Origin of the sequence: Streptomyces sp. ST2-7A, from assembly GCF_021390475.1 — a bacterium.
Classification (GTDB): Bacteria; Actinomycetota; Actinomycetes; order Streptomycetales; family Streptomycetaceae; genus Streptomyces.
Genome location: NZ_JAJUWS010000004.1, coordinates 114,677 through 213,031, shown reverse-complemented (window position 1 = coordinate 213,031; position 98,355 = coordinate 114,677). Strand labels below are relative to the sequence as shown.

The window sequence follows — 98,355 nt, the reverse complement described above, 5'->3', positions numbered from 1 at the left end:
GTCTCCGACGAACACCCCCGGGCCCGGTGACACCACCCCCCGGGTCATGCCTTCGACAGGGGGACACAGTCATGCCGGGCCCGGAGGCCAGCGGTCCCGTTGCAGGACCGCGAAAAACATAACGGGGACCGTCAACGACAAGTCGACCACCCTTTCCGTCCACGAGCCCCAAATCCGCCGGCACCCGGTCATACCGGCTCGGCTCCAACCCAGCCCGGCCCCTGCCGGGCGCGCCACTTCAAGCACTCGGCCCGCCCTCGGATCCCGCTTGATCACCCGGCGCAACGTCGGCAGCGAGGGCACACGATCCGCACATGCAACCGCGACAGCGTCACCTCCCCATCCACGGCGAGAAGCCGCCGCACCGATCAAGGAACGCCAAGCACGTCCACGTCAGACGTCAAGCTCAGGTGCCGACGTGATGCGGGCCCTCGCCGACAGGACGGTGGAACATCACCCGAAAGAGGGGCGTCGACAGGCGGGGTACCGGCCCGCGGCCACGCGACCGACCCACACGGTCGCCGAACAACCGGCAGGACGAACTCACAAGACCCGGAGCGGAACATCCGCCGGCGTTCCCACAATCGGCACCCGCCGACCCCCTCTGCGGAAAACCCATCGGAATCCCGCGATCACGATCCGATTGGCATGATGCGGCACCAGGCCCCGGGCGGTGGTCACCACCCCGAGACCGTGCCCGTTTCCATTCCCGACGACAACGGCGCCAAACGGCAAGTCGGTGGCGGTCGGCAGCCGTTCGCTCACCGGGGCCCGGGAGTCCGTGGGCAACGGCGGAGGGCCGGTGTCGGCCGAACCGGCCGACACACGGAGCGCGGTTCCGAACCGCACCGCGGTGGACCGGGCGATCGGGGCGGGACGGGGCTCCGGCCCCATCCGCGGCTCCCGGCCGCCGCGCCCCGGACGGACCCCGGGGTGCGGACCCGGCAGGCGGTCGTCCTCGCCGGAACCGACCGTGTCGATCCGCCACCCGGCGGCCGCGACCCGGCCGCACACCGGGGACAACGTCCGCCGAGAACGCACATGAATCGCGGCCGTGTCGTCCGCGAGCAACACCATGCCGTGCACACCGGGCAACGGATAACCGGCGCGGGCGGGAACCACAGCCGCAACCACACCGCCGACGACAGCGGACATCGGCCGTCTCCCACAAGCGGGGCGGGACCGACGGGACCACCCGGCCGGAGTGGGTCGGCGCGGACGACCCCCCTCGTGATCATGATCGACTCAGACACCGGGCAACCCCGGAAACCGGCCTCGAACGACATCGGGGACGCCGATGGAGCCGGTACCGGAGAGCCGACCTCTTTCGGCGACACGTCACGCCCCATCCCGGCCGCCGGCGCGTCATCCGGTCCGACCACCGGATGCATGACTCCCGGAACGACACCGGGGTCACAGGGGTCACAGGGGTCCCCAACCGGAAGCACGTCCTGCCCCACCCAGACCAACACCGGCAGGATGATCAAGGCCAGAACCCCACTACTTCCCGTCCACCCGATCATCGAACCTCCCGACTCACACCCCCGACCACGACAAACACGCGGAGCGCACAGAAGATAACCGAAAGTTGCCATGGGTGCTGGTCCGGCGCGGGGTTCCCACCGACCGCGGAAGGGCGAATCACCGCCCCCGGCGGTCGACTGCGTTGTCTTCCCGCCACTCACCCGGGGCATCCGACAGGCCGCGGGGTGCCCCTCGGCGCAGAACGTCGGACCACGCGACGGAAAGCCCTCGGCGTCCCCGCCCCGGGGCCCCGGTACGGGTCAACGGGAATCGCAAAACGCTCATATCACCCCAGATGCGGCACCAGTCGCTTGGCTCCGACCGCCGTCCCCACGTTCTCCACCGATGGCCGACCCCAGCTCCTCCGCGGAATCGCCGACCTCGGCCGGGTACACGATGGGCATCGGATCCTCTGGGGGATCAAACCCGCGTCATGGGCCGTGAGCCGGCCACCGGTCCGGGAGGCCCGCCGCCTCCACAACCCACTCGTAATCAAGGGCGTATTGATGGTGACCGGGGCGCGATCTCCGGCGTGGCTCCGAGGGGCCGCGGCGATGGAGTCTCCGGATGGGTGTCCGACCGACCCCCGGTCATCCGCCCGTGATCCCACCACATACCGACGGTGGTCGAAACACACCGCGGGCATCGGGTTCCGGACACCGTGTCCGCCCCTCGGTCCACGACGACGGCCGGCGTCGGAGGGCGGTGAGGAGTCCGAATCAAGGCGAAGAATCCTCCCTGACGGGCGAATGGGGCGTGCGGTGAGGTGATGCGCTCGACGGGGTCGGCCTCCTGCCGTGAAAGGATGTGTTCGACTCCAGCGGTGTTCGCGCCGGAGCGCACCCCGGGTCGCGACGAGGACGGAACGAGAAGCATGGTCGGTGATGACGGCATCCGGATGGCGATCGAGCACCGGGAGGCGGGGGTCGCGGTGGTCGCCCTCGCCGGGGAGATCGACACCTGGAATCTCCCGACCCTGCGCGAGAGCCTGAACGCTCTTCCCGACGACGGCGTACGCCATCTGGTGCTGGACCTGTCCGGGGTGGAGTTCCTGGAATCCGGTGGCCTGAGTGTGATGATCGAGTTGTACAAGCGTCTACAAAGGGATGGTGGGTCGCTGACCCTCGCGGCAGTTCCGGGGTGGTTGCGGCAGGTTCTGGCCACCACCGGTCTGGAGCACATCCTTCCCGCTCATCTCGATGTCCCCACCGCTCTGGCGAAGGTGCTCCCGGGTCCGTCGTCCGACTGAGCCCCGAAGGTCCCGCCTTCCCGACGGATTCCGGGGCCACCGCGGTGGTGTTGCTTTCGATATGCCGGTCGCATCGCTTCGGGTGCGGGCCGTTCCGGTTGGCGCGGTGGCTTCCCCCGTCCCTCGGCTCCGGTGATCTTCTTCGACACCCCTCGGCGGAGGGGCGCCGGAGGACAGGGGCTCGCGACTCCCCGACCCTCTGGCGAAGCCGTCCTGTGTCGACCTCTCCGGTGCGCCGTCCGCCGCGATGGACGCCTCCTCGAGAGTGGGGACGAGAGGTTCATCTTCACCAAAGGGAGAGCTGCGGCTTCGCCGTCGTTCCCGAGCCCACCGATGAATCCCGATTGGTGCGGCCGGCCACCGGTCCCGGGGACCCGGGCTCCGCCCACGACACCGGATATCCGGGTGCCCCACCACCCGGCGGGCGCGGTCGGCGGGGAGGGGCGGTGGTCCACCGTCCGGTGCGGGGCCCTCGGGGCCCTCGGGGCACCGGGGCGAGGGTCTCACGGATGAGGTGGATCTCGTCACCGGTCTCCCCCTCTCCGACCACGCCTCGGCCGGAAGACGTGCTCCGGTACCCGTCGCCCACCGAAGTCGACGGGTACCGGGGAGCGACAGGTGTCCGGGGGATCAGGAGTGGGTGTCGGCGCACTCCGGATGACCCCAGGTTTTCCCGACCCGGGTGATGGTGTCCCCCTTGGCGTAGGGGCGGGAGCAGGGGCAGGTTCCGGGGAACCTGGCGGCCAGAGTGCGCGCGCCTCCCGGGGAGCTTCGGGTGGTGGAATCCGGGGTGCGGGTCCGGGGCGCCGCTGCGGTGGTGGGCACGGGGTCGGGCACGGGGAGGTCGGCCGCCGTTCCCCCGCCGGCCCGCTGGGTGCGGGCCGCGTCGCTCGCGGCTTTGTCCGCGATGGCGTTCAGCGGATCACCGTCCACTCGGTGCGCGGGGACGTGGACGAAGGTGATGTCACGTCCGTCGAGGAGTTCGTCGATGCGCTCGATGAGTTCCCGGTTCGCCACCGGTTTACCGGCCGCGGTCTTCCAGCCCCTGCGCTTCCACCCCGGCAGCCACTTCGTCACCGCGTCCCGGGTGTAGGTGCTGTCGAGACGGACCTCCAGGGGCGTTCCGGGGTCCGTGGCGGCCAGCAGTCGTTCCAGGGCGGTGAGTTCGCCGATGTTGTTGGTGCTGTGCCCGAGCGGGCCGGCCTGCCAGCGCCGCGGGGTACCGGAGGGGTCCGCGAGGACGAAGGCCCACCCCGCGGGCCCGGGGTTGCCCTTGGCCGCTCCGTCGCAGGCCCCGATGACTCGTTCAACCATGCCTTGATGATGTCAGGTCGAGGGGACGGTCCCCGCCGTGCCGGGGAGGCCGGGACGGTCGTCATCCCGGCGATGTCCCGGCGGAGCCACCCGGGGCCGGGAGGCAGCGCCGATTGTCCCGGCGGCGGGGCGGGGGGCGAAGTGGTTACTGCGTCCGGAGGAAGACCCGGGGCCGAAGTCGTGGCGGGAGGGTGTGCCCACCTCTCACGCGGGAAAGTCGAGGCAGCACCGGAACACCGAGGATTCGGAGATCACCCATGAGTGTGCGGGTCGCAGTGGTCTACTACAGCGCCACCGGGAACGTCTACCAGTTGGCCAAGGCGGTGGCCGAGGGGGCCGAGGGGCAGGGCGCGGAGGTGAGGCTGCGCCGGGCGCCCGAGCTCGCCCCGGACACCGCCGTCGACGCGAACCCCGCGTGGCGTGCCCACGTGGACGCGACGAAGGACGAGGTCACGGAGGCGACGCTGGACGACCTGGAATGGGCGACTGCGTACGCGTTCGGCAGCCCCACCCGGTTCGGAAACGTCACCGCCCAACTGAAGCAGTTCATCGACCAGACGGGCGGGCTGTGGCAGGCCGGGGCTTTCCACAACAAGCCGGTGACCAGCTTCACCTCCGCCCTGAACCGGCACGGTGGGCTGGAATCGACCATTCTGGCGATGAACAACGTGTTCTACCACTGGGGGTGCTTGATCGTCCCGCCCGGCTACACCGACCCGCTGCTGTTCGAGGCGGGTGGCAACCCCTACGGCACCAGTTGGCCCAGCGGGGGCGGCGAGACGCCGGACGCGGCGACGCTGGCGGCCGCCCGCTACCAGGGTCGGCATCTGGCCGATATCGCGACCCGGCTCCAGAGCTGAGGGGATGGTCCCGTCCTCCGGTGTTCCGGCGCGGGCTCCCCTCCGTTTCCCCCACGGGTGAGTCCTGCGCGGGGGATGCCGCGCGGGATGGTCCTCCGGGGCGCCGGGGCAGGGAGGCGGGGGAGGGATCCCCGCGCCGGGTGCGCCGGTGGGGCGTACCGTCGAGGACGGAAATCGGAGCACCGAGGAGTGGTGGACGATGAGCACAGCCGATACCGACGAACGCGTGAGCGTGCAGGTCACCGACTGCGGTCGGGAGACCGCCGACGCCGTCTTCCGTGTCCTGCGGGCGGCCTTCCCGGGAGCGACGGAAGAGGAGGATCACGAGGGAGGCTCCGCCGGGACGACGGGTGGGGACAGGATGGTGTGGTCGCTGGTGGTGGACGCCGGGAGCGGCGACCCGGCGGCGCCCCCCGTGGCGGGGGATCCGGTGGGGCTCGGCGAGTCGGTGGAGGCGGTGCTGTACGGCACCGTTCCGCCGGTGCGGCGGGTGCGGAAAGCGCTGGAGACGGCTTTCGCCGCGGAGGACCGTGGAACGGTACCGGGTGAGCACGAGGTGGAAGTGCGGTTGAGGCTCTCGGGACGCGACGGGACGAGCTGAGAACATCGCGCGGTCGCCGTCCCCGGGACTGTTCCGGGGACGGCGACCGCGCGGTGGCGGAGAGGGTTCGGGGTCAGCCGGGGAAGCGGCCGGAGGCGCGGAGAGCCCAGCGGCGTTCGGCGTAGGCGAGGTCGTCGCGCCACAGGCGGCCGGCGGCCGCGCGCACGAGGGGCCTCATCAGGGGGGCTGCGGCGCGGGCGGCGGCGAACCCGGGACGTTCGGAGGCGCAGACGACGGCTTCGACGACGGCGGTGCGCGGGCGACCACGGGGGTCGAGACCGACGGGAGTGGCATGGGTTTCGACGACGGAGCCCTCGCCCTCGCCCTCGGTGATGTGCATGGCGACGGTGCGGGGTTCGGGGGCGGTGAACACGGCCCGGACGGGGACGACGACGCGACCGGCGAGTTTGAAGGAGACGTCGACGACGAATCCCTCCTCGTCCTCCTCGTCCTCCTCGGGGGCGCGGTTGACCGTGAGGTCGACGAAGGAGTAGGGGTGGAACCAGGCGCCGTGCCAGGGGTCGAGTCGGTTGGCGATCACGTCCTGCGGTTCGCAGGTACCGAAGCCGGTGTAGACGGCGTCGAGGGCCGCGGCCGGGTCGGGGCGGGTGGGGACCACCGGGGCGTCGAGGGACTCCTCCCCGCCGACGGTGTCCAGCCGAACCCATACCAGGACGCCGTCGTCGTGGACGGGTACGGGTTCCCAGCCGGCGTGGGCCCCGCCGTCGAGGGCCAGGCCGTGCCAGTGGCAGATCAGGGTGCCGCAGCGCACCGGGCTGTCCTTCAGCGGCGCGCCGAGGTGGGGGCAGGCGCCGGGGCCCGCGACGATCCGGCCGTCGGCGGTGCGCCACAGGACCAGTTCGGTCCCGGAGACGGTGCGCCCCAGGGGGCGGTCGGCGGTGATGTCGCGGGAGGCTGCGACGACGAACCAGTTGCCGGAGGGGCGGGTCAGGGCCCGTTTGAGGGCGGCCTCGATGGTCGAGGGTTTGGCCTGCCGCCAGGTGGGTTTCTGGCGTTCCCAGGCCACGGGGTCGCGGCGCAGGCCGAGCGGGAGGCGACCGCGGGGGGCGGGGCCCGGGACGGACATGGGATCTCCTTTCCTCGCGTCGGGTTTCAGGCGCGTTGGCGGGGTGCGGGACGGCGGGTGCCGGTCGGGGGGTGGCCGGGGGCGGGCGGGTCGTTCGGTCGCCCCGCCCGGGGAGCCGTCAACCGGGCGGCGGTCAGTCGTACCAGGCCGTCGAGGGCCACGGCCGCGCGGCGGCGCCGGGGTACCACCGCGCGGCGGTGGACGGCGGCGTAACCGTCCTCCTCGACGGCGCGCAGGATGCCGCCGTAGAGGATGAGGGCGGTGCGGATGCAGGGACGGGCGACGGGGTCGAGCATGGGGATGCCGGGAACGGCGGTGCGGTAGACGGAGCGGGTGAGGTCGGTCGCGGATCTCAGGGCCGCGGTGATGCGGCGGTCCCGACGGCCGGTGGTCCGGCTCCACAGCAGCAGGGAGCGATCGGCGCCGTGGGCCGCGAGGAGGTCGGCGGGCAGGTAGACGCGGCCCCGGTCGAGATCCTCCCCCACGTCCCGGATGAAGTTGGTGAGTTGGAACGCCTCTCCGAGCGCGGCGGCGTGGGGGGCGGCTTCCCCGCGGGGTACGACGGTGCCGAGGATCGGGAGCATCTGCAGTCCGATGACGGCGGCGGAGCCGTGCATATAGGCGCGCAGATGTTCGTAGGTGGGGTAGTCGGTGACCTCCAGGTCGCTGGTCATGGAGGCCATGAAGTCGGTGAAGTGACGGTGGTCGATGTCGTGGACCGCGGCGGTGTGGGCCAGGGCACGGACGACGGGCTCGGGGCTCGTCCCGTTGCGCAGGCCCTCGGTCAGTCGGTGGTCGAGCTCGGCCAGCAGGGCGCGGCGGCGTTCCGGTGGGGCGTCGCTCCCGAGGTCGTCGACGATGTCGTCGGCCCAGCGGGCGAAGCCGTAGAGGGCGTGGACGGCGGGGCGGCGTTCGACGGGGAGGAGACGGGTGGCGAGGAAGTAGGTCTTGCCGTGGCGGGCGTTGAGTCGCCGGCAGTGGGTGTACGCCTCGCGCAGGGCGGGGTCGGTGATGCCCGCGGCGTCGAGTTCCCGGGTGGTCACGCGGTGGCCTCCGGGGTGGAGGTGTCGGTGGGGCGGGGTGCGCCGGTCGGGCGGGGTCGTCGGTGGTCGGATCCAATGATGCGGGCGGCGGCGAGCCTGCCGGAGATCAGGACGGTGGGGACGCCCACGCCCGGTGTGGTGCCGCAGCCCGCGAGGACGGCGTTGTCGATGCCGGAGACCAGGTTGCGGGGGCGGAAGGGCCCGGTCTGGGGGAAGGTGTGCGCGGCGGAGAAGGGGGTGCCGGCCGCGTGGCCCTCGGCGGTCCAGTCGGCGGGGGTGATCAGGGTTTCCTCCTCGATGGCGGAGGTGAGGCCGTCCAGGCCACGTTTCTCCAGCTCGTTCAGGAGGGTGTCGCGGTAACGGGGTCCCAGGTCGGCCCATCGGGCGGTGTCGGGGCCGATATCGGTGTTGGGGCAGGGCGCGAGGATGTAGTGCAGGTGGCGTCCGGCGGGTGCGAGGGAGGGGTCGGTGGAGGTGGGTCGGGTGATGAGCAGGGACGGGTCGCTCATCAACTCCCCGGTGCGGGTGAGTTCGTGAAAGGTGCGCTTCCAGGCGTGGCCGAAGGAGATGGTGTGGTGCGCCAGGTCGGGCCAGGTGCGGTCGGTGCCGGCGTGGAGGATGACCGCGGAGGGCGAGTGGCGCAGGCGCAGCGGTCGACGCGGGGTGCGTCCCAGGAGTCGGTAGGTCACCGGAAGGTCGGGGGTGAGGACCACGGCGTCGCAGGGGATGCGCCCGTGGTCGGTGATCACGGCGGTGACGCGGGAACCGGAGCGTTCGAGTGAGGTGACGGTGTGCCCGTAGCGCGGGTCGGCCCCGGCGTCGCCGGCGGCGTCGGCGAGGGCGCGGGGCAGGGCGTGCATGCCGCCGCGGGGGAAGTACACGCCGGCGATGGTGTCCATGTAGGCGATGACGGCGTAGGCGGCGAGCGCGCGCTGCGGGGGGACGCCGGCGTAGAGGGCCTGGAAGGAGAAGACGCGGCGCAGGCGCTCGTCGGTGATGTACCGACCGATGCGGGCGTCCATCCGGCCGAAGCCGCCCAGGGCGGCCAGGCGGGCGAGATCGGGGTGGAGGAGTTGCAGGGGGGAGTCGAAGTTGGCGTCGATGAAGCAGTTCATCTGGGTGGCGTAGAGCCTGCGCAACCAGACGCGGAGGTCGCGGTATCCGCGCACGGCGTCCGGGCCGGCGAAGCGTTCGATCTCGGCCTCCATGGCGGCGGCGTCGGTGTGGACGTCGAGGGAGGTGCCGTCGGCGAAGCGGGCCCGGTAGGCGGGGTGGAGCGGGATGAGGTCCAGGCGTTCGCGGACCGAGCTGCCGACGGCGGCGAGGGCCTCGTCGACGATGTCGGGCATGGTCAGGACGGTGGGGCCGGTGTCGACGCGGTAGCCGCGGTGCTCGTGGAGGCCGGCGCGGCCACCGGGGTGGAGGGCTCGTTCGACGAGGGTGACGCGGCGGCCGGCTCCCAGGAGGTGGAGTGTCGCGGCGAGGCCGGCGAGGCCCGCGCCGACCACGACCACGTGGTCGGTGGGCCCCTTGAGGGTTTTCATCGGGGGTGTCCTTCCAGGGCCGCGGTCGATGTGGCGGGAACGCCGTGGGAGTCGCGGTCGGGGTCGATCGGGCGGGGGGCGGGGTCGGGTGGGGTGGGGGTGTCGGTGTTCCCCGCGCCGGTGGTGGAGCGGAGTATGGCTTCCAGTCGGTGGCGGACGGCGGGGTCGAGGGGGATGTCGACCAGGTGACGGGCGCTGTCGGCGGCCAATCGCTCGATGGCGTTCTCGACGACGGCGCGGGCGCCGGTGGATTCCAGGGCGGCGCGGACGCGGTCCATGGCGGAGACGGAGAGGCCGGGGTCCCCGGGCGCGTCGCGGAGCAGGGCGGAGGCCGCCCGGTCCCCGGCCGCCTCGGCACGGAGGCGGGCGATGGCCAGCAGGTAGGTGAGCTTGCCCTCGCGGATGTCGTCGCCGGAGGGCTTGCCGGTGGTGGCGGGGTCGCCGAAGACGCCCAGCAGGTCGTCGCGCAGTTGGAAGGCCATGCCGGCGCAGCGGCCCGCGGAGCGGAGGGCGTCGGTGGTGGCGGGGTCGGTTCCGGCGAGGGCGGCGCCCAGCGCGAGGGGGCGCTCGACGGTGTAGAGGGCGCTCTTGAGGTGGGCGATGCGCAGGGCTCCGGAGGTGGAGCCGCCACCGGTGTGCTGGGCGTGGAGGTCGAGGTACTGTCCGGCGACCATCTCGGTGCGCATGGCCCGCCACAGTCGGCGGACGGTGTCGGTGACGGCCGGGGGGCAGGCGAGTTCGGCGACGAGGTCGTCGGCCCAGCTGAGGGCGAGGTTTCCGGCGAGTACGGCGGCGGAGGTCCCGAAGGGCGCGCCGCGGCCGCGGGCCCGGGTGTCCGGGTGGTGGGCGGCGAAGTCGGCGTGGACGGCCGGGCGGCCCCGGCGCAGCAGGGAGCCGTCCATGACGTCGTCGTGGATGAGGGCGCAGGACTGGATGAGTTCCAGGGCGGCGGCCAGTCGGAGCACGGTGTCGACCGTGACCCGGGGGGTGCCGATCGGCGGGGCGGGGTCGGTGGTGGGGGTCACCGGGGCGCCGGTGCCGGCTCTCCAACCCCACCACAGGAGCTGGGAGCGGATGCGCTTGCCGCCGTCGGTGGTGAAGGTCGTGACCCGGTCGGCCACGTCGCGGGCGAAGACCTCGTCGATACCGCGGGTCTCCTCGGCGCGTTCGCGCAGGATCGCTCCGAGAACGCGTCCGACGGCTCCGCGGACGTCGGCGTCCACCGCGGAGGTCTCGGGGGGTGGGGGTGTCGTGCGGAGGGCCGGGGGGTCGGGGTGGAGGTCCGCCTGCGTTCCGGTCGGGGGGCGGACCCGGGCCCTGGCAGAGCGCATCACGGTTCCTCTCTCGCGTCGGTGTGGCTCGGGCGCGTGGGTGTTGCCCGGGTGTCCCGGCATTCCGTTCGGCGGCGGTGTTCGGATGCAGGATCACGAGGGTTGTGTGCGGGGGGCTTTCGGCTCGGGGCCGGTCCGGGTTTTCGGGCTTCGAGTCCATCACGTATGGGGACGATTCGCGGGATACCGGCTGTTCGACGGCAGCGTGTCGCGTCCCGTCGGCCCCGGGTGGGGAGGCCGTGTACCGGGAGCCGTACGAGCGGGGTGTGCGAGGGGCGCCGGGTTCCGGGTCAGCCGACGGGGCCGGTGGGCATGATCTCCCGACAACGGGCCTGCAGGACCGGATCGCCGAGGAGCCCCGCCTGTTCGCAGAGAGCTGCCGGGGAGGCGGGGCCCGGCGCGGGAACGGGCACGGCGGGGGTGGTCCGCTCCCCCGCGGCGGGCGGTGGCGGGAGGCGGACGGGAGGGGGTCCGGGGGAGCGTTGCGTCGGGGTTCGCGGGGTGGGTCGCGTGGTTCCGGGCGGCGGGGCGGGAGCACCCGGGCCTCCGGCGGCGGGGAGCGCGGGGCCGGGACCGGGCTCCCGGTCCCCGGGCGCGGGTGGGGCATCGACGGTGCCCGGGGCGGGTCGGGAGGGGGCCGGGGAGGCGGCGGCTTCTCCTTGGCCGCCCTCGTCGTCGCCCTCCTCCCGATCCTTCCCCCGACCCGCCCCGGGTGTCGGTCCGGGGTCGGGTTCGCCGTGCGGGATCGGTGCCTGCGGGGAGGAGGCCGGGGCGGCGGGGCGGGCGGGGTCCACGGTGATGCAGCCGGGCAACAGGAGCAGGCAGGCGGCGGCCGCCGGGAGCTTGCGGATCACGTCCGGGACCAACGACGGCGTCGCCGTCGGGTGACGGGGCGCGCCACACGGGGGCCGGGGAACCACCCGGAAGGCCCCGGGTAGCATCGTCGACACCATGGAACGCATGTCTGTTGTCGAGAGCTATGTGGCCGTCGGGGATTCCTTCACCGAGGGCATGTCGGACGCGCTGCCGGGGGGCGGCTACCGGGGATGGGCCGATCTGCTGGCCGACCGGCTGGCCGCGGAGAGCACGGGATTCCGGTACGCCAATCTGGCCGTGCGCGGGAAGCTGATCGGTCAGATCGTGGACGAGCAGGTGGAGCGCGCGACGGCCATGCGTCCCGATCTCGTCTCGTTGGTGGGCGGGTTGAACGATGTGTTGCGGCCGCGCTGCGACCAGGCCCGGGTGCACGACCGTCTGGAGGAGGCCGTGGAGCGATTGGCCCCGGCCTGCGGGCGTTTGCTCCTGATGCGCAGCCCCGGTCGGCGCGGTCCGGTGATGGAGCGCTACCGGGGACGCATGGAGGCGTTGTTCGCGCACATCGAGGATCTCGCGGTGCGGCACGACGCGCTGGTGGTGGACCTGTACGGCGCGCCGGTGTTGGAGGACCCGCGGCTGTGGGCGGAGGATCGGCTGCACCTGACGGCGGAGGGACACCGTCGGGTGGCCGAGGCGGTGTGGCAGGCGTTGGGGCATCCGGCGCGGGAGGACTGGCACACGCCGCTGCCGGAGGCGGCGATCCCGGCGTGGGCGGCGCGTCGCCGGGCGGATCTGCGGTTCGCCCGGCAGCACCTGCTGCCGTGGATCGGCAGGCGCCTGAGCGGCCGCTCCTCGGGGGACGGGAGGCTGCCCAAGCGGCCGGAACTGTTGCCCGTGGACGTGGACCCGGGGCACATCGCGGACCGGCGGTGAGGCGCGGCGGGCGGGGATGTTCCGGGGCGGGAGACCTCGTAGAATCCGGGTGTGACACAGAAGCCGCAGATCCCCAACGTCCTGGCCGCCCGCTACGCCTCGCCGGAGATGGCCCGTGTGTGGTCCCCCGAGCACAAGATCGTCCTGGAGCGGCGCCTGTGGCTGGCCGTGCTCGGCGCCCAGCGGGATCTGGGGGTCGCGGTGCCCGAGGGCGTGGTCGAGGACTACGAGCGGGTGCTGGAGCGGGTGGACACGGACTCGATCGCCGAGCGGGAGCGGGTGACCCGACACGACGTGAAGGCGCGTATCGAGGAGTTCAACGCTCTGGCCGGGCACGAGCACGTGCACCGGGCGATGACCTCCCGGGACCTGACGGAGAACGTGGAACAGCTCCAGGTGCGCAGCGCGCTGGAGCTGGTGCGGGACCGCACCCTGGCGGTGTTGGCGCGCATGGCGAGGTTGGCGACCGAGCACGCCGAGCTGGTGGTGGTGGGACGTTCGCACAATGTGCCCGCCCAGGCGACCACGCTGGGCAAGCGGTTCGCGTCCGCGGCCGAGGAACTGCTGCTGGCGCACCGACGGGTGGAGGAGCTGCTGTCCCGCTACCCGTTGCGCGGCATCAAGGGGCCGGTGGGCACGGCCGGTGACATGCTCGATCTGTTGGACGGCGACACCGCCCGCCTGGAGGAGCTGGAGGGTCGGATCGCGGCCCACCTGGGCTTCGAGCGGGTGATGACGTCGGTGGGGCAGGTGTACCCGCGGTCGCTGGACTGGGAGGTGGTCACCGCCCTGGTGCAGTTGGCGGCGGCGCCCTCCTCGCTGGCGACGACGATCCGGCTGATGGCGGGTCAGGACCTGGTGACCGAGGGGTTCCGGCCCGGCCAGGTGGGGTCCTCCGCCATGCCGCACAAGATGAACACCCGTTCCTGCGAGCGGATCAACGCGCTGTCCGTGGTGCTGCGGGGCCACGCCGTGATGGTGGGCGAGTTGGCCGGTACCCAGTGGAACGAGGGTGACGTCTCCTGCTCGGTGGTGCGGCGGGTGGCGCTGCCCGACGCCTTCCTGGCACTGGACGGCTTGTTCGAGACGACCCTCACGGTGCTGGACGAGTTCGGGCCCCATCCGGCGGTGATCGAGCGGGAGCGGGAGCGCTACCTGCCCTTCCTGGCGACGACCGGCATCCTGACCGCCGCGACCCGGGCCGGGCTGGGCCGGGAGACCGCCCACGAATTGATCAAGGAGCACGCGGTGGCCACCGCCCTGGCGCTGCGCGAGGGGGCTCCGGAGAACGATCTGGTGGACCGCATCGCCGAGGACCCGCGGATCCCGTTGGACCGGGAGACGTTGGAGCCGTTGGTCCGCACCCCCCGGGTGGGCAACGCGGTGGCGCAGGTCGGGTCATTGAGCCGGGAGATCGGCAAGGAGGCCGGGGGTGAGGCCGGGCGGTACACGCCCGGCGGCATCATCTGAGTCGTGCCGGTCGTCGCCGGGACGTGGTTGCCCCGGCGGCCCGGCCACGACGTGACCGGGTGGGAACGGAGTGGGAGGGCCCGTGAGGGACGGCGGAGGGGCCCGGGTCGGCGACGACGCGGGACCCGGCGCGGGGGGCCGGGTCCCGGTGACGGTGGTCACCGGGGGCGGGCGTGGGATCGGGGCGGCCGTGGCCGTTCGGTTGGCGTCCGCGGGGCACGACGTGGTGATCGGCTGGGAACGGGACGGGGAGGCGGCCGAGGGGGTCGCGGAGCGGGTGCGGGCGCGGGGTCGGCGGGCCGCGACCGTTCGGGTGGACGTGGCTCTCGAGTCGGAGGTCGAGGCCCTCTTCGCCACGGCCGAGGAGGAGTTCGGCGCCGTCACGGGCCTGGTCAACAACGCCGGGATCACCGGGCCGTTGGGTCGGTTCACCGAGGCCCCGACGGAGACGGTGCGCCGGGTGGTGGAGGTCGACGTGCTGGGTGCCCTGTGGTGTGCGCGGCGGGCGGCGCGGGTGATGTCCCGGCGGTACGGCGGGGCGGGCGGCGCGATCGTGAACATCTCCTCGTGCGCGGCGACGCTGGGGGCACCGGGCGAGTACGTGCACTACGCGGCGGCGAAGGCGGCCGTGGACGCGATGACGGTGGGTCTGGCCAAGGAACTGGCGGCCGAGGGGGTGCGGGTCAACTCGGTGCAACCGGGAATGATCCTCACCGACATCCACGCCGCGATGGGGGATCCGCAGCGGCCGTGGCGGAATCGCGAGCGGGTGCCGATGGGGCGGCCCGGCGAGGTCGAGGAGGTGGCGGGGGCGGTGGCGTGGTTGCTGTCCTCGGATGCCTCCTACACGACGGGGGCGGTGTTGCGGGTCGCTGGGGGTCTGTGAGGTCGACGGACGTCGTTTCCGGGGGCGTGTCCGGGCCGGCCCGGTGTCGGGAGCATGTGCCACCGGCACGAATATCCTCGAGAAAAACGGGCATTTGTCCGACTACCTCCTTAACCTACCGGTCACAGGGCGTTCGTGATCACGCAACACCGGTCCACGAGAGTGATGCCATGGCTGACTCGTCGTTCCCCCGCCGCTTCGACGGCCCACCGCGCGGATGGCTCCGCGGTCGGCGCCCCGACCGCGGCCCGGCACAGGGGTGCCGTCCACGGCGGCTGCCCCCGTTCGGCGGGGGACGAGCCGGGGGCGGCCCCCGCCGCACCGGCGCGACGGAGGGGAACGACGCACGGCACCCCGGGGCGCCGCCCGGCGGGAGGGGGCCGACGCCGATGCCGGGAACGACGGGAGTCCGGAAGGACACGGGACACCGGACGGCGCCGCGCGATGCCCCGGAACCGGTGGACGCCCCCCCGATGTCCGCGGGCCCGCCCCCACGGATCGCCCCGCCGACGGGGGTGTCGATCGGTCCCGCCGGGCCGGACGACCTGCCGGCCGCACGCGCCATGCACGAACGCTGCTCCCCCGAGACGCTGGCCGGGCGGTATCACGGTCCGATCGGCGAGGCCGGCCGCTACCTCGCCCACCTGCTCGGTCCCCGACACGGCCACTCGGTGGCGGCCCGCACCCCCGACGGGGCCGTGGTGGCCCTCGGACACCTGCTGTGGGACGGCGAGGACACCGAGGTGGCCCTGGTGGTGGAGGACGCCTGGCAGCGACGCGGGGTGGGCTCGGCGGTACTGGAGGCCCTGCTGACCGGGGCCCGGAGCCTGGGTCGACCGGACGTGTACGCGGTGACGCGGGTCTCGGACACCGGCATGGCCGCCACGATGCGGGGCACCGGACTGCCGTTGGAGTTCGCCCGCGACGGCGGCACCGTGGTGATCGCGGCCACCCTGGTGCCGCCGGTCGCACCCCCCGTGCTGAGCGGACCGGTCACCGGGAGTCGGTGACCGACTCCCGACAGGCGTTCAGCGCCCGGTCGAGGTCCTCCCACAGGTCCTCCACGTCCTCCAGACCGACGGAGATCCGCAGAAGACGGTCCCCGATGCCGCCGTCGCGGCGTCCCTCCTCGCCGATCACCCGGTGGCTGATGGACGCCGGATGTTGGATGAGGGTGTCCACGCCGCCCAGGCTGACCGCCGGGGTGATCAACTCCACCCCGGCGATGACCCGGTGCGGGTCGCCGACGACCTCGACGGCGAGCATCGCGCCGCCGACCGCCGGGCGGCGGACCCGGCCGACAGCCGGGTGGTCGGCCAGGCGACGGGCGAGCTCCGCGGCGGTCGCGGACTGCGCACGCACCCGCACCGGCAGCGTGGCCAGCCCGCGCAACAGCAGGTAGCCCGCCAGTGGGTGCAGCACCGCGCCGGTGGCGAAGCGGACCCGGCGCAGGTCGCACGCGAGTTCCTCGTCGCAGGCCACGATCCCGCCCATGACGTCCCCGTGCCCCCCGAGGTACTTGGTGGCGCTGTGCAGCACCGTCCGCGCCCCCAGGGTGGCGGGGCGCTGGAGCACCGGGGTGGCGAAGGTGTTGTCCACCACCAGGGGGACCGATCCGCAGGCGCGGGCCACGGTCTCGATGTCGAGCTCGACGAGCGTGGGGTTGGCGGGTGTCTCCACCAGGACCAGGCCGGTGTCCGGGCGGATGGCGGCCGCGATGCCGTCGGAGGTGACCCGGGTGACGGAGGTGCCGGGCAGGACACCGTCCAGGAGGTGATCGCTGCAGCCGTACAGGGGGCGGACCGCGACGACGTGGCCCGCGCCGCCGGCGGCGCGGGCCAGCAGCAGGGCGGTGAGGGCCGCCATGCCGCTGGCGAAGGCCACCGCGCCGGCGGTCCCCTCCAAGCGGGCGAGGGCGTCCTCGAAGCGGGCCGTGGTGGCGTTGTCCACCCGGCCGTACACCGGTGGGCCCTCGGGGCGGGAGCCGGTGGCGGCGAAGGCGTCGATGCGGGCGGCCTCGGCTCGGCTGTCGGCGGAGGGGTGGGTGGTGGACAGGTCGATGGGCGGCGCGTGCAGGCCCATCGCGGCGAGGTCCTCGCGACCGGCGTGGACGGCTTCGGTGTCCAGGGCGCGCGGGCGACGGACGGGAGCGGCGGGGGGCGGGTCGGCTGGGACCCGGGCGGCGGGTGCGGTCGTCATGGAGGGATGATGCGAACGGAACGAGCTCCGCGGGTGGGGGCCCGTGCTACGTTCGGCGGATGGCTGATTCGGTCGCGCTCGATGCGGTTGACCTGGGGATCCTGCGGCTGCTGCAGAACGATGCGCGGATGACCTATCGCGATCTCGCCGCCGCGGTCGGGGTCGCCCCCTCCACCTGTGTGGATCGGGTGCGGCGTCTGCGGCGCGGCGGGGTGATCCTGGGGCACACGCTGCGGCTGGACCCGTCGCGACTCGGGCGTCCCCTGGAGGCGTTGCTCTCGGTCCAGGTGCGCCCCCACCGCCGGGAGGTGATCGGTCCCTTCGTGGAACGGGTCCGGCGGTACCCGGAGGCGCGGGCGCTGTTCCACCTCTCCGGCCCCGACGACTACCTGGTGCACGTGGCGGTGGCGGGCCCGGCCGAGTTGCAGCGCCTGGTGGTGGAGGGTTTCACCGCGTGGCGGGAGGTGACGCGGGTGGAGACCAGACTGGTGTTCCGCCAGTGGTCCTGCGGCCCCCTGCTGCCGCCGGACGACGTCGGGGAGTCGTACGAGGGAACGTCCGCGAGCGCCGGAGGGACGGGGTGGGCGTCGCCGGAGCCCCGGTGAGACGGGACGAACGGCTTCCGAAAGGATCACGACAGGGTTCTCGTGTCGTTCGGTGATGACGAATCGGCTCCCGACGTACCAGGATGGGGCCATGTCCGATACCACGCATGACCTGCTGCCCCGCCGACTGGCCGACGTCCACCTCGACGCGTTGGTCGACCTGAATCCCCTGATCGGCACCTACCTCGGCATCCCGGGGACGGCCGACCGGCTGCCCGACCTCTCCCCCACCGGCCTGGAGGCGGTGGCCGAACTCAACCGCGAGACGTTGCGCCGGCTGGACACGGCCGAGACGCTTCCCGGAGCCGAGGAGGACACCGAGCGGCGCTGCGCGCGGCTGCTGCGCGAGCGGCTGACCGCCGATCTGGCGATCCACGACGCCGGTGAACGGTTGCGGGAGATCAGCAACCTCTTCTCCCCCGTGCACGAGGTCCGACAGGCGTTCACCCTGATGCCGCTGGAGTCCGAGGAGGACTGGACGGCGGTGGCCCGCCGGCTGGCGGCGGTGCCGGCGGCCCTGGAGGGATACCGGAGGACGCTGGCGACCGGTCTGGAGCGGGAGCTGGTCGCCGCGGAGCGGCAGGTGCTGACCGTGGTGGAACAGTTCGGCGAGTGGGTGGGCGAGGGCTCGGACGGGGGTTGGTTCGCCGACCTCGTCGCCAAGGGACCGGACTCCCTGCGCGCCGACCTGGACGAGGGCGCGGCAGCGGCCGGCGCGGCGGTGGCCGCCCTGCGCGACTGGCTGCGGGACACCTACGCGCCGCGCGCGGCCGGGGTCCCCGACGCGGTGGGTCGGGATCGCTACGCCCGGTGGGTACGACAGTGGAACGGCACCGACCCCGACCTGGACGAGGCGTACGCGTACGGCTGGGCCGAGTACCACCGGCTGTTGGGGGAGATGCGGCGGGAGGCCGAGCGCATCCTGCCGGGTGCCGGCCCCTGGGAGGCGCTGCGGCACCTGGACACGCACGGCGACGCGGTCGAGGGCGTCGATGAGGTGCGCGCCTGGCTGCAGAAGCTGATGGACGAGGCGATCGGGGCGCTGGACGGCACCCACTTCGATCTGGCGCCGGAGGTCCGGCGGGTGGAGTCGATGATCGCGCCGCCCGGCAGTGCCGCCGCGCCGTACTACACCGGTCCCTCGCTGGACTTCTCCCGACCGGGCCGCACCTGGCTGCCGACGATGGGCGGGACCCGGTTCCCGATCTACGACCTGGTCTCCACCTGGTACCACGAGGGGGTGCCCGGCCACCACCTGCAGCTGGCGCAGTGGGTGTACGTGGCCGACCGGCTCTCCCGCTACCAGACGACACTGGGAATGGTGAGCGCCAACGCCGAGGGGTGGGCGCTGTACGCCGAGCGGCTGATGGACGAGCTCGGTTTCCTGACCGACCCGCAGCGTCGGCTGGGGTACCTGGACTGTCAGATGATGCGTGCGGTACGGGTGATCATCGACATCGGCATGCACCTGGAGCTGGAGATCCCGGCGGACTCCGGCTTCCACCCGGGCGAGCGGTGGACGCCGGAACTGGCACGGGAGTTCTTCGGGACCCACAGCAGCCGCTCGGCGGAGTTCGTCGACAGCGAGCTGGTGCGGTACCTGGGGATGCCGGGTCAGGCCATCGGCTACAAGCTGGGCGAGCGGGCCTGGCTGCGGGGCCGGGAGGCGGCCCGGGCGGCGCACGGGGAGGCCTTCGACGCGAAGGCCTGGCACATGGCGGCGCTGTCGCTGGGCTCGCTGGGCCTCGACGACCTGGTGGAGGAGTTGTCCGCGCTGTGAGGCGTGGGGCCGCGCGTCCGGCGTGACCCGCCGACGCCGTGCCCGACGGTCCCCGGTCCGTCCGCTCCGCGGGTGGGCCGGGGACCGCGGTCGTTTCCCGGGGCCCGGCTCGCGTTTCCCCGCCGTCGACAGGTCCGGGTCGCCCCGTCGCGTGTCACGGGGATCGGGACAGGCCGCGTGTCACGGGGATCGGGACAGGCCGCGGGGCGCGGGGATCGGGACAGGCCGCGGGGCGCGGGGAGTCGGGTCACAGGGGGTCGGGGCCGCGCAGCCGCAGGCCGGATCCGCGCCGCCCCTTGGTGATCTCCAGTTGGACCGGGACCCGGGAGCGCAGTTCGGCGACGTGGCTGACGATGCCGACGCTGCGGTTGCGTTCGCGCAGCGAGTCCAGTACGTCGAGCACGTCGTCCAGGGACTGCTCGTCGAGGGTGCCGAAACCCTCGTCGACGAAGAGGGTGTCCAGGCGTACTCCACCCGCCTCCTCGGCGACCACGTCGGCCAGACCGAGGGCGAGCGAGAGGGAGACCAGGAAGGACTCGCCGCCCGAGAGGGTCGCGGTGTCGCGGTGTCGCCCGGTCCAGCCGTCCACCACGTGCAGACCCAGGCCGCTGCGTCCCCGGCCGCTGCGGGTGTCGGTGTGCTCCAACAGGTACCGTCCGGCGGTCATCCGGTCCAGGCGGGCGCCGGCCACACCGGCGACCCGTTCCAGACGGGCGGCGAGCACGTAGGTCTCCAACCGCATCCGGTACGCGTTCTCCCCCGCCGTGCCGGCGGTGAGTCCGGCCAGCAGGGTCAGCCGCCGGCTCTCCTCGCGGCGGGGTCCCAGTTCCCGGACACCGGTCGCCACCGCGCGGGAGAGGGCCTCGAGGTCGGCGACCCGGCGGCGCGCGGTGTCCGCCACCGCCGCGGCGGCACGCAGCCGCAGCTCGCTCGCGCGCAGCTCCGCCCCGGTGGCTCCGGGGTCGGGGGCGTCGGCGGGGGTGTCGATCGGCTGCTCGGTGGGGGGACGGAGAGCGGGGTCGGACAGGAGCGCGTCGACGGCGGCGCGACGCCGGTCGTACTCCTCGATCCGCCGACGCAGGTCGGCGCGGACGTCGGGGGCGAGCGCGGCGGCCTCGGCCGCGTCCGCGCGGGGGAAACCGGCTCGCCAGACCGCCTCGGTGAGTCGGTCGTCGGTGCTCTTGAGGCGGTCGGCGGTGTCGCGGGTCGCCCGGGCCGCCAGGGCGGCCCCGGCGAGGGCTTCCGCCCGGGTGGTCAGCGACGCGGCACGGGCATCGAGGTCCCCGGGGGGCCGGGAGCGGTCGTCGTCGGCACGGGCCGCGGGCTCCTCCGCGGCGCGCAGGCGCTCCAGACGTTCGGCGAGCGCGGCCCGGCGGGAGGACCGGGCGGCCCGACGACGGTCCAGGTCCCGGAGCCGTTCGACGAGGTCGGCCTCCGTCCGGTCGACCTCCTCCAGTCGAACCTCCAGCCGGCGCAGGCGCTCCGCCGCCCGCCGGGCCGCCGCCAGGTCCTCCTCCAGCCGGTCGAGCCGGGCGCCGGCCTCCACCGTGGGTTCTCCGTCCGCGGCGCGGTCGGCGGCTGCGCGATCGGTTCGCAGTTCGGCGAGGCGACGGGCGGCCTCCTCCCGGGTCCCCAGGGCCGTCTCGTGCGCTCGTTGGGCCTGCTTCTCGGCCATCGCGTCGGGTGCGTCGGGGAGGGGGCGGGCCGGTCGGGGATGGTCGGGGGATCCGCAGACGGCGCAGGGGGTGCCGGTGCGCAGGGCGCCGGCGAGTTCGGCGGCGAGGCCGTCGAGGCGGCGTTCGCGAATGTCCAGCCATCGGGTCCGGGCCTCCCCGGCTTCGCGGTCGGCGGCCAGACGGGCGGTTTCCGCCTCGAGCAGCAGGGCGTCGAGGCGGTCGCGGCGGTCGGCCGCGTCCCGGCGCGTGCGGGCGGCCGGGAGGAGTGCGGTGATCTCGGGCAGGCGGGCGGCGAGGGGGGCGAGTTCGGTGGCCTCGGCGGCGGGTTCCCCCCGGTCGCGGCGCAGGCGGTCCAGCGCGGTGCCGAGCTCCCCGGAGTCACGGAGGGCGGCGGCCTCCTCCCCGTCGAGGGTCGCGAGGTCGCGGTCGAGGGCGGCGGCCTCCTCCGCCGCCTCGCGGGCGGCGGCCAGGCGGCCGATCTCCTCCCGCAGCGCGTGCTCACGGGAGGTGAGGTGTTCCTCGCCGGCCTCGCGCAGCTCGGTGGGGAGCCGCCGACGGGCCGCCTCCTCCGCCTCGAGGGCCGCCTCGTGACCGGTCCTCGCGTCGGCGCACACCTGCAGGGCGGGCAGGACCGTCGCGGCGGCCGCGGCCCGTTCCAGTCGTTCGCGGTCGTCCTCGACGCCGGGCCGGGCCGCGGTCAGTTCGCGGTCCTCGCGCAGGGCGGCGGCCCGGCGGACGCGGGTTTCGGCGAGCCGGACGGCCCGGGCGTGGCGGTCTGCGGCCCCGGTCGCCGCCGCTTCGGCGGCGGCCAGTCGCAGATCGGCGAGTTCACGGCGTTCGCGGGCGCCGGTGCGGGCGACGGCTGCCCGGGCGAGGACCGCGTCGGCACAGTGCGGGTCGTCGGCGGTGGGCAGTGGGGAGGTGTCGGCGGCGAGGTCGGGGCACGGGCCCGCGGCCTGGTCGACGCGGTGGGCCAGTGACACCAGTCGCTCGTCGCCGGCACGCAGGCGTTCGCGTGCCTCTGCGCGGCGATCGGCGAGCCGGCGTTCGGCCGCCGCGAAGCGCCCGGTGTCGAAGAGGCGGCCCAGCAGGTGGGCGCGTTCCTCGGCGCCGGCACGCAGGAAACGCGCGAAGTCGCCCTGGGGCAACATGACGACCTGGCAGAACTGTTCGCGGCTCATGCCGGTCAGTCGGCCGACCTCGAGTCCGATCTCCTGGTGGGAGCGGCTGAGGGCCTCCCATCGGCCGGTCCGGGGGTCGCGTTCGCGCAACAGCGACAGGGCCTTGTCACGGGTGGTGCCGGTGCCCCGGCGTTTGGGGCGTTCCTGTTCGGGGCGGCGGGTGATCTCCAGTCGTCGGTCGCCGACGGTGAGGTCCAGCACGACCTCGGTGGGCACCGCGGGGTCGGCGTGGTCGCTGCGCAGGGCGGGCAGGGCGTGCTGTCGGGCCCCGGGCACCGACCCGTAGAGGGCGTAGCAGACGGCGTCCAGGACGGAGGTCTTACCGGCGCCGGTGGGGCCGTGGAGGAGGAACAGTCCGTCGGCGGCCAGCCGTTCGAAGTCGACGTGTTCGGTGCCGGCGAACGGACCGAAGGCGGTGAGGGTGAGGTGATGGAGTCTCATCGTCCGGTGGCCGTCCCGCTCTGCCGGGAACTGTCGCGGTCGGTGTCGACGGCGCGTCCGATCTCCAGTGCCTCGAGCAGGAGGGCTCGTTCGGCGGCATCGGGTCCCCGACCGTGCCGGACGTGGGCGACGAAGTCCTCCGCGACGCGCCGGTCGTCACGACCGCGCAGCCGCTCGGCGTAGCGGACGGGGGCGCTCTCCGGTGGGGTTTCGGGTTCGTGCCGGAGGCTGAGCAGGTGGGGGAACCGTCCGGTCAGGCGGGACATGGGGTCGTCGGGGCGGGAGGAGTCCGTGAGGGTGACCTCGACGAGGGCCTCGGCGGCGCCCTCCGGGACGGGGGCTGCGAGCAGTTCGTCCAGGGTTCCGCGCACCCGCAGCAGACGGTGTGGCACGGGGTGTTCGACGGCCTCCGCGGTGATGTCGCCGGTGGGGCCGAGTTCCACCCACCACATGATCTTGCGGTGGTCGGCCTCGGAGAAGGAATAGGCCAGGGGGGAGCCGCTGTAGCGGACCCGGTCGGTGAGGGCCCGGGCGCCGTGGAGGTGGCCCAGGGCGGTGTAGTCGATGCCGTCGAACAGGGAGGCGGGGACGGCGGCGACGCCCCCGACGGTGATGTCGCGCTCGCTGTCGGAGGGTTGGCCGCCGGCGACGAAGGCGTGGACGAGGACGACCGAGCGGGTGCCGGTGGGGCGCCCGGCGAGGTCGGCGCGGATCCGTTTCACGGCCGCGCCGAGCACCTCCTCGTGGCCACCGCGCGTGAGCCCGAACCGATCGCGGACCAGGGTGGGTTCCAGGTAGGGGATGCCGTAACAGGCGACCGGGCCGTGTGCGTCGTGCAGGAGGACCGGTTCGGCCAGGCGGTCGGGATCGGTGCGCAGGTGGATCCCGGCCCGGGCGAGCAGGCCGGAGCCGACGCCGAGGCGGGCCGGCGAGTCGTGGTTTCCGGGGATGAGGACGACGGGGGTGTCGAGGTCGGCGAGACGGTGCAGGGTCTCGTCGAAGAGACGAACGGCGCTCAGGGGCGGCACCGCGCGGTCGTACACGTCGCCGGAGACCAGCAGGGCATCGGGCCGGCGCTCGCGGACCGTGTCGACGAGGTGGCCCATGACGGCGCGCTGGGCCTCCAGCAGGCTCGTGCGGTGCAGGCCGCGACCCAGGTGCCAGTCCGAGGTGTGCAGGATCCTCACGATGTGCCCGGACGGGATCGGGGCCCCGCCCGCCTCTCCCCTCCGAAGCGTGTTCCCCCGGTTCCCCGGTCCCCGCGGGTTCCGGGCGGCCCCGTTCGGTGTTCCCCGGGTTCCCACCCGGGGTGTCGGGACCCGGAGGGCACGGTACCAGTCGGGGCGTCACGGGGCCGGGGGTTCTCCACGCCTCCCCGTTCGGACGGCCCGGCCCGGGCGGTCCGTTCCCGGTCCGGGTCACCCGGCCGGGGCGGGGCGGGAGGTGTCCAGGGCCAGCACGACCGCCACCCCGGCGAGGGCGGTCCCCATCAGGAGACGTTGGATGCGCAGGGCGGTCGGTCGCCGGGCCAGGAGACCGGCGAGGGTGCCGGCGGCGAGGACGAGGACGAGGTTCACCGCGACGCTGACCAGGATCTGGACACCGCCCAACAGGTAGCCCTGGAACAGGACGGACCCGGCGGCCGGGTCCACGAACTGCGGCAGCAGCGCGAGGTACATCAGGGCGGCCTTCGGGTTGAGCAGATTGGTCAGCAGGCCGGTGGTGAACAGGCGTCGGGAGGAGTGCGGCGGAAGGCCGCGGTCGGCGAGGAGGGGAGCCCCGTCCGGACGCAGCGCGGTCCACGCCAACCACATCAGGTAGCAGACCCCGGCCAGGCGGATGGCGGTGTACAGCCACGGAACGGCGAGGAGGAGGGCCGCCAGGCCGGCGTTGGCCGCCACCAGGTACAGCGCGAAGCCCGCGGCGACCCCGGCGAGGGAGATCACCGCGGCCCGGCGTCCCTGCGCGATGCTCCGGGAGACGAGGTGGATCATGTTCGGCCCGGGGGTCAGCACCATGACCAGGGCGACTCCCACGACCCCGACCACGGCTCCCGGCCGCGGTATCGCGAACGGCGCGGCGATCGACAGGAGATCCGGTATCGCGGTGCTGCCGGTGACGGACACGGCGCCCGCTCCTCTCCCCCACTCCGGGTGGGGCCTCCCCCCGCCCGGGGCGGGGTGCCGCGGATCCCGTTCCCCGACACCGGGGACGTTAGGAGCCGTGACGGGTTCGGTGCAATATTCGACATTGATCTCGGTGCAAAGTCGGAGGCGGGAAGCGGAGGGCGCGGTGGAGGAGTACCGGCGGGTCGCGGACGAGGTGGCGCGTCGTATCGGGGACGGACGGTTGCGACCGGGTGACCGCCTGCCCCCGCAGCGGGTGTTGGCGCGACGGCAGGGGATCGCCGTCTCGACGGCGGCGCGCGCGTACCGGGAGTTGGCCCGGCGCGGGTTGACGGTCGGCGAGGTGGGGCGGGGGACCTTCGTGCGGGCGGCGGCCCCGACGGCCGGGAGCGGTGGGGCGTCGGGGGAGCCGGTGGATGGGGTTGGTGGATCTGGAGCTGAACCATCCGGTGGCGCCGGGTCAGTCGGCGGTGCTCGCGGCAGGGCTGGGGCCCCTGTTGAGGGCGGAGGTCCTGGGTACGGCGATGCGGCCGGTCGGGCCCCGGGGCACACCGGCCGCCCGGGTCGCCGCGGCCGGGCTGGCCCGTCGGCCGGGTTGGGAGCCCGATCCGGGGCGAATGCTCTTCACGGGCGGCGCCCGACAGGCGACGGCCGCCGCCATCACCGCTCTGGTGCCGCCCGGTGGGCGGTTGGCGGTGGAGGAGGTGACCTACCCGCTGGTGGGGCCGGCGGCCCGGCGGTTGGGGGTGCGGGTGGTGCCGGTGGCGGGTGACTCGATGGGGATGCTTCCGGAGGCCCTGACGAGGGCGCACCGGTCGGCGCCGTTGCGTGCGGTGCACCTGCAGCCGGTGTTGCACAACCCGCTGGGGACGGTGATGCCGGCCGACCGTCGGGCCGGATTGGCGGAGGCGATCCGGGTCACCGGTGCCGCGGTGATCGAGGACGCGGTGTGGGGGTTCCTCCGCGAGGACGTGCCACCTCTGGCCGCGCTCCTGCCGGATCGGACGGTGGTGGTGGACAGCCTGTCCAAACGGCTGGCGCCGGGATTGAACGTGGGGTTCGCGACCGTGCCCGGAGATCTGTCCGGGCCCCTGCGGGCCGCGGTGCGCGCCGGGGGTTGGGGCCCCGGGCGCTTCGCGCTGGAGGCGGCGGCCCGGTGGATGACCGACGAGGGGGTGCGGGTGGTGACCGGGGCGAAACGGCGGGACGCCGCGGCCCGGCGGGCCCTGGCCGGCGAACGCCTGGCGGGGTTCGCGCTGCGGGGGGACCCGGCCGCGTACTGGTGCTGGTGGGAGTTGCCCCGGCCGTGGCGGGCGGAGACCTTCGTGGCCGCGGCGGCGCGGCACGGGGTGGCGATCACGCCGGGGGTGGCGTTCGTGGCCGACGGATCCCGCGCTCCGGACGCGGTGCGATTGGCCCTGGGGTCCCCCTCCCCCGTGGTGTTGGGGCGGGCCCTGGACGTGTTGGCGGACCTGGCCCGGCGGGATCCGGCGGAGGTTTTCGGGGGGTGAGGAGGGGGCCGGCTCCTCCTCGTCCTCAGCCCGGGAGGGTCTCGGTGCGGGCGGTGCCGGCGGTGGCGTCGGCGATGCGGGCGCCGACCTCCTCCAGCTCGGCCTCCGGCACGGCGAGGTCGATGGTGACCCGGGAGGCGTGCCGGACGTCGAGGACGGCGAGCCCATCGGCGCGCAGGTCGTGTTCCAACCGTCCGGCGCGGTCGTGGCCGACGGTGACCCGGAGGGTGCGGGTGCGGCGGCGTTCGACGGTGCCCACCCGGTCCAGGGTCTCCCCCACCACGCCGCCGTAGGCGCGGATCAGACCGCCCGCGCCGAGCTTGGTGCCGCCGAACCAGCGGGTGACCACGGCCGCGGTGTCGCGAACCCCGCGGTGGAGCAGCATCCGCAGCATGGGGGCGCCGGCGGTGCCGGCCGGTTCGCCGTCGTCGTCGCAACGTCGGACGGCGGCGTCCGCGCCCAGCACGTAGGCGTGGCAGGTGTGGCTCGCGGTGGGGTGCTCGGCACGCAGGTCCGCGATCAGGGCACGGGCGGCGGTCTCGTCGGCGACGGGGGCCACCACGCAGCGGAAGCGGGACCGGTTGATCTCGACCTCGTGGACGCCCTCACCGGGCACGGTCAGGTAGCGGTCCGGCATGTGGTCAGCGTATCGGGCGGGCGCCGGCCGGCGGAGCGGTGGGGCTGTCGGAGTGGCACGGGCAGCGCGGAATGCGGGCGTGTACGCGGTGGTTGCCGTGGACATGGTCGAGACGTACGGAGACGACGAGACGGTGCGCGCGATCCTGCGGGACGCGGGTGACACCTGGGCGGTGGTGGGGTTGTCGAACAACCGCGAGCGGGCCGCCCACGGCGTGGCGGCGCTGCTGCAGCGGATGGGCAAGCGGGTGGTACCGGTGCATCCGCGGGCGGAGACGGTACTGGGTGAGAAGGGGTGGGCCTCGCTGCGGGAGGTGCCGTTCCCGGTGGACGTGGTGGACGTCTTCGTCCGTTCCGGGGCGGCCGGCGCCGTGGCCGACGACGCGATCGCGGTGGGCGCGCGTGCGGTGTGGTTCCAGCTCGGGGTGATCGACCCGGAGGCTTATCGGCGGGTTCGGGAGGCCGGCCTGGCCATGGTCATGGACCGGTGCCCGGCGATCGAGTACGGCCGGATGGCCTGAGGCCCCCGGTTCGCCGCCGGACGGAGCCGTCCTCCGGGACACGGCCGGCCGGCCCGTCGGTCGGCCCGGGGAGCCGCTCCGGGCCGGCCCCGCCGGCCTCCGCCTCCGCCAGGTGACGCAACTGCTCGGCGGTGATCCCCTCGGGCAATGGCACGGGGGCGGGGGTGCGCAGGGGTGGCCGCCAGCCGTGTTCGGGATCCCAGCGACGCACGATCCGTGCCGGCGTGCCGGCGACCACCGCGTGGTCGGGCACGTCCTCGCGCACCACGGAGCCGGCGGCCACCACGACGTTGCGACCGAGTCGGACGCCGGGCAGTATCACCGAGCCGGTGCCCAGCCAGGCGCCGTCCCCTATGGTGACCGGCGCCGAGCGCGGCCACTGCAGGCCGACGGGTCGGTGCGGGTCGTCGTAGGAGTGGTTGGTCGAGGTCAGGTAGCAGTGCGGACCGATGTGGACGTCGTCACCGATGGTGACGGGCGCGTCGGCGACCACGTGGGTTCCGCGTCCCAGGACGACACCGTCCCCCAGCACGATCCGGGAGCCCTCGCCCAGGTCGAGGTCGGGGAGCATCCCGGCGGCCAGGGTGACGTCCCGGGCGATCACGCAGTGCGCGCCCAGTTCCATCCAGGGCGTGCCGAAGACCGTGCCCTGGGGAAACGCCAGGCGGGTGCCGGGACCGATGCGGCGGAAGGCGTGCGGACCGGGGCGGTCGGCGGTGACCGCGCCGGCGCGTTGCAGACCGCGCCACGCGGCGTGCAGGGTTCGGGAGGCGAGGCGACCGAGCGCCGCCCGGGGACGAACGGGCACGGAACTCCTTGCGTCCACCACGGCCCGCGGATCGACGGGGGAACGGGTGGTCAGTCGGTGACGGCGACGGGGGCAGAGCGCGTGGTGGATCCGCCCTCCGGGGTCGTCGCGGTGGTCTCGTCGGCGGACTCCCCCGGGGTCGGGGCGGGATCGGTGGCCGGCTCCGCCCCCATCAGCCGGGCGGTGGCCCGGCCGGCGCGACGTTTGATGTACCAGGTGCTCAGCGCCCCGGCGAGGACCGCGATCAGCAGGCCGACCCAGGAGAAGCGGTGCAGCCACTGCTGGGCGATCACCCCGAGGTAGTAGATCACCGCGGTGGTGCCGCCGGCCCACAGGATCCCGCCGGGCAGGTCCGCGGCGAGGAACTTCCCGTAGGGCATCCGCAGCACCCCGGCGAGGGGGCCGGCGAAGATGCGCAGCAGGGCGATGAAGCGGCCGAAGAAGACCGCCCACGCGCCCCAGCGATGGAAGGCGCGTTCGGCCGCGGCGATGTTGGTCTCCGAGAAGTGGCGGGGGAATCTGCGCCCCAGACGGGCGAACAGGGGTCTGCCCCCCTTGCGTCCGATCAGGTAGCCGAGGGAGTCCCCGACGCAGGCGCCGACGGTGGCGCACACCCCCACCCACAGTGGGTCGACGACACCCTGTGAGGCGAGCAGCGCCGCGCTGACGAGAATGATCTCGCCGGGTAGGGGGACGCCGAGCATCTCGATCAGGATGACGACGGTGACCAGCGTGTACACCGCCAATGGCGGAATTGTCGCCAGCCATGCGTTGATCTCCACCCGCCGGTCCTCCCGTGTCCCGTGCCGCTTACCGGCGTGGCGCCCGACGGCGCACGCCGGAAGCCTAACCGATGTCGCGGCTCATCCCGGGGCGTCGGCTTCTCCCCCCTCGGCGGGCACCGCGGCGGGCGGGGGCGCACCGGGTCGCAGCGTCCACACGACGGTCATCGAGGCGGTGGTGTCCCCGTCGGCCCGGCGGATGGTGACGCGGACGGGGAACTCGGGGCGGGTTCCCGCCTCGAGTTCGGCCTCCACCTCGGCGGCGGGGCGTCCGAGCTCGGCGGTGGCCACGAGTTCCCCCATGGCGAGCTTGTGATAGGCGATCTCGGCGCGGACGGCCAGCGGGACGGCGCGGTCCAGCAGTCGGCCGAAGGCCGCGAGGACGACGGCGCCGCTCGCGGTCTCCGCGAGGGTGAAGGCGGCTCCGGCGTGCGGACCGCCGAGGTGGTTGTGATGAGCGGGTCGGTCCGGCAGTACGACGACGGCACGACCGGGGCCCACCTCTGTCACCTCGAGGCCGAGGGTGCGTGCCAGGGGGACGGCCTCGATCAATTGTTCGCCTACTGAAGGCCGAGGTCGAGTCATGCCAGGATATTACCAATGGGTAACTCGTTCGGGGAGGGGCGTCCCCGCCTCGAACGGGTTACCCGGCACACCTCCGCCCGGCGCGATCCCCTCAGCGCAACCGGAAGGTGCCGGGTGGGGGGGCCGGCGAGGGCGCCGCCTCCTCCTCGGACGGCGGGCGGGCGTCCCCGATCAGTCGATCGACCTCGTCCCCGAGCACCAACCGTGCCGGGAAGGGGTCGGCGGCGACCCGTCGGGTGGGCTCCCGCGGATCCAACGGACGGTGCGAGGCGGCCACCACCAGGTTTCCGTACCTCCGCCCCCGCAGAACGGACGGCTCGGTGATCACGTACACGTGGGCGAAAACCTCGCGCAGGGCCGCCAACTGGGACCGTGCGAAGTCGAGGGGGGCGGCGTCGGCCAGGTTCGCGACGTGCAGGCCGGCCGGCCGCACGGCCCGGGCCGCGGCCCGGGCGAATCCGATGGTGGTGCACCGGGCGGGAATCCGGTTGCCCGCCCACACGTCGGCCACCACCACGTCCACGCCGTCCTCCGGCACCTCCTCCAGCGCGTCGCGGGCGTCGGCGACCCGGATCCGGATGGGCGCGCCCGCCGGCAGCGGCAGGTGCTCGACCACCAGCGCGGCCAGTGCCGCGTCGTGCTCGACCACCAGTTGTCGGGAACCCGGCCGCAGGTGCTGCAGCCACCGCGGGAGGGTCAGCGCCCCCCCGCCCAGGTGGAGGGCGTCCACCGGACCCTCCCCCGGCATCGCGGTCGTCAGCAGGGCGGCGATGTGCCGAACGTATTCGAATTCCAGTCGTTCGGGATCGTCGGGGTCCACCCAGGACTGCGGGGCGCCGTCCAGGGTCAGCAGCCGGGCCCGGCGACGGTCGAGGTCCGGCAGCAGTCGGGCGACACCGGAGTCGACCGTGACCACCACCGGGAGGGGCTCCGTTTCCACCTTCCCGTCCCCCGTCGCCCGCGCCCCGGGGACGTGCGCCGGGGAGGCGGCTCCGACCCCCTCGGGATCCACGTGTCCCCGGGCGTTGGGAGGTACCCGGAAGGGCGGGGAGGCGGAAGCGGGCGAAACGGGTGAAGGGTGTTCTGCTCGGGACACCGACCCAGTGTGCCCCTCCTCGCCGCCTCCCGCCCGGCCGGGGGGCGGCACGGGCCCATCGGCTAGGCTCGGTCGATGTTCCGCGACCCCCCGATACCCGGCGACCACGAGCCGTCCCCCGATCCGGCCGGGACGGGCCCCTCGGCCGCCGCCCGGTGGTGGACCGCCGGGCTCGTGGCGCTGGCCCTGGTGGGCGTGCCCGCGGCCGTCGCGGGGGCTTTCGCCCTGTTCGGCGCGGGATCGGAGACGGTGACGGCGGCGGGGGTCGCCGAGTTCCTCGAAGCGGTGCCCGCGCCGTGGGTACCGGTGTTCTTCGTCCTCGGATACGCCCTGCTCACCGCGTTGATGGTGCCGCGCCCGCTGATGAACCTGGTGGCGGGCGGAGTCCTGGGAGCAGTGGTCGGCACCCTGGCAGCGGTGGTCGGCACGGTCCTGGGTGCGGCGATCGGCTTCACCGCGCTGCGGCGTTGGGGACGGGCCGGGGTGCGTCGTCGGCTACCGCCCTCACTGGTGTGCGCCGCCGACCGGTGGACGGGGAGGCGGGGGTTCACCGCGGTGGTCGTGGCGCGACTGATCCCGATGATGCCGTTTCCCGGGGTCACCGCGGCGGCGGCCTTCGGACGCATCGGACCGGCCACCTTCCTGACCGCGACCACGGTGGGCACGATTCCGCTGACGACCGCGTACTGTGTGGCCGCGAGCAGGGCCGATCAACCCTCATCTCCCGTTTTCCTCACCGCTGTTGGAATCATCGCCCTCGCCTGGGCGGCCTCCGTCGTCATCACCCGGCGCGGGCGACGCCCCGGAAGGGGACGAACGACGGGTGGGGCGACGGGTGGGAGCATCCGGAACCCGACCCTCGAGCCGGGCCTTCCATCGGATGGCCCTACCATTTCGACCTGATCCACCGACGATCATCCTTGACACCACCGATACCACCGATACCACCGACATCACCGAGGGACGAGCACGCAGCGCCATGTCTTGGTTCGAATCACTTGTTCTCGGGCTCGTCCAGGGGCTCACCGAGTTCCTTCCGATCTCCTCCAGCGCGCACCTGCGGCTCGTCGCCGTGGCGGCCGGCTGGGAGGATCCCGGGGCGGCCTTCACCGCCGTCACCCAGATCGGCACCGAACTGGCGATCCTCATCTACTTCCGCAAGGACATCTGGAACATCGTCTCCACCTGGACCCGTTCCCTGTGGACCCCCGAACTGCGGCAGGACCTCAACGCCCGCATGGGGTGGTTGGTGATCCTGGGATCGATCCCGATCGGTGTGCTCGGGATCCTGCTGAAGGACGCCATCCAGGGCCCCTTCCGTGATCTGCGACTGATCGCGCTCAGCTTCATCGTGCTGGGCATCGCGCTGGCCGTGGCCGACCGGATGGCCACGCAGGCCGAGCAGGGCGGCCGGCACCGGGCGGCCAAGCCGCGCAAGACGATCGAGGACCTGAACCTGCGCGACGGCATCGTCTTCGGCCTGTGGCAGGCACTGGCCCTGATTCCCGGCATGTCGCGCTCGGGCACCACCATCACAGGTGGCCTGTTCCTGGGGTACACCCGCGCCGCCGCCGCGCGGTACTCCTTCCTGCTGGCGATCCCCGCCGTCTTCGGGTCCGGGCTCTACGAGCTGGGGGAGATCGGGAACGAGTCGGCCCACGTCTCCTGGGGACCGACGATCTTCGCCACCGTGGTGGCCTTCTTCGTGGGCTACGCGATCATCGCCTGGTTCATGCACTGGGTCAGTACCCGCAGTTTCGCTCCCTTCGTCTGGTACCGCATCGTCGTCGGCATCCTCATCCTGGTGCTGGTGTGGATGGGGGTGTTGGACCCGCTGGCCGGTCAGGAGTTCGGCGGCTGAACCGGGCCCGGCCCCTCACCGGGATGCCGGGAGGACGGTCCGGGCCCCTCCGTTCAGCTCTTCTCCGCGAACGATCCGGCGGACCCCGAAACCGGACCGGCCCCGTCGAATTCCCCGGTCGACTCCCGCAGGCCGTCCAGCACCCGCTCGCACAGCTCATGTGTGCGCAGGGCGTCCGCGATGTCGCACCGGCGCCCCGAGCGCACGTCGTGCAGAAACGCCTGGACCGCCTGTTCGATGCCGCGTTGACGGGCCGGGGGGACCCAGTCCCCGCGACGCCGCAGGCTCGGTTGGCCCTTGTGATCGATGACCTCGGCCAGATTGCGGACCTCCCGCTTGGTGTCCTGGCCGGAGACCTCCAGGATCTCCTCGGCCGAGCCCGAGCGACGGTTCATGGTGCCGAGGGCGGTGAAGCCGTCCCCGGAGAGGTGCAGCACCACCTGGTGGAGCAGTCCTTCGCGCACCACGCCGTCGACCGTCACCCGGTCGATCGGGCCGGGTGCCAGGAAGCGCAGGGTGTCCACGACGTGGATGAAGTCGTCGTACACCAGGCGACGGGGGTCCTCCGGCAGACCGACGCGGTGCTTCTGGAGCACGATGAGGTCGCGGGGGTGCTCCAGGCACTGGGCGTAGGCGGGCGCGTGGCGGCGGTTGAAACCGACCGCGAGACCGATGCCGCGTTCCTCCGCCAGCGTGGCGACCCGTTGGGCCTCGGCCAGGTCGTAGGCGAGCGGCTTGTCGACGTACACCGGCACGTCCGCCCGCAGCAGGGCGGTCACCAGGGCCGGGTGGGTTTCGGTGGGGGCATGGACGAAGGCCGCGTCGAGTCCGGCGTCCAACAGCGAGTCCAGCCCGGTGTGGCGGTGGGCGGGGGGCACCCGATGGGCGTCGCCGATCCGTTCCAGGGTGGTGGCGCTGCGGGTGTGCAGGTGGGGTTCGCAGCCGGGCAGGGCGGTGAGCACGGGGAGGTACGCCTTGCGGGCGATGTCGCCCAGGCCGATCACGCCGATCCTCACGGGGCTCCCTCGGTGGGTGTGGGGTGGTCCGGCGGCCCGCACCCGGTGGGCCACCGGCCCGGCCGGGGCGGGAACGCGCGGGCCGGGGGGATCGGGATGGGGCCGTGTGCGGCAGCATACGCGGGCCTCCCGCCGCGACGGGAGGCCCGCCGATGGGCGCGTCGGGGTCGTGCACGCCGCGGGCCCGCGGGCAACGGCCGGTCCGCCCGCGGGAACGCCTTGGTGGGACGTGCCGCTCACGCGGGGTCGGGGATCCGCCAGTCGATGGGGGGCAGTCCGTGCCGGGCGAGCGCGGCGTCGATCGCGCCGAAGGGACGCGAGCCCAGGAACTTGCGGGCGGACAGCGGAGAGGGGTGGGCACCGGTGACCACGGTGTGACGGTCGGTGTCGATGAGCGGGATCTTCTTCTGCGCCCGCGCCCCCCACAGCACGAAGACCACCGGACGCTCCCGGTCGGAGATCGCCCGGATGGCGGCGTCGGTGAAGCGCTCCCAGCCGCGTCCCCGGTGGGAGTTGGCCTCACCGGCACGGACGGTGAGGGCGGTGTTGAGCAGCAGGACGCCCTGTCGGGCCCAGGGCATCAGGTATCCCATGGTGGGGACGGGGACGCCGAGATCCGCGTGCAGTTCCTTGTAGATGTTGCGCAGGGAGGGCGGAACGCGGACCCCGGGGCGGACGGAGAAGGCCAGGCCGTGTCCCTGCCCCTCCCCGTGGTAGGGGTCCTGCCCGAGAACGACCACCCTGACGTCCTCGTACGGGGTGGCCTCCAGGGCGGCGAAGACCTGATCCGGCGGGGGGTAGACGGGGCCCGCGGCCCGCTCGGCCTCCACGAAGGCGGTCAGCTCCTTGAAGTAGGGCTGCCGCAACTCCTCGCCCATGACGGCCTGCCAGTCGCCGGGCAGCGTGTCGATCACGGATCCAACCTCCGATGCGCGCCTCGCCGTTCGGGATGAGCGACGATCATGGGCAACGTACCGCGCGGCACCGACAGGCGGTGCCGCGCGGGGTCTCGAAGGGTGGTGAGAGGCGCCGAAAACCCGTTGAAAGGAGTTGAAGGCGCGAGGGAACGGGTGGGGCGGGCCGGGGTCAGGAGACCCCGGCGTTGAGGAACAGCCCTCCGTCCATCAACAGGGTCTGCCCGGTCATCCAGGCCGAGTCCGGGGAGGTGAGGAAGGCGACCGCGCCACCGATGTCCTCGGGGGTGCCCAACCGGCCCAGCGGGTAGCGGGAGATCACCTGTTCCTCACGCCCCTCGTACAGCGCCGCGGCGAAGCGGGTGCGCACCACGGCGGGGGCCACCGCGTTGACCCGCACCAAGGGAGCGAACTCGTGGGCCAACTGCTGGGTGAGGTTGATCATCGCGGCCTTGCTCATCCCGTACGCGCCCACGAAGGGCGAGGAGTTGAGGCCCGCCACCGAGGCGACGTTGACAATGGTGCCGCCGTGCTCGCCCTGCCACGCGGCCCGGACCCGTTGGGCGAACCCGAGGGCGGAGACGACGTTGGTCTCGTAGATCTTGCGGACCACGTCGAGATCGAGGTCCGCGAGGCCGCCGAAGACCGGGTTGGTACCGGCGTTGTTCACCAGGTGGTCCAGGCGGCCGTACTCGGCGATCACCCGTTCGACCGCCTCGGCCCGGTGGTCCCCGTCGTGCGCCTTGCCGACCACGTACATCGCACGGTCGGTGCCGAGTTCCTTCACCGCCTCGCGCAACGACTCCTCGGTGCGACCGGTGATGCAGACCCGGTCCCCGCGTGCGACCAGGGCCCGGGCGATACCCAGGCCGATACCGCGGCTGCCGCCGGTCACCAGGGCCACCCGGCCGGCGTCGGCCGGCGGGCCGGCGGGGGCCGGGGAAGGTGTTGTCCCCGGGGTGGATGCGTCGGTCATCGACTCGTCTCCCTCAGTTGAGCGGGCCGCCGGCCACGTACAGCACCTGGCCGGAGACGAAGCCCGCGTCCTCGCCGGTGAAGAAGGCGACGGCGTTGGCGATGTCCTCCGGACGGCCCACCCGCTGCACCGGGATGCGGTCGGCGGCGGCCTTCTGGAAGTCCTCGAAGTCCATCCCGACCCGGGCCGCGGTCTGCGCGGTCATGTCGGTGACGATGAAGCCGGGGGCGACGGCGTTGGCGGTGATGCCGAACTTGCCGAGTTCCTTGGCGAGGGTCTTGGTGAGGCCCTGCAGACCGGCCTTGGCGGTGGCGTAGTTGGCTTGGCCCCGGTTACCCAGCGCGGAACTGGAGGAGAGGTTGACGACACGGCCGAAACCGGCGTCGACCATGTGCTTCTGGCAGGCCCTGGACATCAGGAAGGCACCGCGCAGGTGCACGTTCATGACGGTGTCCCAGTCATCATCGCTCATCTTGAACAGCAGGTTGTCGCGCAGTACTCCCGCATTGTTGACCAGGACCACGGGCGGGCCGAGTTCGGCCGCGACACGGCCCACGGCGGCGGAGACCTGTTCGGTGTCGGAGACGTCGCAGCCCACGGCCAGGGCGGTGCCGCCGTCCGCGGTGACGCGGTCGACGGTGTCCTTGCAGGCGGCCTCGTCCAGATCGAGGACCGCGACGGCACGGCCCTCCCGGGCCAGTCGCACGGCGGTGGCGGCGCCGATACCCCGGGCCCCTCCGGTCACGATGGCGACGCGCTGAACGGTGGTGGACATGATGGTTCCCCTCGCCGTCGAGTGAAGCGGGGAGCCCCGGCGATCGCTGTCGACCGACGACGGGTCCCCGAAATGAGCAACCGCTTAGTCTTGTGCGTCTGTGACGCTAGAGGCCCGGCCGGCGGCTGTCAACGTCCACACGGGTGAGGCGGGGCACAGCACGGAGCCGCCCCCTCCGGACCCGGGTCGGGGAGCCGGCGCTCCCCCGCCCGGGGCACCGCCGGCGGAGGGGGACGCCGGTCAACCCCCGTGCCGGACGCTCTCCCCCGGCCGGGTCACCGGGTGCACCAGCAGGCACAGGAGGCGTTCCAACTCCGCCTCCGGGTCCCGGGTCAGCCCGCTGTGGACGGGTCCCGGCCGCACCACCGTGCTGCGCGGGGCGGTCAACCAACGAAAGCGACGGCCCGGGTCCTCCGCCGCCGCCTGCCCGGCGGCGGTCCCGCCCCGGCACAGCGACTCCGCCGCGTGCAGAGCCGCGCGCACCCCGACCACGTCCGCGCCGGGGTCCAGGGCGAGCAGACGTTTCTCGTCCAGGTGCACCCGGGCCCCCAACCAGGAGCGACCCCGGCACCACAGCAGCACCCCGGCGTTGATGGATTCGCCCCGCTCGGGCCGGGGAACCACCCGCAGCAGGGCGTAGTCGAAGACCTCGCGCGGGGCATCGGCCGCCTCTCCGGTGGGGGCGTCGGCCCGGAGGGTCATCGGCCCGCTCCCGCGATCGGGAAGCCGCCGGTCAGCCAACCGGGTGCGCGGCTCGGTCCGTCGGGGGTCGGGGCGTCGATGACGATGCGCTCCGCCAGCCCCCGGGCGCGACGGAGCAGGACCCCCACATGCGCCGCCCGGACCGCCTCCGCGTCGGGAAAGCCGGGCTCGCCCTCCAGCCACTCGTCGGGGACCTCGGCCACCACTTCGCGCAACAGGTCCTCCGTGATCAGTGGTTCCAACTCCGCCCCGGCCGCCACCGGGTCCGGACCGGCCGGCGCCAGGGCGTGGTCGGAGGCATCGTGGGGTCGCGGTGCGGCGTCCGCCGCACCGGCCCAGTTGTGCTGCCACACCAGGCTCGCGCCGTGGTCGATGAGCCACAGATCACCGTGCCAGACCAGGAGGTTGGGGTTGCGCCAGGAGCGGTCCACATTGCGCACCAGCGCGTCGAACCACACCACCCGGCCGGCCTCCACCGGATCCACGGCGTAGGCGAGGGGGTCGAACCCGATGGAACCGGGAAGGAAGTCCATGCCGAGGTTCAACCCCTCGCTGGTACGCAGCAGGTGTTGCACCTCCTCGTCCGGTTCGGCGCGGCCGATGACCGGATCGAGTCGCAGGAGGACCAACTCCGGAACCCGTAGTCCCAGTCGCCGGGCGAGCTCTCCGGAGACGACCTCGGCCACCAGGGTGCGTCGTCCCTGACCGGCACCGTGGAATTTCATCACGTACGTGCCCAGATCCTCGGCCTCGACGATGCCGGGCAGCGAACCGCCCTCCCGCAGGGGCGTCACATAGCGGGTGGCCGCCAGTCTTCTCATCACTTTCCCAGGCTGTCCGACTCTTCGTCCTTGCAATCCATGGTTCACGTCACGGGCGCGGCCTCCGGACGATCGCCGGGAAACCGTCCCGGGGAGAATCCGGGAGTCACCGCCGGGCCGCCGTCCTCCCTGCTGGTCGAGCAGTCCGTCGATGACGTTGCGTCCCTTGCTTCCGGCTTCCGGCATGAAGTGAACACAGTAACCCGGCGTGACAGCGGATGAGGAGTGTCCGAGCCATCGCGCGACAGTCACCACGGACTCCCCGCCTCCGACACGGTCGAGGCGCAAGTGGGTGTTTGGTTGGGCCAGCGATACGCCTTTTCGGCGTATTTGCCATCGGTTCGAGCGGACTGGCACCAGACGATCCAAGGCTCACGAATAGATCGGTGTCCGCCCCGACAGCCGGCGAGAACGTTCCCGGGTCGGTTGCAACTACGGCGAAACCTCGGAACAGGTGGTGACCAGGTCGCCCATCTGGTGGCAGCTGGAGCGAAACCCGTCAGTCACCGGCCACCCTCGCCGTCCCGGCCCCGGTCAGGCGGACCAGGTCCGCACAGGTCGTCCGGAACACGGTGTGCGCGAGTCCCGCTCCCGCCCAGATGTCCGGGTACGCGTAAAGATGCTCGTCGATCAGTGTCGGCAGGGGGGCGGGGTGGCCGATCGGGGCGACGCCGCCGACGCGCTGGCCGGTGACCTCGAGGACGTAATCGGGGTCGGCCCGCCGGACCCTGCGATGGGCCACGCCGCAGAGACCGGCCAGGAGACGGGTGTCGACGCGGTGTCCGCCGCTGGTGACGACCAGGAGCGGCGTGCCGTCGACGCGGAAGACGATGCTGTTGGCGACGGCGCCCACGGCGCAGCCCAGTTGGGCTGCCGCCGCGGCGGCTGTCGGGGCGGGGTCGGGCAGTTCCACGGTGCTGACCGGGGCGCCGTGCTCGGCCAGAACCTCGCGAACCCGCTGGACTGCCGTGTGCATGAACATGCCTCCATGGGGCGGTGCGCCCCTGTCGACGGTGCGACGCGTACGGGTGATCCGCCGCTCGTCGTACCTCTGGACGGTCGGTCGTACCGCATGGATATAGCACGACTGCCGTACAGGAGGGTGCTCAGTCGGGGAGGTGACGGGTGAAGTCGATGCCCTGTCCGGCGAGGCGGGCGAGGATCTGTTCGGACTCGTCGGCTCCGCGGGCCGCACAGGTCAGACCCACCGGTAGGAGGCCGTGCAGGATCTGTTCCACCCCGTCGGCCAGCGGCCGGGAGACGCAGCGGGCCATGGCGCTCTCGGCGGCGTCGCCGACGGTGTCGAGGAGGTAGTGGCCCTCCCAGGCGTCCCCGGCATCGCTGCGCACGTCGAGGGAGACCCTCAGGACCACGCGGTCGCGGTCACTGTCGGTGGTGGGGTGGCGTGCCGCCAACTCGTCGGCCAGGGAGGCGATCCGTGTGTCGTCGCCGCGGCGCAGTTCGGCGAAGACCGGTTCCCAGGCGTTGAGCCAGCCGCCCAGGCGCAGCGTGCCCCGGACGAACGTGTCCACACTCCACTGCGGGGGCAGCCCGTACTGAGCGATGAAGGGCACGCTGTCGCGATTGGGGTACATCTCGAAGGTCTCGCCGCCGACCGTCTGCGTGACGGCGACCTCCCACGGCCTCGCGGCAGTGAGCCGGGCGCCGTCCGCCACGTAACGGGCGGGCGTGCGCAGTGCTCCCAGAACGCCCCGGGGCGCCCAGTTGAAGCGGTAGCGGAAGGCGTTGGGAACGGCCGGTACTCCCCCGCAGTAGGACGTGAAGCGGACCCGTGCGGGAGCGTCGCCCCACCGTTCCCCGGCCCGGCCGATCAGGCTGTGGGCGAAGAGATGGTCGATGCCCGGGTCGAGACCGGCCTCCGCGAGGATCACGGTGCCGTTCGCGGCGGCGGCCGGGGCGAGTTCGCGCATGGTATCGGAGGCGTAGCTGCTACAGGCGAAATGGGCCCGGCGGCCGACGCACGCGTGCAGCAGCGCGTCGTGTTCGGAGGCGGGCAGCATGGAGACCACGATGTCGCCGGGAGCCAGTTCGGCGCTCAGCGCTTCGGGGGTGAAGGCCCGAGGGGCGACGCGCCCGGACAGCCCGAGCCGGTCCAGAGCCTTCTCGGCGCGGTCGACGCTGCGGTGCCAGAGCCGTACCTGCGGTGCCGTCCGGAGGACGGCCGCGAGGCCGCTGCCCGTGGAGAGGCCGGCGCCCATCCAGTGCACGGTGCCGGTGGGGGCGATCACGTCGGTCACGCCAGTCACGTCGGTCACATCAGTCACGTCCGGTCCTTCCCGAGGTGCGGTCGATGTCCGTCAGTAGTGCCGTGTGGAAGCGGGCCGCACAACGGCCCCACGGGGAGGCCGGGTCGTTGCGGCCGTGAGCGAGAGCGAGCAGTTGGGGCAGCAGCGCCGCCGAGAAGTCCGTACTGGCTTCCTCGGGCAGCAGCGAGGGGAGGTTGTCCAGGGCGATCAGGTCGAGCGGTGGCGTATCGAGCAGTCTGCGTACGGGCTGCTCCCAGGTGGTCACCGCGTCGTAGATCGGCAACATGTTGCACTCCGATCCGACGTCGCACGTCACATCGCAGACGGTGGCGAGCCTGCGGTGCGGGGCGTCGATGTCGCGCGGGGTGAGGAAGGGGGTGGCCGGCACCGTGCTGAGTACGGCGTTGACCAGCAGGTCGTGGGCGAGCAGGGCCGGTCGGTCGAGGTCGCGGGTCTCGGCCAGGTCCCAGCGGACCGGGTCGATGCCGGCGGCGGTCAGCGCGTCGCACGCGCCGCGCCCGCAGCGGCCAAGTGCTCCGAGGACCAGAGCCCTGAACTCCGCCTCGTCGGCGCTCCGTTCCAGGGAAGCGTCCAGTGCGGCCCGCGTGGTGGGGGCGAGGGGTGAGGTGAGCCCGCCCCGGGCGTGCAGGACCGCGAGGGCGGTTCCGGCGTATCCGGCCCAGTAGCCGAAGGCGGCCAGGCGGCGCCCCGGGGCGTCGGTGAGTTCTTCGAGGTCGAGCAGCACGCCGCCGCCCGCCGCGAACCGGTCCAGCAGTCGTGCGGCACCCGGCTGCCCCTTGTAGGCGTGGCCGAACATGACATGGCGATGGACCAACTCGGCCGGCTCGTCGAGGAGTTCCTTCAGGCCGACGACGACCGTGTCGCGCGGCGCGCCGGTCCAGGCGTCCGGTTCGGCGGGCCGGCATCCGGCATCCAGGTAGGCCGACAGCGGGAACACCCGCTGCGGGCAGTCCTCGACGGTCACGGGGACACCGGCGGCGATGAGCCGACGGGAGTCCTCCGGGGTGATCGGGGCGCGCCGCTCGTGGGGGCGGGTCTCACGGCGCATCCAGAGCTGCGGAACATCGGTCATGGCGGTCGGCCGCTCCTGTCGGTTTCGGTGCCGGTCGCGACGAGTGCTTCGGTGGCACGGACGCCCGGGCGTTCCGGGTTCCACTTACACGAGATTGGCTTCCGGGCGTGTCTCCTGAACGGCGAAACGCTCGGCCCGCAACGGGGACACGTCGACGAAAGGCTCCCGGCCGAGGTACAGGTCACGGATCACCTCGCCCACCGCGGGCGCCTGGAGGAAGCCGTGCCCGGAGAACCCGGTGGCGTACAGGAAGCGCGTGGGTCCGCAGGCCTCGCCGATCAGCGCGTTGTGGTCGGGGGTGGTCTCGTACAGTCCGGCCCAGCCGCCGGTGACGCGCGCCTCCAGCAGGGCGGGGGTACGCCGGCTCATCGCGGTGTGCAGTCGGGGCAGCCACGCGTCGGAGACCGTGGTGCGGAAGCCCGGCGTCTCCTCGGGGTCGGACATGCCCAGCATTACGCCGGGGCCCTCCCCGTGGAAGTAGAAGCTGCTGTCGAAGTCGATCGTCATGGGCACGTCGGACGGCATCCCCGGCACCGCCCCGGTGACGGCGATCTGACGGCGCAGCGGCTGCACGGGCAGTTCCACGCCCGCCATGGCGCCGACCTCGGCCGACCAGGCGCCGGCCGTGCAGATGACATCGGACGTGGCGATCCTCCCCCGGGAGGTGAGGACCGCCGTGATGGCCGAGCCCTTCGTCTCGATGCCGGTGGCCGCGCACCGCCGGACGATCACCACACCGTGCCGGCGTGCGGCATCGGCGTAACCGTGCACCACCGCTTCGGGGGTGCAGTGCCCGTCGTCCGGGGAGAATGCGGCGGCCAGCAGCCCATCGGTGCTGATCAGCGGGGACAGCCGCTGCGCCTCGGCCGCGTCGATCATGCGGCTGGGCACGCCCAGACCGTTCTGCAACCGCACACCGGCCTCGAAGGAGGCCACCTGTCGGGATGTCGACAGGAGGAAGAGGTACCCCACCCGGTGCAGCCCGATGTCGTACCCCGGTTCCTCGCCGAAGCGGCCGAATGCCTCCAGACTCCGGGCACCGAGCTGGATGTTCAGTGCGTCGGAGAACTGCGCCCGGACTCCCCCTGCGGCCTTGGACGTGGAGCCGCAGGCCAGTTGGTCCCGCTCGATGAGCACCACGTCGCGCACACCGGCCCGGGCGAGGTGGTAGGCGATGCTGGTGCCCATCACTCCGCCGCCGATGACGACGACCGACGCCCGGCCCGGCAGGAAGCCGCCCGGCCGGGCCCCGCGCCCGCTCATCGCGCGGCCGCCGGTCGCTCGTCCGCAGGCGACGGTCGTGCGTCCGCGGCTCTGGCTGCGTCGACGACGGCCCAGGCCGCCGCCGCGTCCTGGAGGCCGAGGCCCACGCTGAAGTACAGGACGATGTCCTGCTCGAAGGAGCGCGCCGTCCGTTGCCCGATCAGTACCTGCCCGAGAGGCACGAGGTCACCGGGCCCGAGGTCGCCGCTGCCGATCGCGGCGACCACGGGACCCGCGTGTCCGGCGGCGGTCTGCGGATCGTCCACGACGACTGCGGCGGCCCGTTGCAGGGCGTGCGCGTCCACCTCGTGCCGGTCGGGTTCGAACGAGCCGACGCCCACCACCGTGGCGCCCGGCGACAGCCAGCGTCCGCGCAGGACCGGCTCACGGCTGAGGGTGCAGGTAGCGACCACGGGCACGCCGTTCACCGCCTCCCGCGCGCTGTCCACCGCGTCGGCCCGCACCCCGAGTTCGGCGGCGATGCGCTCGGCGGCCAGGACGCGGTGCTTCCCGGTGGGACTCCATACGCGTACCGCACGCAGCGGCCGTACCCGTGCGACAGCACGGGCGTGGGCCAGCGCCTGGGTGCCCGAGCCGAGCAGTCCCAGCTCGTCCGCGTCCGAAAGCGCGAGCGCGTCGACGGCCACCGCACTCGCCGCGGCGGTGCGCAGGGTCGTCACCGCGGTGCCGTCCAGCACCGCGACGACGGTCCCGGTCCCGGGGTCGAGAACGACGACGACCGCGTTCACGCTGGGCAGGCCGTGTAGCCGGTTGGCGGGGTGGACGCCGCCGAACTTGGCGACCGCGCCGGTGTCCGCGGAGAGGCGGGACACGTAACAGAACATCACGCTGTCGTCGAAGCGGCTCGGATGCATGACCTTCGGCGGCAGGTCGGCCGTGCCGTGGGCGAGGGTGGTGAACGCGCGACGCTGGGAGGCGATGGCCTCGTCCATTCCCAGCAGCGTCGCGACCTCCTCGGCCGAACAGAAGAGCGGAGGTGTGGACATGGGGTCTCCTGGTTCTCCTCGGGGGAGGGACGAGTGGCGGCCGATCAGCGGCGCGGGGGTGGCTGCCCGGAGCGTGGTGGCGTGACGTCGTGGTCCCGTGAGAGCTGCGGTGGTGGCGTGGGCTGCGCGCCCGGGGACGAGGGGCGGCGGGAGAGGACGCCGGCGGTGGCACCGGTCAGGACCAGGGCGGCCCCCAGGAGTTGCAGCCACGTCAACCCGCTGCTCAGCAGCGCCGCGCTGGCGACGATACTCACCACGGGCTCCAGCATGCTGCCGATCGACGCGCGCGTCGGACCGATCAGGGTCATCCCGAGGAAGAAGCAGAGAATCGCCACGACCGTGGAGATCAGGGCCAGGGCGAGCACCCAGAGCCAGCCCCGGAACGCGAAGTCGAGCCTCAGGTCGCCCGTGGCCGCCCCGTACAGCAGGAAGGAGACCGCCGCGGCCGCCGAGACGCAGGCCGTCATCACCACGGGGTGCACACTGCCGCTCACCCGGTCGCCGTACAGGATGTAGGCGGTGTAGACCCCGGCGGCGCCGAGCACCTGCAGGACGCCCACGATGTTCAGGTCCGCCCCGATGCGGCCCAGCACGAGTGACACTCCGGCGAAGGACGCCAGCATCGAGCCGACGATGGCTGCCGAGGGCCTGTCCCGGCCGATGACGGCGGACACGGTGGCCACCAGGGCCGGGTACACGTACAACAACAGGGCAGCCAGCGCGGGCGAGATGTGTTTGACGGACGAGAAGTACAGCGTCGACTGTGCCGTGTACAGGACACCGCCCAGCACGACCAGCCGCAGCAGGTCCGCCCGCTTCGGGGGGCCGGCGCGGCGCGCGTGGCGGATCGCGTAGGGGAGGAAGACCGCCGCTGCGAGGGCGAAGCGGAGGAAGAGCAGCGTGGCGAGGGTCAGCCCGTCACGGTAGGCGAACGTGGCGAAGACGGGCATGAGCCCGAAGCCGGTGGCGGAGAGCCCGATGAGCAGGTAGCCCTTCAACATCCGTGACCTTCTTTTCCGACGGACGAGCGTCCGGGCGGTCCCGGTTCGGCCCGCCGCAATTGCGCGCCGATGAGCCCCATCAGCCAGGGAACCCTTTCGTACAGGGCGAAATGACCGCCGTCGTGGTGGGCAACGGTGCAGCCTTCGTCGGAGTACCGCCCCCACTGCGGCAGCACGGCGTCGTCCGTCAAGGGGTCCTGACGGCCTGCCAGTACGAGCAGGGGCGCCACCGTGCACCGGAGCTGTTGCGCGGGCAGGTAGGTGTGGGCCATCCGCAGGTCGGCGCGGAAGGCGGGCAGGAAGAAGTGCGCGGCGATCGAAGGACTCAGCCCGGGCGGCACGCTCCCGAGGGCCCGGAGCTCGGCGAGCAGTTCGCCGTCGGTGAGGCCGAGGACCCGATGCGTCCAGGCGGGCGGGCGGTGCGGCGGGTTGCGCCCGGACACCACCAGCAGTGCCGGCGCCGGCAGGTCCTTCGACCCCGCTGCGGCAGCCACCTCGTACGCGATCAGGCTGCCCATGCTGTGCCCGAGCAGGACGTACGGGTTCCGCCCGACCGTGGCGCGCACCGTCGCGGCGAAGTCGCGGGCGATTTCCCGTACCGACCGTGCGGCGGACGCTCCCGCCCGTGTGCCTCGTCCCGCCGGGACCACCTCGATGCCGGGCGGAGCGTACCGCTGCCAGTCCCGGAAGACACGGGCCGAACCTCCGGCGTGCGGTACGCAGAACAGCCGGAGCACCGCGTCCCGGCGGGGCGGTGCGGTGCGGGGGACGGACGGCGCGGTCACTTGTGGAAGCTCTCCCGGTCGGCCTCGGTCACCGTGACGGTACGGGGGCGCTCCAACGGCAGGAGGACGGAGTTGAGGGTCCGCCGCATGGTCTGCGCCGCGTCGGGTTGCGGATCGGCCACCTCCAACTCCACCTCCAGGAAGGACTCTCCGTCGTCCCCTGTGCCCACCTTTGTCACACAGCGCACCACACCGGGCAGGGTCAGCGCGGTCTGGCGGACGGAGCTGAGGGAGACCTTCTCGCCCCGGATCATCACGAAGTCCGACCGGCGGCCCCGGAAGAAGAGGTAGCCGTCCTCGATGCGGAAGACGTCACCGGTCGCGACGACCCCCGGGGCGGTCGGCGTCCGTCCGACTCCCGGTGCGTCGGAGATCTTGCGCACGAGCGCCGTGTCGCTGGCGACCATGAGCTCACCGGTGCCCTCCTCACCGGGCTGCTCGCGCAGCCAGACCCGGACCCCGGGCAACGGCAGCCCCACGGAGGCGTACCGGTACGGGGGTTCCGCGTGCGCGGCGAGGGTGGACACCCGGGGCCCCGCCTCGGTCAGCCCGTAGGTGAGGTACAGCTCGCCGCCGGGACGACCCGCCAGCAGCCGGGCCACCTGCTCCGGCGGTACGTGATCGCCGCCGACGGTGAGCGCCCGGACGCCCGACGGCGCTCCCGTGGGTTCTTCAAGGAGCCGCCGGACGATCGTCGGCGTGATGGAGGAGTGGGTCACCCCGTGGTCCGCGATCTGTTTGAGGTACCCGGCCGGGGAGAAGGGCGGCCCGGACACCACCACCCCGGCGCCGCACCCGTACGCGGCCAGCACCTGCGCGACCATCGCGTACGAGTAGTACAGGGGCAGGTTGACGAGGACGGTGTCGCCCGCGTGCATCCCCACGGCCCCGGCGTGCCGCTCCGCGTTGCGCAGCAGGGACGAGGCCCGGTGCAGGCAGGCGCCGGCGGCCCCGGACGTCCCGGAGGTCGACATCAGCACGTCTCCTGCCCGGTACGGGGGCGGGCCGCTCGCCTCGTTCAGCAGGACGGCCGCACCGCCCGGGACCGGGTGGGCGCGCGGGACGCCGTAGCGTTGCGGGTCGGGCCGGGCGGCGATCAGCGCCCGGACATCCAGTTGCCGGGCCAGCCTGCGGATGCGCGCCGAGGGGGTCGCCGGGGCGATGGCGAGCGGCACCAGCCCCAGGAGCAGGACGGACAGGTAGAGGCGCAGCATGTGCAGGGAGTTGGAGAGCGCCAGCAGCACGGCGCTGCCGGGAGGCAGACCCAGCGCGGCCAACGCGGCCAGGGTGTCGTCCAGCGTCGGCTCGGGGCCGTCGGCCGCGTCGGGCTCGGAGGAGCGGTCCAGGAACTCGGTGACCCGCCGGTGTTCCAACAGGAGGTCATCCGTGACAGACATCCGTGGTGTCCCTTCATGGCCGCTGTACCGCGTCGGCGGTCGGCGGGTCGGTGAACAGTTTTCGGACGAACTCGGCAGCGTCGTCGTCGGGGGTTCCGGCACGGAGCACCACGCAGGTCGCCGTGCACGAGGCGCCGTGCTGCCGGTACGCGGCCCACAGCACGTACCTCGCCCGGCCGGCGTGCAGCCAGTGCCCGGCCAGCGCCGTCGCGACGTCCGCGGCGTCGTCGGGGTCCGCCTCCAGGACCAGGGACGGGCCCCGCAGACCGAGGGTGAGGCAGGTGAGTCCGGCCAGGATGCCGGGGTTGGAGCCCGCGAACCGCAGTGGCGAGACCCGGCCGCGCGCCGCGTCCCGGGCGATCCTGAGGTGCGTGGGCAGAGCCCGGCCGTCGTTGGTGAGCAGGACGGCGACCTCGTCGGGATCCGCCAGTACCTCCTCCCGGCAGGGGACGAGCGCCTCTTCGGCCGCGGAGACGATCAGCCAGGCGATCGGGTCGGCGTAGAAGGACGGTTTGTTGCGCGTGCAGGACGCGGGGTCGGCGACGGACAGGGTCGCGTGCCCGGCGACGGCGAGCGGCAGGGCCGATGTGCGGCTGCCGGACCCGGAAGGCACCGCGGTGGGCGCGTCGATCCCGACGAGCGGCCCGGAGTCGAACAGCAGACAGGTGTTGAATCCGCCGAAACCCAGGGTGAGGCTGATGCCTTGTGTTCCGTGCGTCTTCTCCGGCCCCGCGCGGGGCAGCCGCAGCGACAGCCCCGGCAGCGGGGAGGAGAGCCCGTGGAGGGGAGGTACGTGTCCCTCCTGGAGGGCGAGCACGGTGGCCACCGCCTCGATCGCCCCGGTGGCGCCGAGACTGTGGCCGAGCGCCCCCTTGGTTCCGAAGACCACGGCGGCGGGCCCGGTCCGGACGCCGCCGAACAGCCGCTGTACGGTGGCGGCTTCGACCTCGTCGTTGAGCGGGGTGCCGGTGCCGTGCGCGCAGATCACGGCCACGTCGCCGGGCCCGCTGCCCGACCCGGCGAGGGCCCGCTGCACCGCGGCGGTCACGGTGCGCCCGGACGGGTCCGGTGCGGTCAGCCCGGAGGCGTCATTGGCCGAACCCGCGCCGCTCAGCGTCGCGTACACCCGGGCGCCCCGGCGGCGGGCCGCGACAGCGCCTTCCAACACCAGGAAGCCCGCGCCCTCACCGAGGGTCATGCCGTCGTGCGCCACGTCGAAGGCGCGCAGCCCGGTGGGACTCATCGTGCCGAGTGCGGAATGACCGAGCCGCTTGGCCTCGGTCAGTACGTCCGCCCCGCCCGCCAGGAAGATTCCCTCGCCGTCGCCCTCGCGGAGCAGTGCCCGGGCGAGCAACAGGCTGTCGGCCCCGGCCGAGCAGGCGGTGGTGACCACCAACGGCCGCCTCCGGTGGCCGAGTTGGCGGGCCGCCGCCACGGCCCAGCCCTCCTGGGGATCCTCGCAATCGATGCGGGCGTCGAAGCTGGTGCCCGGAACGAGGGTCAACCGCCCGTCGTCCGCCGCCACGCCCGCGTCCCGCAAGGCCGCGGCCATGGTGCGCACCGCGAGGGCGACCTGCCGGTCCCATGCCTCCCGACCTCCGGGGCGGTAGGCCGGGGAGGGCACGACGGCAGCACGTTCCGTACGCAGCCGGTGCGGCGACGGTTGGTCGACGACACCCGTCGCGCCCGAGCAGAGCTGCTGCCACACTTCCTGGAGGCCGTCGCCCAGCGGAGTCGCCCAGGCCATGCCGGTGACGACGACCTCGGGCCCGGCACTCACCACAGCTGACGGCCGAGGTCCGCGGCCTTCCTGCGGGTCAGCGTTCCGCGGAAGGCGGCGACCGTCAGGCCGTCGACGGTCGCCTGGCACGAGAAGAAGAACGTGGCGCCGACCAGCCGGTCGGCTCGGACATCGAAGATCACTTGGTCGCCGGGGACGACGGGCCTGGTGAACCGCGACTTGACGGAACCGATCAGCGTCAGCTCGTCGTCGGCCAGCGGGCTGGTGCTCATCTGGTAGAGGATGATCCCGGACTGCGCGAAAGCCTGCATCAGGTGGCTCCCCGGGTAGATCGCCCGTTCCGGGAAGTGTCCTGCGATGGCGTCGAGGTTCCCGGAGACCGACAGCAGGCTCTTGAGGAAGACCCCGGGCTCGTGGTCGGTGATCCGGTCGATGTAGATCATCGGGTGGCGGTGGCGCAGCCACTTCTTGAGCTCCGAGAAGCCGATCTGCCGGTCGGCACCCTGCTGCGGCTCCTGCGCCGGGGGCGTTGCCGCCGCCGTACGTTCAGAGTGCTGCGATGTCGTGTCGAGCTGCATGGGGGACGATCCCTTTCAGAGTGTGACGGACAGCCGGAGGCAGCGGCACCGGGGTGCCGGTCCCCGGGTGGACGGCTGCGAAGGTGAGGGTTCCGGAGGCGAGTTCGGTGCGTGATCCGTCCGTCTCCTCCCGCAGCAGACTGGCGGCCACCCGGATGCGGGCGGCCCCGACGTGCTCCACGACGACCTCCCCGGCGATCGGGTCCCGGTAGGCGCCCGGCCTGCGGTAGCGCACCGTGAGCTCGGTGACGGCGAGGTCGGCGCCGAGTTCGGCGATACGGGCCAGACCCGCGCCGTGTTCCTCGAAGTGGTCGAGTACGAAGGTCTCCAGGAGGGAGACGTATCGGGAGAAGTGGACGACCCCGGAGGCGTCGGTGTCGACGTGCTCGATCCGGCGCCGTACCGTACCGATGGCGGTAGCCGGGGCGTCCGCCGAGGTCACAGCGTCTCCTGGAAGCGCCGGGTGCCCTCGCCCAGCCGGTCGACGATCTCGTCCGCCTGCGCCTCGCCGGTGATCAACGGCGGAGCTATCCGCATCGTCGGGTACACGTAGCGCAGACCGTGGGAGCGCTTTCCGGCCCCGGCCATGAACTCGACGTACACTCCGGCCGAGATCAGGTGGGTGCGCAGGAGGTCCAGTTGGGCCGATGCGGTCTCGGACAACTCCACGCCGTGCATGACGCCGAGGCCCCGCGTGTGCGTGTAGATCTCGGGGAAGCGCCCGACGAGCCCGGACCGCAGCCGGTCGGCCAGCCGTGCGCCCAGTTCCGCGGAGTGCTTGAGCAGGCCCTCGCTCACCAGGTGGTCGATGCCGTCGCGCATCACGGCGCAGGTCAGCGGACGCAGGTCGGAGGTGGAGATGGTGCCGGTGGCACGGGCCCGCAGCTCACGGCGGGCGATGACCATGGAGGTCGACAGCGCGCCCATTCCCAGGCTCTTGCCGATCACCGTGATGTCGGTGGGGACCGGTCCCTCCACGTCGTGCATGCCGAACCAGCGGCCGGTCTTCGCGAAGGTCAGCACCTCGTCGGCGACCAGCCAGGTGTCGTTGTCCCCGCACCTCCCCGACAGGCGGCGCAGGTACCCGGGCGGGGGCAGCAGGATTCCGGCGTCGCCCTGGACGGGTTCGACGAAGACGGCGAGCAGCCGCTCGGAGTTGGCTGCGAAGTACTCCTCCAGCGCGCCCTCGTCGCCGAACGGGATGTGTTCCACTCGCAGGCCGTAGTCGTGGTCCGCGACGGGGCCCGGCAGACCCACCCGGTAGTGCCGGCGGTTGAGGAACGGCAGCAGGCCATGGGTCCAGCCGTGCCAGGCGCCCTCGAACGCCAGGATGGTGTCCCGCTTCTCGCGCCCGGGGCGATGGCGCAGACGCCTGGGGTCGAACCGCGATTCGAGGACCAGCCGGAGTGCCAGTTCCAGTCCCTCGGAGCCGGAGTTTCGGCCCGCGACGTGGTAGGCGTCACCGGGGAAGTGGTCGGTCCACAATCCCTCGGCCCCGAACAGCTGGTCCAGCAGGGCCGCCCGTTCGCGGGACGCGATCTCGTCGGTCACGTACCCGGTGTCGGTGACGGCCCGCTGCAGGGAACGCCGCACACTGTCGTGGCCGGCGCCCAGGCAGGCGCTCCCGTAACCGCCGCCGGCGTCGAAGAGGGTGAAGATTTCGCCGCTTCGGGGCCCGGCGAGCTCCACCGCCTTCAGCTCGACTCCCCGGGCGCCCAGGCAGGCGAACGGCAGGGGCGGGCGGCCGTAGTGGTTGTAGTGCATGGACTGACTTCGCCGGAGCCGATCGAGTTCGGACTCGGTGAGCCGGGTGCCGACTGGCGTGGACAACGGTGTCTCCGTCTCTGACGATGCGATGAGTCGATCGTTTCCGTGCACGTGTACGGCGGAGGCGGGGATGACCCCATGGCGCCGGCCGGTGGGACCGGGTCGGTGCCGAACCCATGGGCCGGGGCAACCGTCAGCCGGCGGGCCGGACGGTGTTCTCCCGCTCCTTCAGCAGCCGCTCCACGAGACTGACGACCGTGCCGAGGGTGGCGAAGTGCTCGGGCGAAAAGTCGTCCTCCGAGATGGTGATGCCGAAGCTCTCCTCGCACAGCACACGCAGTTCCACGAAGCCGAGCGAGTCGAGCCCGTAGACATCCCGCAGGCTGTCGTCCGCGTCCATCCGGCCGACCGGGACCTCCACCATGAGTTCGGAGGAGAGCAGTCCCTTGACGGTCTGTGCCACGTTCGTTGCGTTCACTCGGATCTCCTCTTCGACAGGCCTGACCAGGGCGGCCGGGCGGTGCGGTTGACGGTGGAACGAAGGACCGGCTGTCGTGGAAGGACCGGTCGGTCTCCGGCGCCCGGGCCGCGGCAGGCGGCGTCGGGCAACGCCGTGGGCGACAAGGATTCGTGGGGGGAGAGGACGAACCAGATTCAACGATGCCCCGCATGATCGCCACAAGCGCTCCCGGCAAAGTTGGCAGCATTCACCACCTTGCGGCCGACCACGCATCCGCCACCGAAGCCATCGCTCCGCAGATGGGGCACGGAACGGGGTCGTCAGGGAATCTTCCGTCGGGGGTGTCGGGTTCCCGCCACCCGGTCCACGGGGTGCTCCCCCGGCCGTCTTGCGGTGCCCCCGGGCACCGTCCGGCGCGGACCGGGCCGCGTACGGGGCTTCGCATTCCCGACGTCCGTGCTCAACTCATCTCCGCTTGAGAAGGGTTCACATCCGAGAAAGCCGGGGACGACCCGCCGCTCCCTGCGACGACGCGCGCCGAACAATCGAGAGGTTCACCCGGGCACACCGGAAGCGGACCGCGTGGACGACGCGGCACACCACATCGCCAGGATCGACCGCGCCCGGCTGACGACGACGCCGGTCGACCCCATCGGGTTGCCGGGCGTCAACTCCTTCGGCGCGCCGCCGGACGGCGAGGCCGGAGAGCGGAAGGTGGCCGACCACCTCGGCGGCCGGCTCGAAAAGCCCGGGTGGGGGCCCTCGGCGGGGCGGCGGGACGCATCACGGGGCCGTCCCCGGTCCCCGTCCGGGGTCGGCTTCCCGGACGGCCCGCCGCACGGCGCGTCCGTACCGGTGGGCCATCAGTCGTTGTGCAAGACGGCCCACGGGACCGGCCAAACGGGCGTACCGGGCGGCGGGGCGGCTGAGCGCGAGAACGGTCAGGTGCACCGAGCCGTCGGCGTCGCGTTCGACGAGGAACGCCTCCTCCCCGCATTCGGGGTGGCCGGGCAGGGTGCCGTAACCGAAGCCCACGCGTTCCGCCTCGCGGACCGTCCACACCACCAGGCAGGGGGCACGGACGGGGCCGAGCCGGACGATGACCCGGACCCCGACCGCCGCCCGCGGCGCGTCGGCCTCCAGCGAGAGCCCCGGACCCCGGTGGGTCCGCCAGGTCAGCACGGCGTCCCCGGCCGCGGCGAGGACTTCGGGGCCGCGGCCGAGCGGAACCCGCACGCGCAGTCGGTGGAATCCGGCCGGAGCCGGGGAGCCACCCTCCCGGGTCATGCCGGGGGTGGGATAGGTGAGGTCGTCCATCCCGGAAGTCGTCATGGGACCCCGCCCGAATTCGGAGGATCGGGCCGGTATCGACTCCACGCCGAGCCGGCGGTGCGCACACCCGGTCGGCAGTTTGCCACATCTCCCGGAAGGGATCGGGAAAACCATCCGGCCGGGCCAAACCGGGAACCCGGGCCGGCGGATCGCCGTTGGGGCCGGTCAGGATACGTGCGCGCCGGCCGGTCCCCCGACCGGCGAACCACAGATCGAAAGGATGGTCACCCACATGACCGGACCCATGACTTCCCGTCGCACCGCCGTCGCCGCCGGGGCCGCGGGTATCGCCGCCGTGCTCACCGGTTGCGGCGGATCGGACGACGGTGGGGCGCAGGGCGGCGCGGACACCCCGGAGCCGGGGACGGGCGTCACCGGTGACGTCGGGGACGAGGGCGGCGACACCACCGGCGGGACGGAGGACGGGGGCGGCGAGGCCGGCGGCGAGCTGACCCGGGTCTCCGAGGTTCCCGAGGGCGGCGGGGTCATCCTCGGCGACGAGCGAGTGGTGGTCACCCAGCCCGAGCCCGGGGAGTACCGCGCGTTCAGCGCGGTGTGCACCCATCAGGGTTGTGTGGTGAGCGACATCAGCAACGGCTCGATCAACTGCGCCTGCCATCAGAGCAGTTTCTCCATCGCGGACGGCTCGGTGCTGGGCGGTCCGGCCACCGCGCCACTCCCGGAGCAGGCGATCACCGTGGAGGGGGACTCGGTGCGCCTGGGCTGAACGGGACCCGGCGGGGGCGGCCGTCGTCCACCGGGCCCGGGACGGGGCGCCGGTGGACGACGGCCTTTCGGCGTTTCCGGCGGGCGCGCGCCGGGGCCCGGCGGGGCGGGTGCGCGGGGGCGGATCAACCCGGCCGGGTACCCGGGGCGGGGGCGAGAACAGCGGCGAGGTCGTCGGCCACCCGGTCCATCTCCTCCGGCGCGAGGGACGAGACCGTCAGGCGGATGCCGGGCCCGCTCTCCAGCCGGTAGCGGCTTCCGGGCGCCACCGCCCAACCGGCGGCGAGCATCCCGGCGACGGCCGCGGTCTCGTCCGGGACCGGGATCCACAGATTGGGACCGGTGCGGCCCCGGGCCGCGACGCCCCGTCGCGCGAGCGCGTCGCACAGCAGACCGCGCCGGGTGTCGTAGGAGACGGGGGCCGGCCCGTCGGGGCGCGCCCGGTCGGGCCACAGCAGGGCCACGGTGTCCTGCAGGATGCGGCTGACCCAGCCGGGCCCCGCCCCGATCCGCGCGGCCACGTCCCGCACCGTGACCGGGTCGCCGGTCAGGACGGCGACCCGCAGATCCGGGCCGAGGGACTTGGCCACGGAACGGACCAGGGCCCAGTGGGTGCCGAGACCGCCCAAGGGGTTGAGGGGGGCGGAGACGATGCCGTGTCCGTGGTCGTCCTCGATCAGCAGGGTTTCGGGGAAGGCGGCCAGCAGGGGGCGCAGGGCACCGGCCCGCGCGGCGGAGACGGCGGCGCCGGTGGGGTTCTGTGCGCGGGCGGTGATCACGCAGGCCCGCACCCCGGAGGTGAGGGCGTGTTCCAGTGCTTCGGGCAATGGCCCCTCGTCGTCCACGGCCATGGCGACGGGGCGCAGCCCCAGGGTGGAGAGCAGATCCAGCAGGCCGCCCCACCCCGGGTCCTCGACGGCCACCGGATCCCCGGGGCGGAGCCGGGTGAGCAGGACGCGCTCGATGGCGTCGAGGGCACCGGAGGTCACCGCGAGCGGCCCCTCGGGGACACCGTCGGCGCGCAGCGACTCCCGGGCGACCAGTGCCAGTTCGGGGCCGACCGGGGGTTCGCCGTAGAGGACGGGCTGGGAGGCGGCGCGGGCCGCGACCTCGGCGAGAGCGACCCGGGGGTCCGGGAGCAGGGCGGGGTCGGGGTTTCCGGAGGCCAGGTCGCGGACCCCGGGCGGCACGGGCATGCCCCGGCTCTCGCGCCCGGCGGCGCGCCGGCGCACCCGGGTGCCGCGTCTACCGGCGGTCTCCACCACGCCGCGCTCGCGCAGGGTCCGATAGGCGGCGGCGACGGTGTTGGGGTTGATGCCCAGTCGGGTCGCCAGGGTCCGCATCGGAGGCAGGGCGGTGTCCGGGGGCAGGGCACCGCTCTCCACGCCGTGTTCGATGTCGGCCACGATCTCCGAGGCGCGCCGACCGGTGATGCGATACGCTTCCACGCAATCTCCTCAGTCAAAATCAATTATGCACTAGGGCATAAAGAACGGGAAGCGAGTCCGCCGATGACCGAAGCGCCCTCCACCGCGCGTGCCGTCCCCTCCGGCCCCGACACGGCCGACGAGTACCCGCGCACCGATTTCAACATCCCCACCCGGGGGTCCCACCGGGCCCGGTGGGACCGGGAGTCCGTGCACGCCATCCTGGACGCCGGGTGGATATGCCACCTGGGCTTCGTCCGGGAGGGTCGCCCGGTGGTGCTGCCCACCCTCTACGCCCGATGCGGGGAACGTCTGTACGTCCACGGCTCCACGGGTTCCCGGCCGCTGCGCGCGGCCGGGAACCCCGGAGGGCTGCCGGTGTGCGTGACCGTGACGCACGTGGACGGCGTGGTGCTGGCCAAGTCCGCCTTCCACCACTCGGTCAACCACCGCTCGGTCGTGGTGCACGGCACCGCCCGACAGGTGACCGACCCCACCGAACGGGCCCGGGCACTCGACGCGCTGGTGGACCAGGCGGTACCCGGCCGCTCGGCGGACTGCAGACCGGCCGACGCCCGGGAGGCGGCGGCCACCGCGGTACTCGCCATCGACCTCGGCGAGGTCTCCGCCAAGGTCCGGGAGGGCGGACCGAACGACGAGCCGGAGGATCTCTCACTCCCCCACTGGAGCGGCGTCCTCCCGATCCGCACGGTGCGCGGTGTCCCCGTGCCCGCCGACGACCGGGAGGCGGCCCGGCCGGTTCCGGAGTACCTGGCGACCGATGGGCGTGGCTGACCGGGTCTCGGCGAGGATCAGCGCCGTCACCGCCACCAACAACAGGCCGGTGCCGGCAAGGGTGGTCGGCGAGAGTTCCTCCCCCAGCCAGAGGACCGCGATCACGGCGGCGGTGACCGGCTCGATCAGCGCGACGACCGAGGCGGTCGCCGCCCGCACCACCGCGAGGCCCGCGAAGTACAGGGCGTAGGCCAGGGCGGTGGGCACCGCCGCCATGTAGACCATCAGTCCGATGGTCTCCGGCAGGGCGTCCCCGGTCGGCAGCAGACCGCGGCCCTCCATCAGCCCGAAGGGCAGCAGCAGGGCCGCGCAGACGGCGAAGGAGGAGAGGGTGGTGGATCGGGGGTCCGTGGACACACCGCGTCGCCCGGCCCACCGGGTGTACAGGGTGATGACGGCGTACCCCGTCGCCGAGAGCAGGGCGAAGCCCACCCCGAGCGGGCGAACGGTGCCGTCGCCGTGTGCCCCGCCGAGCATCAGGACGACCAGGCCGAGGAGGGCACCGACGACGGCGAGGGTCCCACCCCGTCCGAGCCGCTCCCCCATCCACCACCGGGCGCCCAGAGCGATGAACACCGGCCCGGCGCCCAGGGTCACCACGGTGCCGACGGCCAGGCCGGTGTGCTGTACACCGGCGAAGTAGCCGGTCTGGAAGACGGTGAGACCCGAGCCCATGACGGTGATCCGGGTGATCCGCTCGCGCCGTCGCGCCGGGGTCGGGCGGGGGTGAACGGCGGGGGCGGAAGCCGGGCGACGCGTCGTTCGGCCGATGACCGGCAGCAGGAGCAGCAGCAGGACCAGACCGCCGAGGGTGCGCCAGAAGGTGAGGGCCACGGGGCCCAGGCCGCTGGTTTCGAAGAGGACGGCGGCCGCGGCTCCGGCCGTGCCCCAGGCGGTGGCGGCGACCACGATGCAGAGCAGTCCCCGGCCCACGGGCAGGGTGGGGGTGGGGGAAGAGGGGTGTGACATGGGTGGGTGTTCTCCCGCGCAGATGGTGCCGAACAGGTCGCGTATCCCGTGGCGGGCACGACCCGTCGGCGCGGGAACCCCGGGGGTCCGTCGCGCTCGTACCGGTGCGGCCCGCGTTACGCGGCCGGGGGCGGAAGAACGGTCATCGGCATGGCTCGCACCCTATGGGGCACCTCCGACCGGGGCAAAGCCCCGGGACCCGGGTGTCCGGTGGGCGGACGGTCAGCCGGTCCCGGGCAGCCAGTCCACCCGGCCGGCGAGCAGCGCCCAGCCGACGAAGGCGACGATGTCGATCAGCGCGTGGGCCACCACCAACGGCATCACCCGCCCCCAGCGCCGGTACAGCAGCACGAAGACCACGCCCATCACGAGGTTGCCGACGAAGCCGCCGATGCCCTGGTAGAGGTGGTAGCCGGCGCGCAGCACCGAGGAGGCCAGGAGAGCCGCCATCGGGGTCCACCCCAACTGTCCGAGTCGGTGCAGCAGGTAGCCGAGTACGATCACCTCCTCCAGCAGGGAGTTCTGCAGGGCCGAGGCGATCAGCACCGGCAGTTTCCACCACGTCTCCGGAAGTGATTCGGGCACCACCGTGAGGTTCAGACCGGAGGCCTGCGCGCTGAGGTAGAGCGCCAGGCCACCGCCGCCGATGACACCTGCCACCCCCGCTCCCCGGCCGAGGTCGGACCACGGCCGACGCAGGTCCAGTCCGATGGCACCGGCTCCGGGCGCGGTGCCGTCGAAGCGGTCGCGGGTGAGGAGGTGGAGCACCAGCAGCACGGGCACCAGGGCGGTGGCGATGCCGAAGATCTGCCAGGCGAGGTCGAGCCACGGCCGGTCCGGGGCGCGGGAGGAGTTGAGCCCCGCGACGTGGTCGGAGAGGCCACCGGGAGCCGTGAGCACGCCGGTGAACCGGATCAGGGAGGCGATCGCGCTCGCCCCCAGCGAGAGCGCCAGAACCAGCAGCACCTCGTGACCCAGGATCCGGCGGCGAAGCGGGTCGGCCACGGGGGCGGGGGCGCGGTGGTTCCCGAGGAGCCGGCCGAGCCGCCCGCCCGGTTCCACCCCGGGTGGGGGCTCCGTCGGGCCGGGGTCCCGCGCCCCGTCCACCGGGTCCGCGTCGTGTCCCGTTCCGTCCCGCCGCATGTACCGCTCCTCAGCCTCGTTCGCCGCCGTACCGCGTCGGCCCCCTCCGCCGGAACGGAAGGAGCCGGCACAGTGGTTCCCGGTCGGGGAACCGACACCGGGCGGGAGCGCCTCAGACGTCCAGGGACCAGGTGTGGACCGGTTCGTCGGTGGCGGAGAGCTCGCAGTACCGCTGGACCAGCCGCATGAGCGCGCCGTCCCGGTCGGCTCCGCGCTCCAGCGCCCGGTGGTGGAACCGAGTCTGCCATCCGGCACCGGTGAGGCCGGTGCGGCAACGACCCTCGATCACCGAGAGGTAGCGGTCCCGGTCGGCCGGGGCGATGCCCCAGGCGTCCAGACCCGCCGCGGCCATGGGCAGCAGGTGGTCGGCGACCAGGCGGGCGGCGGGGATCTCCTCGCTCTCCTGTCCCCGCCCCCGGCGCGGCCACGCCAGGCGGGCGTCGATGCCGTGCCGACAGGCGGTGTGGAAGTTGTGCTCGGCCATCCGGAACGGCAGTCGGTGCCACAACGGTTCGGATTGTTCGGCCAGCGCGCGGACCAGGCCGTAGTAGAAGGCCGCGTTGGCGACCATGTCCGTGGCGGTGGGGCCGGTGGACAGGACCCGGTTCTCCACCCGCAGGTGCGGTACGCCGTCCGCGATGTCGTAGACGGGGCGGTTCCAGCGGTAGATGGTGCCGTTGTGCAGGACGAGTTCGGCGAGCCGGGGAACGCCACCGGCGGCCAGCACCCGCCGGGGCTGCTCCTCGTCGCACAGTGGCAGCAGGGCGGGGAAGTAGCGCAGGTTCTCCTCGAAGAGGTCGAGGGGCGAATCGATCCAGCGTTCCCCGAACCAGGAGCGCGGGCGCACCCCCTGGGCGATGAGTTCGGGGGGACGGGTGTCGGTGGCCTGCAGGAAGAGCGGGGGCCTGGTCTCCTGCCACAACTGACGGCCGAAGGCGAAGGGCGAGTTGGCGCCCACCGCGATCTGGGCGGCGGCGGCGATCTGGGAGGCGTTCCACACGTCGGCGAACCGATCGGGGGTGACCTGGAGATGAAACTGTACGGCCGTGCAGACCGATTCGGGGATGATCGAGTCGAAGGTGCGCCGCAGGGTCTCGGTGCCCGTGATATCGAGGGAGATCAATTCACCGCGGGCCGACATGATCTGATCGTTCAGCAACGTGTAGCGTTCGACATCGGTGAGTTGGGCGGCATTCATTCCCTCTCCGGTGAGGGTGGGGAGAATGCCGACCAGAACCGGCCGGGCATCGAATTTCGCACCGGTCCGCGCCGCGTAGGCGAAGGCGATCCGCAACTCCTCGGCCAGGTCATCCAGGACGCGTCCGCGCAACCGACGGGGCGCCATATTCAGTTCAAGGGTGAAGCGCCCCAACTCGCTCTGGAAATCAGCGGTTGCCATTCGGGAGAGAACTTCCTCGTTGACCATTCGGGGAACGCCCCGGGAATCGGCCAACGGAACCTCCACCTCCAACCCGATGAGATCCCGGGGACGGTCGAACGCCTTGTCCTCCAGCAAATCGCGCAGGGCCTCCAGACAGCTCTGCAGCTTCTCGCGAAAACGCCGGCGGTCCGCCGGGTCGAAGCCGTCAGCTGCGATGTTCGCGCCCACGACCGGGCACCTCCTTCGACGGTCCCCCGGAACCGGACGGCGCCGGGGGTGTCCGGGATCGGGGCGTGCCGCCCGCGATGTTCCGATCATGCCCATCACCGGGGCACGCTAACGCACGGGACGCGGCACGCCGCTTCCGACGGAAGCACGGTCGTGGCGCATATTCCTGTGGAATACTGCCCGCAGGGGAGCCGGAAGGGCGTGGCTTCCGTCGTCCGGTCGCCCCGCCCACCATGACTTCCGGGGGGCGGGAAACGGAATTCGGCCGGTTTTCCGCTTGCCGTCACGTGCCGGTACGGCTACCGGAAACATGGCGCCAACATCCGCCGGTTAAAATCCGGGAACGCGTGTCTCCGAAGCGAGAGGCGACCCACCATGCCCCTGTATCTTCCGCCGGCACCCGAGTCGGCCGAGCACTGTGTGCGCACCGCGCTCCGCTCCCCCGCTCTCCGGGCTCCCCGTTCCCGGGAATCCCATGGAGCGCACCGCGAGGACCGGGAGGTTCACGAGAGTCGCGAGAACCTGGTACCGACGCGCCCGCTGCCGGTCCACCAATGGGAGGTCGGGACGGTCGTTCCCGCCTCCGCGCCCCTGGTCGGTTGGAGGTTCCTGCTGGTGCGCGACGGTCTGCCGGTCGGTACCGCCGAGACCCGGCTGACCCCGGGCGGCTGGACCTTCTCCCACTTCGGGGAGGGCCCCTACGCCGCCTCCACGGACCTCGCACTGCGCCGGGCGGAGGAATTGGACGACACCTGGTCGCCGTGCCTGTTGTCGGTGCCCCGGTTGTACATGCTCACCCTGTGGTTGCGTCCGGTCGGGGAGACCGGCACGGCGGAGCCGACCGCCGGCCCCGTCGCCGGTGACCTGCTGGTGCCCCTGGCACCGGCGCCGCCGGGCATCGCGGCGAACCGGCCGATGACGGCCGCGACGCTGCACGCGTTGGTGGGTTCCAGACTGGCGCCTGCTCGGTTGGCGGGCTGAGAGCGCCGGACGCCGGGTCGGGCCCGTTCCTCCGAGGACGTGGGAGCGGACCCGACCCGGCACCCGTGTGTCCGGGCTCGTTCGCGGGACGGCGTTCCGGAGTTCTTCGGCCGACCGGGGCCGGCGGGGCCGGATCCGCCCGTCGTGATCCGGTCGCATCCCGCCCACCGGCGCGCGCCGCGTCACGGCCCCCGGCGGCGGTTTCGCGCGGCGGGAGCCCGTGACGCGGTCGGCCGTCAGCTCCGGTACGCCTCCGGCGGCGGGCAGGAACAGACCAGATTGCGGTCGCCACGCGCGCCGTCGATGCGCCGGACCGGCGGCCAGTACTTGTCGGCCGGGTCCGTTCCCTCGGGGAAGGCGGCCTCGGCGCGCGAGTACGGGTGCGGCCACTCCCCCGCCAGTTGCGCGGCGGTGTGCGGGGCGTTGCGCAGCGGGTTGTCGTCGGCGGGCCACTCCCCGGAGGCCACCCGTCCGATCTCCTCCCGGATGGCGATCATCGCGTCGCAGAAGCGGTCGATCTCCGTGAGGTCCTCGCTCTCGGTCGGCTCGATCATCAGCGTGCCGGCCACCGGGAAGGACATGGTCGGGGCGTGGAAGCCGTAGTCGATGAGTCGCTTGGCCACGTCGTCGATGGTGACGCCGGTGGCCTTGGTCAGCGGCCGCACGTCCACGATGCACTCGTGGGCGACCAGGCCACCGGGGCCGGTGTAGAGCACCGGGAAGTGCGGGCGCAGGCGGTGGGCGATGTAGTTGGCGGCCAGGACCGCCGTGCCGGTGGCGCGTCGCAGGCCGTCCGGGCCCATCAGCCGCAGGTAGGCCCAGGAGATGGGCAGGATGCCCGCGGACCCGAAGGGGGCGGCGGAGATCGGGCCGATGCCGGTCTCCGGTCCGGCGTCCGGGCGCAGCGGATGGTTGGGCAGGTATGGCGCCAGGTGGGCGCGGACCGCGACCGGGCCCACACCGGGGCCACCGCCGCCGTGCGGAATACAGAAGGTCTTGTGCAGGTTCAGGTGCGAGACGTCCGCCCCGAACCGTCCCGGCCGGGCGAGGCCGACGAGGGCGTTGAGATTGGCGCCGTCGACGTACACCTGTCCGCCGGCGTCGTGGACGGCCGCGCAGATATCGCCGATGTTCTCCTCGAAGACGCCGTGGGTGGAGGGGTAGGTGACCATCAGCACCGCGAGCCGGTCACGGTACTCGGCGATGCGGGCGTGCAGGTCCTCGGTGTCGATGTCGCCGTTGTCGCCGGTGCGGACCACCACCACCTCCATGCCGGCCATGACGGCGCTGGCGGCGTTGGTGCCGTGGGCGGAGGAGGGGATCAGGCAGACCGTACGCCCCTCCTGACCGCCGGCCCGGTGGTGGGCGCGCACCGCGAGCAGACCGGCGAGTTCGCCCTGGGATCCGGCGTTGGGCTGCAGGGAGACCCGGTCGTAGCCGGTGATCTCCGCCAGGCGCTCCTCCAGGTCGCGGATCAGCGCCAGGTAACCCCCGGTCTGGTCGGCCGGGGCGAAGGGGTGCAGGTCGGCGAAGCCGGGCCAGGTGATGGGTTCCATCTCGACCGCGGCGTTCAGCTTCATGGTGCAGGAACCGAGCGGGATCATGCCCCGGTCCAGGGCGTAATCACGGTCGGCGAGTCGCCGGATGTAGCGCAGCAGGGAGGTCTCGGAGCGGTGCTCGTGGAAGACCGGGTGGGCGAGGTAACCGCCGGCGCGCGAGAGATCGGCGGGCAGCGCGTCGGGGGTCCGGGCGTCGAGGTCCTCCAGCGGAGCCGGCGCCCCGGTGCCGGCTCCGGGATCGGTCGACAGCGGGGTACCGAAGGCGGCCAGGACGGAGAGCAGGTCGGCGCGGCCGGTGGTCTCGTCACAGGTGACACCCACGTGGTCGGCGTCGACGCGGCGCAGGTTGATCCCGGCTTCGCGGGCGTCGCCGACCACCTCGTCCGCCCGACCGGGCACCCGGGCGGTGACGGTGTCGAAGAAGGCGTCGTGGAGCACCTGCACGCCGCCGGCCCGCAGCCCCGCGGCCAGCAGCGCGGCCATGCGGTGGGTGCGGCGGGCGATGGCGGCCAGACCCTCCGGTCCGTGGTGGACGGCGTAGAAGCCGGCGATCACGGCGAGCAGCACCTGGGCGGTGCAGATGTTACTGGTGGCCTTTTCGCGGCGGATGTGCTGCTCGCGGGTCTGCAGCGCCAGGCGGTGGGCCGGGCGGCCGTCGGCGTCCCGGGAGACGCCCACCAGGCGGCCGGGCAGGCTGCGGGCGTGCCGGTCGCGGACGGCGAGGTAACCGGCGTGCGGACCACCGAAGCCCATCGGCACGCCGAAACGCTGGGTGGTGCCCACCGCGATGTCGGCCCCCAGCTCACCGGGCGGCGTCAGCAGGGTGAGCGCCAGCAGGTCGGCGGCGACGGTGACCAGGGCGCCCAGTGCGCGGGCGCGTTCGATGACGGTGCGGGGGTCCCGGACGGCTCCCGAGGCACCGGGGTACTGGAGCAGCAGACCGAAGAAGCCACGCTCGGTGATCTCCTCGGGCAGCCCGTTCGCGAGGTCGGCGGTGACCACCTCGATACCGAGGGGTTCGGCCCGGGTGCGCAGAACGGTGAGGGTCTGCGGGAGGCACTCGGAGTCGACCACGAAGACATCGGAGGAGGCGCGTCCCACCCGCCGCGACAGGGCCATGGCCTCGGCCGCGGCGGTGCCCTCGTCCAGCAGGGAGGCACCGGCCACGGGCAGCGCGGTGAGGTCGCAGACCACGGTCTGGAAGTTCAGCAGGGCCTCCAGTCGGCCCTGGGAGATCTCCGGCTGGTAGGGCGTGTACGCGGTGTACCAGGCGGGATTCTCCAGCACGTTCCGTCGGATCACGGCGGGGGTGACGGTGCCGTGGTATCCCAGGCCGATCATGGGGCGCAGGACCTGGTTGCGATCGGCGAGTTCGCGCAGTTCCGCCAGGACCTCGGCCTCGGTGCGGGCCGCGGGCAGCGCGAGGGCCTCGGGGGAACGGATCACGGCGGGTACGGCGGCGTCCAGCAGCGCGTCCAGCGAGTCGTGACCGACGGCGTCGAGCATCTTGGCCCGCTCGGCCTCGTCGGGGCCGATGTGTCGGGCGGCGAAGGGGGTTCCGCGTTCGAGTTCGGCGAGGGTGGGGGCGGGTGACCGCCGGTCTGCGAGCGGGGACATGTGGGGCCTCCTGGTCTGGACCTCCGGACGTCCCGACCGGGCGCCCGCGGCCTCCCCCTCTGTCATCACGACGACTCGCGACCTGAGAGCTTCACCGACCGGGCCGGGCCCGGTGGCTTTCCCCTTCGGTGAGCGGGGCGGGGGATCGACGGCGATCCCGACGCGCGCGCTGCTTTCCAGAGTGGTTTCGCCCGTGCGGTACGGGGGCCTGAGAGATTCCGGGGAGGATTTGCTCCTTCGGCGCCGTCGGAAGTCCCGCTCCGACGAACTCTCCCGCACGAGGTCGGCAACCCGGAATCGATCCTACCAGCGCCCTTCGAGTGGCAGATGGAACGAAAGTGCCTTTGGGTTGGTGATGAGGACGTGCGTCCCGGGGCAGGAGGGCGCACGGGCCCCGGGCCGGATACCGGCGCCGCCGGGACGGATCGACGAAGGTGGATGAGGTGGAGGAGACGTGCACACGAACATCGACCCCCGGGAACTGATCGGCCGTCGGGCCGTGGACCGTCACGGGACCCGGATCGGCACGGTGGACGAGGTCTACCTCGACGACGCGACCGGAACACCGGAGTGGGCGGCGGTGCGCACCGGTCTGTTCAGCCGGGACGCCTTCGTCCCCCTGGAGCCGAGTGAACTGGTCGACGAGGAGTTGCGGGTGCCCTTCGACCGGTCCCTGGTGCGCGAGGCCCCCGATTTCGGGGTGGGGCGTCATCTCTCACCGGAGCAGGAACTCCAGTTGTACCGGCACTACGGACTGGACGTTCCGGGTGGGTCCGCCCCGTCCTCGGAGGATCGGGACTTCGGCCGGCTGGCGGGCGGTCCGTCCGGGACCGGGGCGGACTCCCCGGGGCCGACCGGGACGGGGAGGATCTCCGGCGAGGGAGGGGACGGGACCGCCGAGCCGCGGGACTGATCGGTCGCGACGAGCGGCAGCGGATCGGCCTCCCGCAGTGCCGGGTCGTCGATCCGCAGGGTGACGGCCCGGCCCGGCGGTGAGTCGGGGCGCTCGAAGCGGACGGTGACCCGTCCCAGTCCGCTGCCCTGGATCCACCCGGGCCCGTGCACGGCGTGGTGGACGTCACGTCCGGGGGCGGGTCGCAGCACCGACCGGCCGATTCCGGTCTCCCCCCGCTCGGCGGTCGCCGGCGGGAGGGTGGGCAACGGGCGGGGGGCGGCGCGGCCGAGGGCGTCGGGAAGCCCGGGGTCGTCCTCCCGCCGAGGGGAGGTCGCGCCGGCACCCGTGCCCGCGGGGGTTCCGGGGCCGTCCGTCCCCACCAGGGCGAAGAGGTCCTCCTGGGTGAACTCGGCCAACCCGGTGAGCCCCACCCCCAGCAGCCGGACGCCCTCACCGATGCCGACGGCCGCCAGCAGGCGCGTCGCGGAGTCACGGACGACGACGGGATCGTCGGTGGCCCCGCGCAGGGTCTCCGAGCGGGTCAGCGTGGTGAAGTCGTGGAAGCGGATCTTCAGCACGACGGTGCGTGCCGAACGGCCGGCGTCCCGCAGGCGACGGACCGCCCGGTCCGCCAGCCGGAGCGTCTCGGTGTGGAGCCGGGCGCGGTCGGTGAGGTCCTCGTCGAAGGTGTCCTCCGCCGAGACGGATTTCGCGTCCCGTTCCGCCATCACGGGGCGGTCGTCGCGGCCGGCGGCCATGGTGTGCACGGCGGTCCCGTGGGCGCGTCCCAGTAGGCGAATCAGTTCCTGCTCCCCGGCCCGGACGGCGTCACCGGCGGTGACGATACCGGCCCGGCGCAGCGTGTCCCCGGTGACCGGTCCCACTCCGGGGAGGATCCGGATCGGCAGGGGCTCGAGGAAGGACCGCTCGGCACCGATCGGGATGACCGCCAGCCCGTTGGGTTTCGCCTGCTCCGAGGCGATCTTGGCGAGCATCTTGGATCCGGCCAGGCCCACCGAGGCGGTCAGACCCGTGCGGGCGCGGATCCGGGCACGCGTCGCCTCCCCGATGGCCCGCGCGCTCTCCTCGTCCACGGGAGCGGGTCCGGCGGCCAGGTCCACGAACGCCTCGTCCAGGCTGAGCGGCTCCACCAGCGGGGAGAGTTCGCCCAGCACCCCCATCACCACGGAGCTGATCTCCCGGTAGAAGGTGAAGCGAGGGATGAGGTAGGCGGCGTGTGGGCAGAGTCTGCGCGCCCGGGCGGTGGGCATGGCGGATCGTACGCCGTCGCGGCGGGCCTCGTAGGAGGCGGTGGCCACCACACCCCGGGGGCCGAGCCCGCCCACCACCACCGGTCGACCGCGCAGGCTGGGCTTGGAGGCCTGTTCCACCGAGGCGTAGAAGGCGTCCATGTCCAGGTGCAGGACGGTGGGATGTTCCCGCACGGCTCCCGTGCCTCCCCTCCGCCGGCTCTCCCCCGACGCCGCCGACTTCCCGGACGGCGCTCACGGCCACGGCTCCCGTGGTCGACGCGGACCGATCGGGAACGCACGTTCGAGTATGGCCCGGGACACCGACAACCGTGGTCATCCCGGTGAGGAGGGGGAGCCGGATCACTCGGCGGTCGGGACGCGCGGCGCCCGACTCAGGGGGAGCCGCGCCGGCGACGGCGGGCCAGTTCGTCGTCCGGGTGAACGCTCTCCGTGGGTTCTCCGGTGTCCACGCGTTCGCCGGGCAGTTCCGCGAGTGCGGTGCGGACATCCGACCACACCGCTCCCACGGCGATGCCGAAGACCCCGCGGCCGTCCCGGAGGAGTTCGGTGACCTCCTCGACGGAGGAACAGCGGTGGACGACCGCCCCGTCACTGAGGAGCGTCATGTCGGGCAGTTCCGCGGGGTCGGCGGCACGCAGCACCACCGCCGCCGCGCGGATGCTCTGCAGGGAGACGCCGGCGTCCAGCAGACGCTTGACGACCTTGAGCACCAGGACGTCCCGGACCCCGTAGAGACGTTGGGTGCCCGATCCCCTGGCGGGGCGGATGGAGGGTTCCACCAAGCCGGTGCGGGCCCAGTAGTCCAGTTGGCGGTAGGTGATGCCGGCCGCGGCGCACGCGCTGGGGCCCCGATAACCGAGTTCCGGGGTCGGCTCGACGCCGCGCCGGGGTGGTTCGGGATTCCTCCCCTGGGCGACCACCGTGCGCCGCAGCGCCGGTCGGGGTACGGAGCGGGACAGGGACGATCCCCGGAGGGTCCTCACCCCGCCCACCGCCTTTCCGTTGCCATTGCCGGTCACGCCCGCCTCCGTTCTGCGTGTCGCCACGGCCCCGGGGACGCGCCCGGGGGCGTCTTCCCACCCGTCGCCGACGGTCCTCCGCGGACGCGACGACGGCGTTCCGCTGTTCGGGACATGCCCCACCGACGCTAGGCACCCCCGGGGAGCGCGTCAACGATCGCCACGCCGCGTGACGGATCCGGCTTCGGAAACACCCGTGGGGGGCAACGGTGGACGGAGTCGACGGCACGCGGCTCAGCGGTTGCCGGTGCCGAAGTCCTCGGGGGAGATCTGGTCCAGGAACTCGCGGAAGCGTTCGACCTCGTCCTCCTGCTCGTCGGCGATGATGATGCCGGCGTCGTCGAGGACGCCGTCACTGCCGTAGATGGGGGAGCCGACGCGCAGGGCGAGCGCTATGGCGTCCGAGGGGCGGGCACTGACCTCCACACCACTGGCGAAGACGAGCTCGGCGTAGAAGACCCCGTCGCGCAGGTCGGTGATGCGGACCGACGCGAGTTCCTCCCCGAACGCCTCCACCACGTCCTTGAGAAGGTCGTGGGTGAGCGGACGGGGTGGCGTCATGCCCTGTTGCGCGAAGGCGATGGCGGTGGCCTCCCCCGGTCCGATCCAGATCGGCAGGTAACGGTCTCCACCGACCTCGCGCAGAAGCACGATCGGCTGGTTGTTGGGCATCTCGACCCGGACACCGACGACATCGAGCTGGTTCACACAGCAACCCTAGGCCGTGGCCGGCCGGTTTGAACAGTCGAACCCGCCCGGGAGGGGCGAACACGCCGTCACCGGCCGGCCGGAAACGGGGGTCGGCGCACCCGACCGGACGGGTGCGCGCCGTCCCCGGCCCGGTCGGGTGCGACCGGGCCGACGGGACGGCGCCTCAGCCCGCGTAGAAAACCATCCGGTACTTCCCGATCTGGACCTCGTCACCCGTGGTGAGCACGACCGTGTCGATCTGCTCGCGGTTGACGTAGGTGCCGTTGAGGCTGCCGACGTCGGAAACGGTGAAGCCGCCCTCGGGCCGACGGCGGAACTCCACGTGCCGACGGGAGACGGTCACATCGTCCAGGAAGATGTCGCTCTCCGGATGACGACCGGCCGTGGTCAGGTCGCTGTCCAGCAGGAAACGACTTCCCGAGTTGGGACCGCGACGCACCACGAGCAGGGCGGAACCCGGTGGAAGGGCGTCGACCGCCGCCTGCGCCTCCGGGGAGAGCGACGGGGCCGCGTTCTGGCCGGTCATCTCGGCCTCGTACGCCTCGATCCCGGAGATCGAGATCGTGGAGGTGGTCTCGGAGGACCCCTCCGCCATCGTGCCGGGCCTCAACGGGGCCCCGCACTGGGAGCAGAACCGGCTGCTGGTCGGGTTCGGGGTCGAGCAGCGGGGGCAACCCTGCTTCGGGACGGCACCTATCCCGCCGGGGGCGCCCCCGGCGGTCGTCTCCGCCCCGGCCACCTCGTCACGGAACAGGGGCCGCCCGCTCTCGCCCTCCGACCGACCCGCAGGGGGCTCGCCCGGCCGGCCGGCGCGGTGCCGCGCGGCCTGCTCGGAGCCGCCCTGACGCCTGCCGAACAACTTAGCGAAAAAACTCACCGGCGATTCCCCTCGCACCTCGTCCTCCGTCCCACCGCGGGACGGAGAAACCATTCTCTCTCACGGCTCTCTCTTCACCGATCACCCCGGTCACCCCGGGAACGTCCGTGACATGTGATCAGTTTCCCCCGGGGTCGCCGGAACATCCCGGCCGACCCCGACGGCGGGGAAACCGATTCGCTCCGGATCAGGGCGACGACCGAGCGTAATCAGGACTCTCGCCCGATCGCAAGGCATCCACGACCACCTCGTCCGGCCGCTCGATGATCACCGTCGCGTTCTCCTTCTCCAGGGACTGCACCATCCCGCCCGGGATGTTCAACGCCGGTTCCAGGTCACGGGGACGCCCGATCACCGAGATCCGGAACGGCCGATCCACCGGGCCACCGTCCACCAGGACCGTGCCGTCCGCGGCATCGGTGAAGGCCGTCTCCGCCACGATCCGCACCCCACCGATCTGCATCGCCTCCGCGCCCGCCGCCCGCAGTTCCTGGACGGCGTCCAGGAGGTGATCCGCGCCGACCGCCCCGGCGGGATCGGTGATGGTGATCTCGATACCGGGACCCGTCGCCGCCACCGTACCCGCCAGGATCCCCAACTGCAGTTCGCGCTCCCGGTTCTGCCGCCGTGCCTCCTCCGCGCGCAGGGAGCCGGTCTCCAGGTCCGTGCGCAGTCGTTCCAACTCCGCGCGCTCCTCCTCCAACCGCTTGGTGCGCTCGTCCAGCTCGCTGAGGATCCGCACCAAATCCTCCGGACGCGCCCCGCGCAGGGTGGCGTCCTCCCCGGCGACCCGCACCTGGATGGCCAACCCCAACCCCAGGACGAAGAGCAGGGCGGCGACGGTCAGCTGGGCCCGGGTGATCCGGGGCGGCCACAGACCGCTGATGATCGCGGCCCGCCCGGTGGGGGGACCCGGAGGCGGGCCGGGAGCCACCGCGTCCTCGGTGGACGGGGAACCCGGGGCGGTCGGTCCGGGCGCGGCGCCGGTCGCCGGGACGGGTGACGGCGCACCGGACCACCCGGCCGTTCCCGGGGGCACGGCGGGGCGACCCGGGCCCGTGCGGGGAGGAACGGCGGCGGAACCGGGACGGGCGTCCCGGGGAGGCGTGGGTCCCCGGCCGAGGGCTCCGCGGGGTGGGCCGGCCGCGGGGCGGTCCGGGCCCCCGGCCGCGCGGGAACCGTCCGGGTTCACCGGGGCGGCGCCACCCGATCGGCCGCCGGGGCCGGACGGATCGGACGGGCCGGGCCGATGGGGTCGGCGCGCCCCGTCCGAGCGGGCGACGCCGTCACCGGGCGGGCGTCCCCCGCCCGAAGGGGGACGCCCGGGAGACGGGGCCGGGCCGGAGGAGGCGGGGCGTTCCGGACGCGGACGGGTGGGCTCCCGACCGGCATCCGGGGCACGGTCGCGGGTGGGCTCGTGGTCCGCCGGGGCTCCGGGGCGGGCGGGGCGCCGGCCGGGCGGGGCGGAGGCCGGTGTACCGGACCGGGAGTGCCGGGAGGGGGTGGCGGGGTCGCCGGGGTCCGTCCCGGGGCGCGGTGCGTCACGGCCGTCGGCGTCGGGGCTCATCGACATGGGGCTCATCGACATCACGCCCGGAAGACGTGGCGCCGAATGGCGGTCACGTTGGAGAAGATGCGGATACCGAAGACGACGACCACCCCCACGGAGAGTTGCGCTCCCACTCCCAGTTGGTCGCCGAGGAAGACGATCAGGGCCGCCACCACGACGTTGGAGAGGAAGGAGACGACGAAGACCTTGTCGTCGAACTTGCCGTCCAGTCGGGCGCGCAGACCTCCGAAGACCGCGTCGAGGGCGGCGACCACGGCGATGGGCAGGTAGACCTCCAGCCCGGTGGGCACCACCGGGCGGGTGAGCACGCCTATGACGATCCCCAGTACGAGGCCCAGAACGGCGATCACGGTGTGTAGTCCTCTTCTGTGTCGTGTTCTGTGTCGTGTCCCGGCTCCCGGGCCCCGGTGTCCCCCGGTTCCGCGTCCGGGTCCACGGGCACGGCGGAACGCGTGGTCGCGCCCGCCGCGGCGGGCAGCCGCACCTCGTCGCGCACCGTGATGGTGACCCGGATGCCGAAGTGGCCTTCCAGGTCCCGCAGGGTCGCCCCGGCCGGGCCTGCCTCGAATGCCTCGCGCAGCGCGTCGCCGTCACCGATCGCCCGAACGGTGTAGGGCGGCACCAACGGCCGGTTGTCGACCAGGACGGCGTCCCCGGCCGTCCGGATCGCGGAGAGCGAGGTGAGTCGCCGATCGTTGATCGCCACGGCTTCCGCGCCCGCGGCCCACAGACCGTTGACCACCCGTTGGAGGTCCCGGTCCCGGACCCGGCCGGTGTCGGAGAAACCGCTGCCCTCGCGGGGGCCGGCGCCGGGGCCGGTTCCGGCGCCCTCGGCGTCGTCCACCACCAGCTCCAGGCCCGGTCCGCCGGCCGCGATGGCACCGGCGAGCAGCCCGATCAGTTCGGCGCGCTCGCCGCCCTCCTCGGTGAGCGCCACCCGGCGCCCCTCGGCGACCGCGTCCCGCAGATCGTCCACCTCGGCCTGCAGGCGGTCGGCCTCCTCGGTACCGCTCCCCACTCGTTCGAGGAGTTCCTCGCGCTCGCGGGCGACCTCGGGGGCGCTCACCCGTGCCTGTGCGGCACCGGCGGTCATGACGAAGGCGGCGAGAAGAAGCCCGACCCCCAACCAGATCCGGTCGCGGGTGGTACGCGGTCGGTTACCGCCCGCGGCGGCGCGGCGGGCCGCGGCCTCCTCGTACCCCTCGTCCAGGCTGTGGTCCATCACCTGGTTGAGCAGCCACATGGAGGCATCGGGACGCGGTGGGGCGTCGGGCGGCCGGGAGGACTGCGCGGGCATGGCGGTCATCGTCGCACGGGGCGGCCCGGGGACCGAATCGGCCCCCGGCGGAACGGAATCCGCCGGGGGCCGGGAGAAGCGGGCCGGCGTCGGCCCACCCCGGGGTTCAGCGGTCGGGGTTGTCGACCACCGTCGCCCAGTGATCCAGGAGTTCCGCGGCCGCGTCGTCGTCCGGGCCCTCGGCCCACAGGTGGGTGACGGCCTCGGCCGGGTCCGGTAGGACCAGCACCCAGCGGCCGTCCGGCTCGACCACCCGAACGCCGTCGGTGGTGTCCACCGAGCGTTCACCGGCCGCCTCCACCACCCGGCGCATGACCAGGCCCTTGACCGCCCAGGGGGTGGCCACGTCCCGCTGCAGCACGTGGGCCCGCGGGATACGGGCGTCGATCTGGCTGAGCGAGAGCTGGGTGCGGGCGACCAGACCGGTGAGCCGGGCGAAGGCCGCGGTGGCGTCGAAGACGCTGCCGAACTCGGGGATGACGAAGCCGCCGCTGCCGTCGCCACCGAAGATCGCGCCGTCCTTGGCGGAGACCCGGGTGAGGTCGTCCGGCGAGGTGGTGGTCCACTCGACCTGGGTGCCGTGGTAGGCGGCCACCTGCTCGGCGATGCGGGTGGTGGTGACCGGAAGTGCCACCCGGCCGCTTCGCCGTTCGGCCGCGATCAGGTCGAGCATCACCAGCAGCGCACGGTGGTCCTCGATGATGTGCCCCCGCTCGTCGACCAGCGCCAGGCGCTCGCCGACCGGGTCGAAGCGCACCCCGAAGGCCGCACGGGAGGAGGCCACGATCTCCCCCAGCCGCACCAGGCCGGCCCGGCGTTCCTCGGTGGTCTCGGTGGGTCGGCCCTCGTCCAGGCCGGGGTTGACGGTCAGCGCGTCCACCCCGAGCCGCCCCAACAGGCTGGGGAGCACCAGTCCCGCGCTGCCGTTGGCGGCGTCCACGACGATCTTCAGACCGGCGTCGGCGATACCCCGGGTGTCGACGGCGCGCAGCACCGATCCGGTGTAGGCGTCGAAGACGCTGGCGGGGAAGCGCAGGTCACCGATCTCGCCGGGGAAGGCCCGACGGTACTCCTGACGGGCGTAGACCCGGTCCAGCTTGCGCTGTCCGCCGCGTGAGAGATCGGCTCCGCGCTCGTCGAGGAACATGATGTCCACCGAGTCCGGCACGCCGGGGGTGGTGCGGATCATGATGCCGCCGGCGCTGCCGCGGGCGGTCTGCTGCCGGGCCACCGGCAGCGGTACGTTCTCCAGGTCACGGACGTCGATCGCGCTGGCCTGCAGGGCGCTGATCACGGCCCGTTTGAGGGCCCGGGCACCACGGGAGTGGTCGCGGGCGGTGGTGACGGTGGAGTTCTTCTTCAGCGTGGTGGCGTAGGCGCCGGCCAGCCGGACCGCCAGTTCGGGGGTGATCTCCACGTTGAGGATGCCGGAGACGCCGCGGGCGCCGAAGAGGTTCGCCTGGCCGCGCGACTCCCAGATGACCGAGGTGTTGACGAAGGCGCCGGCCTCGATCGTCTTGAAGGGGTAGACGCGCACGTTGCCCTGGATGATGGATTCCTCGCCCACCATGCACTCGTCGCCGATGACGGCGCCGTCCTCGATCCGGGCGGCGCGCATGATGTCGGTGTTCTTGCCGATCACGCAGCCGCGCAGGTTGGCCTGGCGTCCGATGTAGACGTTGTCGTGGATGACGGCGCGGTGCAGGAAGGCGTCGGCCTTGACCACCACGTTGGAGCCGATGACGGTGTGCTCGCGCAGATCGGCACCGGCCTCGACCTTGGCGTAGTCACCGACGTAGAGCGGGCCGCGGAGTTTGGCGTCGGGGTGGACCTCGGCCCCCTCGGCGATCCACACCCCCGGCGAGATCTCGAACCCGTCGATCTCGACGTCGACCTTGCCCTCCAGCACGTCGGCCTGCGCCTTGACGTAGCTCTCGTGGGTGCCGACGTCCTCCCAGTACCCCTCGGCGATGTAGCCGTAGATGGGCCGCCCCTCCTTCATCAGGCGGGGGAAGACGTCACCGGACCAGTCCACGGGGACATCGGGGTCGACGTAGTCGAAGACCTCGGGCTCCATGACGTAGATGCCCGTGTTGACGGTGTCGGAGAAGACCTGTCCCCAGGTGGGCTTCTCGAGGAAGCGCTCGACGCGCCCCTCGTCGTCGACGATGGTGATGCCGAACTCCAGCGGGTTGGGCACCCGGGTGAGGCAGACGGTGACCATGGCCCCGCGTTCGCGGTGGAAGCGGATCAGGTCGGTCAGATCGAAGTCGGTGAGGGCGTCACCGGAGATGACGAGGAAGGCATCGTCCCGGAGCGCCGCCTCGGCGTTCTTGACGCTGCCGGCGGTACCGAGCGGCTTCTCCTCGTTGGCGTAGGTGAGCTCCATGCCGAGCTCCTCGCCGTCACCGAAGTAGTTCTTCACCAGGGAGGCGAGGAACTGCACGGTGACCACGGTCTCGGTGAGTCCGTGCCGTTTCAACAGCCGCAGCACGTGCTCCATGATGGGGCGGTTCGCCACGGGTAGCAGGGGCTTGGGCATGCTCGCGGTCATCGGGCGGAGCCGCGTGCCTTCGCCACCTGCCATTACGACGGCCTTCATGTTGGAAGTGTCCTCCTCGCAGAGCCGAGAGTCGTGCCGACCGGGCCCGTCCGGTCCACGGACTCCCCGGGGAAAGGTGGCGACTCCCGGGGCACGGCTGGGCTGACGGGCCCAGTTGCCCCCTCCACGACGGCGTTCGGGGGCGAGCTCAGTCGGCTGTGGTGCCCACCGTGAGGAGACGGCGGACCTGGACCACGTAGAGCATCCCTGCCCACCAGTAGAGAACCGAACCCCACCCGGCGAACGCCCATCCGAAAATAGCAGCCAGTGATGACATCCACCCGGTTCCGTCACTGAGGAGGAGCAACGGGAAGGCGTACATCAGGCAGAAGGTGGCCGCCTTGCCCAGGAAGTTCACCTGGGGGGGCGCCCAGCCGGCGCGGTTGACCCGCCATACCCCGATCAGCAGCATCAGATCGCGGGCCAGCAACAGCGCCACCATCCACCAGGGGAGGATGTCGCGCCAGGTCAGACCCACCAGGGTGGCCAGGATGTAGAGCCGGTCGGCGGCCGGGTCCAGCAGCCGACCGAGTTCGCTGACCTGGTTCCACCGGCGGGCCAGATGGCCGTCGAGCCAGTCGCTGAAGCCGCTGAGGGCCAGGACGACCAGGGCCCATCCGTCCCGGTTCGGCCCGTCGAACACGGGCGAGAGAATCAGCCACAGAAAGACCGGAACACCCATCAGCCGGGCCGCGCTGAGCAGATTGGGAACGGTGAGCACCCGGCTCCGCGCGTCCGTCGACGCCCCGTTCGCCGTCCCGCCCGATGTCTCGTGGACCTCCACCCCTGGAGCCCTTCCCGTGCGATCCGCGCCCCCGGCACGCCCGGGGACCACCACCGACGTCCCCGCCGTCGCCCCGATGCCCGGGGCGGGTGGTCGGAGGGGCCGGGGCGTGTCCGAAACCCTATCGGGCGGGGCCCATCCCCTTTCCGGCGCCCCGCCCCGGGGCGGGGCGCCGAAGAGGGACGGACGCGGGACCTCCGCCGGGCACCCGCCCCGTCGGGGGTCCGGGAGGAGGCCGTCGACCGGCACGCTGACGGGATGCGGGGCGCGGGGTGGTCGACCCCGAGGACGTCCGGACGTCCCCCTCCGAGCCGTGCCGCACCGGCCGGTTCGGGCGCCATGACTTAGTCTTCTGTCCGGTGATCCGATCAATTTCACGACCGTCCGGCGGCACGGTCACCGCCGCCCGTCGAGCCCTCCGGGAGGCCATCATGTCCACCGTCTCGTCGCCCGTGAGCGGGCGCGTCGTCGGACTCGACGGGGTACCCGATCCGGTCTTCGCCGGGGCCATGGTCGGCCCGGGCACCGCCGTCGATCCGCCCCGCGAGGTGATCGAGGCGGTGGCACCGGTGGACGGCATCGTGGTGTCGCTCCACCCCCACGCCTTCGTGGTGGTGGACACGGACGGGCACGGGGTCCTCACCCATCTGGGGATCGACACCGTCCAGCTGGGCGGTGAGGGCTTCGAGTCCCTGGTCGGCAAGGGCGACACCGTGGAGCGGGGGCAACCGGTGGTGCGCTGGGACCCCGCCGCGGTGGAGGCCACGGGCAAATCACCGATCTGCCCGGTGATCGCCCTGGAGGCCGGCGCGGACGCCCTCTCCGACATCGTCGTGAAGGGCGAGGTGCGGGCGGGCGACACGCTCTTCCTCTGGGGCTGAACCCCTTCGGAACCGCTGGCACCGGCGGAATCCGCCACCGACGCGGCACACCGCCGCGCCGGTGATCCCCGCCCCGGGAGACACCGGGACGGCAATCGACATCGGGACGTGAAGAGATGGACGCGAGGCTGCGCGGGGTCGGGGTGAGCCACGGAGTGGCGCTGGGCGAGGTCCGGCACATGGGCACGGCGGTGCTGGAGCCACCCCCCGAGAGCATCTCGGCCGAGGAGGCGCCCGCCGAACGCGAGCGCGCCCGTCGGGCCGTCGAGGAGGTCGCCGGGGAACTGGAGGCGCGCGGCAGGTTGGCCGGCGGTGAGGCTCAGGCGGTCCTGGAGGCCCAGGCGCTGATGGCCCGGGACCCCGAACTGATGGCGGACGTGGACCGTCGGGTGGGAGACGGGGCCCGGGCCGAGCGGGCGGTGCACGACGCCTTCGGCGCCTACCGCGACCTGTTGGCGGGCGCCGGCGACTACTTCGCGGGCCGGGTGGCCGATCTGGACGACGTGCGCAACCGGGTCGTCGCCCGCCTGTTGGGCGTCCCGATGCCCGGTGTCCCGGAGAGCGACGAACCGTTCGTCCTGGTGGCCAGGGATCTGGCGCCGGCCGACACGGCGCTGCTGGACCCGGCCATGGTGCTGGCTTTCGTGACCGAGGAGGGCGGTCCCACCAGCCACAGCGCGATCCTGGCCCGGGCGCTGGGGGTCCCGGCGGTGGTGGCGCTGCGGGGCGCCGGCGACCTGGCCGAGGGCGTCGTGGTCGGGGTGGACGGCAGCACCGGCGAGGTGCTGGTGGATCCCGGCCCCCGGGAGCGCGAGGAACTGGCCCGGGTGGCACGCGAGCGCCGGGAGGCCGCCCTCTCCGCGACGGGGCCGGGTGCCACCTCCGACGGGCACGCCGTTCCGTTGCTGGCCAATGTCGGCGGTCCGGCCGACGTGCCGGCGGCGGTGGCGGCCGGGGCGGAGGGCGTCGGTCTGTTCCGCACCGAGTTCCTTTTCCTCGACGCCGGGGAGGAGGCCCCTTCCGAGGAGGTACAGGCCGCCGCCTACCGGGAGGTCCTGGAGGCGTTCCCCGAGGGCCGCGTGGTGGTGCGGGTGCTGGACGCCGGGGCGGACAAACCGCTGTCCTTCCTCTCCCCCGCCGCCTCCGCACAGGAGCCGAACCCCGCGCTCGGCGTGCGCGGCCTGCGGGCGCTGCTGGACCATCCGGAGGTGCTGGCCGGCCAACTGCGGGCCCTGGCCCGGGCCGCCGAGGGCCTGCCCGGCCGGCCGGAGGTGATGGCCCCGATGGTCGCCGACCGGGCGGACGCGCGGGCGTTCGCCGAGGCCTGTCGCGCCGTGGGGTTGCGGGCGCGGGTCGGGGCGATGGTGGAGATCCCCTCCGCCGCGCTGCGGGCCCGCTCGGTGCTGCAGGAGGTGGAGTTCCTCTCCCTGGGCACCAACGACCTCTCGCAGTACACCTTCGCCGCCGACCGGCAGGTGGGCGCGGTGGCCCGGCTGCAGGATCCATGGCAGCCGGCGCTGTTGGACCTGGTGGCCACGGCGGTGGAGGCCGCCATGGCCGAGGGCAAGGGGTGCGGGGTGTGCGGTGAGGCCGCCGCGGACCCGCTGCTGGCCTGTGTGCTCGTCGGACTGGGCGTCTCCAGTCTGTCGATGGGCTCCGGCGCCCTGTCCACCGTGCGGGCCGAGCTGGCGCGACACACGCTGGCGCAGTGCGAGCGGGCCGCGGCGGCGGCGCGGGCCGCGGACGACGCCGAGGAGGCGCGTCGGGCGGCGACGGCGGTGCTCTCCGGCGGGTGACCCCCGGACCGGTCCCGCGTCCCCCCGGCCGGGAACGCGGGACGGGTCCCTCGTCCACCGTCAGACCGCGGCGGCCCGGCGGTCGGCGGCCAGTCCCACGAAGAACTCCAACAGCTCCGGCCGGTCCACCGAGCCCGGGTTCACCGCCCGCTCCACCGGGGTCCCGGAGAGCAGCCGCTTGATCGGGACCTCCAGCCGCTTGCCGGTGAGGGTGTGCGGCAGGGCCGGCACGAGCACGATCTCGTCGGGGACGTGCCGGGGGGAGAGCTCCGCGCGCAGGTCGGCGCGGATGCGCTCGTGCAGTGCGCCGCCCGGGGCCAGATCCGCCGGGTCCACGCCCTCGGCCGGGTGGACGAACAGCGGCATCCAGTAACCGCCCCCCGGTTCCTCCACCCCCACGATCAGGCTCTCCCGCACGCCGGGCAACCGTTCGACCACCTCGTGGATGTCGGCGGACCCCATCCGCACCCCCTGGCGGTTGAGGGTGGAGTCCGAGCGACCGTGGATGACCACCCCGCCGTGCGGGGTGACGGTGATCCAGTCCCCGTGGCGCCATTCACCGGGATGGCCGGTGAAGTAGCTCTCCCGGTAGCGGGAACCGTCGGGGTCGTTCCAGAACGCGATCGGCATGGAGGGCATCGGCAGGGCCACCATCAACTCGCCCACCCCGCCGATCACCTCGCGACCGTCGGCGTCCCTGGCCCGCAGATCGGTGCCCAGACACACGGCCTGCAACTCTCCGGACCGGACCGGCAGGGTGGGGACGGCACCGACGAAGCAGCTGCACACGTCGGTGCCGCCGCTGACCGAGGCGATCCACCGGTCCCCCAGTTCCCGGTGCAGCCACCGGAAACCGTCGGGGGGCAGCGGGGAACCGGTGGTGGCCACGCAGCGCAGCCGGGCCAGCCGCGGGTCCTCCCCCGGATGGACGCCGGCCTTGGCGCAGGCCATCACGTACGCGGCCGAGGTGCCGTACAGAGCGGCGTCCGCCTCGGCGGCGACCCGCCACTGGACATCGGGACGGGGGTGGGCCGGAGCTCCGTCGTGCAACACCGGGACGGCCCCCACCAGCAGGGCGGAGACCAGGAAGTTCCACATCATCCAGCCGGTGGAGGTGTACCAGTACATCCGGTCGCCGGGACGCAGGTCGCAGTGGAGGGAGAGCTGCTTGAGGTGCTCCAGCAGAATCCCCCCGTGGGACTGCACCAGTGCCTTGGGCAGTCCGGTGGTACCGGAGGAGTACAGGATCCACAGCGGGTGATCGAAGGGCAGGACGGCGAACTCCGGGTCCATCGGCCCGGCGACCAGGTCCGCCCAGGCGACAGCTCCCTCCGGGGGCTCGGTGCCCAGGAGCGGCACGTGGACCGTCGCCCGCAGGCCGGGGAGTTCACGGCGCAGCTCGGCGACGGTATCGGTCCGGTCGATGGTCCGGCCGGCCCACCGGTAGCCGTCGGCCGCGAAGAGCACCACCGGTTCCACCTGTCGGAAGCGGTCCAGGACGGCCCGAGGGCCGAAATCGGGCGAGCAGGAGGCCCACACCGCCCCTACGGTGGCCGAGGCCAGGAAGGCGATCAGTGCCTCGGGCACATTGGGCAGGTAGCCGCACACCCGGTCGCCGGGGCGCACGCCCGCCTCGCGCAGGGCGGCGGCCACCGCTCCCACCCGGCCCCGCAGTTCGGCGCCGGTGACCATCCGGGTGACGGGCTCGCCGTCCGGCTCGGCGACCGCGAGGACCACGGGTTCGTCGGGGGCCGCCTCGGCGCGACGCAGCGCGTGCCACGCGTAGTTGAGTTCGGCGCCGGGAAACCAGACCGCGCCGGGCATGGTCCGGTCGGCCAGCACGGCCCGGGGCGGGGTGACGAAGGAGACCTCGCAGAAGTCCGCGACGGCGGACCAGAAGGCGTCGGGGTCGGTGATCGACCAGCGGTGCAGGGACCGGTAGTCGGCCGCCGGATCGCTCCCGCCGGCCGGCGGCGCCCCGTGCTCCCGCGCGGCTCGGGCGTGGAAGGCGGTGAGGCGGGCGCCGGCGACGGTGTCTGCGTCGGGACGCCACAGCACGGTCGGGGTGGCGGGCTCCGGTTCCGGGCCGGTGGTCGGGGTCATGGCGGCTCCCGGGGATCGATCGGATCGGATATCGGCCGGCCCGTCCCTCCCGGTTCCACGGGACGGGACGCGCCGCGCGGGGCGGCGTCGCCGGGCGTCCACCGCGGTTCCGGTGGGATCCCGCGATGGATCACCCGCAGGACGATGCCACGCGACGGGGCGACGCACCAGATCGGCGCGGCGGCCGGCGACGGGAGGAGCCGGGTTTCCGTCGATCGGCCCGGGCCCGCGGTCGGGCCCGGGCCCGGGAGGGGAGCGCCGGGGCGGTGGACGGCGCGTTCCGGTCCGGCCGGACCGCCCCGACCGCGTGGCCGGTGTTCCGGACCGACCGGCGGCCCCGGGGCGCGCGATGACGCGGGGAGCCGCGGGGAGGACTCACCGGGCGTGCCGGTGGCGCCGGGGTACGGCCCCGGGACCTCGCGCGGCCGCACGGCGGCGGAGCCCTCCGGTCGAGCCGCCCGGTGGTCGGGCGAGCCCCGGTCACACGGTGGCGTCCCCGGTCCGCGGGGCGGTGCCCAGGTGCACACCCACCCGCTTGACCAGCAGGGTCATCTCGTAGGCCACCTGCCCCACGTCGGCGGAGGCGTCGGCGAGGACGGCCAGACAGCTGCCGGAGCCGGCCGCCGCCACGAAGAGGAACGCCTCGTCCAACTCCACCAGCGTCTGCCGCACCGAGCCGGCCTCGAAGTGCCGGCCGACACCGCGGGCCAGGCTGTGGAAACCCGACGCCACGGCCGCCAGGTGTTCGGCGTCCTCCTGGCGCAGGCCCCGGGAGGTGCCGCGGGCCAAACCGTCCCCCGACAGCACCAGGCCGTGCCGCACGCTACCGACCCGTTCCACCAACTCGTCCAGCAGCCAATCCAGTTCTCCCCGACCACCGGTGGCTCCCCGGTATGCGCCGGCCTCCGCTGCGGTCATCGTTCCTGCCCCTCGTGGTGTTTCGGTGGTGCGGTCTCCCCCCGGGCCGGCTCACCGGATCCGGGTTCCCGCTCGCGGCGGCCACGTCGCCAACCGGCCTGCAGGGCGGACATGCGGACACGGGCCGCCTCTGCGTCCCGCTCGACCGACCCGTCGGTCGACGGATCCTCCCCGGCGGGGTCACCGGCACGGGCTCCGGGGTCCGGACCGTCCACGGGTCGTGCCCGGGACGATTCCGTACCCGCCGGGCGGATACGAGGCACCCGGCGGGGAAGTCCGCCGCCGGACCGGGACCCGGTCCGGGGCGGTCGATCGATCGGCACGGGGTCGGTGCGCTCCGCCCCGACCCCGGGGGTCCGCGCCCCGAGGGGGCGTTCCGGACCGGCGGGCCCGGACGCGGGGTCGGCCGGCTCCGGTGCGGCGGGGTCGCCGGAGCCCTCCCCCCGGTGGCCCCCGCCGGGCACGGCTCCCTCCCCCGGCTCCGGGCGGGCGTCCCGTGCCCGTCCCGGTCGGTCGTCACCCTCTCCCCCACGCTCCGCGAAGGACGCGGGGGGCTCTCCGAGGACCCGACCGTTCTCCGCGATCAGCACCGGCGGACGCCGGCGCGGCGGCAGCGGCGCCTCGCCCCCCTCGGTGGCCGCGTGCTCGGGATCGGGCCCGCGCCGGGATCCGCCCCGCCCCTCCGGCCCGGGTCCACCGGAGCGTTCGGCACGGCCGACACGCCGGTTCCCCGTGTCACGGGGGCCGCGCCGGGAGGACTCCACCGCCCGACCGGGACGACGGGTGGGCAGGGGCGGGCGGGGACCGGCGGAACCCCCCGCCGATCGGCCCGCGAGCGATTCCACGAGATCCCCGGCCCGGGCCCGGTCTGCCGCCCGGTGATGTCCCGCCGGCACCCGCTCGGCCGGTGCCTCCAATTCCACCGGGCCACCCCGCCGGGCCTCCACCGAAGCCGTGGCCGGCCGGCCGTTCACCGGCAGCCGATCCACGCCGCCGACCCGGGGCGTCCCCTCCTCCTCGCCCTCCCACTCGCCCAACAGCTCCCCGGGGACGAGGACGACGGCGGTGGTCCCGCCGTAGGGGGATTCCCGCAGGGAGACCCGCACCCCGTGTCGACGGGCCAGGCGGGCCACCACGAACAGGCCCAGGCGGTCGGTGTCGGAGAGTTCGAAGTCCGGGGCGTCGGCGAGACGGTGGTTGGCGTCCGACATCGCCTCGGGGGGCATGCCCAGGCCCCGGTCGTGGATCTCGACCGAGAACCCGTGCGGCACGCGCTCACCGTGCACCTGGACGGCGGTGTGGGGCGGGGAGTAGTTGATCGCGTTCTCCAACAACTCGGCCATCAGGTGAACGAGGTCGGCGACGGCGGCGCCGTCGACGGCCAGGGACGGCATCCGGCGCACCTCGACGCGTTCGGAGTCCCCCACCTCCCGGACCGCGCAGCGCACCACGTCCATCAGCCGCACCGACCGACGCCACTGGCGGGTGGGCGGCGCGCCGGAGAGGATCATCAACCCCTCGGCGTGCCGTCGCATGCGGTTGGCGAGGTTGTCCAGCCGGAACAGTTCCTCCAACTCGTCCTCGTCGTCGGTGCGTCGCCGCATCGCACCGATGATGTTGAGCTGCTTCTGCGACAGGCCCTGGTTGCGGCGGGCGAGGTTGACGAAGACCTCCGAGATCCCGTGGCGCATTTCGGCCCGCCGGAGGGCCGCCTCGATCGCGGCGCGTTCGAGGGTGTCCAGAGCCCGCTCCACCCGTCCGGTCTCGTCCGAACCGGGTCCGGGACCGGGTCCGGGGGCCCCGGCGGTCGGATCGACTCGGTCCCCCGCCGCGATCCGGTTCATCACCGAGGGCAGCCGGACCTCCGCGGACTCGGTGGCCCGGTCGGAGAGCACCCGCAGCTCACGGGTCAGATCACGGCCCATCCGCAGCGATATCCCGATCGACAGGAGCACCGCGACCAGTCCGGCGACACCGGCGAGCGCGGCACGCAGCAGCACCGAGTCGGCCGCGGGTTTCATCTCGGCGGCGTAGCGCTCGGCGGCGGAGTCGTCCAGGGACCGGAGCTCCTCCAGGGTCCCGGCCGTGATCTCCTCCCAGCGACCCGGCTGGGTCCCCCCGACGCCCTGTTCCACGACCAGTTCCTCGGTCTCCCGCAGGATCCGTCCCTGTCCCGCCTGCCAGAAGTTCTCCCGGGCGCGGCGGTCCTCCACCGGGAGGTCGGACCGGTGGAGTCGGTGGAGCAGGCCCCGCTCGGCCACGGCGTCGGACAGTGCCCGGTGCTCACGGTCGGTCATGTGGCCGGCGGCCAGCGCGCCGGCCACCAGCGCGTCGATCCGCGAGACGTTCTCGGCGACCATCCCGAGGGAGGCGACGGCCCGACCGTGCCGATCCAGCTCGACATTCTCCAGGAGGTGGAGAGCCGACCCCAGGCGCAGCCCGGGCTCGGCGACGGCGTTGTAGGCGTCCAGGGCGCCGGTGCGGGTGAGGGTGTTGGTGTCCACCTGCTCGCGGGCCCGTTCGAGGTGCTCCAGGGCCTCCAGGAAGCCGTCCAGTGCCTCGGCGGCACCGGGGGCGAGGTTCCCGCGGGCGGGCCCGGAGGCGTTGGTCCGCACGATGTCGACCGACCGGTCGGTGGCCTCCCGCGCGCCGCGCAGTTGCTCGCGGGGTCCGCGCGGGTCGGCGAGGTGGACGATCGTCTCGCGACGCTCCCGGCGCAGGTCACGGACCACGTCGACGGCCGGATCGCCGAAGTCCTCTACGAGGTGGGAGGCCCGTGCCAGCTGGCGGGCCTCATGGACGGTGAGGGCGGTCGCGAACCCCCACAGCGACACCAGTGACAGCAAAGGCACCAGAAGCAGCACCACGACCTTGTGACGGATCGATCCACCGCGGAAGCGCATGCCCTCCCCTTGGTCCGCCCGGACGCGGAGGCGACGACGCGGGCGCGTCGACGCGGATCGGGCGCCCCGGGGATCGGCGCCGGGTACCGCCGACGCCCTCCGTTCCACGGGGATGCCCGAGTGGTGAACGGTGCCCGGGGAGAACCCCGGTGAAAACGGGCTGTGCGCCATCCTGGTCGGTCGTCCCCGCCCGCGCAAGGAGTTCTGGCATGATGCCCGGGTAGGTGTGCCCCGACATTTCCGCGCATCTCGCGTACATCTCACCGTCCAGGGAGCGATGGCGTGTATGCCAAACCACGGATGCCGGACCCGGTTCGCGAAGCGGCGGTCCGGGCCGTGCTGATCGCGGCGTTGACCCTCGTGCAGTTGCTCGCGGCGGTGCTGTGCACCCTCGCGAAATCCTGGACGGCCTTTCCGATGATGTTGGCGACGATAGCCGGCACCATCGTCACCACCTGGGCCTTCCTGGACATCTGGATCACCCGTCAGATGTGGCGCCAACGCCACGGGGTGGTGTCACTGCCCAGCAGCGCGGCCCGGCGGCGACCGATGGAACGACGGTGACGCCGGCGGGGCCGATCGGATCCCGCCGGCGGCCCTCCCGCGTTCCTCCCCACGGCCCCCGGGTCAGCCACCGCTCGGGACGGCGTCCCCCCGGTGCGGGGGCCCCTCGCCGGTTCCGCTTCCGCCATCCGTCGTCCCACCGTTCACCGGGGTGTTGTCCGCCGGGGTGTCGGCGGGTTCCGGCACGGTGGGGGGCGGGTCCACGGGACGGCGGTGGACCCGGGTCGCCGTGATCTCCGCCCGCGCCCCCTCGTCCGCAGGTGGGCCGGGCAGGCCGGGACGCAGGTGCTCCTCGACACTGATGTACTTCAGGCCGGCCCGCAGGTCGGCGTCGTTCCGCAGGCGGATCACCAGCGGGAACTCGGCCAGCGCCGTGGTGTCGAACAATCCGGTGGTGTAGAGCAGTTGGACGCCCAGGGCGTTCGCCACGGCCCGCTGGAGCTCCAACAGGTAGGTGGCGTTGGCCCGGCCGATGGGGTTGTCCAGGAAGAGCGTGCCGGCGTGCCGGTGCCGGTCGCGCCCCCGGTCGTTGCCGCGCAGGGCGGCCATGGTGCAGTACAGCGCGATGGCCGCGGTCAACAGCTGGCCCCCGGAGAAGACATCGCCCATCTGCCCGACGGGCACCCGCTCGGCGCGCAGCACCGCGTCCGGCTTGAGGATCTCCACCGCGACGCCGCGGGGTACCAGAGCGGCGTGCACACCACGCAGCAGCAGGGACATGCCGTCCCTGCGCAGGTCGGTGTTGCGCCGCACGGCGGCCCGGGTCGTCTCGTCCACCACCTCGCCCAGGCGGGTGACCAGGGCGGCCCGATCCGGCTCCTCGAAGCGGATCCGCAGGAACTCCTGGCCGGACCACTCCCCCAGGCCGTCGGGGAGACGGGAGAGTCGCTGGGCGGCGCGCAGGGTGTCCAGGGAGGACTCCACCAGGCCGCGCAGTCGGTCCACGATGCCGTCGCGGTTGCGTTCCAGTTGGCCGAGCTCGTCGGTGAGCACCCGCAGCCGGGGCGCGAAGGCCGCGGCCCACGCCTCGGCGTGGGCCGGCAGAGCGGCCGGGGGCAGTTCCCGGATCTGCTGCCGGGCGGGAGTGCGCACGGCCTCGAAGCGTACGGAGTTGGCGTGCCGCACCAGACGGTCGGCGGCCTCCCGAACGGTGCCCTCCGCCGCCGACAGTTCGGCGGAGCAGGCGCGCAGGGCCCGGCGTGATTCGGCGGCGGTCCGGCGGGCGTCCTCGGCCGCGCCGGGGTAGGGCTCGGCCCCGGTGCCGTCGTCCCCGTCGCCCGGCGGAGCGGACTCGCCCGGCTCGGGTTCGCGCAGCAGGTCCAGGAGCTGGGCCGCGGTCTCGGCGAAGTCGGCGGCCGCGCGCTCGGCCTCGACCCGGCCGCGCTCGGCGTCCTGCTGCGCCAACCGGGCGGTCTCCAGCGCGTCACCCCGGCGGGCGAGTTCGCTCTCCGCCGCGCGCAACAGGGTCCGGGCGTGTTCGGCGTCGGTCGGCTCCATCCCCGGGGGCAGCTCGGCGTGGGCCCCACCCTCCCCCGGCGCGAGGCGTTCCGCTTCGCCGCGCAGCCGGCCCAGGCGCTCCCCCGCCTCGGCGGCACGGCCCTCCAGCAGTCGACCCAGGTCCTCGGCTCTCGCCGCGGCCGCCTGCCGGGCGGGGCCGTCGGCCCCGTCCGGCGTGGCCAGCAAACGACCGGCCCGGGTACGGATCCGGCTGCCCAACCGGTCCAGGGCCGCGCGGGCCGCACTCTCGTCCCCTTCCGCCCTGGCCTGTTCGGCACGCAGGTCGCTGCCCACGGCGACCTTCTCGTAGAGGCTGCCGGCGGCGCGGTAGGCCTCGCGCAGCGCGGGCAGGGCCGCGGGCTCGATCGGGTCGTCCCCGGCGTCGTCGGACGCGGCGGTGCCCTCCGGGGCGCCGGCGATCCCGGCCCGCTCGGCACGCAGGGTGCGGGCGGTGCGCCGGGCGTCGTCGGCGACGCGCTGCGCGGCCCGTCGGTCCTCGTCGGCCGCCCGCGCGCGCTCCAACAATCGGGCCGCCCGGTTCTCGGCCTCGGTGACCTCCTCGGCCAGTTCCCGGAGACGGGAACGGTGGGAGGGCCGCTCGCGCAACCGACGCGCGAGACCGGCGAGGGCGTCGGCCGCCCGACGGGCCCGTCGGGCGGCCTCGCCCCGGTCCTCGACGGCCCGGCGGGCCTCCTCGGCCGCCTCCTCCGCCTCCTGCCGGGCCGGTTCGGCGGCGTCCAGCTCGCGGCGGGCGGCGGAGGCCGCGAGGCGGACCCGCTCGGCCTCCTCGCGCAGGGCCGCCGGCCCGCCCGGCGGGCAGCCGGTGCGCCACGAGGCGAGCCGGGCCGCCAGCGCGCGATCCGCGGCGAGCCGGGCGGCCAGTTCACCGATCTCGGCGTCCCTGGCCCGCGCGCGTTCCCGCAGGGCGCCGCGTTCGGTGTCGGCGGCGTTCTCGTCGTGCATGGCGGGGTTGGGGGGCACCAGGAAGACCGTGGCCCGTCCTCCGGCGTCCCCGTCCCGACCGGCGGGCGGGACGGGGGCCAGCAGGGCCGCCGCGGTCCCCACCGCCACCGCCGACCTGGGCAGGAGCGCGGCGTCCAGGAGGATCTCCCGGGCCCGCTCCAGGCCGTCGGGATCGGTGACCACGACGCCGTCGACCAGCTCGGGGCGGGCCGCCAGCACGGCCGCGTGGTCGTCGGGGTGCACGGACTGCGCCAGGTAGCGCCAACCGGGCAGGGCGGGAACGCCGTGCTCGCCCAGGTACTCGACGGCGGCGAGCACGTCGGGCCCCGGCGGCAGCAGGCCGCCGTCGCCCAGGGCGGCGAGGATCCGGGAGTCCTCGGCCGCGCCCGTGCGCTGCTCGAACAGTCGGCGTTCGGCCGCTTCGACGGCCTCCTCCAGGATGCCCCGCAGTTCTTCCGCCCGGTCGTCCAACTCCTCCGCTCCGAGCGGATGGCGGGGATCGGCGCCCAGCAGGTCGCTCACCCGGGGTTCGGCGGCCAGTGTGCCGGCGATCCGGATCTCCGCGGTCAGCGCGGCCTCCGCCGCCTCCACCGCGTCGGCGGCGCGGGCCTCCGCCAACCGGGCCCGGGTGTGGCGTTCGGCGGCGCCGCGCGCGGCGTCCGCGGTGCGGACGGCGACCTCCCGGGCGGCGTGCAGGGCGGTCTCGGCGGTGCGGGCCGCGTCATCGGCGGCCAGCGCCGCGCGGGCGGGGTCCTCGGGGATCTCGCCCTCCCCGAACCAGCCCGCTCCCGCCGCTTCCGCGACCTCCCGGTCGAGCTCGGCGAGCCGCTGGTCGAGGTGATCGGCCTCGCTGCGGGCGCGTTGGGCGGCGGTGGCGGCGGCGGTGGCCTCCCGCCTCGTCTCCTCGCCGGAGGCCAGGAGTTCGGCGGAGCGCCGTTCGTGGCCGGCCGCCTCCCGTTCGGCCCCGTCCGCGGCGGCCTCCAGCGCACGGACCAGTTCCCCGGCGGCACGGGCCCGGGCGGCCAGCGCGGGGGCGGCGTCGCGTTCGGCCTCCCGGATGGCCTCGGCGACCCGGGCCGCCCGGTCGGCGGCGGAGCGGTGCTGGAGCACGATCTCGGCGGCCTGCCAGGCCGCGTGCAGCGAGCGGGCCTCGGCCAGTTCGCGCCGACGTTCCGCCGCCTCCCGTTCACCGTCGGCCAGCGCGGAGGCGGCGTGCCGCCAGGCGAGTTCGGCCGCGATGTCACGGGCGGTGTCACGGGCCCGGGAGGCGCCGGCGGTGGCCTCGGCCGCGACCGTCGCGCGCTCGGACAGCACGGCGGTCCGTTCGTTCTCCCGTTCCGCGCGGGCGGCCAGCCGACGCCCCAGACCCCGGGCGCGCCCCTCGGCGGCGCTGTGCACGGCGCGGGCGCGCTCCCGCTCGGCGGTGGCGCCGGCGATGCGCTCGAGCAGGTCGAGCGAGCCCGCGGTGAAGTCGCGTTCGGCGGTCAGCTCCTCGCGCCTGCCCAGTTTGTGGGCGAAGCCGTGCACGAGGTCGGCGAGGCCGTCGGTGTCCCGGTGGTCGGTGACCGCGCGCAGCAACAGATCGGTGAAGTCGGAGTCGGCGCGCACGGCGAAGAGCCCGGCGGCCTCGCCCTCGTCGGCGTTCATCTCGCGCTGGTAGCGGAAGAGCTCGGGGTCCAGGCCGAGGTCCTCCAGGTGCTCGCGCCAGCGCTCGTGGACCTCCTCCCACACCACATCGAGGTGGGGGTGGGAACGGCCGGTCTCGGTGAGGACGTCGCGGAAGCCGCGCATGGTGCGCCGGCGGCCCCGGGACACCGGGGCACCGGGGGCGTCCGGGGCGCGCGGGACGCCCCTCTCGGAGACCGGTAGGGAATCCAGCGACAGGCCGGGGCCGGGTCGGAAGGAGTACCAGGCCTCCGCGAACCGGCGGGGGTCGGAGGAGACCTGGCGTCCCCGCCACTCGCTGACCTTGCCGACGACGACGGTCTCACCGGTGATCGTGTGCTGCCACTCCAGGGCCACGTGCCCGCAGTCGTCGGCGAGCAGGAACTTCCGCAGCACACCCGAGCTGGCCCCGCCCAGGGTGTTGCGGTGGCCGGGGAGCATCACCGAGAAGATCAGCTTGAGCAGGACGGACTTGCCGCCGCCGTTCTCCAGGAAGAGGACCCCGGCCGGGGCGGGGCGACGGGGCGGCCCGACGGGTTCGCCCTCGAAGAAATCGGCCTGCACCGGGGCCGGCTCGGGCACCGGCGCGCCCACACCGCGCAGATCGAGCACGGTGTCGGCGTAGCGGGCACCGGCCGGGCCGATGGAGTGGAGGCGGATCCGGGACAGCTCGTACATCAGGGACTCTCGGCGCTCTGCGGGACGTTCGGGGTATTCGGGGCGGGCGGGGCGGGCGGATTCCGCGGGGTGCCGGGGGCGTCCGGGACTCCGTGGTCCGGGAAGGGCAGGCCACCGGGCGGGATTCCGGTGGCGGCCCCCGCTCCGGCGTCGGGGTCCGGGGCGCGGAGGGTGCCGTTGCCGTCGGTGACGGTGACCACCCCCAGGGAGAGCAGTTCGGCCATGGCCGCGGTGCCCGCCAGTTCGCGGACCTGGAGCCGGTAGCGGGGTGTGGTCCGATAGGTGCCACCGCCCTCGTCCCCTGTGCGCTGGAGGAATCCGGAGTCGGCGAGGAAGGCCACGGCCTTGCCCACGATGCCCGTGGTGGATCCGGCGAGTCGCCGGGCGTCCTTGGTGGCCCCGGTGGCACTGCGCCGGGCGTACACCCGCCAGGCCGCCTCCAGTTCGGGGCTGTCGGTGGCGGGGTCGGAGTTCTCCCCGCGCGCGGCGGCGCGTTCCTCCAGCAGCGCGCACGCCTGGCGGACGAAGGACTCCACCCCGGTGACCGCGACCCGTCCCGAGTACCCCTCGTCGGCCAGGTCGGCCGGGCGGGGGAAGGCCAGCGCCGCGACGGCGAGATGGGCCAGGCCGTGCAGGAAACGGTCGGCGGAGTCGGCCGCGGCCCGGCGGGCGTAGTCCCCGATGCGCACCGCGAAGACCGATTCCTCCGCGGCTGCGACGGCCATGCCGGCACGGGGGGAGACCTCCATCACGACCAGCCCCAGCCCGGTGGCGACCGCGTCGCAGAGCCGGGCCCAGGTCGGTTCCTCGTGATAACGGCGCAGCAGGGTGGTGTAGTCGGCGTCCCGGGCGGGCTGCAGACGGGGCTGGAGGCCGAGGGCGACCAGCCGGGCGGCGTCGGCGGCGTCGGCCGGGGTGAGGGGGCCGGGACGGTGGTCGGCACCGGTGGGGGTCGGGGCCGGCGGGGGACTCCCGATCGTTCCGCCGCCGAGAGGGCTTCGGGGGGAAGCGGACGGGCCCGGGTTCTCCCGACCGGGAAGGGCTCGGTGGGGTCCGGGATCGGTCACGGGTGGCGCTCCGGTGTCGACGGGGGTGCGGCGGGGACGCGGGGGGCGGGAATCGTGCGGGCCGGTCGACCGGTACCCGGGGGACACTCCCGAGGGGCGCTCACGCGGCGGCCTCCGCCCGATCGGCCGCCATCGCCCCGGTGTCCAACTCCAGTACGCCGACGATGAGGTCCGCGCCGCCGAAACCGGGGTCCTCCAGCGGGGTGCCGTCATCCACCGCGAAGAGCAGCCTGCGCTCACCCTGTCGGTAGGCGGTACCGATGGGCGGCGCGGCGGCGTGCACGACGATCAGGGCGATCAGGTGCGGCAGTGCGGGGTCGATCCGGCGGGCGTCGGCGAGCAGACCGGAGAGGCGTCGCGGCGCCTGTGGGGAGAGGTCCAGGAGACGGGCCGCCGCGGCCTTCTGGGACTCGTCGAACCGGCTGTCGTCGGGGGTGGCCACCAGGTCCGGCTCGGGCAGCTCGGAGCCCAGGTGTTCCCGCGGCGCCGGCGGGGTCAGCAGCAGACCGACCAGATCGGTGAGTCGGGGAGCGCCGGGGGCACGCAGACCCGCGCCCCGTGCGAAGAAGGCGTCGGTGACCCGGCGCGCCTCGCCCAGCGGGCGTTCCAGTACGGGCGCCAGGATCTGTCCGTGCAGGTCGATGCCGACGCCGGTCGCCGTCGAGGAGAACGCCTGGCGGTCCTGTTCGGCGCGGAACAACGGGCCGGCCTCCAGGAGGCGGGACTGCAGGCGGGTGTGGCGTCGGATGCAGTCCCGCACGATGTCGACCAGCTCGGCGGCCCGCCTCTTGTGCACCGGGTCCTCGGCCTCGTCCCTGGCCCGCCGGATGTTGGTGAGGATGGCGTTCTCGTGGCGGTAGCGCTCGGCGATGTGGTCCAGCGCCTCGGAGATGAGACCGGGCACGCTCTCCATCCAGTCCACGGCCCGGACATCGCGGCGGGTCGCCTCCAGCGTGCGGCGCAGGGTCTCGGAGTACTGCACGGTGCGGTACCGGGCCTGTTCGGCGGCGAGCTGCGCGTCCGCGAGGCGCCCCCTGTTGATCAGCACCTCCAGCTTGACCTCGGCCGCGATCTGGGCACTGGTGACATCGGTGTCCAGCGCTCCGACCAGGACGTTGACCGCCTCGTCGGTGGTTCGCAGGCGGATGGCCCCGTCCGCTCCGGAGACCTCCTCGATGAGCTTGAAGTCGTAGTCGCGCCGGACGTAGGAACCCTCGGTGTCGAAGGTCCCGTAGACGACGCGGAAGCCGCGGTCGACACTGCCGACGTTGATCAGGTTCTCCAGGACCCAGCGGGCGACCCGTTCGTGTTCGTCGGGGGACCGGTCGGGGGCCTGGGCGGTGACCCGGGGACGCAGCCGGGCGACGACCTGTTCGTGGTCGGCGCCCGCGTCGAAATCCATGCTGAGGGTGACCAGGTCGATGGCGGCCAGGGCGATCTCGGCCATCGTGTACACGCCGTACTCGCCCGCCAGATTGGCCTTGCGCACGTCCAGGTCGTGCAGGGGCGCGGTGCAGGCCAGGGCGCGCAGCCGGCGGGCCAGGCCCTCGTCGGCCGCCGGACCGGGAGCGGGACGCGGCGCCGGGCGCGGCGGGGGACCGACGGCCGGTGTGGTCGACTCCGCGGACCCGGTGCGGGCGGAGCGTGCGTGCGGGATCACGCAGCACACTGTAGGCGGCCGCACCGACACCCCGACGCCGACCCCCGGCACGGATGATCATGGAAAGGGCCGGTCCGGGATCGGCCGGGAGGTTTGCGGGGGGCCGGTCGCGGGTCAGGGACGGTTGCGGGCCAGCAGCAGGGCGACATCGTCCTGCGGGTCACGGTGCAGTTCCTCCAGGACCGCGTCGCACATCTCCTCGATCGGTCGGGGCGGGCCGGAGACGACCCGCATCAGTGTGTGCAGCCCCACATCGATGTCGTCCCGGCGGTCCTCCACCAGACCGTCGGTGTACAGGACCAGGGTGGCGCCGCGCGGCATCGGCAGGCGCCGGGGTGAGAAGACCGCCCCGCCCACCCCCAACGGCCGGGCGGGCGGCACCTCCAGCAGGTGGGCGCGGCCGTCGGCGTCCACCATGACGGGTGGCGGGTGACCGGCCGAGGTGATCTCGCACCAACCGCCGGCCGGGTTGCACACCACGTGGACACAGGTGGCGATGGACTCCCCCAATCCGACGGTGGTCGCGTCGAGGTGCTCCAACAGTTCCGCCGGGGGCAGGTCCAACCGGGCCAGGGCCCGGGTGGTGGAGCGCAGTTGCCCCATGATGGCGGCGGCGTGCACCCCCTTGCCCATGACATCGCCGACGATCAGCCCGGTACGCCCCTCCCCCAGCGGGAGGACGTCGTACCAGTCCCCGCCGGCCTCGCTGACGGCGGGCAGGTATCGGGCGGCCAGGTCGAGCCCGGGGCGGTCGGTGGGAACGGGCGGCAGCAGACTGCGCTGGAGGGTGAGCGCGGTGCGACGTTCCCGGTGATAGAGGCGCGCGTTGTCGACGCTGATCGCCGCCCGGGCGGCGAGTTCTCCGGCCAGGGAGACGTCGGCGGGGGCGAAGGGTCGGGGGTTGGTGGTGCGGTACAGGCTGAGGGCCCCCAGGACGTGCCCGCGGGCGATGAGCGGCACGGCGAGGTAGGAGTGCACACCCGCCTCCCCCAACAGGTGGGCGGCCTCCTCGTCGCGAGCGATCCGGCGCAGTTCCCCGGCCCCCGGGCGGGGAAGCACGATGGTGCGACCGAGTGTGACGCAGCGGGTGATCATCCGGGTGGGCCCGTATGCGGCGAGATCACCGACCCGATCGGTGGCCCGCCTCGCGGCGGCGTTTCCCGCCCCCTCGTCGGCGGCGGCCACCGCCAGGGCCCGGAAGCGGACCGAGCCGTCGATCCGCACCGGCTCGCCGAGGTCCGCGAGGTCGCCGGTGAGCACTTCGTCCAGCAGGTCCACCGTGGCGAGGTCGGCCAGGCGGGGGACGGAGACGTCCGCCAGCTCCCGGGCGATGCGGGGGAGGTCCAGGGAGGAGCCGATGCGGTCGCCGGCGTCGGCGATCACGGCGAGCCGTTCACGGGCCTCCGCCACCTCGTCCCCGGCCCGGTGCCGCTCGGTGACGTCGGTCGCGGAGGCCGCCACGCCCAGGGGGCGGTCACCGCGGTCCACGACCCGGTAGTAGGAGACCGACCAGACATGATCGCGGTCGGGGTCGGCGGGGGTGCGACCGATGATCGTCTGGTCGACCACGGGGCGGCCGTCGGAGAGCACCCGGCGGACCGAGGAGGCGATCCGGGTGGGCTCGACGCCCGGCAGCAGATCACCCAGCCGTTGCCCCAGCAACCGCTCGGCGGGGATGCCCGTGATCCGCTCCAGCGCGGGATTGACCCGGCGCCAGCGCATCTCCTCGTCGAAGAGGGCCAGGCCGATCGGGGACTGTTCGACCAGGCTGTCGGAGAGGGCGAGGGTGGTCTCCAGTTCCCGCACGGTGTCGGCGTCGGCGGCCAGGCCGAGGATCTGGCGGCGTCCGTCGGGGGCCCGCATGCTGATATGGCGGAATTCGGCGCGCCGGGCCGAGCCGTCACGGCAACGGATCGGGAACACCCCCGCCCACTGCTGTCCGCCCAGCACCCGCAGGAACCACTCGGTGACGAGTTCCAGGTGTTCGGGGAAGATGAGGAGTCGACCGGCGTAGGCACCGACCGCCTCCTCGACCCGGTAACCGAAGAGGTGCTCGGCCTCCGGACTCCACAGCGCGATGCGGCCGTTCTCGTCGAGGACGAACGCCGCCACCCGCAGCAGGTCCAGCAATCCGCCCGGCGGCTCGCCGGGCCCGCTCGGGTCGAGGTTGCCGCCGGCACCGGGCGGCGGATCGGACGGTTCGGGCCCGGGCGGAAACGCGGACGGCCCCTCTCGCCCGTCGTGTCGCGGGGCGGGGTCCGGCGCGCCCCCCCTCGGGGCTCCCCCGCCCCCGGCTGCCGCCGGGGTTTCGGGGGGTTCGGCGGCATCACCGGCGCGTGGCGTCCCGACGGGGGGCGCGCCGGCCCTCCGTCGTTTCTCGCCGGCCATGCCGCCTCCTCGGTCACCCGACCCCGTCGGACCGGCGGGCTGCCGGGCCCTTCGGCCCGGAAGGGGGCCGGACGGGCGCCGTCATCCCGGTTCGTCCGGGGTATCCATTCAACTGCCGTCGGCCCCGGGCCGCGCGGTGAACGCGCCGGGTGGATCACGGAGGCCCCGGACCCCGTTCCGGCAATCCTCCGTTCGGGGGAATTTTGCCGGAATAGCGCGAGTGTTCCTATCCTGGTGCGACCGGTTCGGTCGCCCATGGACCCTCCCGGAGTCGCCGGGAGAACGACCGCCGGCGGGCCTCCCGTCGCGGTCGAGAGAGGGGTTGTGATGCCCGCACCCAAACAGTTGCTGAAATCCCTGTCCCCGGAATACCGCGAACGTCTCATGTCGGTGAGCCGGGAGGTCTCCTTCCCCCGGGGACACCGGATCTTCGAGGAACGGGGTCGGGCCGACCGTTTCTGGGTGCTCCGCTCGGGCTCGGTCACCCTGGACCTGCACCTTCCGGGGGAACGCACCGGTTCCGTGGCGGTCCTGGACCCGGGCGACCTGCTGGGATGGTCCTGGCTCTTCCCTCCCTACGAGTGGGACTTCGGGGCCGAGACCGTCAGTCCGGTGCGGGCCCACGAGTTCCTGGGCACCGAGGTCCGCGAGTTGTCCGATCACGACCCGGCCTTCGGATACACCCTGATGCGGCTGTTCGCCGAGATCCTGGCCAACCGCCTGCGTCTGGCCCGGAGCCGCGCCCTGGACCTCTACGCCCCGCGCACCGCGGGATGGTGAGGGATCCGCCCCCTCCGTGGCGGACCTCCCGCTCACTCCTCCCCGGCGCGTCGGGGAGCGGGGTCGTCGGGATCGGCCGGATCGGACCCGGGCATCCCCCACCCCCCACCGCCCGGTGTCCCGATCACCAGGAGGTCCCCGGCGGCGGCCTCCACCGCGTCGCGACCGCGCAGTTCCCGCCGCTCCCCGTCCGCGCCCACCATCGCGTCCCGGCCGAGCGCGCCCGGTGACCCACCGGCCATGCCGTAGGGCGGGACGCGGCGGTGCCCGCCCAGCAGCGTGACGCTCATCGGCTCCAGGAAACGGAGGCGGCGCACCACGCCGTCACCCCCGCGCATCCGCCCCGCGCCACCGCTGCCCTCCCGAACCGCGAATTCCTCGACCCGGACCGGATGCCGCCACTCCAGGATCTCCGGATCGGTCAGGCGGGAGTTGGTCATATGGGTCTGCACCGCCGAGGTGCCGGGGAAGTCCGGCCCGGCGCCGGAGCCGGAGGCGAGCGTCTCGTAGTACTGGGTCCGGTCGTTGCCGAAGGTGACGTTGTTCATCGTGCCCGAACCCTCGGCCTGCACCCCCAGCGCCCCGTAGAGGGCGCCCACCAGCGCCTGGGAGGTCTCCACGTTGCCCGCCACCGTGGCCGCGGGGTGGCGCGGGGCCAGCATGCACCCCTCGGGGATGCGCACCTCCAGAGGTGCCAGACAGCCGCTGTTGAGCGGGATGTCGTCGGCCACCAGGGTGCGGAAGACGTACAGCACCGCGGCCGTGACCACCGAGGACGGGGCGTTGAGATTGTCCTCCCGTTGCGGGGAGGTTCCCTCGAAGTCGATCACCGCGGAGCGGGCCTCCCGGTCCACGGTGATCCGCACCGCGATCACCGCCCCGGAGTCCGTCTCGTAGCGGCGGGAACCGTCCGAGAGGTCGGCGACGATCCGTCGCACCGCCTCCTCCGCGTTGTCCCGCACGTGTCCCATGTAGGCCAGGACCGTCTCCCGGCCGAAGCGGTCCATCACGGCCCGCAGTTCGGCCACACCCTTCTCGTTCGCGGCCAGCTGGGCGCGCAGGTCCGCGAGGTTGGCGTCGGGATTTCGCGAGGGGTGGGGGCCGGAGGTCAGCAGTGCCCGGGTCTCCTCCTCCCGCAGCCGACCGTCGCGCACCAGGAGGTGACTGTCGAAGAGGATGCCCTCGTCGTGGACGGTGCGGCTGAAGGCCGGCATGGAACCGGGGCTGATCCCGCCGATCTCCGCGTGGTGACCCCGGGAGGCGACCAGGAAGAGCAGTTCGGGGGGTGTGTCGGGCGCGGCGGGGTCCGGGGCCGCGAAGACCGGGGTGACCACCGTGACATCGGGCAGGTGCGTACCCCCGTGGTAGGGATCGTTGACCGCGTAGGCGTCCCCCGGTCGCATGGTGCCGCCCGTGCGACGGAGCACCGCCCGGATGGAGTCGCCCATCGACCCCAGGTGCACCGGGATGTGCGGGGCGTTGGCCACCAGGTTGCCCTCCGGGTCGAACAGCGCGCAGGAGAAGTCGAGCCGCTCCTTGATGTTGACCGAATGGGCGGTGTTCTCCAGGGTGACGCCCATCTGCTCGGCGACCGCCATGAAGAGGCTGTTGAAGACCTCCAGCCGCACCGGATCCACCTCGGTGCCGACGGCGACGGCGCGCGGGCGCGGCAGGACGCGTTCGATCACCACATGACCCTCCGGGCGGACGACGGCCCGCCACCCCGGCTCCACCACGGTGGTCGCGTCGGGCTCGGTGATCAGCGCCGGGCCGGTCACGGTGTGGCCGGGGCGCAGGTCGGCGCGCCGGTGCAGGGGGGCCTGTCGGCTCCCTCCGCCGGCATACAGCCCCACCCGTTCCACGGGCTCCGCCTCCACCGTCGGGCCGGTCCCGACCGGTGTTCCGGCCCCCTCACCGGCCTCCGGGGCGTCGGAACGCGCGCCCCGCGTCGATCGGGTCGCCTCAACGACCGCGGTCGCCACCACCAGCGGGCGGTCGGCCGCGAAGCCGTACCGGGCGCGGTGCGCGGCGGTGAAGGCCGCGGTCATGGCCTCCGGGTCGTCCGGTTCGACCGGCAGCGCGGCGTCGGTGCCCGCGTACCGCAGGTGCGCCCGGGCGGTGGTGGTGATCGCCCCCTCGGCCGGACCGTCGAGGAGCAGGGCGGCCCGGGCCTCCTCGGCCAGTTCCGCGCACACCCCGCGCAGCACGTCGGCGGCCTCCGCGTCCAACCCGCGCTCCACCGAGCGCTCGCGCATCACCGTCACGTCGGCGAGTCCGATGCCGTGGGCGGACAGGACACCCGCCAGTGGCGGGACGACGACGGTGCCCACACCCAACGCGTCGGCGACCGCGCAGGCGTGTTGGCCCCCGGCGCCGCCGAAGGAGACCAGCGCGTGGGTGGTGACGTCGTGACCGCGCCGCACCGAGATCCGTTTGACCGCGTTGGCCATCGCCAGGACGGCGATGTCGAGGAAGCCGGCCGCCACCTCCTCGGGGGTGCGACGCACCCCGGTCCGGCGCTCGGTCTCCTCGGCCAACCGGGCGAAGCCCTCGCGCACCACCTCCCGGTCCAGCGGGAGATCGCCGTCGGGACCGAACACGTGCGGGAAGTGCCCGGGGCGCACGCGCCCCAGCATGACGTTGGCGTCGGTGACCGTGAGCGGCCCACCGCGCCGGTAACAGGCCGGACCGGGGACGGCACCGGCCGAGCGGGGACCCACCCGGTAGCGCAGGCCGTCGAATTCCAACACCGACCCTCCGCCGGCGGCGACGGTGTGGATGTCCATCATCGGCACCCGCACCCGCACGCCGGCGACCTCGCCACCGTCGGTGCGTTCCCACTCCCCCGCCCAGTGGGACACGTCGGTGGACGTGCCGCCCATGTCGAAGCCGACCAGCTCCCGATAGCCGATGGCCGAGCAGGAACGGGCCATGCCGACCACACCGCCGGCGGGCCCGGAGAGCAGGGCGTCCCGCCCCCGGAAGGACGCGGCGTCCCGCAATCCGCCGTTGGACTGCATGAACAGCAGTGGAATACCCGGCAGTTCGGCGGAGACCCGCTCGACGTAGCGGCGCAGCACCGGGGAGAGGTAGGCGTCCACGACGGTCGTGTCGCCGCGGGGCACCAGCCGGATCAGCGGGGCGACCTCGTGCGAGACGCTCACCTGCTCGAACCCGATCTCCCGGGCCAGACGGGCGACCTCCCGCTCGTGATCGGGATACCGGTAGCCGTGCATCAGCACCACGGCCACGGAGCGGTAACCCGCCTCCCGGAGCGTCGCCAACGCGTCACCCGCGGCCCGCCGGTCCAGGGGCAGGATCACCTCGCCGTACGCCGAGACCCGCTCCGGGATCTCCACCACGCGGTCGTACACCGCCTCCGGGAGCACGATGTGACGGTCGAACAGGCGGGGGCGGTTCTGCTGCCCGATGCGCAGCGCGTCGCGGAATCCCCGGGTGGTGATCAGCGCGGTGGGTTCGCCCCGCCGCTCCAGGAGCGCGTTGGTCGCCACCGTCGTCCCCATCCGCACGCCCGCGATGCGCCCGGCGGGGATCGGCTCGTCGGCGCCCAACCCCATCACCCGACGGATTCCCGCGACGGCCGCGTCCCCCGTTCGCGCGGGATCCTCGGACAACACCTTGCCCGCCACCAGTTCACCGTCCGGTCGGCGGGCCACCACGTCCGTGAAGGTGCCGCCCCGGTCGATCCAGAATTCCCAACGCCCGCTCATGGCGATCATCGTGCCCGATCCCCGGCCGTCGGGCCACGGTGCGGCGGGGCCCGGGAGCGCGCGGCTCCCCCGATGTCCCCCGGGGAGAGCCGCGCGGTGCCGGGACCGACCCGCCGGATCGGCCGCTCGGCCGCCGGTGGCCCGGGCGACAGGGGGGAGCGAGGGGTCGGTGCCGGTCGGCCCGGGATGTCCCGACGGGGTGCCGAGTCGACCGCCGCCACCCGCACGGCACCGGTCGGCACGGCCGGACCCGTCTCGCCCAGCGCCGCCCGGGTGGCGTGCTCCGCGGCGCGGTCCAGCAGCGGGGCGGTCCCCGCCACCCGGTGCCGCGCCTCCTCGACCGCCAGCCCCAGCAGCCCCGGCAGCAGGTCCCGTGATCGGTCGAGGACCCAGCGGGTGCCCTTGGTCGCCATCCACCGCGTCGCCGCCACGCGTCCGGGGGGTTTCCGGTCACAGCGCACGGAGGGCGGCGCCCCGCCGTACGGATCCCGGACCGACAGCAGGGTGTGGACCTCACGGGCCAGCAGACGGTGCCCGAGTTCTCC

General features: G+C 73.5%; 75 protein-coding genes, 4 pseudogenes and 1 riboswitch (1 of these 80 running past the window's edge). Of the genes and pseudogenes, 21 read left to right on the top strand and 58 right to left on the bottom strand.

Translation table 11 applies throughout. From position 1 onward, the window contains the following. Positions 1-2,398: 2,398 nt before the first annotated feature. Complete coding sequence (locus LZF96_RS04380; protein WP_233865756.1) at positions 2,399-2,773, top strand: STAS domain-containing protein; 375 nt, start codon at positions 2,399-2,401, stop codon at positions 2,771-2,773. Between the two features lie 630 nt (positions 2,774-3,403). Here LZF96_RS04380 and LZF96_RS04375 read toward each other — a convergent pair. Then, positions 3,404-4,087, bottom strand: coding sequence for a ribonuclease H (locus tag LZF96_RS04375; protein WP_233865755.1), 684 nt, complete (start codon positions 4,085-4,087; stop codon positions 3,404-3,406). A 257-nt stretch (positions 4,088-4,344) separates the two neighbouring features. Here LZF96_RS04375 and wrbA point away from each other — a divergent pair, with 257 nt between their 5' ends. Beyond that, positions 4,345-4,947 carry an NAD(P)H:quinone oxidoreductase gene (gene wrbA / locus LZF96_RS04370; RefSeq protein WP_233865754.1) on the top strand — a complete coding sequence of 201 codons (603 nt, stop codon included), beginning with the start codon at positions 4,345-4,347 and terminating at the stop codon, positions 4,945-4,947. A gap of 199 nt (positions 4,948-5,146) precedes the next feature. Next, on the top strand, positions 5,147-5,548 hold the full coding sequence (locus LZF96_RS04365; protein WP_233865752.1) for a hypothetical protein: 402 nt from the start codon (positions 5,147-5,149) through the stop codon (positions 5,546-5,548). A 73-nt stretch (positions 5,549-5,621) separates the two neighbouring features. On the opposite strand, the gene LZF96_RS04360 is transcribed toward LZF96_RS04365, so the two are convergent. From LZF96_RS04360 to LZF96_RS04340, 5 genes are all read right to left on the bottom strand, one after another. After that, the gene (locus tag LZF96_RS04360) at positions 5,622-6,635 is read right to left on the bottom strand and encodes a DUF5914 domain-containing protein (protein WP_233865751.1); all 1,014 of its coding nucleotides are present in this window, start codon (positions 6,633-6,635) and stop codon (positions 5,622-5,624) included. A gap of 26 nt (positions 6,636-6,661) precedes the next feature. Continuing rightward, on the bottom strand, positions 6,662-7,678 hold the full coding sequence (locus LZF96_RS04355; protein WP_233865750.1) for a phytoene/squalene synthase family protein: 1,017 nt from the start codon (positions 7,676-7,678) through the stop codon (positions 6,662-6,664). Then, entirely contained in the window at positions 7,675-9,222 is a 1,548-nt protein-coding gene (gene crtI / locus LZF96_RS04350; protein WP_233865749.1) for a phytoene desaturase family protein, read from the bottom strand. Before crtI ends, LZF96_RS04355 begins: the two co-directional genes overlap by 4 nt. Further along, on the bottom strand, positions 9,219-10,553 hold the full coding sequence (locus LZF96_RS04345) for a polyprenyl synthetase family protein (protein WP_233865747.1): 1,335 nt from the start codon (positions 10,551-10,553) through the stop codon (positions 9,219-9,221). The genes crtI and LZF96_RS04345 overlap by 4 nt, the downstream gene beginning before the upstream one ends. 290 nt (positions 10,554-10,843) lie before the next feature. Beyond that, on the bottom strand, positions 10,844-11,407 hold the full coding sequence (locus LZF96_RS04340; protein ID WP_233865745.1) for a hypothetical protein: 564 nt from the start codon (positions 11,405-11,407) through the stop codon (positions 10,844-10,846). Positions 11,408-11,504: 97 nt separating this feature from the next. On the opposite strand from LZF96_RS04340, the gene LZF96_RS04335 reads away from it, so the two are divergent. From LZF96_RS04335 to LZF96_RS04320, 4 genes are all read left to right on the top strand, one after another. Further along, entirely contained in the window at positions 11,505-12,302 is a 798-nt protein-coding gene (locus tag LZF96_RS04335) for an SGNH/GDSL hydrolase family protein (RefSeq protein WP_374203089.1), read from the top strand. 51 nt (positions 12,303-12,353) lie between these two features. Continuing rightward, the gene (purB, locus tag LZF96_RS04330; protein ID WP_233865741.1) at positions 12,354-13,772 is read left to right on the top strand and encodes an adenylosuccinate lyase; all 1,419 of its coding nucleotides are present in this window, start codon (positions 12,354-12,356) and stop codon (positions 13,770-13,772) included. Positions 13,773-13,920: 148 nt separating this feature from the next. Continuing rightward, the gene (locus tag LZF96_RS04325; protein ID WP_233865787.1) at positions 13,921-14,658 is read left to right on the top strand and encodes an SDR family oxidoreductase; all 738 of its coding nucleotides are present in this window, start codon (positions 13,921-13,923) and stop codon (positions 14,656-14,658) included. Between the two features lie 473 nt (positions 14,659-15,131). Further along, positions 15,132-15,668, top strand: coding sequence for an N-acetyltransferase family protein (locus LZF96_RS04320; protein WP_374203088.1), 537 nt, complete (start codon positions 15,132-15,134; stop codon positions 15,666-15,668). Here the strand turns inward: LZF96_RS04320 and LZF96_RS04315 are convergent. Then, positions 15,652-16,857, bottom strand: a complete 1,206-nt coding sequence (locus LZF96_RS04315; protein ID WP_233865739.1) for a PLP-dependent aspartate aminotransferase family protein — start codon at positions 16,855-16,857, stop codon at positions 15,652-15,654. The two genes, LZF96_RS04320 and LZF96_RS04315, sit on opposite strands and share 17 nt — an antisense overlap. Positions 16,858-16,916: 59 nt before the next feature. Between LZF96_RS04315 and LZF96_RS04310 the strand changes: the two genes are divergently transcribed. Both LZF96_RS04310 and LZF96_RS04305 read left to right on the top strand, forming a co-directional pair. Further along, positions 16,917-17,462 carry an Lrp/AsnC family transcriptional regulator gene (locus LZF96_RS04310; protein WP_233865737.1) on the top strand — a complete coding sequence of 182 codons (546 nt, stop codon included), beginning with the start codon at positions 16,917-16,919 and terminating at the stop codon, positions 17,460-17,462. A gap of 91 nt (positions 17,463-17,553) precedes the next feature. Continuing rightward, positions 17,554-19,242 (top strand): DUF885 domain-containing protein, encoded by a 1,689-nt coding sequence (locus tag LZF96_RS04305; protein WP_233865736.1) that lies wholly within the window; start codon positions 17,554-17,556, stop codon positions 19,240-19,242. A 247-nt stretch (positions 19,243-19,489) separates the two neighbouring features. Here LZF96_RS04305 and LZF96_RS04300 read toward each other — a convergent pair whose 3' ends face one another. From LZF96_RS04300 to LZF96_RS04290, 3 genes are all read right to left on the bottom strand, one after another. Beyond that, entirely contained in the window at positions 19,490-22,540 is a 3,051-nt protein-coding gene (locus LZF96_RS04300; protein ID WP_233865734.1) for an AAA family ATPase, read from the bottom strand. Continuing rightward, the gene (locus LZF96_RS04295) at positions 22,537-23,727 is read right to left on the bottom strand and encodes an exonuclease SbcCD subunit D (RefSeq protein WP_233865732.1); all 1,191 of its coding nucleotides are present in this window, start codon (positions 23,725-23,727) and stop codon (positions 22,537-22,539) included. The genes LZF96_RS04300 and LZF96_RS04295 overlap by 4 nt, the downstream gene beginning before the upstream one ends. 231 nt (positions 23,728-23,958) lie before the next feature. After that, complete coding sequence (locus tag LZF96_RS04290) at positions 23,959-24,558, bottom strand: LysE family translocator (protein WP_233865785.1); 600 nt, start codon at positions 24,556-24,558, stop codon at positions 23,959-23,961. 274 nt (positions 24,559-24,832) lie between these two features. On the opposite strand from LZF96_RS04290, the pseudogene LZF96_RS04285 reads away from it, so the two are divergent. Further along, positions 24,833-26,177 (top strand): annotated as a pseudogene (locus tag LZF96_RS04285) (PLP-dependent aminotransferase family protein). 25 nt (positions 26,178-26,202) lie between these two features. Here the strand turns inward: LZF96_RS04285 and LZF96_RS04280 are convergent. Further along, on the bottom strand, positions 26,203-26,814 hold the full coding sequence (locus tag LZF96_RS04280; protein ID WP_233865730.1) for a YigZ family protein: 612 nt from the start codon (positions 26,812-26,814) through the stop codon (positions 26,203-26,205). A 103-nt stretch (positions 26,815-26,917) separates the two neighbouring features. On the opposite strand from LZF96_RS04280, the gene LZF96_RS04275 reads away from it, so the two are divergent. Then, positions 26,918-27,334 (top strand): CoA-binding protein, encoded by a 417-nt coding sequence (locus LZF96_RS04275; RefSeq protein ID WP_233865783.1) that lies wholly within the window; start codon positions 26,918-26,920, stop codon positions 27,332-27,334. Here LZF96_RS04275 and LZF96_RS04270 read toward each other — a convergent pair. The 4 genes from LZF96_RS04270 to LZF96_RS04255 all read right to left on the bottom strand — a co-directional run bounded on the left by LZF96_RS04270 (position 27,291) and on the right by LZF96_RS04255 (position 30,449). Next, on the bottom strand, positions 27,291-28,160 hold the full coding sequence (locus tag LZF96_RS04270) for an acyltransferase (protein ID WP_233865782.1): 870 nt from the start codon (positions 28,158-28,160) through the stop codon (positions 27,291-27,293). The two genes, LZF96_RS04275 and LZF96_RS04270, sit on opposite strands and share 44 nt — an antisense overlap. A gap of 32 nt (positions 28,161-28,192) precedes the next feature. Beyond that, the gene (locus LZF96_RS04265) at positions 28,193-28,924 is read right to left on the bottom strand and encodes a DedA family protein (protein WP_233865729.1); all 732 of its coding nucleotides are present in this window, start codon (positions 28,922-28,924) and stop codon (positions 28,193-28,195) included. Between the two features lie 81 nt (positions 28,925-29,005). Then, a complete protein-coding gene (locus LZF96_RS04260; protein ID WP_233865728.1) occupies positions 29,006-29,509 on the bottom strand; it encodes a DUF4442 domain-containing protein in 504 nt (167 codons plus the stop codon). Between the two features lie 91 nt (positions 29,510-29,600). Beyond that, positions 29,601-30,449, bottom strand: a complete 849-nt coding sequence (locus LZF96_RS04255; RefSeq protein WP_233865727.1) for a spermidine synthase — start codon at positions 30,447-30,449, stop codon at positions 29,601-29,603. 231 nt (positions 30,450-30,680) lie between these two features. Between LZF96_RS04255 and LZF96_RS04250 the strand changes: the two genes are divergently transcribed. Both LZF96_RS04250 and LZF96_RS04245 read left to right on the top strand, forming a co-directional pair. After that, positions 30,681-31,508 carry a TVP38/TMEM64 family protein gene (locus LZF96_RS04250; protein ID WP_233865726.1) on the top strand — a complete coding sequence of 276 codons (828 nt, stop codon included), beginning with the start codon at positions 30,681-30,683 and terminating at the stop codon, positions 31,506-31,508. Between the two features lie 76 nt (positions 31,509-31,584). Continuing rightward, entirely contained in the window at positions 31,585-32,466 is an 882-nt protein-coding gene (locus LZF96_RS04245; protein WP_233865725.1) for an undecaprenyl-diphosphate phosphatase, read from the top strand. A gap of 53 nt (positions 32,467-32,519) precedes the next feature. Here LZF96_RS04245 and LZF96_RS04240 read toward each other — a convergent pair whose 3' ends face one another. The 20 genes from LZF96_RS04240 to LZF96_RS04145 form a co-directional block, all read right to left on the bottom strand. Beyond that, positions 32,520-33,482 carry a Gfo/Idh/MocA family protein gene (locus tag LZF96_RS04240; RefSeq protein WP_233865724.1) on the bottom strand — a complete coding sequence of 321 codons (963 nt, stop codon included), beginning with the start codon at positions 33,480-33,482 and terminating at the stop codon, positions 32,520-32,522. A 236-nt stretch (positions 33,483-33,718) separates the two neighbouring features. Then, on the bottom strand, positions 33,719-34,396 hold the full coding sequence (gene ung / locus LZF96_RS04235; RefSeq protein WP_308294143.1) for a uracil-DNA glycosylase: 678 nt from the start codon (positions 34,394-34,396) through the stop codon (positions 33,719-33,721). Positions 34,397-34,568: 172 nt separating this feature from the next. Beyond that, on the bottom strand, positions 34,569-35,372 hold the full coding sequence (locus tag LZF96_RS04230) for an SDR family oxidoreductase (protein ID WP_233865722.1): 804 nt from the start codon (positions 35,370-35,372) through the stop codon (positions 34,569-34,571). 13 nt (positions 35,373-35,385) lie between these two features. After that, positions 35,386-36,147, bottom strand: a complete 762-nt coding sequence (fabG, locus tag LZF96_RS04225) for a 3-oxoacyl-ACP reductase FabG (protein WP_233865720.1) — start codon at positions 36,145-36,147, stop codon at positions 35,386-35,388. Between the two features lie 240 nt (positions 36,148-36,387). Beyond that, positions 36,388-36,849, bottom strand: coding sequence for a DUF3037 domain-containing protein (locus tag LZF96_RS04220; protein ID WP_233865718.1), 462 nt, complete (start codon positions 36,847-36,849; stop codon positions 36,388-36,390). Continuing rightward, positions 36,846-37,670 carry a HipA family kinase gene (locus tag LZF96_RS04215; protein WP_233865716.1) on the bottom strand — a complete coding sequence of 275 codons (825 nt, stop codon included), beginning with the start codon at positions 37,668-37,670 and terminating at the stop codon, positions 36,846-36,848. Before LZF96_RS04215 ends, LZF96_RS04220 begins: the two co-directional genes overlap by 4 nt. A 499-nt stretch (positions 37,671-38,169) precedes the next feature. After that, positions 38,170-38,646, bottom strand: a complete 477-nt coding sequence (locus LZF96_RS04210) for a YbaK/EbsC family protein (protein WP_233865714.1) — start codon at positions 38,644-38,646, stop codon at positions 38,170-38,172. A gap of 130 nt (positions 38,647-38,776) precedes the next feature. After that, entirely contained in the window at positions 38,777-39,928 is a 1,152-nt protein-coding gene (locus tag LZF96_RS04205) for a saccharopine dehydrogenase family protein (protein ID WP_233865780.1), read from the bottom strand. Positions 39,929-39,947: 19 nt separating this feature from the next. Next, positions 39,948-41,030, bottom strand: coding sequence for a saccharopine dehydrogenase (locus LZF96_RS04200; RefSeq protein ID WP_233865712.1), 1,083 nt, complete (start codon positions 41,028-41,030; stop codon positions 39,948-39,950). Positions 41,031-41,114: 84 nt separating this feature from the next. Next, positions 41,115-42,293, bottom strand: coding sequence for an FAD-binding oxidoreductase (locus tag LZF96_RS04195; RefSeq protein ID WP_233865711.1), 1,179 nt, complete (start codon positions 42,291-42,293; stop codon positions 41,115-41,117). Further along, positions 42,290-43,300 carry an ornithine cyclodeaminase family protein gene (locus LZF96_RS04190; RefSeq protein WP_233865710.1) on the bottom strand — a complete coding sequence of 337 codons (1,011 nt, stop codon included), beginning with the start codon at positions 43,298-43,300 and terminating at the stop codon, positions 42,290-42,292. The genes LZF96_RS04195 and LZF96_RS04190 overlap by 4 nt, the downstream gene beginning before the upstream one ends. A gap of 44 nt (positions 43,301-43,344) precedes the next feature. Continuing rightward, positions 43,345-44,301: a DMT family transporter gene (locus LZF96_RS04185; RefSeq protein WP_233865709.1), complete on the bottom strand. Its 957-nt coding sequence runs from the start codon at positions 44,299-44,301 to the stop codon at positions 43,345-43,347. Continuing rightward, positions 44,295-45,086 carry a thioesterase II family protein gene (locus LZF96_RS04180; RefSeq protein ID WP_233865708.1) on the bottom strand — a complete coding sequence of 264 codons (792 nt, stop codon included), beginning with the start codon at positions 45,084-45,086 and terminating at the stop codon, positions 44,295-44,297. The genes LZF96_RS04185 and LZF96_RS04180 overlap by 7 nt, the downstream gene beginning before the upstream one ends. Next, positions 45,083-46,483: a class I adenylate-forming enzyme family protein gene (locus LZF96_RS04175; RefSeq protein ID WP_233865707.1), complete on the bottom strand. Its 1,401-nt coding sequence runs from the start codon at positions 46,481-46,483 to the stop codon at positions 45,083-45,085. Before LZF96_RS04175 ends, LZF96_RS04180 begins: the two co-directional genes overlap by 4 nt. 13 nt (positions 46,484-46,496) lie before the next feature. Beyond that, complete coding sequence (locus LZF96_RS04170; protein ID WP_233865706.1) at positions 46,497-48,263, bottom strand: beta-ketoacyl synthase N-terminal-like domain-containing protein; 1,767 nt, start codon at positions 48,261-48,263, stop codon at positions 46,497-46,499. Then, positions 48,260-48,802, bottom strand: a complete 543-nt coding sequence (locus LZF96_RS04165; RefSeq protein WP_233865705.1) for a 3-hydroxyacyl-ACP dehydratase FabZ family protein — start codon at positions 48,800-48,802, stop codon at positions 48,260-48,262. The genes LZF96_RS04170 and LZF96_RS04165 overlap by 4 nt, the downstream gene beginning before the upstream one ends. After that, entirely contained in the window at positions 48,771-49,244 is a 474-nt protein-coding gene (locus LZF96_RS04160; protein ID WP_233865703.1) for a thioesterase family protein, read from the bottom strand. The genes LZF96_RS04165 and LZF96_RS04160 overlap by 32 nt, the downstream gene beginning before the upstream one ends. Continuing rightward, the gene (locus LZF96_RS04155) at positions 49,241-50,632 is read right to left on the bottom strand and encodes an aminotransferase class III-fold pyridoxal phosphate-dependent enzyme (RefSeq protein WP_233865701.1); all 1,392 of its coding nucleotides are present in this window, start codon (positions 50,630-50,632) and stop codon (positions 49,241-49,243) included. The genes LZF96_RS04160 and LZF96_RS04155 overlap by 4 nt, the downstream gene beginning before the upstream one ends. A gap of 130 nt (positions 50,633-50,762) precedes the next feature. Further along, entirely contained in the window at positions 50,763-51,047 is a 285-nt protein-coding gene (locus tag LZF96_RS04150) for an acyl carrier protein (RefSeq protein WP_233865699.1), read from the bottom strand. Between the two features lie 765 nt (positions 51,048-51,812). After that, positions 51,813-52,361, bottom strand: a complete 549-nt coding sequence (locus LZF96_RS04145; protein ID WP_233865698.1) for a DUF1990 family protein — start codon at positions 52,359-52,361, stop codon at positions 51,813-51,815. A 232-nt stretch (positions 52,362-52,593) separates the two neighbouring features. On the opposite strand from LZF96_RS04145, the gene LZF96_RS04140 reads away from it, so the two are divergent. Further along, the gene (locus tag LZF96_RS04140; protein WP_233865697.1) at positions 52,594-53,088 is read left to right on the top strand and encodes a Rieske (2Fe-2S) protein; all 495 of its coding nucleotides are present in this window, start codon (positions 52,594-52,596) and stop codon (positions 53,086-53,088) included. A 124-nt stretch (positions 53,089-53,212) separates the two neighbouring features. Here LZF96_RS04140 and LZF96_RS04135 read toward each other — a convergent pair whose 3' ends face one another. Beyond that, positions 53,213-54,535, bottom strand: a complete 1,323-nt coding sequence (locus tag LZF96_RS04135) for an aminotransferase class I/II-fold pyridoxal phosphate-dependent enzyme (RefSeq protein ID WP_233865696.1) — start codon at positions 54,533-54,535, stop codon at positions 53,213-53,215. Between the two features lie 63 nt (positions 54,536-54,598). Between LZF96_RS04135 and LZF96_RS04130 the strand changes: the two genes are divergently transcribed. After that, positions 54,599-55,309: a pyridoxamine 5'-phosphate oxidase family protein gene (locus LZF96_RS04130; RefSeq protein ID WP_233865695.1), complete on the top strand. Its 711-nt coding sequence runs from the start codon at positions 54,599-54,601 to the stop codon at positions 55,307-55,309. On the opposite strand, the pseudogene LZF96_RS04125 reads toward LZF96_RS04130, so the two are convergent. The 3 genes and pseudogenes from LZF96_RS04125 to LZF96_RS04115 form a co-directional block, all read right to left on the bottom strand. Continuing rightward, positions 55,304-56,278, bottom strand: a pseudogene (locus tag LZF96_RS04125) (DMT family transporter); the annotation flags it as partial. The gene LZF96_RS04130 and the pseudogene LZF96_RS04125 overlap by 6 nt on opposite strands. A gap of 222 nt (positions 56,279-56,500) precedes the next feature. Next, positions 56,501-57,283, bottom strand: a complete 783-nt coding sequence (locus LZF96_RS04120; protein ID WP_233865694.1) for a CPBP family intramembrane glutamic endopeptidase — start codon at positions 57,281-57,283, stop codon at positions 56,501-56,503. Between the two features lie 250 nt (positions 57,284-57,533). After that, on the bottom strand, positions 57,534-59,030 hold the full coding sequence (locus LZF96_RS04115) for a glutamate--cysteine ligase (RefSeq protein ID WP_233865693.1): 1,497 nt from the start codon (positions 59,028-59,030) through the stop codon (positions 57,534-57,536). Positions 59,031-59,405: 375 nt separating this feature from the next. Between LZF96_RS04115 and LZF96_RS04110 the strand changes: the two genes are divergently transcribed. Next, positions 59,406-60,011, top strand: coding sequence for a hypothetical protein (locus LZF96_RS04110; RefSeq protein ID WP_233865692.1), 606 nt, complete (start codon positions 59,406-59,408; stop codon positions 60,009-60,011). 236 nt (positions 60,012-60,247) lie between these two features. On the opposite strand, the gene gcvP is transcribed toward LZF96_RS04110, so the two are convergent. Continuing rightward, a complete protein-coding gene (gcvP, locus tag LZF96_RS04105; RefSeq protein ID WP_233865691.1) occupies positions 60,248-63,187 on the bottom strand; it encodes an aminomethyl-transferring glycine dehydrogenase in 2,940 nt (979 codons plus the stop codon). 186 nt (positions 63,188-63,373) lie between these two features. Further along, a riboswitch (glycine riboswitch) is annotated at positions 63,374-63,473 on the bottom strand. A gap of 168 nt (positions 63,474-63,641) precedes the next feature. Here gcvP and LZF96_RS04100 point away from each other — a divergent pair. Beyond that, positions 63,642-64,100 carry a PRC-barrel domain-containing protein gene (locus LZF96_RS04100; RefSeq protein WP_308294142.1) on the top strand — a complete coding sequence of 153 codons (459 nt, stop codon included), beginning with the start codon at positions 63,642-63,644 and terminating at the stop codon, positions 64,098-64,100. Between the two features lie 53 nt (positions 64,101-64,153). Here the strand turns inward: LZF96_RS04100 and LZF96_RS04095 are convergent. From LZF96_RS04095 to LZF96_RS04055, 9 genes and pseudogenes are all read right to left on the bottom strand, one after another. Continuing rightward, positions 64,154-65,494: pseudogene (locus LZF96_RS04095) on the bottom strand (DNA polymerase IV); the annotation flags it as partial. Between the two features lie 233 nt (positions 65,495-65,727). Next, entirely contained in the window at positions 65,728-66,375 is a 648-nt protein-coding gene (locus LZF96_RS04090; RefSeq protein ID WP_374203087.1) for a MerR family transcriptional regulator, read from the bottom strand. Positions 66,376-66,609: 234 nt separating this feature from the next. Further along, positions 66,610-67,083, bottom strand: coding sequence for a bifunctional nuclease family protein (locus LZF96_RS04085; RefSeq protein WP_143621553.1), 474 nt, complete (start codon positions 67,081-67,083; stop codon positions 66,610-66,612). A 166-nt stretch (positions 67,084-67,249) separates the two neighbouring features. Then, positions 67,250-68,017 (bottom strand): FHA domain-containing protein, encoded by a 768-nt coding sequence (locus LZF96_RS04080; RefSeq protein WP_233865688.1) that lies wholly within the window; start codon positions 68,015-68,017, stop codon positions 67,250-67,252. A 133-nt stretch (positions 68,018-68,150) separates the two neighbouring features. After that, positions 68,151-68,897, bottom strand: a complete 747-nt coding sequence (locus LZF96_RS04075; RefSeq protein ID WP_233865686.1) for a DUF881 domain-containing protein — start codon at positions 68,895-68,897, stop codon at positions 68,151-68,153. Between the two features lie 653 nt (positions 68,898-69,550). Further along, entirely contained in the window at positions 69,551-69,883 is a 333-nt protein-coding gene (locus tag LZF96_RS04070; protein WP_143618968.1) for a small basic family protein, read from the bottom strand. Continuing rightward, a complete protein-coding gene (locus tag LZF96_RS04065; RefSeq protein WP_374203086.1) occupies positions 69,880-70,830 on the bottom strand; it encodes a DUF881 domain-containing protein in 951 nt (316 codons plus the stop codon). The genes LZF96_RS04070 and LZF96_RS04065 overlap by 4 nt, the downstream gene beginning before the upstream one ends. Before the next feature lie 106 nt (positions 70,831-70,936). Then, entirely contained in the window at positions 70,937-73,432 is a 2,496-nt protein-coding gene (locus LZF96_RS04060) for a mannose-1-phosphate guanyltransferase (protein ID WP_233865682.1), read from the bottom strand. A gap of 148 nt (positions 73,433-73,580) precedes the next feature. Next, a complete protein-coding gene (locus tag LZF96_RS04055) occupies positions 73,581-74,216 on the bottom strand; it encodes a CDP-alcohol phosphatidyltransferase family protein (RefSeq protein ID WP_233865681.1) in 636 nt (211 codons plus the stop codon). 431 nt (positions 74,217-74,647) lie between these two features. Here LZF96_RS04055 and LZF96_RS04050 point away from each other — a divergent pair, with 431 nt between their 5' ends. Both LZF96_RS04050 and ptsP read left to right on the top strand, forming a co-directional pair. Then, complete coding sequence (locus LZF96_RS04050; protein WP_233865680.1) at positions 74,648-75,097, top strand: PTS glucose transporter subunit IIA; 450 nt, start codon at positions 74,648-74,650, stop codon at positions 75,095-75,097. A gap of 116 nt (positions 75,098-75,213) precedes the next feature. After that, positions 75,214-76,893, top strand: a complete 1,680-nt coding sequence (gene ptsP, locus LZF96_RS04045; RefSeq protein ID WP_233865679.1) for a phosphoenolpyruvate--protein phosphotransferase — start codon at positions 75,214-75,216, stop codon at positions 76,891-76,893. A 60-nt stretch (positions 76,894-76,953) separates the two neighbouring features. Here ptsP and LZF96_RS04040 read toward each other — a convergent pair whose 3' ends face one another. From LZF96_RS04040 to LZF96_RS04030, 3 genes are all read right to left on the bottom strand, one after another. Continuing rightward, positions 76,954-78,996 carry an acetoacetate--CoA ligase gene (locus LZF96_RS04040; protein ID WP_233865678.1) on the bottom strand — a complete coding sequence of 681 codons (2,043 nt, stop codon included), beginning with the start codon at positions 78,994-78,996 and terminating at the stop codon, positions 76,954-76,956. A 480-nt stretch (positions 78,997-79,476) separates the two neighbouring features. After that, positions 79,477-79,914, bottom strand: coding sequence for a roadblock/LC7 domain-containing protein (locus tag LZF96_RS04035; RefSeq protein ID WP_233865677.1), 438 nt, complete (start codon positions 79,912-79,914; stop codon positions 79,477-79,479). Then, entirely contained in the window at positions 79,911-82,817 is a 2,907-nt protein-coding gene (locus LZF96_RS04030) for a nitrate- and nitrite sensing domain-containing protein (RefSeq protein ID WP_233865676.1), read from the bottom strand. Before LZF96_RS04030 ends, LZF96_RS04035 begins: the two co-directional genes overlap by 4 nt. Positions 82,818-83,117: 300 nt before the next feature. Here LZF96_RS04030 and LZF96_RS04025 point away from each other — a divergent pair, with 300 nt between their 5' ends. After that, positions 83,118-83,381: a hypothetical protein gene (locus tag LZF96_RS04025; RefSeq protein WP_233865675.1), complete on the top strand. Its 264-nt coding sequence runs from the start codon at positions 83,118-83,120 to the stop codon at positions 83,379-83,381. Positions 83,382-83,444: 63 nt separating this feature from the next. Here the strand turns inward: LZF96_RS04025 and LZF96_RS04020 are convergent, their stop codons facing one another. The 4 genes and pseudogenes from LZF96_RS04020 to LZF96_RS04005 all read right to left on the bottom strand — a co-directional run bounded on the left by LZF96_RS04020 (position 83,445) and on the right by LZF96_RS04005 (position 93,041). Next, complete coding sequence (locus LZF96_RS04020) at positions 83,445-88,184, bottom strand: hypothetical protein (RefSeq protein WP_233865668.1); 4,740 nt, start codon at positions 88,182-88,184, stop codon at positions 83,445-83,447. 101 nt (positions 88,185-88,285) lie between these two features. Next, positions 88,286-89,161, bottom strand: a pseudogene (locus tag LZF96_RS04015) (hypothetical protein); the annotation flags it as partial. Between the two features lie 190 nt (positions 89,162-89,351). Next, the gene (locus LZF96_RS04010) at positions 89,352-90,908 is read right to left on the bottom strand and encodes a hypothetical protein (RefSeq protein WP_374203093.1); all 1,557 of its coding nucleotides are present in this window, start codon (positions 90,906-90,908) and stop codon (positions 89,352-89,354) included. 117 nt (positions 90,909-91,025) lie between these two features. Continuing rightward, entirely contained in the window at positions 91,026-93,041 is a 2,016-nt protein-coding gene (locus tag LZF96_RS04005; RefSeq protein WP_233865664.1) for a SpoIIE family protein phosphatase, read from the bottom strand. Positions 93,042-93,626: 585 nt separating this feature from the next. Between LZF96_RS04005 and LZF96_RS04000 the strand changes: the two genes are divergently transcribed. Then, the gene (locus LZF96_RS04000; RefSeq protein ID WP_233865662.1) at positions 93,627-94,079 is read left to right on the top strand and encodes a Crp/Fnr family transcriptional regulator; all 453 of its coding nucleotides are present in this window, start codon (positions 93,627-93,629) and stop codon (positions 94,077-94,079) included. Positions 94,080-94,111: 32 nt separating this feature from the next. Here LZF96_RS04000 and LZF96_RS03995 read toward each other — a convergent pair whose 3' ends face one another. Both LZF96_RS03995 and LZF96_RS03990 read right to left on the bottom strand, forming a co-directional pair. Further along, entirely contained in the window at positions 94,112-97,810 is a 3,699-nt protein-coding gene (locus LZF96_RS03995) for a hydantoinase B/oxoprolinase family protein (protein WP_233865660.1), read from the bottom strand. A gap of 5 nt (positions 97,811-97,815) precedes the next feature. Beyond that, a protein-coding gene (locus LZF96_RS03990; RefSeq protein WP_233865658.1) for an SGNH/GDSL hydrolase family protein crosses the window boundary here: on the bottom strand, positions 97,816-98,355 show its 3' end. It continues 570 nt past the right edge of the window; only the last 540 of its 1,110 coding nucleotides appear in the window; the start codon falls outside the window, past its right edge — the gene reads right to left on this strand; it ends in the stop codon at positions 97,816-97,818.

Bases quoted from the DNA above. Each gene is read 5' to 3' on its own strand.
- LZF96_RS04380 (WP_233865756.1), top strand. From the start codon at position 2,399: ATGGTCGGTGATGACGGCATCCGGATGGCGATCGAGCACCGGGAGGCG.
- LZF96_RS04375 (WP_233865755.1), bottom strand. From the start codon at position 4,087: ATGGTTGAACGAGTCATCGGGGCCTGCGACGGAGCGGCCAAGGGCAAC.
- wrbA (WP_233865754.1), top strand. From the start codon at position 4,345: ATGAGTGTGCGGGTCGCAGTGGTCTACTACAGCGCCACCGGGAACGTC.
- LZF96_RS04365 (WP_233865752.1), top strand. From the start codon at position 5,147: ATGAGCACAGCCGATACCGACGAACGCGTGAGCGTGCAGGTCACCGAC.
- LZF96_RS04360 (WP_233865751.1), bottom strand. From the start codon at position 6,635: ATGTCCGTCCCGGGCCCCGCCCCCCGCGGTCGCCTCCCGCTCGGCCTG.
- crtI (WP_233865749.1), bottom strand. From the start codon at position 9,222: ATGAAAACCCTCAAGGGGCCCACCGACCACGTGGTCGTGGTCGGCGCG.
- LZF96_RS04345 (WP_233865747.1), bottom strand. From the start codon at position 10,553: ATGCGCTCTGCCAGGGCCCGGGTCCGCCCCCCGACCGGAACGCAGGCG.
- LZF96_RS04335 (WP_374203089.1), top strand. From the start codon at position 11,505: ATGGAACGCATGTCTGTTGTCGAGAGCTATGTGGCCGTCGGGGATTCC.
- LZF96_RS04320 (WP_374203088.1), top strand. From the start codon at position 15,132: ATGTCCGCGGGCCCGCCCCCACGGATCGCCCCGCCGACGGGGGTGTCG.
- LZF96_RS04315 (WP_233865739.1), bottom strand. From the start codon at position 16,857: ATGACGACCGCACCCGCCGCCCGGGTCCCAGCCGACCCGCCCCCCGCC.
- LZF96_RS04310 (WP_233865737.1), top strand. From the start codon at position 16,917: ATGGCTGATTCGGTCGCGCTCGATGCGGTTGACCTGGGGATCCTGCGG.
- LZF96_RS04305 (WP_233865736.1), top strand. From the start codon at position 17,554: ATGTCCGATACCACGCATGACCTGCTGCCCCGCCGACTGGCCGACGTC.
- LZF96_RS04300 (WP_233865734.1), bottom strand. From the start codon at position 22,540: ATGAGACTCCATCACCTCACCCTCACCGCCTTCGGTCCGTTCGCCGGC.
- LZF96_RS04290 (WP_233865785.1), bottom strand. From the start codon at position 24,558: ATGGTGCTGACCCCCGGGCCGAACATGATCCACCTCGTCTCCCGGAGC.
- LZF96_RS04280 (WP_233865730.1), bottom strand. From the start codon at position 26,814: ATGCCGGACCGCTACCTGACCGTGCCCGGTGAGGGCGTCCACGAGGTC.
- LZF96_RS04275 (WP_233865783.1), top strand. From the start codon at position 26,918: ATGGTCGAGACGTACGGAGACGACGAGACGGTGCGCGCGATCCTGCGG.
- LZF96_RS04260 (WP_233865728.1), bottom strand. From the start codon at position 29,509: ATGACTCGACCTCGGCCTTCAGTAGGCGAACAATTGATCGAGGCCGTC.
- LZF96_RS04250 (WP_233865726.1), top strand. From the start codon at position 30,681: ATGTTCCGCGACCCCCCGATACCCGGCGACCACGAGCCGTCCCCCGAT.
- LZF96_RS04245 (WP_233865725.1), top strand. From the start codon at position 31,585: ATGTCTTGGTTCGAATCACTTGTTCTCGGGCTCGTCCAGGGGCTCACC.
- LZF96_RS04230 (WP_233865722.1), bottom strand. From the start codon at position 35,372: ATGACCGACGCATCCACCCCGGGGACAACACCTTCCCCGGCCCCCGCC.
- fabG (WP_233865720.1), bottom strand. From the start codon at position 36,147: ATGTCCACCACCGTTCAGCGCGTCGCCATCGTGACCGGAGGGGCCCGG.
- LZF96_RS04220 (WP_233865718.1), bottom strand. From the start codon at position 36,849: ATGACCCTCCGGGCCGACGCCCCCACCGGAGAGGCGGCCGATGCCCCG.
- LZF96_RS04215 (WP_233865716.1), bottom strand. From the start codon at position 37,670: ATGAGAAGACTGGCGGCCACCCGCTATGTGACGCCCCTGCGGGAGGGC.
- LZF96_RS04210 (WP_233865714.1), bottom strand. From the start codon at position 38,646: ATGCACACGGCAGTCCAGCGGGTTCGCGAGGTTCTGGCCGAGCACGGC.
- LZF96_RS04200 (WP_233865712.1), bottom strand. From the start codon at position 41,030: ATGACCGATGTTCCGCAGCTCTGGATGCGCCGTGAGACCCGCCCCCAC.
- LZF96_RS04195 (WP_233865711.1), bottom strand. From the start codon at position 42,293: ATGAGCGGGCGCGGGGCCCGGCCGGGCGGCTTCCTGCCGGGCCGGGCG.
- LZF96_RS04190 (WP_233865710.1), bottom strand. From the start codon at position 43,300: ATGTCCACACCTCCGCTCTTCTGTTCGGCCGAGGAGGTCGCGACGCTG.
- LZF96_RS04185 (WP_233865709.1), bottom strand. From the start codon at position 44,301: ATGTTGAAGGGCTACCTGCTCATCGGGCTCTCCGCCACCGGCTTCGGG.
- LZF96_RS04175 (WP_233865707.1), bottom strand. From the start codon at position 46,483: ATGTCTGTCACGGATGACCTCCTGTTGGAACACCGGCGGGTCACCGAG.
- LZF96_RS04165 (WP_233865705.1), bottom strand. From the start codon at position 48,802: ATGCAGCTCGACACGACATCGCAGCACTCTGAACGTACGGCGGCGGCA.
- LZF96_RS04145 (WP_233865698.1), bottom strand. From the start codon at position 52,361: ATGACGACTTCCGGGATGGACGACCTCACCTATCCCACCCCCGGCATG.
- LZF96_RS04140 (WP_233865697.1), top strand. From the start codon at position 52,594: ATGACCGGACCCATGACTTCCCGTCGCACCGCCGTCGCCGCCGGGGCC.
- LZF96_RS04130 (WP_233865695.1), top strand. From the start codon at position 54,599: ATGACCGAAGCGCCCTCCACCGCGCGTGCCGTCCCCTCCGGCCCCGAC.
- LZF96_RS04110 (WP_233865692.1), top strand. From the start codon at position 59,406: ATGCCCCTGTATCTTCCGCCGGCACCCGAGTCGGCCGAGCACTGTGTG.
- gcvP (WP_233865691.1), bottom strand. From the start codon at position 63,187: ATGTCCCCGCTCGCAGACCGGCGGTCACCCGCCCCCACCCTCGCCGAA.
- LZF96_RS04080 (WP_233865688.1), bottom strand. From the start codon at position 68,017: ATGGTTTCTCCGTCCCGCGGTGGGACGGAGGACGAGGTGCGAGGGGAA.
- LZF96_RS04065 (WP_374203086.1), bottom strand. From the start codon at position 70,830: ATGCCCGCGCAGTCCTCCCGGCCGCCCGACGCCCCACCGCGTCCCGAT.
- LZF96_RS04060 (WP_233865682.1), bottom strand. From the start codon at position 73,432: ATGAAGGCCGTCGTAATGGCAGGTGGCGAAGGCACGCGGCTCCGCCCG.
- LZF96_RS04050 (WP_233865680.1), top strand. From the start codon at position 74,648: ATGTCCACCGTCTCGTCGCCCGTGAGCGGGCGCGTCGTCGGACTCGAC.
- ptsP (WP_233865679.1), top strand. From the start codon at position 75,214: ATGGACGCGAGGCTGCGCGGGGTCGGGGTGAGCCACGGAGTGGCGCTG.
- LZF96_RS04040 (WP_233865678.1), bottom strand. From the start codon at position 78,996: ATGACCCCGACCACCGGCCCGGAACCGGAGCCCGCCACCCCGACCGTG.
- LZF96_RS04035 (WP_233865677.1), bottom strand. From the start codon at position 79,914: ATGACCGCAGCGGAGGCCGGCGCATACCGGGGAGCCACCGGTGGTCGG.
- LZF96_RS04030 (WP_233865676.1), bottom strand. From the start codon at position 82,817: ATGCGCTTCCGCGGTGGATCGATCCGTCACAAGGTCGTGGTGCTGCTT.
- LZF96_RS04025 (WP_233865675.1), top strand. From the start codon at position 83,118: ATGCCGGACCCGGTTCGCGAAGCGGCGGTCCGGGCCGTGCTGATCGCG.
- LZF96_RS04020 (WP_233865668.1), bottom strand. From the start codon at position 88,184: ATGTACGAGCTGTCCCGGATCCGCCTCCACTCCATCGGCCCGGCCGGT.
- LZF96_RS04000 (WP_233865662.1), top strand. From the start codon at position 93,627: ATGCCCGCACCCAAACAGTTGCTGAAATCCCTGTCCCCGGAATACCGC.
- LZF96_RS03995 (WP_233865660.1), bottom strand. From the start codon at position 97,810: ATGAGCGGGCGTTGGGAATTCTGGATCGACCGGGGCGGCACCTTCACG.